Origin of the sequence: Streptomyces rishiriensis (assembly GCF_030815485.1) — a bacterium.
Lineage (GTDB): Bacteria > Actinomycetota > Actinomycetes > Streptomycetales > Streptomycetaceae > Streptomyces > Streptomyces rishiriensis_A.
This window is the reverse complement of sequence record NZ_JAUSWV010000002.1, coordinates 3,437,378-3,552,720: the sequence shown is the minus strand read 5'-3', so window position 1 is coordinate 3,552,720 and position 115,343 is coordinate 3,437,378. Positions and strand designations below refer to the sequence as shown.

Sequence of the window (115,343 nt, the reverse complement as noted above, 5' to 3'; positions counted from 1 at the left end):
GCTGATGCACCCTCAGACGTCAATAAAATAAGACAACATCGGTCCGCTGTTCCGCTGTTCGAGGGACGGATCCCGATAGGGTCGGAAGCTCAAGCGGAGCCCTCAGGCCTGCCCAGATGGTGGAATGCAGACACGGCGAGCTTAAACCTCGCTGCCCCTTCGCGGGCGTGCCGGTTCAAGTCCGGCTCTGGGCACTTCCGACGTCTCGCCGATCGCTGCATCCTCCATCGAGACTTTGACCGCGGTGACGGCCGGCTCCCTTCAGGTCTCGACGAGAACCTCCCGGCGTATCGCCGCATCGACCGTTGACACCCGGTGGACGGGGGCGCAGACTCACGTCCCAAGGCAGTGAAGAAAACTTCACTGTGCGAACAGTGAAGGGATCGCGCGATGCGCACCACCGTCGGCATCGTCGGCGCCGGCCCCGCCGGCCTCCTCCTCGCCCGTCTGCTGCACAACGCCGGTATCGACTCCGTCGTGCTGGAGAGCCGCGACCGCGCCCATGTCGAGCAGCGCCAGCGCGCCGGGATCCTGGAGCAGGGCACGGTGGACGTGCTGCGCGCGGCCGGCGCCGGGGAGCGCATGGACCGCGCGGGCTTGCGCCACGACGGCATAGAGCTGCGCTTCGACAGGCGGCGTCACCGCGTCGACTTCCCCGCCCTCACCGGCGGCCGGTCCGTGACGGTCTACGCGCAGACCGAGGTGTGCAAGGACCTCATCGCCCTCCAGCTCGAGGACGGCGGCCCGCTGCTGTTCGAGGCGGAGGCGCTGGCCGTCGAGGGCGCCGAGACCGACCACCCGCGGGTCCGCTTCCGCCACGAGGGCGTCGAGGACGTCCTGGAGTGCGACTACGTGGTGGGCTGCGACGGCTTCTGGGGCATCGCCCGGCAGGCGATACCGCAGGAGCTGACCCGCGTCTTCGAGCGGACGTACCCGTTCGGCTGGCTCGGCATCCTCGCCGACGTGCCGCCCTCGCACGACGAGCTCGTCTACGCCCGCCACGACCGCGGCTTCGCGCTGCTGTCCATGCGCTCCCCGTCCGTCTCCCGTCTCTACCTCCAGGTGCCCGAGGGCACGGACGCGCAGGCATGGGCGGACGAGGAGATCTGGGACGAGCTGGAGCGCCGCTTCGAGACCGACGACGACTGGAAGCTGGAGCGCGGGGCGATCACCCAGAAGTCGGTCACCCCCATGCGCTCCTACGTGCACGAGCCCATGCGGCACGGCCGGCTCTTCCTCGCCGGGGACGCGGCCCACATCGTGCCGCCGACCGGGGCGAAGGGGCTGAACCTCGCCGTCGGGGACGTCGTCACCTTCGCGCGGGCCCTGGCACATCGCAGGGAGACGGGGTCCACCGCTCTCCTGGACGCCTACTCCGCGACCTGTCTGCGGCGCGTGTGGCAGGCCGAGCGGTTCTCGTACGACATGACCACCCTCCTGCATCGCGCCCCCGACGCCACCTCCTTCGAGGACCGTCTCCAGCTGGCCCGTCTGGAGCGGATCGCCTCCTCCCGCGCCGCCGAGACCGACCTGGCCGAGGCGTACACCGGGTTCCCGTTCGGGTGACCGGACAACGCGTTCCTTCGGGGCCCGTCCGGGGCCGTCCGGTCTCCGCGCGATACCGGCCGTGTCGCGGCTTGGTCATGAATACCTCCCTCCTGTGCCGGGAATCACGACGCCACGTAGCGTGTTGGCCAGCAGCAAGAGGGAAAGATCCTCCCCAAGCACTAGGGTCAATCCTTTGCCTACCCATTACCCTTGAGCTCAAGGCCGCGCAGTGTGGCCACGGAGGAGTGCAATGAGGAGCAGAAACCCGGTCTTCTCGCGACGGGGGTTCAGCCGCGACAACGGCTACGCGGGCTTCAACGCCGCGCCGCAGGCCGGGGGACCCGCAGTCGGCACGCAGCAGGGCAACCCCTACGCCCAGCAGGCCGGCAACCCGTACGCGCAGAACCCTTACGCCCAGCAGGACCTTCAGTACGGCGCCCCGCCGCAGGCCCCGGCCGCCACCGGCCGCATGACCATGGACGACGTCGTCGCGCGCACCGCGACCACGCTCGGCCTGGTGGTCCTCACGGCGGTGCTGTCCTGGGTGCTGCTGCCCGTCGACGAGGCCAACCTCGGCAAGTCGTACGGCATCGCCATCGGCGCCGGCCTGGTCGCCATGGTGCTGGCCCTGGTGCAGTCGTTCAAGCGCCGCGCGGCCCCCGCGCTGATCCTGTCGTACGCCGCCCTCGAGGGCGTCTTCCTCGGCGTGATCTCCAGCGCGGTCTCCACGTACATCGCGGACGGCGTCGTCGCCCAGGCCGTGATGGGCACCATGGCGGTCTTCGCCGGTGTGCTCGTGGCGTACAAGGCGGGCTGGATCCGCGTCAACCGGCGCTTCTACGGCTTCGTGATGGCCGCCGCGCTCGGCTTCGTCCTTCTGATGGCCGTGAACCTGCTGTTCACCGTCTTCGGCGGCGGTGACGGCCTCGGCTTCCGCAGCGGTCCGCTCGGCATCGTGTTCGGTGTCATCGGCATCCTGCTCGGCGCCTGCTTCCTCGCCCTGGACTTCAAGCAGGTCGAGGACGGCATCGCGTACGGCGCCCCGCGCGAGGAGGCCTGGCTCGCCGCCTTCGGCCTCACGCTGACGCTGGTCTGGATCTACATGGAGTTCCTGCGACTCCTGTCGATCCTCAACAGCGACTGAGCGACCGAGCGACCGAGCGACCACGAGCGGCCGGGTCGACCGCACACCGGTCGGACGGTGAGAAGGGCCCCGGGATCACATCCCGGGGCCCTTCTCCGTGTCCGTGGGCGGTGTGTCGCGTGCGCGCTAGAGGAGTTTGCGCGCGGCCCTCCTCAGGTCGTACTCGTGGATGATCGCCTTGGCATGGCCGTACGCGAGGTTGTGCTCGGCGCGCAGCCAGCTGACCTTCTCCTCGAAGCGGAGAGCGGGGCCTTCGTCGACGGTGCGCAGCCAGTCGGCGACTTCACGACCGGTGCAATGGGGGATGCGGGCCAGTATGTTGCGGTGGGTCTCCTCGGAGAGGACATGGGACATCGGCGCCTCCGGTAGCAAAGGGGATGTAAGCCGGTCCTTCAGGTCACCGTGCCTGAGTGTTCGCCCGTTGGCAACAGTCCCGGTGCGACGCGTAGTCTCGCGCCGTGGCTGATACGACGTCCCTCACCCGTGCGGTGGACCACTTCGCCGATCGTCTGCGTGCCGCTCCGCAGAGCCGCCTCCAAAGAGGCGCGGCCGCGGAGGCGCTGGCGCTCGCCAGGGAGTTGGCCCGGCGCACGCAGCTCATCGAGGACCCGGGATCGCCGCCCCGCGAGATGCCGGACGCCGGTATGTTCGCCGCCGCCGACCAAATCACCGTCGCGGCGCACGACTTGGCCCTCGTGCTCACGGACGAGGGCCAGATCCGAGAAGCTGTGGAACTGGTGGCGCAGGCGCAGAAGCGGGCGGGCGTGTGAGGCAGGTGAGGCCTGTGAGCCTCACAGGCTCGCTATGACCCGGTCGGCGAGGATGTAGACGTTCTCCGCGCCGCACTGGAACGTCAGCGTGTACGCGCCCGAGATGCCCGAGCCGCCCAGCAGGAACGGGGTCTCGCCCGCGGTGAGGGCCGCGGCGAGGCGCTCCGCCGTCTCGCGGTGGCCGGGGGTCATGCACAGGGTGGTGCCGTCGGCGAAGACGTAGACGTCCAGGGTGCCGAGAGGGCCCGGGCGGACATCGGTCAGTTCGATCTGCGACGCGGCCAGTTCCTCGAGCGTCGCCACCGTGCGCTCGTGGTCGTTCACGAGCGGTGACTGGACCGGTACGAAGTCGGGGTGGGACGGGTGGCGGCGGCGGGCGGCGGCCAGTTCGGCGGAGTCCCCGGCGAACTCGTCGGCGTCCGCGGACGGCTCGCTCACCGACTCCAGGGGCTCCAGGCCCACGAAGTCGGTCTGCCGGGGCAGGAACAGCTCGCTGTCCGGGAGGCCCAGCAGAGTGGGCGCGTCGGAGGCGTCACGGGCCTCCTGGGCGGCCCAGAAGGCGCGGGCCTCGGCCAGCTCCCGCTCCCGCTCCTCCGCGAGCGCCTCGGCGACGGCGGCGCGTATCTCGGACGCGTCCGCCGTACTACGGGCGGCCGGGACGAAGCCGCGCAGTTCGGCGGCGGTCTCCTCGGCGTTCCTGGCGTCCTTGGCGAGCTGGGTGTGCAGGGCGGCGACCTGCCGGCGCAACTGCAGAAGGGTGCGCAGGACGGCGACGCCCACGGCGCCCGTGGCGGCCGTGGTGACCAGCAAGGCGATCGGCATGGCGCTCACTGACGTACTCCCGGTTCAAAGTCGACCCCCGACTTCCTACATCAGCTTGAAGGGCGGACTATCCAGCTGTCAGTGCGTAACGTCACGAAACGGGCAGGACTTTGGGCCTGGGGTTTGGTGCAGAAAGGCGCTGAGCTGCGTAAATCCCTCCGGGGAGGGAGATAGGTCACATCCTGGGGGAGATTGGATCACAGAACGGCCCGGAATCCAGGGGCTTTCCGGACTCCGGGCCGATCCGTCACGGGGCGTGCGGGGGCAGTTACTCAGGGGCCTTGCCCAGGGCCCCGGTTCGGGCGATCAGCTCAGGCGCTCGATGACCATCGCCATGCCCTGGCCGCCGCCGACGCACATCGTCTCCAGGCCGAACTGCTTGTCGTGGAACTGAAGGGAGTTGATCAGCGTGCCGGTGATGCGGGCGCCCGTCATGCCGAAGGGGTGACCGACGGCGATGGCGCCGCCGTTGACGTTCAGCTTGTCCAGGTCGATGCCGAGCTCGCGGTAGGAGGGGATCACCTGGGCGGCGAACGCCTCGTTGATCTCGACCAGATCGATGTCGTCGATGGTGAGGCCGGCCCGGCGCAGCGCCTGCTTGCTCGCCTCGACCGGGCCCAGGCCCATGATCTCGGGGGACAGGCCGGAGACGCCGGTCGACACGATGCGGGCGAGCGGGGTGAGGCCGAGCTCGCGGGCCTTGGTGTCGCTCATGACGACGACCGCGGCGGCACCGTCGTTCAGCGGGCAGCAGTTGGCGGCGGTGACCAGACCGTCGGGGCGGAAGACCGGCTTCAGGCCCTGGACGCCCTCCAGTGTGACGCCGGCGCGCGGGCCGTCGTCCTTGCTGACGACGGTGCCGTCGGGGAGCGTGACCGGGGTGATCTCCCGCTCCCAGAAGCCGTTCTTGATGGCTTCCTCGGCGAGGTTCTGGGAGCGGACGCCGAACTCGTCCATGTCCTGACGGGTGACGCCCTTGATGCGGGCGAGGTTCTCGGCGGTCTGGCCCATCGCGATGTACGCGTCCGGGACGAGGCCGTCCTCGCGCGGGTCGTGCCAGGTGGTGCCCTCCTGCGCGGCGACGGCCGCGGTGCGGGCCTCCGCCTCGGCGAAGAACGGGTTGCGGGTGTCCGGCAGGCTGTCGGAGTTGCCCTTGGCGAACCGGGAGACCGTCTCGACGCCGGCCGAGATGAAGACGTCGCCCTCGCCGGCCTTGATGGCGTGCAGGGCCATCCGGCTGGTCTGCAGGGACGAGGAACAGTAGCGGGTGATCGTGCAGCCGGGGAGGTGGTCCATCCCCATCTGCACCGCCACGATGCGGCCGAGGTTGTTGCCCTGCTCGCCGCCGGGCAGGCCGCAGCCGAGCATCAGGTCGTCGATGTCCCTCGGATCCAGCTCGGGGACCTTGGCGAGGGCGGCCTGGATGATCGTGGCGGTGAGGTCGTCCGGGCGCAGGTCCTTCAGGGAGCCCTTGAATGCGCGGCCGATGGGTGAGCGGGCGGTCGAGACGATGACTGCTTCGGGCATCACGGCTCCATTGGCGAGGGGGTTCGTACGGGCACGGCTGTCTGGGAAGTTACCCGTACGTATGGGCTGGGTCACGGGGGCGGCGGTGTGACTCTGACCGCAATTTACTAAGCGCTTGCTTTGGTCTTCGGTGGTGGGCCGGGAAATCTGCGGGTGGTTCCGCGTGCGGGCCCTGGGGACCGGCCCCTGGGGCTGCGCCTCCAGACCCCAGATCGGCCCTGAAGGGGCCTCGTCCTCAAACGCCGGACGGGCTGAGAAGCGGACTCCCGGGGCGGGTTGGACGGCCGGGTCCCCCGGGCGGGTTCGAAGGGCAGGCCCCGGGCGGGTCGAAGGCCGGGTCCCGGACGGGCTGGAACGCAGGGCCCCGGGCGGGTAGAAAGGCCGGGTCCCGGGCGGGTTCGAACGCCGGGCCCCGGGCGGGTCGAAGGCCGGGTCCCGGGCGGGCTGGAACGCCGGGCCCCGGGCGGGTTCGAAGGGCAGGCCCCGGGCGGGCTGGAACGCCGGGCCCCGGGCGGTCGTGTAGGCGGATTCCGGCCGGGTTGGATGGGCGGTCTCCGGAGGGTCCGGTGGGCCGGGCCGGTGGGCCGGACCCCCGGGCGGCCGGTGCGCCGGGGCCCCGGGTGGGTCGGTGGGTCGGTGGGTCAGACTCCCGATGTGCTGGGGCGGGATGTCGGCTCCGATTCCGTCACCCGCCGCCTCCGGCGGCGCTTCAGGAGGGCCCAGGGGCCTCGGGGGCCCGTCGGCATCGCGGCTGTCACCTCTGTGCCGGCCTCCGAGGCCGCCTCCGCCGCTGCTCGGGCCACCGGCAGGAAACCCTCGCGGCGGGAGACGTCCGGGCGTTCCTCGTCCGCCGGCCAGAGGCCGAGGGCCGCGCAGACCGTGGGCAGGACCGCCATGGCCGCCGTCGCGTACCCCTCCGCCGAGGGGTGGTAGTGGTCGGGGCCGAACAGCTCGCGCGGGTTGGCCTCGAACTCGGGGCCCAGCAGGTCGCCCAAGGAGACCGTGCGGCCGCCCTGCTCGACGGCGCCGATCGTCTGGGCGGCCGCCAGCTGGCGTGAGGCCCGGCGGGCCAGCCAGCGCAGCGGCTGCTGGACCGGCTCGATCGTGCCCAGGTCGGGACAGGTGCCGACGACGACCTCGGCGCCGGCCGTGCGCAGCCGTCGTACCGCCGAGGACAGATGGCGGACCGAGCGGGTGGGCGGCATCCGGTGGGTCACGTCGTTCGCGCCGATCATGATCACGCAGACGTCGGGCACCTGGTCGGAGTCCGACAGGATCAGCGCGACCTGGCGGTCCAGGTCGTCGGACTGGGCGCCCGGGAGCGCCACGTTGCGCAGTTCCACGGGACGCTCGGCGACCGCCGCCAGGCCGGAGGCCAGCAGGGCGCCCGGGGTCTGTCCCGAGCGGTGCACGCCCTGGCCGGCCGCGGTGGAGTCGCCCAGCATCGTCAGGCGCAGGGGTTCCTTGCCGGGACCCGGCGCGTCGTAGGCGAGGCCGTAGCGGCCCTCCGCCTGGGGGACGTGCGGATGCGCCCCGTTGTTCACCTGGCGCCGCGCCAGATGGACCTCCGCCACCACCAGCCCTACGGCCGCCGCCCCGGCCAGGCCGATGCCGCCGCCGCCATAGGCCGCGCCGGCCGCGATGCGCCGGGCCACTCTCGCCCTCGACATGCTCGTCATGCCTCGACGCCACCTCCTCGTGTCCGTACACCCACTCCTTGCCCCGTACGCACCGTCGCCCAATCTCAACCGGGAGTGAACGTGCCGACCCGGCCGCCGCCCGGGCCGTACCCTGGCGTAACCACTACGACCACTGTTTTTGCAAGCAACCGGAGACAACGGTGCAATTCCACGACTCGATGATCAGCCTCGTCGGCAACACCCCGCTGGTGAAGCTCAACAGCGTGACCAAGGGCATCCGGGCGACCGTCCTGGCCAAGGTGGAGTACTTCAACCCGGGCGGATCCGTGAAGGACCGCATCGCCCTGCGCATGATCGAGGCGGCCGAGAAGAGCGGGGAGCTCCGGCCGGGCGGCACGATCGTCGAGCCGACCAGCGGAAACACCGGGGTCGGCCTGGCCATCGTGGCGCAGCAGAAGGGGTACAAGTGCATCTTCGTGTGCCCCGACAAGGTGAGCACCGACAAGATCAACGTACTGCGGGCGTACGGCGCCGAGGTCGTGGTGTGCCCCACCGCCGTGGACCCCGAGCACCCGGACTCCTACTACAACGTCTCCGACCGGCTGGTGCGGGAGACGCCGGGCGCGTGGAAGCCGGACCAGTACTCCAACCCGCACAACCCGCTCTCCCACTACCACTCCACCGGCCCTGAGCTGTGGGAGCAGACGGACGGACGGATCACCCACTTCGTCACCGGCGTCGGCACCGGCGGCACCATCTCCGGCACCGGCCGCTACCTGAAGGACGCGAGCGAGGGCCGCGTCCAGGTCGTCGGCGCCGACCCCGAGGGGTCCGTGTACTCCGGTGGGTCCGGGCGGCCGTACCTGGTCGAGGGCGTCGGTGAGGACTTCTGGCCGAGCGCCTACGACCGGACCGTCGCCGACGAGATCGTCCCGGTGTCCGACAAGGACTCCTTCCAGATGACCCGGCGGCTCGCGAAGGAGGAAGGACTGCTCGTCGGCGGCTCCTGCGGGATGGCCGTCGTGGCCGCCCTGCGCGTCGCCGAGCGGCTCGGCCCGGACGACGTCGTGGTCGTCCTGCTGCCCGACAGCGGTCGCGGCTACCTCTCGAAGATCTTCAACGACGAGTGGATGGCCGACTACGGCTTCCTCGAGGACGAGGGTCCCAGCGCGCGGGTCGCCGACGTCCTCAACGACAAGGTGCACGGCGCCATCCCGTCCCTCGTCCACATGCACCCGGACGAGACCGTCGGCCAGGCCATCGAGGTGCTGCGCGAGTACGGCGTCTCCCAGATGCCGATCGTCAAGCCCGGCGCCGGTCACCCGGACGTCATGGCCGCCGAGGTCGTCGGGTCGGTCGTGGAGCGGGAGCTGCTGGACGCGCTGTTCACCCAGCGGGCCTCCCTGGACGACCCACTGGAGAAGCACATGTCCGCCCCGCTGCCGCAGGTCGGCTCCGGTGAGCCGGTCGGCGACCTGATGTCCGTGCTCGGCACCGCGGACGCGGCGATCGTCCTCGTCGAGGGCAAGCCCACCGGGGTCGTCAGCCGTCAGGACCTGCTGGCCTTCCTGGCCAAGGGCGGGAAGTGACTTTCCGGGGGCAGGGGGAGAAACCCCGGGGAAACCTCCGGTGAACGGCCTCCGCGGGCGCTGAACTTCCGTTTGCCTACCGAAATGGTGGACTTCGCGGAAGTGGTACGAGGGTGTCACGTCGACGCAGCACTCGGTTAACACGCGTCCGGCATATTTATGGGTGTCGGCAGGGCGGGAGCGGCTCCCCGCCCCACCGGCACCGAAACGGCGTCACGGACCTCCGGAGCGGCTCCCGGACCTTCCACCGACGCCATGGACGCGCAAGCCCGGCCTGACCCGGCCCGCGTCCCTCGCGGGGACCGCCGTCGTCCCGCCCCCCGGCAACGGGGGTGCGGCGGTCCCCGCGCAAGCTTCCGCTCCTGGGGGGCCTGTCCGACGGACAGGCCCCCCAGGTCGCGTCCGGCACAGGACCTAGGACGACGTCTGCACCGGTGTCGCCTTCCAGCTGGCCAGCAGCCGCAGCCGCTCCTCCGTCTCGGAGCCCGCGTCCGGCGTGTAGACCAGCAGGTTCTGGTCCGCGTCCGCCGCGACCGCCAGCGTCTCGTAGGGGAACGTCAGCAGGCCCGCGACCGGGTGCCGGATCCGCTTCACCCCGTACGCGCACTCCCGGACCGGGTGATCGGCCCACAGGCGGCGGAAGTGGTCGCTCTTCAGCGAGAGTTCCCCGACCAGGGCGGTCAGCCGGCGGTCGTCCTGGTGATGGCCCGCCAGCATCCGCAGATGCGCGACGCACTGGACGGCCACCGCGGACCAGTCCGGATAGAAGTCGTGGGAGGCGGGGTCGAGGAAGACGTGCCGCGGGATGCTGCGGCCCGCGGGCCCGGTGCGGCCGTAGCCGAAGACGGCGTCGGCGAGCGCGTTCCACGCCAGCACGTCCATCCGCTGGTCCAGCACGAAGGCCGGGGTGCGTTCCATGCTGTCGAGCAGCGACTGGACGCCGGCGCGGACGCGGGGCGCGGCCGGCCGCCCGGCCTGCTTGCGCGGGCGGGCGACGGCGTGCAGATAGGCCTGCTCCGTGTCGTCCAGGCGCAGGACGCGCGCCACCGCGCCGAGGACCGCGTCGCTGACGCTCGGGCCCCTGCCCTGCTCCAGGCGGATGTAGTAGTCGACGCTCACTCCGGCGAGCTGCGCCACCTCCTCGCGTCGCAGCCCGGGTACGCGCCGGCGCCCGTGCGAGGGCAGTCCGACCTCCTCCGGCTGGATGCGGGCGCGGCGCGAGCGCAGAAAGTCTCCAAGGTCCCCGTCCATGCGTTCGATGGTAGGGGAGGGGCGAGCCGCGAACCTGGTACTGGCAGACCCAGGAAAAGCGCATCCCTGGGTAGCGCGGCCGCGGACGGCCAGGGTGGAGCGAGCCGCCGGGGAACCGCCCCGGCCCGCCTTCCCAGGAGCAACAGATGTCGCACGAGACGCCGTACACGAGCCTGGCCGGCCGCACCGCCGTCGTCACCGGAGCCGCCAGCGGGATCGGTGAGGCGGTGGCCCTGCTGCTCGCCGCCTCGGGTGCCCGGGTCACGCTGCTGGCCCGGCGCGGGGACCGGCTGGAGTCGGTCGTGGAGAAGATCCGCGCGGACGGGGGCGACGCCCTGGCCGTCGTCGCCGACGTCACCGACGACGCGTCCGTGGACGCGGCGGCCGCCAGGATCCGCGAGGCCTACGGGAACGTCGATCTGGTCGTCAACAACGCCGGCGTCATGCTGCCGAACCCCGTCGACGACGGCCGGATCGACGAGTGGCGGCGGATGCTCGACACCAACGTCACCGGGGTGCTGCGGGTGATCCGCGCCTTCACCGCGGACCTGGTGGACGCCGCCGCCGGGGGACGGGCCGCGGACCTGGTCAACGTCTCGTCCATCGCCGCGCACGTCGCGTTCCCGAACTACGGGGTGTACGGCGCCACCAAGGCGGCCGTCACCTATCTCTCCCAGGCCCTGCGCATCGAGTTCGGACCGCGTGACGTGCGGGTGACCAACGTGGAGCCCGGGCTGACCGAGACCGAACTGGCCACGCACCTCGACAACGCCGAGCTGGCCGGGCAGCTGGACGGCATGTTCGACCACATCGGCGGCCTGTCCGCAGCCGAGGTCGCCGACGTCGTCGCCTACGCCACCAGCCGCCCGCGGCACGTCAACCTGCGCCAGATCATGGTGCTGCCGACCCGCCAGGCGTGAACCCCGGGCCCCCGGGCTGCCCGGTCACTCCTCCCAGTCGCTGTCCTTCGAGGAGCGGCGGCGGGTGCCGAAGAGGCCGGGGTGGGAGCGGGCGGCCTGGACCGCGTTGACGCCGACGATGCCCACCCAGGAGACGATCAGGCCGGGCAGGTGCGCGGTGCCCGCGCCGATCGCGGACAGCGGGACCGCCAGCACCAGCGAGACGATGCCGAAGCCGAACCGCTCGCCCCACGAGTCCGTCGCCCTGGGCGAGCGGGCGTCCCGGGCCGCCACCATCTGCTGCTCCGCGAACTGCCGCCGCACCCGGCGCTCCACGACGCCGTCGATGCGCTGGTCGACCTTCTCCAGGAACGAGTCCACCAGCGCGGACTCGTACTCCTCGCCCAGCTCCCTGCGGGTCGCCAGGGTGGCGTCGAGTTCCTTCTTCAGGTCCGCGTCGCGCGCTTCCATGGTGGTCTCCCATCCCGTCATGGAGACCAGGCTAGGGAGCGGGAACGCCCCCCGCACTGGGGTTAGCCCCCCTGTCCGGCGTCGGGTTCGCGGGAGGCGGGCGCCGGAGCGGCCGGGTGCGGGGAACCCGAACTCACGCCGTACACCTCCCTCGGAGCGAGCCGGATCGTGAGCTGTCCCTTGCCCGGCTGTATAACGTCATGCAGAGTTCTCGGTAGATGAATAGCCTGTCAACGGTCCGGTGGTGATCCGAGGCAACGGACGACGGACCGGCAGGCGGGATCGCGTGTCCGGATCGATGGGAGTTCGTGGCCTTATGGCGTCTCGGACGGTGGAGGACCCTGCGGGGACGGGCTCCGGTCCCGTCGTCCTCGGCGGGACCGCTCCCGGCGTCGCGGACGTCGCGCGGCCCGCCGACCGGGCCGCCCGCCCGGTCCCCCGCACCGGGGCGACGCAGCGGATGACCGGGTCCTGGGTCGCCGCCCGGCAGAACGCCGCCGCCGGTCGCGTCCACGGCCGCGCCACCGGAGTCGGCGCCGGCCGGAACGAGGACGCTCGCCCGGCCACGCTGTACTCTCCCGGGGCGTCGGGGAACAGGCCGGTTTCGCCTCGCCCGCCGCCCGGCAGACACTGCGTGCCTGTGCCGCGTACCGTCTCGTCGTCGGCTGCCGGACCCGTCGCCGCCGTACGGGCGCCGCGCCGGCGCCTGCCGCGGTCAGGACCGGGACTTCCGGCGGGCCGGGCGCTGGAGCCGGCCGAAGCGGTGCTCGACGCGGAACAGGCCGGCCGGCCGCTCACGGACGACGTACGGGCGGCGGCCGGGCTGCTGGGCCGGTTCACGGACATCTGGAGGGGGAGCGGGGCATGAGCGCGGAGACGGAGACCGGTGGGGCGGTGCCGGGAGTGCCGGGCCGAGGAGCGGCGGCAGGTCCGGGAGTACCGGGTCCGGGGGCATCGGGTCCGGGGGCACCGGGCGCGGCACCGGGGGCCGGTGTGCCGGACAGTCCCGCCGCTCGGCTGCAGGCGCTCTTCGAGGTGCACCGGCTGACGCCGACGCAGCGGCGCATCGCGCACAGCATGGTGCGGCGCGCCGCCGACGTGCCGTTCCTGTCCAGCGTGGAGCTGGCCGAGCTCGCGGGCGTCAGCCAGCCGTCGGTGACCCGCTTCGCGGTCGCCCTCGGCTTCGACGGCTACCCCGCCCTGCGCAAGCACCTGCGCGAGGTCGCCCCCGCCGAGCGGACGGCCGGCCCGGTCTCCCGCAACGAGTACCAGCAGGCCGTCGAGGCCGAGATCGAGAACCTGAAGCACCTCGCCGAACTGCTCGCCGATCCCCGCCCGGTGCAGCGGGCGGGCCGGCTGCTGGCGGCCTCCCGCCCGCTCCCCGTGCTCGGACTGCGGGCCGCCGCCTCCCAGGCGTACGGGTTCGCGTACTTCGCCGCCAAGGTCCATCCGGACGTACGGCTGCTGAACGAGGGCGGCACGATGATCCATGACCGGATCGACGCCGCCGTCCGGGCGGGTGCCTCGGCCCTGCTCTGCTTCGCGCTGCCCCGGCATCCGCGTGAGGTCGTCGACACCCTCGCCTATGCCCGGGAGGCGGGGCTGAGTGTGGTGACCGTCGCCGACTCCGCGTTCGCGCCGGTCGCCAAGGTCTCCGACCTGCTGCTGCCGGCCGCCGTCGGCACCGGCCTCGCCTTCGACACGGCGTGCGCGCCGATGCTGCTCGGACGGGTACTGCTGGAGGCGATGTGCGACGACCTGCCCGACGCCCAGGCCCGGCTCGAGGAGTTCGACGCGCGGGCGGCGGCGCGGGGGCTCTTCGTGGAGTAGCCGCCGCTTGCGGAAGGCGCGCCTTTCCGGTGGTTCTCTCAGACTCGTCTCACGTTCGCTCACTAGTCTGAACGGTCACGAGACTGTGCCGGACAGAGCAGGAGGCGGACGTGGCGCGCGGAGGGCAGGGGCTGGCTCGGGTGGCCGTCGTCGTACGGGCCGGGGCCGCGCCGTTGTGGTGGTGCGGAGTGTTCGCGGCGGGGGTCGGGGTCCTGGTACCCGGCCTCACCGGACGGCGGATCGGGGTGCTGTCCGGGGCCGCGCTGTTCATCGTCGCCGTCGCCGTGGTGGCGTGGCGCGGCCGTCGGCGGCTCCTCGACCTCGGGCGCGGCGCCGCCCGGGCCGGCAAGCACGACGTGCTTCAGGACCGGGCGGTGACCGTGCGCACCTGGCGGCGGGGTCACCGCTGGTGGCTGCTGCTCGCCTTCGTGGCCGCGCTCGGCAGCTCCTTCGCGGTGCCCGCGGCCGCCGGACTGCTGCTCGCCGGCTGGGGGACGGGACTGCGGCTGAAGGCCGCCTGGCTGGGGCGGCGCGAGCAGGCCGACGACGCTCTGCTGTGGGTACGCGTGGACTGGCTGGACCGGCGCGGCGGACGCCCGGCGGGCAAGGCCGTCAAGGCGTACCGCAGCACCGGCATCGCGGCGGGCGACGCGGCCCCGGGCGGGTCCCGCCGCCGCACCGCGGCGCTGGTCTAGGCACGGAACCGGTCCGGCCGGACTCTCCGGTCGGACCGGACCGGCTAGACCTCGAGGTCCTCCTCGATCCTCTTCAACTGGTGGCGCGCCATCGCCAGATTGGCCCGCTTGGCGTCCAGGACCAGGTACATGAAGAGGCCGTTGCCGCCGCGGCCGCTGATCAGCCGGATCAGGTGGTACTGGTCGTTCAGCGTGATCAGGATGTCCTCGATCTGGCCTTTGAGCCCGAGGTGCTCCATGGTGCGCATCTTGGCGCGCACCACGTCGGTGTTCCCGGCGGCGGCGACGTTCAGGTCGAAGGTCTTGCTGCCGCCCAACGTGCCCAGCGCCATGCCGCTGGTGTAGTCGACGAGCGCCACTCCGGTCGCGCCCTCGATCGAGGCGAGACACTCTTTCAGTGTGGTTTCGGTGTTGGCCATGACAGTGCTCCTCGGTTCCTTCTCAACTTTCCGTGGTGGTGCGCGCGTTGGTGGTCGCCGATCCGCGCGCCGATCTGGTCCGTACGACGGGTGGTTTGGCGGGCGTCCGTACGGGCGCCTTCGCGGGTGTCCTCGCCGGCGCCGGGGGTGGCGCGGCGGCCTTCGCCTCCCGCGCCTTCGCCTCCCACGCGTCGACGAGCTCCCCGATGCGGGCCCCGGCCCGGCGGCCCTCCAGATGCAGCCGGCCGACGTTGACGCGGTCCTGCGCGAGCAGGGTCAGCACGGCGCTCTCGCCGGCCGCGTAGGTCGCGACGTAGCCGTGGACGCCGCGCACGAGCAGCTCGCGGAAGTCGCCCTGGCCGGTGGTGTCCGCCATCCGCATCGCGACGCCGAGGGCGGCGGCGGTCAGCGCGGCCACCACCTCCGGTTCCACGCCGGGTGTGTCGTGGGCGAGGACGAGACCGTCCACGCCGGCCGTCAGGGCCCCGGTCAACTGGGGCACCCGGGCCCGCAGTCGCCGGAGTTCGTCGAGTATCTCGGGCTCGGACACCATCAGCTCGCTCCTCTCGGCGCGCGGTCGCTGCCGTTCAAAGGGCCTCCAGCGCATCCCTGAGCCTCTTCAGCAAGGTGATGTCGGGGTCGTTGACACGGGGCAGGGCGATGCCCGGTGGCGGGTCGGGTTCCGGGGTGGGGGCGGCGGGACTCACGGCCGGATCTGCGGCCGACCGGGAGGGGAGCGGGGGCGCGCCCGGCGGCGCGCGGTGCGGCCGGGGTGGCGGGAAGAGGGCGGTCAGCAGGCCCGCCGCCGCCAGCCGCCGGACGTCCACCAGGGTGTGGAAGGCCTGTCGGCCCAGCTCCCGGGCTATGTCCGGCGCGGTGCGTACGCCGTCCACCGACGCCAGCACCGCGCTCTGCCGGGCGGTCGGCGCGGGCGCCGCGACGGTCTCGGCCCGCCGCAGCGGCGCCCCGTCGGTCAGCGGGTCGGGCCACAGCCGGTGCAGCAGTTCGCGCCGGCGCAGCGTCTCGCGCTCGACCGCTTCGACCGGGACCGGCAGGAGCGGGCCCAGCCAGTGCCCGGCGCCGTAGTGGAAGCGGCCCGGGGTGCTGCTGGGGGTGAGCGCGAAGTACGCCGCGTCGTACACCGCCTCCAGATGGCACAGTTCCAGCGCGCCGCGCGGGACGCGACCGGCGTCGAGCAGCAGCCGGGCGACGCCGTACTCCTCGTCGGCCCGGTCCACCGCGTCCTGCCAGACGTCGGGGGAGAGGGTGCCGTGGGCCAGGAGGAGCACGTCGAGGCCCGGGGCGAGGGGGCTCTCGGCGTGCACCACACGGCCCTCGGCGAGGTAGAGCGAGCCGCGCTCGCGTTCCAGGACACCGGTCGCCCGTTCGGCCGCGAGCCGGGTCAGCATCGGCGACAGTCCGCTGCCGCGCTCCCGGGCCGCCGACTTCTCCCGCACGGGCAGCCGGGGCGGCGGGGTCGTCCCCTGCGGGGGCGTTCTCACCGCGGTCACCCCAGCACCAGCCGTCCGGCCATCTCGCCCAGCCGGATCCGGGCCAGCGCGAGGTTGCCGTCCGGACGGGACAGCCACACGTGCAGGAACACGCTGCTGTCGAAGGACGTCGGTACGAAGCGGAGCACGTGATAGCTGTCCCGGTTGCTGATGATCAGGTCCTCGACCGGGGGTTCGGCGGCCCCGCCCCCGCTTCCTCGCTCGTCCTGACCGCCGTGGTCGTCGTAGCCGTCGGGGGCGAACGCCCGCTGCTCGGCCGTGAGCCGGGCCACCTCGGCCGCCTCGGCGGCCGCCGCCTCGTGGTCGCCGCCGGGGAACTCCCCGACCGCCCCCAGGGCCAGCCCGCTCGTCCAGTCGACCAGCGCGGCCCCCCGGGCACCGGGCAGCCGCATGGCCTCCAGGAGACACTCGTCGATTCCGGGCACCGTTGGGCTCCCCTCCCGCCTTCGGTTCGGCTGAGTGAGGAAGAAGCTACGCAACGTAGGCGCCGAGGAGTGAGTGTTCTGGCATTTTCCAGCGGAACATGCGGCGGGGTGGCTAACGTGGGTCGACTGACCGCGCTTCGGGCCGAATCGGGGCCCCGTGCGCCGCCTCTTCACCGTTCAACACCGGTCCACCGGCGCGCGTCAACGGCGCGCGTGCCACCGCGGGGTGGTGAATGCGAAGACGCGCGCCCCCACGCCTGCCTGCGCCCCACGCCTGCCTGCGTCCGCCGCCTTCGCGGCCGTGGCCTTCCGTGCCCCGCCGCCCCCGCGCGCCGTGGCCGCCCGGTCGCCGCCTCCGCGTGCCGTCGTCCCGGATGACCTGGCCCCACGACGCCGCGCTGCGGCCGTGGCCCCGAAGCTGCGGCCCGATGTATTGACTAGTCCTATTCATCAAGTCAGGATGTGAATAACAACAGCAAAAACCGCCGGGATCACCCATCCGCAAGGAGGCAGACCATGTCAGGACCCCGCCCCGTACGAGCGCCACGCGGTACGGAACTGAGCGCCCTGGGATGGCAGCAGGAAGCCGCCCTGCGGATGCTCCAGAACAACCTGGACCCCGAGGTCGCCGAACACCCCGACAAGCTCGTCGTCTACGGCGGCACGGGCAAGGCGGCCCGCGACTGGCGCTCCTTCGACGCGATGGTCCGCACGCTCAGGACCCTCAAGCAGGACGAGACCATGCTCGTGCAGTCCGGCCGCCCGGTCGGCGTCATGCAGACCCACGAGTGGGCTCCGCGCGTCCTCATCGCCAACTCCAACCTCGTCGGCGACTGGGCCAACTGGGAGGAGTTCCGCCGGCTGGAGCAGCTCGGGCTGACCATGTACGGCCAGATGACCGCCGGTTCCTGGATCTACATCGGCACCCAGGGCATCCTCCAGGGCACCTACGAGACCTTCGCCGCCGTCGCCGCGAAGAAGTTCGGCGGAACCCTCGCCGGCACGATCACCCTCACCGCCGGGCTCGGCGGCATGGGCGGCGCCCAGCCGCTCGCCGTCACGATGAACGACGGCGTGGCGATCTGCGTCGACTGCGACCCGCGCGCCATCGAGCGCCGCATCGAGCACCGCTACCTGGACGTCAGGGCCGACAACCCGGACCACGCGCTCCGGCTGGCCGTCGAGGCCCGTGACCAGCGCAAGCCGCTCTCCATCGGCCTCCTCGGCAACGCCGCCGAACTCGTCCCGCAGCTGCTCGCGACGGGCGCCCCCATCGACATCGTCACCGACCAGACCTCCGCCCACGACCCGCTCGCCTACCTGCCGACCGGGATCGCCTTCGAGGACATGGCCGACGCCGCCGAGAAGGACCCGGCCGGCTTCACCACCCGGGCCCGCGAGTCGATGGCGAAGCACGTCGAGGCGATGGTCGGCTTCATGGACGCCGGCGCCGAGGTCTTCGACTACGGCAACTCCATCCGCGGCGAGGCCCGACTCGCCGGGTACGACCGGGCGTTCGCCTTCCCCGGTTTCGTCCCCGCCTACATCCGCCCGCTGTTCTGCGAGGGCAAGGGCCCCTTCCGCTGGGCGGCGCTCTCCGGCGACCCGGCCGACATCGCCAAGACCGACAGGGCGATGCTCGACCTCTTCCCGGAGAACGAGTCCCTGGCCCGCTGGATCAAGCTGGCCGGTGAGCGCGTCCACTTCCAGGGCCTGCCCGCCCGGATCTGCTGGCTCGGCTACGGCGAGCGCGACAAGGCGGGCGAGCGCTTCAACGACATGGTGGCCTCGGGCGAGCTGGCGGCCCCGCTGGCCATCGGCCGCGACCACCTCGACTGCGGCTCCGTGGCCTCCCCCTACCGCGAGACCGAGGCCATGCTCGACGGCTCCGACGCGATCGCCGACTGGCCCCTGCTGAACGCCATGGTCAACGTGGCGTCCGGGGCGTCCTGGGTGTCGATCCACCACGGCGGCGGCGTCGGCATGGGCCGCTCCATCCACGCCGGCCAGGTCTCCGTGGCCGACGGCACCAAGCTCGCCGGCGAGAAGATCCGCCGTGTCCTCACCAACGACCCCGGCATGGGCGTCATCCGGCACGTGGACGCCGGGTACGACATCGCGGAGTCCGTCGCGGACGAGCGGGACGTACGGGTGCCCATGCGTGAAGGTGACGACGCGTGACCTTCCACAGCATGTGGGCGGAGCTGCTGCCGGTCGGCCGCAGCTCCGCCTCCGGCGGCTACCGCCGCTACGCCTGGACCGGCGCGGACACCGACTGCCGGACCTGGTTCAGGGAACAGGCCGAGGCGCGGGGACTGACGTACGAGGTCGACCGCAACGGCAACCAGTGGGCCTGGCTCGGCGACCCGGCGGCCGGGGACGCCGTCGTCACCGGTTCGCATCTCGACTCCGTACCGGACGGCGGCGCCTTCGACGGCCCTCTGGGCGTGGTGTCCTCCTTCGCCGCCCTCGACGAACTCCGCGCGCGGGACGTCACCTTCACCAAGCCGCTCGCCCTCGTGAACTTCGGTGACGAGGAGGGCGCCCGCTTCGGACTCGCCTGTGTCGGCTCCCGGCTCACCGCGGGCCGGCTCACCGCGGAGCAGGCCCACCGGCTCACCGACGGCGAGGGGATCACCCTCCCGCAGGCCATGGAGGCCGCCGGCCACGACCCCGACGCCATCGGCGCGGACCCCGAGCGGCTCGCCCGGATCGGCGCCTTCGTGGAACTGCACGTGGAGCAGGGACGCGCCCTCGACCTGAGCGGGGACCGGGTCGGCCTCGCCAGCGCGATCTGGCCGCACGGGCGCTGGCGGTTCGACTTCCGGGGCGAGGCCAACCACGCGGGCACCACACGGCTCGATGACCGGCGCGACCCCATGCTGCCGTACGCCGAGACCGTGCTGGCCGCCCGCCGCGAGGCCCGGCTCGCGGGCGCCGTCGCCACGTTCGGCAAGATCTCCGTCGAGCCGAACGGCGTCAACGCCATCCCCTCCCTGGTGCGCGGCTGGCTCGACTCACGCGCCGCCGACCAGGCCACTCTCGACACCGTGGTCGCAGGGGTGGAGCAGGCCGCCCGCGCATACGCCGAGGGCCACGGCATCGACCTGGACGTCGTCCGTGAGTCGTTCACGCCCGTCGTCGAGTTCGACCACGCCCTGCGCGACGAACTCGCCCGCATCCTCGGCAGCGACACGGACCTCAAGGTTCCCGTCCTGGGCACCGGCGCCGGACACGACGCCGGAATCCTGTCCGGGACCGTCCCGACCGCCATGCTGTTCGTGCGCAACCCCACGGGCGTCTCGCACTCCCCCGCCGAGTTCGCCGCCGAGGACGACTGCGTGGCCGGGGTGCACGCCCTCGCCGACGTACTGGAAGGACTGGCCTGCCGGTGACCCCCACGCAGCGGACACGGACGTACTGGCTGGAGCACGCCTGGCTCGACACGCACGTCGAGCCGGGCGTCGCCCTCACGGTGTCGACGAGCGGCTCGGCCGCGGGGCCGGACGGCCGCATCACCGCCGTCCGGACGGGCGTCGACACCCCGCCGCCCGGCGCCGAGATCCTGCGCGGCCTCACCCTCCCCGGCCTGGCGAACACCCACAGCCACGCCTTCCACCGCGCCCTGCGCGGCACCGTCCAGGTCGGCTCCGGCACCTTCTGGACCTGGCGCGAGGTCATGTACTCGGTCGCCGACCGGCTCACCCCGGAGACCTACCACCAGCTGGCCCGCGCCGTGTACGCCGAGATGGCGCTGGCGGGCATCACGGCCGTCGGAGAGTTCCACTACCTGCACCACGCCCCCGGCGGCACCCCCTACGCCGACCCCAACGCGATGGGCGAGGCCCTCATCGAGGCCGCCGCCGAAGCCGGTGTCCGGATCACCCTCCTCGACACCGCCTACCTCTCCGCCGGCTTCGGACAGCCCCCCAACGCCCACCAGCTCCGCTTCTCCGACGGCGACGCGGACGCCTGGGCAGAACGCTGTTCACTTCTCAAGGAACGGGGTCACGCGAGGATCGGGGCGGCGATCCACTCCGTGCGGGCGGTGCCCGCCGGGCAGCTGGCGACCGTGGCGCGCTGGGCCGAGGAGCGCCGGGCACCGCTGCATGTGCACCTGTCCGAGCAGACCGCCGAGAACGACGCCTGCCGGGCGGCCCACGGCCGCACGCCCACCCGGCTCCTCGCCGAGCACGGAGTCCTCGGACCGCGCACCACCGGTGTCCACAACACCCATCTCACCGACGAGGACATCACCCTCCTCGGCCGCTCCGGCACCGGCACCTGCATGTGCCCGACGACCGAACGGGACCTCGCCGACGGCATCGGCCCGGCCGTGGCCCTCCAGGCCGCCGGCTCACCGCTCTCCCTCGGCTCCGACAGCCACGCCGTCATCGACCTGTTCGAAGAGGCCCGCGCGATGGAGCTGAACGAGCGGCTGCGCACCCGCACCCGGGGTCACTGGACGGCGGCCGCCCTGCTGCGCGCCGCCTCCGCCGACGGCCACGCCGCCCTCGGCAACCCGAACGCGGGCACCCTGGAGACCGGCGCGGTCGCCGACTTCACGACCATCGCGCTCGACTCGGTCAGGACGGCGGGCCCGGTGCCCAGGCTCGGCGCCGAGACGGCCGTATTCGCGGCGACCGCGGCGGACGTACGGCATACGGTCGTCGCCGGGCGTCACGTCGTACGCGACGGAGTGCACGCGCTCGTACCGGATGTGCCGCAGGCCCTCGCGCGGGCCGTGGCAGCCCTGCACGGCCACTGACCACCACCGGACTTCGCCCCCACGAGGACACGACGATGAGCAGCAGCACCGGCACGACCACCGTCATCACCGACATCGCCACGCTGGTCACCAACGATCCCTCCCTCGGCGACGGATCCCCCCTCGGTCTGGTCCGGGACGCGGCCGTCGTCATCGAGGGCGACCGCGTCGTGTGGACCGGTGAATCAAGCAAAGCACCCGCCACTGACAACCGGGTCGACGCCGGCGGCCGGGCGGTCCTCCCGGGCTTCGTCGACTCCCACTCCCACCTGGTCTTCGCGGGCGACCGCACCGAGGAGTTCAACGCCCGGATGTCGGGACGCGGTTACACGGCGGGCGGCATCCGCACGACGGTGGCGGCCACCCGGGCGGCCAGTGACGAGGAACTGGAGGCGAACCTCACCCGTTTCCTCTCCGAGGCCCTCCGTCAGGGCACCACCACCTTCGAGACCAAGTCGGGCTACGGCCTGACGGTCGCCGACGAGGCCCGCGCCCTGCGCCTCGCCGCCGCCCACACCGACGAGGTCACCTACCTCGGCGCGCACATCGTCTCCCCCGACTACGCGGACGACCCGGCCGGTTACGTGGCCCTCGTCACCGGCGAGATGCTCGACGCCTGCGCCCCGCACGCCCGCTGGATCGACGTCTTCTGCGAGAAGGGCGCCTTCGACGGCGACCAGGCCCGCGCGATCCTCACCGCGGGCAGGGCGAAGGGACTGCACCCCCGCATCCACGCCAACCAGCTCTCCTTCGGGCCCGGCGTGCAGCTGGCGGTCGAACTGGACGCGGCCAGCGCCGACCACTGCACCCACCTCACGGACGCGGACGTCGACGCCCTCGCGAACGGGAACACGGTCGCCACCCTGCTGCCCGGCGCCGAGTTCTCCACCCGGGCCGAGTGGCCGGACGCCCGCCGGCTGCTGGACGCGGGCGTCACCGTCGCCCTCTCCACCGACTGCAACCCCGGCTCGTCCTTCACCTCGTCCGTGCCGTTCTGCATCGCGCTCGCGGTGCGGGACATGCGGATGACGCCGGACGAGGCGGTGTGGTCGGCGACCGCCGGCGGCGCCGCGGCCCTGCGCCGCACGGACGTGGGACGCGTGGCCCCGGGCGCCTACGCCGACCTGATGCTCCTGGACGCCCCGAGCCACGTCCACCTCGCCTACCGGCCCGGCGTGCCGCTCGTCTCGGAGGTCTGGCGACGCGGCGTACGGGTCGCCCCGGCGGTTGCCTGAGCGGAGGTCCGAGCGGGGTCGGCCGACGGCTTTGGCCCCCGGTCGGCAGGCTCCCGCCCCCGGTCCGCCGCCGACCGGCCCCAGCCGGTGCCGGCGAGCACGAGCGCCGCGCCCACGAAGCCGAGCCAGCCCGGCCGGTCCCCGGCCAGCGCGATGCCCACGGCCGCCGCCCACACCGGCTCGGTGCCCAGCAGCAGGCTGACCCGGGACGGCGACGTACGGCGGACCGCCCACATCTGCACGAAGAACGCGAACAGGGTGCAGAACACGGAGAGGTAGACCAGCCCCAGCCAGTCCCCGCCGTCGAAGTCCGCGGCGGCCGCCCACGGCGACGAGCCCGTCCCCGGCAGCGCCACCAGCACCGCGAACACGCCCACCGCGGACCCGAGTTGGACCGTCGTCAGCGACAGCGCGTCGGCGCCGCGCACCGACTCCATGCGCGCCATGGCGAGCACGTGCACGGTACGGGCGACGGCGGCCCCCAGCATCAGCAGATCGCCCCCGGACGGAGCGGTGAACCCGGCGCCCTGCGTCAGCAGGGCCACGCCGAGCACCGAGAGCCCTGCCGCCGCCATGAACGCCCCCGGCAGCCGCACCCCGCGCACGACGCTCTCCGCGAGCGGAGTGAACACCATGGTCAGGCTGATGATCAGCCCGGCGTTGGTCGCGGAGGTGTGCACGACGCCGTAGGTCTCCAGCAGGAAGATCACGGCGAGGATCAGCCCCAGCGACGCGGCCCCGCGCAGCTGGGCGCCGCTCAGCGCCCGTAGCCGCCGCCACCCCGCCCCGACCAGCACCGGCAGCACCACGGCGAATCGCAGCACCAGGACGGCCAGCACCGGTGTCGGCGGTCGTGACGCCCTTGGCGGCGAGGTAACTCGACCCCCACACGGCGGCGACCAGCAGTACGGGAACGTCGGCGAGCCGCCCGGGACGGGAGGGACCGGCCGGGGAGTCAGGAGAGGCGGGCATGGGTCTCCTCATGAGCAGAGGACGTGGCTGGCCCAGCGGCTCTGCTGGTCAGAGGGCTGGGCCAGAGTAGTCACCGGGAGGATGCCGGCCAACGGGTTTCCAGGATGAGGACAGCGGCAGCGACCGGACCGGTCCGACGGCGGTCGCCGCGCCCCCTGCTCAGTACGTGCCCGGCTCCGTCCGGGAACGGGTCCTGGCCTCCGCCGGCACGGGGAGCCGGGCGTCCGGCTCAACCGCTCGGCCCGGCCCCGCCTGGGCACGCCCTGCGCCGGCGCCCCGCGAGGATCGTCGCGGGGCGCGCTCTGCTTCTCGTGGGCGGTGGCGCAGTACGGGCGGTGCGGGCGGTGCGCCTCCGGGCCGGCGCCGTGCCGCGCGCCGTGAGCCGTCGCGCCGTCGCCCCTACTCCTCCAGCGTCAGCCCGTTGCGCAGCCGCACCAGCGTCCGCGACAGCAGCCGCGACACGTGCATCTGCGAGATGCCGAGTTCCTCGCCGATCTCCGACTGGGTCAGACCGGCGACGAAGCGCAGGGAGAGGATCTGCCGGTCGCGCGAGGGGAGTTCGGCGATCAGCGGCTTCAGCGACTCCACGTACTCGATGCCTTCGAGCCCGTGGTCCTCGTAGCCGATGCGGTCGGCGAGGGTGCCTTCGGAGTCGTCCTCCTCCGGCTGCGCGTCGAGCGACGAGGCCGTGTACGCGTTGGACGCGGCCATGCCCTCGACGACCTCCTCGTTGGAGATGCCGAGACGCTCGGCCAGCTCCCCGACGGTGGGCGCCCGGTCGAGCTGCTGGGCCAGTTCGTCGCCCGCCCTGGCCAGCTCGAGCCGCAGCTCCTGGAGCCGGCGCGGGACGCGCACCGACCACGACGTGTCACGGAAGAAGCGCTTGATCTCGCCGATGATGGTTGGCAGCGCGAAGGTCGGGAACTCGACGCCCCGAGACAGCTGGAAGCGGTCGATCGCCTTGATCAGGCCGATGGTGCCGACCTGGATGATGTCCTCCATCGGCTCACTGCGGGTGCGGAACCGGGAGGCGGCGAACTTGACCAGGGCGAGGTTCAGTTCGACGAGGGTGTTGCGGACGTACGAGTACTCGTACGTGCCCTCTTCGAGGGACTCGAGCCGCGCGAACAAAGTCTTGGACAAGGCCCGTGCGTCGACGGCTCCGACCTCGTCGTACGGGGGGATCTCCGGGAGTCCGGCGAGGGCGTCGGTGGGGTCGACGTCCGGTGCCGCGTCCTGCGCGATGGGTTCCAGATGTTCTTTGTCCGGAGGGGGTGTCGACGTCGCTCCGCGGGTAAGCGGTGCGTCGAGCCGGGGTGACATGAAGTCCTCCATCGTTCTCGGCGTATGGCCGCCGAAGCCAGTGAGTGCACTGCGGTGTGCGGCGCCTCCAAAGCCGGCCGTGTCGGGTAGGTGCTTGTACTAGCCCTACCCGCTTTACTTGCCCCGCCGCAAGTGCATTTTGTCCGACTATGTCTGTTTGTGTGCGATTGTTCGGGTGTTGAGGCGCGGGTCGAAGGCGTAGGGTGCGAGGGCGTCAGGAAGAGTCAGCGACCCCAGGAGAAGAGACGGCATGGACCGCGGGACGGTCGGCAGCGCACAGTCTGGCCGGCTTCTGGTCGAGGTGCGGCAAGAGGGCTCCAGCGCCGTGGTTACTCCGGCGGGTGAGTTGGATCACCACACCGCCGATCTGTTGCGTGAGCCACTCGACGACTGCCTTTCCAAGGGGCTCAGTCGCCTCGTGGTGGATTGCACGCGTCTGGAGTTCTGCGACTCCACCGGGCTCAACGTGCTGCTCGGCGCCCGCCTGAAGGCGGAGGCGGCCGGTGGCGGAGTCCATCTGGCGGGCATGCTGCCCGTGGTGGCGCGGGTCTTCGAGATCACCGGAGCGGACGCGGTGTTCACCGTGCACGCCACGGTCGAGGACGCCCTGAGTGACGGGCGCGGCGAGCGTGACGAGGACGGCTGAACTCCGCCGTCCGCCGGAAACGGGTGCGAACGGACGGGAACGGGGGGTGTTCCGGCGGTTCTCTCGGGCAGGAGACATCCTGAACCCGAAGATGTCGGCGGCAATGCCGACACGAACGCCGTCCGCCTACGTACGGACTTGCAGTGATCCGACTTGTGAATTGTGAACCGGTGAATCGGGGAATCGGTGAGGTGAAGCGCTGATGAGCACCACCCGGCCTTGTTCGCCGGGCGACCGCGGCCCGGAGCCCAGCGGCGCTCCCGAAGCGTCCGAGGGGGGCGCGCAGGGAGCCGAGGTGTCCCAAGGGGGCGCGGCGACCGTGACGTCCGGGTCGCCGGGCGGCCGCCAGGTACGCCGGCTGAGCTTCGACGACGCCAGCGGGGTCGTCCCGCTCGCCCGCGACTTCGCCCGCCAGGCGCTCTACGCGTGGGCCTGGCTGCCCGCGGCCACCGCCGACCGGCGGGCCGCCGCGGAGGACGTGCTGCTCGTCGTCTCCGAGCTGGTCACCAACGCGTGTCTGCATGCCGAGGGACCGGACGGCATGGTCCTCAGCTGTGACAACAAGGTGATCCGCGTCGAGGTCTCGGACCGCGGTGCGGGCCAGCCGACCCCCCGCACCCCCCACCGCGCGGGCCGCCCCGGCGGCCACGGCATGTTCATCGTCCAGCGTCTCTGCCTGGACTGGGGCGTCATCCGGACCCCGGACACCGCGGGCAAGACGGTCTGGGCGGAACTGGGCGCAGCCCCGGCCTGACCCCGCCGGCCCCCGGGCCTGCTCCCGGTTCCGGGCGTGTTCCCGGTTCCGGGTTCGGGGCCCGTTCCGGGTTCCCAGCGCGTTTCCGCTTCCGGGTTCGGGGCCCGTTCCGGGTTCCCAGCGCGTTTCCGCTTCCGGGTTCGGGGCCCGTTCCTGGCGCGTTTCCGGTTCCGGGCCCGCTCTGGGCCCAGCCGCTCCGGTCCTGGGCCCGGTTCGGGGGCCTGGGGCGCGGGGCACGGGGCCACTCCGCTCACTTCCCGTTTCCGGCCTGCTTTCGGTCCTGGACCCCTGTCGGCCGGACGGACCCCCTTTTCGGTCTACCGGCGCCTGCTCCCCTCCCGACCGGCCCTGCTCCCCGGCCGATCCGACCGGCTTCCGGCCGGCCGTGCCCCGCGAGGTGAGCGAGCGGGACCGGCCGCCGTTCCGGGGCTGCGTCGGCGCCCCGGCGGAGGGTCGCCGTCGTGCGGGGCGCCCAGCCGCAGGGGAGTCCCGGGTGTCCTTGAAACCCACCGGATCCGCGCGCCGGATCGCCGCAACTCCGGCGTGTACGTTCTCTTCCCTCCTCATCGCCCCGGGCGTACCTTGACGGCTCAATCTGATGCCTCGTCAGTAAGGGCGGGGCGGTGGGAGTGAGGGGACGGGACCGTGTCGAACCGGAAGCGAACCGCCGCGCTCGCGACTGCCGCGGCCCTGGCCGGCTCGGCGGTGTGGATGGCCGCCCCCGCGGCGGTGGCCGAGGTCGTGAACGTCGATTACGCCTGCAAGACGCCCATCGGCGACAAGAGCGCCGTATCGCCCATCGACATCAAGGGCGTCAAGAGCGGCGGCGGCTACAAGATCACCATGTCCTGGCAGAAGGGCGTCTCCTCCAGCCCCGTCGAACTCGGCGCCGGCTCCATGAAGCCGAGCGCCACGATCAGGCTGGGCGGCGCCGACAGCGGCACCCTCGAGGTCACCGGCCCCGCCAACCAGGCCGCGATCCCCGAGAACACCCCCATCAAGATCAACGACCTGAGTGGCACGTACACCCCGAAGAAGACCGGCAAGGTCACCTTCACGGCCGGCGTGCTCACCATCAAGGCGCTCGGTACGACCACCACCTGCACGCCCACCAACAACGCCGGCCCCTCGCTGACCCTCGACGTGACCGCGGCGGGCGGCGGCACGAGCGGCGGCGGCAGCGGCACGGGCGGCGGCAGCACGAGTGACGGCGGCTCCGGCGGCGGCCTCCCGCAGACCGGCCCCGAGGACTCCGCCGTCGCCCTCGGCACCCTCGGCGGCACGGTGCTCCTCGCGGGCGCGGCCGGCGCCCTGTGGCTGACCCGGCGGGGCCAGACGGCACGCGCCCGCCGCTGACCGTCCCCTCGTACGAGTGCTGGAGCCGCCGATGCCGTACGCCGCCGTCCGTGTCCTGCTGCTGACCCTGTCGCTGCCGCTGCTGCTCGCGGCCACCCCGGCCGCGCCCGGCGGCTGGTCGGTCGCGCCCTCCGGCGGGGGACGGCCGTCCTTCTACGCGGAGGGCACGCCCGGGGCCGTGCTCCAGGACACGCTCGCCGTCACCAACCGGGGCACGGGGCCGCTCACCGTCCGGCTGCGCGCCACCGGCGACGGCCTCCGGGTCGCCTTCGCCGAACCGGCTCTCGGCATCCCCGCCCGTACCCGTGCCGAGGTGCCCTTCACGGTGACGGTCCCGGCGGACGCGCCGCCCGGCGACCGCGCCGGCGAACTCCTCGTACGGGACTCCGGCGGCCGGGAGTCCGCCGTCCGGCTGCTGATCCGGGTCGGCGGCCCGAAACTCGCCGCGCTGACCGTCGAGCACGTGGCCGTGCGCGGCGACCGCATCACGTACGAACTGGTCAACCGCGGCACCACGGCGCTCGTTCCGCGGCTCGCCGTCCACGCGGACGGTGTCCTCGGCGCCGTCCTGGACCGCGCCCCGCGCACCCTGCCCGTCCGGCTGCCTCCGGGCCGCCGGCTCGCGCTCGACGAACCGTGGCCCGACCGCCCGGCCCTGGACGCCGTCACCGTCCGTCTGACGGTGACCGCGCCGGGAGCGCCGGGGGCCACCGGACGGGCGTCCGCGCGGTTCCTGCCAGGGGGTGCGGCGGCGGGTGCGGCGGCCGGCGTGCTGTCGGTCGCCGCGGCGGCGGTGGCCGTACGGCGACGCGGACGCCGGACGGCCGCGACGGAGGCCGCGACCGGCAGCGCGACGCAGGCCACGACGCAGGCCATGCCGAGGGGAGCACGGACATGAGAGGCAAGCTCCGGATCGCGGCGCTGGCGCCCGCCCTGCTGCTGATGCTGCTCCCGCTCTCGGCGCCGTCGGCAGGCACCGCCGCGGCGGCGGAGGGCAAGCCGGCCGTCGCCCTTTCCACGGCGCAGGCGGGGGCGGGTGGTTCGGTCACCGTGAGTGGCACCGGCTGGCGTTCGGGCGCCCTGTTGATGCTGCTGGTCTGCGGGCAGGCGACACCGGCCCGGGGCGTGGTCGGCGGCACCAACTCCTGCGCCAACGCCGACGGACGGGCCGTCACCACCGACGCCGACGGCCGCTTCAGCAGGGCACTGCCGGTGACCGAGCCGCCGGTGCCGTGCCCGTGCGTGGTGCACGTCGCCACCGCGACCGGAGCGAAGGCGCAGGCCGACGCGGTGCTCCAGGTGGCCGGGCACCCGGTCGAACCGCTGCCCGCGCAGACGGCCGGCGGACGCCTGTCCGTGCTCACCGACACCCGGCTCGACGGCTCCGGCTCGCTGCTGACCTGGTTCGGCGCGCCGCCCTCCCGCACCCTCGCCTTCACCGTCGGCAACGTGGGCACCGCGCCCGTCCGGAACCCCGTCTTCCAGGTCGGCACCGCCCACGGCGTGTTCGCGCCGCAGTGGGACGAGCGGCAGTGGCGCGGCACGCTCCGTCCCGGTGAGAAGGCCCGCGTCGAACTGCCCGTCGAACTCACCGCCGGCGCCCACGGCGACTACACCGTCTCCCTGAAGTACGGCGGGAAGGTCCTCGCCGAACAGCCGTGGGGGGTGGGCCGCCCCTGGGGCGTGACCCTGTTCTGGATCCTGCTCTGCCTGGTGGTGCCCGCAGCGGTGTTCCGCATCGGGATGGCGGTGGTGGACCGGGTGGGCCCGCGCCATGCGGCCCGGCGGCCCGTGCGCGTCCCGGGGCGCGGCCACGGACGCAGGACGGCGACCGCGCCCCCGGGTGCCGCGCCCCCCACCCCGAACGCGACCCTGCCGTGGTTCACCCCGGACACCGGTCCGGGCCCGGCGGGCCGGCTCTCCGCACCGCACGAAGACCGTCCGACGAGCCCCACGACTCCCGGCAGGAAGGGATCCACGTGAGTGAGAGAGCCGTACCACCCGACCGCGCGCCCGCGCGGAAGCGAGCGGCAGCGGCGGGCGCCGCCGTCCTGTTCACCGGGGCGGCCGTCCTGCTGGGCGTGAGCGCCGGGCAGGCCCAGGCCGCCGAGGTGGCCTACGCCACCAAGTGCGTGCCGCCCTCGGGCATCGGCCTGCCCGACGTCAACGGCACCACGAAGGTCGAGATCACGGCGCCGGCGACGGCGAAGGTCGGTGACACCGTCGACGTCGTCTGGAAGTTCACCCAGGCCGCGTCGAAGAACCCCGACATCATCGACCTGCCCGCGAACTCGGTCCAGCCGTCCGGCACCCTGAAGGCGGCCGGCGCGCAGACCGCCGACATCGCGATGCAGGGGCCGCGCGAGAACCCGGCGATCCCCAAGGGCGGCGCGATGACGCTGTCCGACATGAAGGGCACGCTGAAGCTGACGGCGGCCGGACAGGTGACGCTGACCCCGGACGCGTACGTCGTCAACGCGCTGTCCACGGACACCAGGTGCGCGCCCACGGAGGCCGTCCGGCCGGCGGCGACCATCACCGTGACGACCGGGGAGGGGAGTTCGGGCACCGGCTCGGGCTCGGCCTCGCCGAGTACGTCCCCCGGCCCCTCGCAGAGCCAGAGCCCGTCGCCCTCGTCGAGCGCGTCCGGCACGCCCAGCACCTCCCCGTCGGCGTCCGCGAGCGGCGGAGACGGCGGTCGGACCGACTTCACCGGCAAGGTCGTCGACATCCCCTACACCTGCCAGTCGCCGATCGGAGAGAAGAAGGCCACCTCGCCCATCCAGATCAACGCCAGGAAGAACGGCGGGAGTTACGACCTCACCGCCCAGTTCAAGAAGTCGGTGATGGACAGCCCGATCGACATTCCGGCCGGCAAGGTGAAGCCCACCATGCGGATCGTGCTGGGCGGTGCGGACCAGGGCTCGGTGACGGTGCAGGGTCCGCTGAACTCCGCGCCGATCCCGCAGAACCAGCCGATCGAGATCCCGGACCTCACGGGCGTCTACAAGCCCGGCGCGACCGGTGAGTCCACGCTCTCCCCGGGCGTCCTCACCATCGAGGCCATGGGCACGACCACCACCTGCACTCCGGACAGCACGGCGGTCTCCCTCACCCTGGACACCGCGGAACAGGCGAGCGGCGCGTCCGGCGGCAGTGGCTCCTCGTCCTCCTCGGGCGGGTCCACGTCGACCGGCGGCGGCCTCGCGGAGACGGGTTCCGGCGACCACGGCACCCTGAAGGCGCTGGGCCTGGTGGCGGGCACGGCGGTGCTGCTGGGCGGCGCGGTGTTCACGTTCATGCCCAGGAGAAGGGCGAGCTGAGCCGCGCGAGGACGGGACGACGGAGGGCCGCCGCATCCCAGGGGATACGGCGGCCCTCCGGCAGGCGGGGGAGCGGACGTCAGTGGACGTCGCCCATGAGCGCCTTGACCTTCTTGCGGTACATCCACACCGCCACACCGGCGATGACGGCGAGCACCGCCTCCAGGGCCACGATGCCCGTCCTGTTGAGGTCGACGCCCGCGATGGACAGCAGACCGGTCGTGGCGTCACCGGCGGTGACGGCCAGGAACCAGACGCCCATCATCTGCGAGGCGTACTTGGCGGGAGCCATCTTCGTGGTGACCGACAGGCCGACCGGGGAGAGGGTCAGCTCGCCGACGGTCTGCACGAAGTAGATCGCCGCCAGCCACAGCGCGGCCGCCTTGTGACCGCCCTCGGCGATCGACAGCGGGGCCAGGAAGAGGAAGAAGGACGCGCCGACCAGGACCAGACCCATCGCGAACTTCGTCGCGGTGCTCGGCTCCTTGCCGCGCTTCGCCAGGGCCAGCCAGGCCCAGGCGAAGAGCGGGGCCAGGGCCATGATCAGGACCGGGTTGACCGACTGGTACCAGGAGACCGGGAAGTCCCAGCCGAGGACGGTGTTCTTGGCCGAGGACTCGGCGAACAGGGACAGCGTCGAGCCGCCCTGGTCGTAGATCATCCAGAACACGGCGGCGGCGACGAAGAACCAGACGTAGGCGGTCAGCTGGGACTGCTCGGCGCGGTCCAGCTCCTTGTCGCGCTTCATCCGGGCGATGACGACGACCGGGATGACGAGACCGGCGACGGTGATCGGGACCAGCAGCCAGTTCAGCGTGTAGACGCCGGAGACACCGACGACGGCGTAGAAGACGATCGCGACGGCCGCCCAGAACGCGGCCTTCCGCAGCGTGGCCGCCTTCTCCCGCGCGGACAGCGGCGTGGGGACGACGTCCGAGCGGGAGCTCAGGTGGCGGCTGCCCAGCAGGAACTGGGCGAGGCCCAGACCCATGCCGAGCGCGGCCAGCGCGAAGCCCAGGTGCCAGTTGACGTTCTCACCGATGGTGCCGATGATCAGCGGCGCGGCGAACGCGCCCAGGTTGATGCCGATGTAGAAGAGCGTGAAACCACCGTCGCGGCGCGGGTCGTCGGGCCCGTCGTAGAGGTGGCCGACCATCGTCGAGATGTTGGCCTTGAGCAGGCCGGATCCTATGGCGACCAGGCCCAGGCCCCCGTAGAAGGTGCCGGCGTTCGGCAGCGCGAGGGTCAGGTGGCCGAGCATGATGATCGCGCCGGCGACGGCGACGGTCTTGCGCGGGCCGAGCACGCGGTCCGCGAACCAGCCGCCGGGCAGGGCGAGCAGGTACACGAGCGACAGATAGACCGAGTAGATCGCGGTCGCGGTCGCCGCGCTGAGGTGCAGGCCGCCGGGAGCGACCAGGTACAGCGGGAGCAGGGCCCTCATGCCGTAGTAGGAGAATCGCTCCCACATCTCGGTCATGAAGAGAGTGGCCAGTCCGCGGGGGTGGCCGAAGAAGGTCTTCCCGGAGCCGGGTGTGCCCGGGCGGACCGAGTCCTTCGTCAGGCTGGACGCCATGTCGTTCCTTGCTGCTCGGGACGCGCGTCGCAGTGGAGCGTTGCGCGCCCGGTGGGGGGCGGCCGGCACCGGCGGACCGCGTCGTCCACCCCCACGCCCCGGGGGAGTCCGCTCCGGGTCTCGGAGCGGCGGACCGCGACCACCGGGATCCACGCCCCCTCGAGTCGGGGGCCCGGCCACAGGTCGTTCCTCTGGAGGCCGGCGGGGACCGGCCCGCACACAAAGGAGACCCTCGACGTCTAGCCGACCGCCGAAGGTCCGTGCGTGCTACAGGCGTTACTTCACCATACGGCAGCACAACGCCTGATATGGAAGGACTTGAGACACGGATCACAGGTGATCAAGGAACCGTGGGGGAGGTTTCGAAGGTCTGCACCAGGATGCCATCCCCCGACCGTAGGTCCGTACCAAGATCGACGGGGGGATGGCGGGCCGCGCGGCATGCGGTCTGCCCGGCATGTCCGTGAGTAAGAAACAGCCGGGCGATCACACTTCGGCCGCCGCCCGGCGCGGTCTACCATCAGCTCATGACCCGTGTACTGCTCGCCGAGGACGACGCGTCGATCTCGGAGCCGCTGGCCCGCGCCCTGCGCCGGGAAGGTTACGAGGTCGAGGTGCGTGAGGACGGCCCCACCGCGCTCGACGCCGGTATGCAGGGCGGCGTCGACCTGGTCGTGCTCGACCTCGGGCTGCCCGGCATGGACGGTCTGGAGGTGGCCCGCCGACTGCGCGCGGAGGGCCACGCGATCCCGATCCTCATCCTGACCGCGCGCGCCGACGAGGTGGACACCGTCGTCGGTCTGGACGCGGGCGCCGACGACTACGTCACCAAGCCCTTCCGGCTGGCCGAGCTGCTGGCCCGGGTCCGGGCCCTGCTGCGGCGCGGCGCGTCCGAGCCCCAGCAGCCGCCCGCCACGCACGGCGTCCGCATCGACGTCGAGTCGCACCGCGCCTGGATGGGCGAGGAGGAACTCCAGCTCACGGCCAAGGAGTTCGACCTGCTGCGGGTCCTCGTCCGCGACGCGGGCCGGGTCGTCACCCGCGACCAGCTGATGCGCGAGGTCTGGGACACCACCTGGTGGTCGTCGACCAAGACCCTCGACATGCACATCTCCTGGCTGCGCAAGAAGCTCGGCGACGACGCGGCGAACCCTCGCTACATCGCCACCGTGCGGGGTGTCGGCTTCCGCTTCGAGAAGAGCTGACCGCTGCCGCGGGGGCTCGGCCGTCGACGCGCGTTGCGTCGTCGGCTGCGGGCCGTGGGGCTGCTCGCACAGTTCCCCGCGCCCCCAGGGGGTTGCCCCGACCGGTCTCGTAGCGGCGCCGCGCTGCGGCGGCGCTGCCCCGACCGGACTCGTGAAGTCATCGCCCGGAGGGCCTCGTGCGTCGCCGTCTCATTCAGTCCACCCTTGCCGTCGTGCTCGTCGTCATCGCCGTCTTCGGGGTGTCCCTCGTCATCGTCGAGACCCGGACGATCAGCAACAGCGCCCAGGAACGGGTGGACTCGGAGGCGCTGCGGCTGGCCAGCATCGTGGACAGCCGGCTGGTCGGCTCGGAGGACGTCACCGCCGAGATACTGCGCGACCAGGTCACGCAGGACCGCTACGCCGAGATCCGGATCCCCGGCCGGACGGTCATCCAGGTCGGCACCGAGCCACGCGGCGATGTGATCAAGGCGACGGCGCGGGGCGAGGAGGGCGAGACCGTCCTGGTCCAGGAACCGCGCTCCACGGTCACCCGGGAAGTCGGCCGCACGCTGTTGATCATCGGCCTGGTGGCGCTGCTCGCGGTGATCGCGGCGGTGCTGCTGGCCATCCGCCAGGCCAACCGGCTCGCCTCCCCCCTGACCGACCTCGCGGAGACGGCGGAGCGGCTGGGCTCGGGCGACCCCCGGCCCCGGCACAAGCGGTACGCCGTCCCCGAGCTCGACCGGGTCGCCGACGTCCTCGACGCCTCCGCCGAGCGCATCGCCCGCATGCTGACCGCCGAGCGCCGTCTCGCGGCGGACGCCTCCCACCAGCTGCGCACGCCGCTCACGGCCCTCTCCATGCGGCTGGAGGAGATCACCCTCACCGACGACCCGGACACCGTGAAGGAGGAGGCGACGATCGCGCTGACGCAGGTGGAGCGACTGACGGACGTGGTCGAACGCCTCCTGACCAACGCCCGGGACCCCCGCACCGGCTCGGCGGTCACCTTCGACCTCGACGAGGTCATCCAGCAGCAGCTCGAGGAGTGGCGCCCCGCCTACCGCGGTGTGGGCCGGGCCATCGTCAGCTCGGGCAAGCGTCATCTGCGGGCGGTGGGCACACCCGGCGCGGTCGCGCAGGTGCTGGCCGCCCTGATCGAGAACTCCCTCATGCACGGCGGCGGCACGGTGGCGCTGCGCACCCGCGTCACCGGCAACCAGTCCGTGGTCGAGGTCACCGACGAGGGCCCCGGCGTCCCCGCCGACCTGGGCGCCCGCATCTTCGAGCGGGCCATCAGCGGCCGCAACTCCACGGGCATCGGCCTGGCGGTGGCCCGCGACCTGGCGGAGGCCGACGGCGGCCGGCTGGAGATGCTCCAGACCCAGCCGCCGATCTTCGCCTTGTTCCTGTCCCGTACGGCCCCGCAGAAGCGGACCGCGGAGGACGGCGAGCCGACGGTCAGGTAGGCGCACGTCGGGCGGCGCCCGCGGCCGGTCGCGTCGGGTGGCGCCTGCGGTCCGTCGCGCGTCGGGCAGCATCCGCCCGCCGCGGCTCGGCCTTTTCGCGGCCGGGCCGGCCGGCGTCGGCCGACGTCCGACCGGCGTCCGGTCGTCAGCTCACTCGCGTGCCGGCCCTCGGCTCGGGCTTGCGGGACTGCTCGGCCACCGTCAGGAAAGGGTCGGCGCCGATCACGGCCTCCGGCACCGGCAGGGTCCGGAAGACCCACGTCCGGTAGGACCAGAACCGGAAGAGCGTCGCGATCCCGATGCCGACGAACTTGAACACGTTGCTCTGGATCGGGCTGTCCCAGCCGAAGCCGTACGTCGCGGCGAACAGCAGACCGTTCTCGATCACCAGTCCCACCGCGCTGAACAGCAGGAACAGCGTCAGTTCCTTCGTCCGCCCGCTCTTGTCGCGGTCGCGGTAGGTGAAGTAGCGGAACCCCACGTAGTTGAAGACGATCGACACGACCGTCGCTATGACACTGGCCCGCACGACCTGGAGGTCGGTGAGATGCCGGACGAGGTTGAAGATCCCGAGGTTGACGAGCAGCCCCGCGCCGCCCACGGCCCCGAACTTGGCGAGCTCGCGGACGACCCTCCTCAGCCCCGAGGAACCATGCGCCATGGTCGTACAGGCCCCCGTCCGGGTTCGGTTTCGTCAACCCAGCCATGCTAACCACCCCTCCTGCCGGTTTCCTGTGGTGCGGCTCACGCCTCGGTGTCCAGCGGGGAAGAAGGGGGGAAACGGTCGGTATGAGGCGGGAATGGTCCCGGTAAGAGACACGGAATTCGGCCGCGCCGATGTGGCCGATACCCTGGGGTCGTGACGTTCCCGGTAGTCGGCATGGTCGGCGGGGGCCAGCTCGCTCGTATGACACACGAGGCGGGCATCCCGCTCGGCATCAGATTCAAGCTCCTCAGTGACACCCCCCTGGATTCCGCGGCGCAGGTCGTGAGCGAAGTCGTCATCGGCGACTATCGCGATCTCGACACGCTCCGTGAGTTCGCGCGCGGGTGCGATGTGATCACCTTCGATCACGAACACGTACCCACCGAGCACCTCAGGGCGCTGCAGGCGGACGGCATTCCCGTCCGCCCGGGCCCCGACGCGCTGGTGCACGCCCAGGACAAGGGGGTGATGCGCGCGCGGCTCGACGCGATCGGCGTCCCGTGCCCCCGGCACCGGATCGTGAGCGACCCGGCGGACGTGGCCGCGTTCGCCGCCGAGGGCCTGGCCGAGGGCGTCGAGGGCGACGGCTTCCCGGTGGTCCTCAAGACCGTCCGCGGCGGCTACGACGGCAAGGGCGTGTGGGTCGTCGACTCGGTCGAGGAGGCGGCGGCGCCCTTCCGCGCCGGCGTCCCCGTCCTGGCCGAGGAGAAGGTGGACTACGTCCGCGAGCTCGCGGCCAACGTCGTGCGCTCCCCGCACGGGCAGGCGGTCGCGTACCCGGTGGTCGAGTCGCAGCAGGTGGGCGGCGTCTGCGACACGGTGATCGCCCCCGCGCCCGGCCTGGATCGGGCTCTCGCCCTGCGGGCCGAGGAGCTGGCCCTGCGCATCGCCAAGGAACTGGACGTGGTCGGCCACCTGGCGGTGGAGCTCTTCGAGACCCGCGACGGCCGCATCCTGGTCAACGAGCTGGCGATGCGCCCGCACAACTCGGGCCACTGGTCCATGGACGGCGCGATCACCTCGCAGTTCGCCAACCACGTCCGCGCCGTCCTCGACCTCCCTCTCGGCGACCCGCGCCCGCGCGCCAGGTGGACGGTCATGGTCAACGTCCTCGGCGGCGACTATCCGGACATGTACTCCGCGTACCTGCACTGCATGGCCCGCGATCCCCAGCTGAAGATCCACATGTACGGCAAGGACGTGAAGCCCGGCCGCAAGGTCGGCCACGTCAACACCTACGGCGACGACCTCGACGACGTCCTCGAACGCGCACGTCACGCAGCCGGTTACCTGAGAGGCACGATCACCGAATGAGCTCTGCCCTCCCGTCGCCCGACCTTCACCGCGCGACGAACGCCGACGCGCCGCCCCTTCCCTCGGTCGGCATCGTCATGGGGTCGGACAGCGACTGGCCCGTCATGGAGGCCGCCGCGCAGGTCCTCGACGAGTTCGAGATCGCCTACGAGGTCGACGTCGTGTCCGCGCACCGCATGCCGCGCGAGATGATCGCCTACGGCGAGCAGGCGGACGGGCGCGGACTCAAGGTGATCATCGCGGGGGCCGGCGGCGCCGCCCACCTCCCCGGCATGCTCGCCTCGGTGACCCCGCTGCCGGTGATCGGCGTGCCCGTGCCCCTGAAGTACCTGGACGGCATGGACAGCCTGCTGTCGATCGTGCAGATGCCGGCCGGGGTGCCGGTCGCCACGGTCTCGGTGGGCGGCGCCCGCAACGCCGGTCTGCTGGCCGCCCGCATCCTCGCCACCCACGACGAGGAGCTGCTCGCCCGCATGCGGGACTTCCAGCAGGAGCTGAACGACCAGGCCACCGAGAAGGGCAAGCGGTTGCGCGCCAAGGTCGAGGGCTCGAGCGGCTTCGGTTTCGGAAAGTGACGCAGATGACCTCACTGGACGCGGCCCGCGAGCTCCTGCGGGAGTTCCCCGTCGTCGACGGCCACAACGACCTGCCCTGGGCGCTGCGCGAACAGGTCCGCTACGACCTCGACGCCCGCGACATCGCCGGCCACCAGGACGCCCACCTGCACACCGACATCCCCCGGCTGCGCGCGGGCGGGGTCGGCGCGCAGTACTGGTCGGTCTACGTGCGCGCGGACCTGCCCGACGCGGTCCCGGCGACGCTGGAGCAGATCGACTGCGTGCGGCGGCTCGTCGCCCGCCACCCGCGGGACCTGCGCGCCGCGCTGACGGCCGCGGACATGGAGGCGGCGCGCGCGGAGGGCCGTATCGCCTCCCTCATGGGGGCGGAGGGCGGCCACTCCATCGCCAACTCGCTCGGCACCCTGCGCGGCCTGTACGCGCTCGGCGTGCGCTACATGACGCTCACCCACAACGACAACGTGGACTGGGCGGACTCCGCGACCGACGAACCCCGGGTCGGCGGCCTGTCCGCCTTCGGCCGCGAGGTCGTGCGCGAGATGAACCGCGAGGGCATGCTGGTCGACCTCTCGCACGTGGCGGCGACGACGATGCGGGACGCGCTCGACGCGTCGGCCGCGCCGGTGATCTTCTCGCACTCCTCCGCGCGAGCGGTCTGCGACCACCCCCGCAACATCCCGGACGACGTCCTCGGACGCCTTCCCGCCAACGGCGGCATGGCGATGGTGACCTTCGTGCCGAAGTTCGTCCTCCAGGCGGCGGTGGACTGGACGGCCGCCGCCGACGACAACATGCGGGCCCACGGCTTCCACCACCTCGCCACCACGGCCGAGGCGATGAAGGTCCACCGGGCCTTCGAGGAGACGAACCCCCGCCCCGTCGCCACCGTCGCCACGGTCGCCGATCACCTCGACCACATGCGCGAGGTGGCCGGCATCGAGCACATCGGCATCGGCGGCGACTACGACGGCACCGCCTTCACCCCCGACGGCCTCGACGACGTCTCCGGCTACCCCAACCTGATCGCGGAGCTCCTCGAGCGCGGTTGGTCCAGGCCGGACCTCGCCAAGCTGACCTGGCAGAACGCGGTGCGCGTGCTCGGCGCGGCGGAGGACGTGGCCCGCGGCCTCCAGGCCGCCCGCCCGGCCTCCCACGCGACGATCGAGTCGCTCGACGGCTGACCCGGTCGGTCGGGGCGGGCCGGCCGGTCGTACCGGCCGGCCCGCCCCGACCACACCCGCCGGGTCCCCCGAACGCCCCGTCCACCAGGAAGCCGGCCGTCCCGCGTGCGACGGTGACCGTACTGCTGATCGACGTACGGAGACCGCCATGGCCGACCTCCATGACGAGCCGCACACCCTCCCCGAGGTCGGCGAGCTCGACGACGAGGCGCAGGCGGCTCCGTTCGGCCCGTACGCGCCGCTCACGGCCGAGGAGGCCGCCGAGGCCGCCGGAGCCGTCAAGACCGCCCAGGAGCCCGGGGGCACCCCCCTGGAGCGCGCCCGCGCCCTTCTCGCCGCGCACCCCGTCGCCGACGGGTACAGCGGACTGTCCTCGGCGCTGCGTCAGCTGCCCTGGTACGACCTCCAGTCCGGCGAGAGCGCCGTCGACACGGACGTGCCGCGGCTGCGCCGGGGCAACGTCGGCGCGCTGCTCTGGTCGCTGCACCTGCCCGAGGGCCTCGCCGCCGAGCGGGCCGTCGGGGCCACTCTGGAGCAACTGGACCTCGCCCGGTCGGTGGTCGCCGCCCACCCCGAAGGACTGCGGCTCGCCCGCAGCGCCGGGCAGCTCATCGACGCCCACAAGTGCGGCCGGGTCGCCGTGGTCCTGGGCCCGGCCACGGCCGCCGCGCTCGACGACTCCCTGGGCGTCCTGCGCGTGCTGCACTCCCTCGGGCTGCGCGTCCTCACCCTCGCCGGCACCTCCTGGGCGGGCGACGCGGGGCTGACCCGGTTCGGCGAGGAGGTCGTGCGCGAGATGAACCGGCTCGGCGTGCTCGCCGACCTCTCCGGGGCCTGCGACCTCACCGTCGGCCGGGTCCTGACCCTCTCGAGGACACCCGTCCTGTGCACCCGCTCCGCCGCCCGCGCGCTGCGACCCCACCCCGCCAACCTGTCCGACGAACTGCTCGCCGGGCTCGGCGCGGCCAAGGGACTCTGCCTGGTGCCGCTGACCGCCGAGCAGACCGGCCCCGGCCTCCGGGACGTCGCCGACCATCTCGACCACGTCCGCGCGATCGCGGGGCCGGACTGCGTCGGCCTGTCCGGCACCTACGACTCGGGCGCCGCCCACCCGCAGGGGCTCGCCGACGCCTCCGGCTATCCGCACCTGATCGCCGAGCTGCTCCGCCGGGGCTGGCCGGAGACCGATATCACCCTGCTGACCTGGGGCAACGTCCAGCGGGTGCTGCGTACGGCCGACTTCGCCGCGCGGGCGGCCCAGGACCGCAGGGAGCCGTCGACGGCGAGGATCGCGGAGCTGGACGGGTAGCGCAGGCCGACGGGCCGACGGGCAGGGCCGCTACGGGTGCTCGATCCGGCAGAGGCAGAACGGATGCCCCGCCGGGTCGGCGTACACCTGAAAGTCCTTCTTCTCCCGGTCCTCCAGGTCCAGCGGCCGCGCGCCCAGCGCCAGCACCCGCTCGTGGGCCGCGTCGATCTCGGCCCAGGTGGCGCCACCGTCGAGGTCGAGATGGAACTGCTGCGGGTTGCGGTCGGCGCGCGGCCACTCCGGCGGGGTGTACTCCTCCACCTGCTGGAACGCGATCCGGGGACCCCCGGGGACGTCCAGGACGAACCAGTCCTCCGCGCCGTCCTCGGCCTCGGGCGTACCGCCGAGGACCGCCGCGTAGAAGTCGGCGAGCGCGTGCGCGTCGGGACAGTCGAGGACGACGGAGCGGAAACGGGCGACGGGCGACATGGAATCCTCCTGGCTCGGGCGCGATACGGCGTGTCCTTGCGGGCTTCAGCAGGTGCACAGGCAGAACGGGTGCCCAGCCGGATCGGCGTACACACGCCAGCCGCGCGAGCGGTCCTCCGCGTCCAGCGGCCTCGCGCCCAGCGCCAGCACGCCCCGCTCGGCCGCGTCCAGGTCCTCGACGGTCAGGTCCAGATGAAACTGCTGCGAGTGCTCGGGCGCGGGCCACGCGGGCGCCACGAACCCGGACGCGGCCTGGAAGGCCAGCGACTGACCGCCGGGCACCTTCACGTCGACCCAGTCCCCCTCGCCCTCGACGGTGCCGCCCAGCACCTCGGCGTAGAAACCGGCCAGCGCACCCGGGTCGGGACAGTCCAGAACGACGACACCCAGCTTGGCGAGAGCCATGACTTCCTCCTGACGATCGACGAAAGTTACCCCTAGAGCCGGGTAACCAGTAACGGTTACCGCATGCTCCCGCATCGGCGGTAACGTCGCAACCATGAATGACCGATCGGCGGCGCCCGGAGGTCTGGCCCTGATCGAGTCCCTGGTGAACACGCTGGACCTCGAGTCGGGCGCGGACGCGCTGGACACGGCGCAGGGCCGGGTGCGCTTCGGCCTGCCCGAGACCGTGGACGGCGCGGGGGACGCCGCCGACGAGCTGGCGCGGGCCCGGGAGCTGCGCGAGTCGCTGCGCGCGACCCTGCTGGCCCACGCGGGCCATCCGCCGCACCGCGAGGTGACGCCGCTGGGCGAGCTGCTGGCGTCGGCGCCGCTGCTGGTGACGATCGACGAGCGCGACGGCTCCGCCAGCCTCGCCCCGTCCGGCCCCGCCCCTACGGCCTCGCTGCTGTCCCGTACGGCCGCCGCGGTGGCGGACGCGCTGATCGCGGGCACCTGGACCCGCCTGAAGGCCTGCGAGGCCGTCACCTGCCACTGGGCGTACTACGACCGCAGTCCGGCGGGCCGGGGGCGCTGGTGCTCGATGCAGGTGTGCGGGGCGCGCGCGAAGATGCGGCGGTACCGGGCGAAGTAGTTCACCGGCCGGGGCGCAGGCCGGTGGTGCAGAATGCACCAAGACGCCGGTTCGGCCGACTGAGCCTCGGCCGAACCGGCGTCGCTCCGTGGGCCTGCGCCCGCGCCTCGCGTGCGACGTGCGTTCTCCCCCGACCGTGCCCGTTCCCGCGCTTATGCGGTGGGGCGGCCCATCGCCCGGTACGTCCACCCGGCCTTGCGCCACAGGGCGGGGTCGAGCGCGTTGCGTCCGTCGAGGACCAGCCGGGTCGTCGCGACCTCCCCGAGCTGCGCCGGGTCCAGCTCGCGGAACTCCCGCCACTCGGTCAGGTGCAGTACGGCGTCGGCGCCCCGGACGGCCTCCAGGGCCGAGTCCGCGTAGCCGAGCGTCGGGAAGACCCGGCGGGCGTTGGCCATGCCCTTCGGGTCGTACACCGTGACCTGCCCGCCCTGCAGGTGGATCTGCCCGGCGACATTGAGGGCCGGCGAGTCCCGTACGTCGTCGGAGTCGGGCTTGAAGGTGGCGCCGAGCACGGCGATCCGCTTGCCCAGGAAGGAGCCGCCGCCCAGCGCCTGCCGCGCCAGCTCGACCATCTGCCCGCGCTGGCGCATGTTGATGGAGTCGATCTCCCGCAGGAAGGTCAGCGCCTGGTCGGCCCCGAGTTCACCGGCCCGGGCCATGAAGGCCCGGATGTCCTTGGGCAGACAGCCGCCGCCGAAGCCGATCCCCGCCCGCAGGAACTTCTTCCCGATCCGGTCGTCGTAGCCGATGGCCTCCGCCAGCTTGGCGACATCGCCGTCGGCGGCCTCGCACACCTCCGCCATGGCGTTGATGAAGGAGATCTTGGTGGCCAGGAAGGAGTTCGCGGAGGTCTTCACCAGCTCGGCGGTGGGGAAGTCGGTGACGACGAACGGCGACCCTTCGCCGATCGGCGTCTCGTACACCTGCCGCAGCAGCGCCTCGGCCCGCTCGCTGCGCACCCCGACGACGATCCGGTCCGGGTGCAGGGTGTCCTGGACCGCGAACCCCTCGCGCAGGAACTCCGGGTTCCAGGCGAGTTCGGCGTCCGCGCCGACGGGCGCGAGCTCGGCGATCGTCCGGGCCAGCCGGTCGGCGGAACCCACCGGCACGGTGGACTTGCCGACGACGAGCGCGGGCCGCGCCAGGTGCGGCGCGAGGGAGCCGATGGCGGACTCCACGTAGGACATGTCGCACGCGTACTCACCGTGCTTCTGCGGGGTGTTCACGCACACGAAGTGGACGTCGCCGAAGGCCCCCACCTCCGCCCAGTCCAGGGTGAAGCGCAGCCGTCCGCTGGACCCCTCGAAGCCGGGGACGTGCCGGCGCAGCAGCTCCTCGAGCCCCGGCTCGTACATGGGGGTCTCGCCGCGCTCCAGCATCTCGATCTTTTCCGGCACGACATCGAGAGCGAGCACCTCGAAACCCAGCTCGGCCATGGCCGCGGCGTGCGTGGCGCCGAGGTAGCCGGTGCCGATCACGGTGATCTTGAGGGCCATGGATGCTCCAGGTGGGGATGTCGTCGCTGCGCGCCCGAGCATAGTCGGGCGGCTTGTCGGCTTCCCTCACCGGGCAGTTGTCGTAAGAAGGCGCCTCCTGTCGCCAAACTCACGTATCACTCGGGTGGGTGGACCTTTAAAATTTGAGTTACTTAACGGTAATTAGCGTCGGTGACCGTAGCGTTTTGGAGCGTGAGACACCTTGGCCGGATCGGCTGACTTCGACCTGTACCGCCCGTCCGAGGAGCACGACATGCTCCGCGACGCCATCCGCTCGCTCTCCGAGGCGAAGATCGCGCCGTACGCCGCCGCGGTGGACGAGGAGGCACGCTTTCCGCAGGAGGCGCTGGACGCGCTGGTGGCGAGCGACCTGCACGCGGTGCACGTGCCCGAGTCGTACGGCGGTGCGGGTGCGGACGCCCTCGCCACGGTGATCGTGATCGAGGAGGTGGCGCGGGCCTGTGTGTCCTCGTCGCTGATCCCCGCGGTGAACAAGCTGGGATCCCTGCCGGTGATCCTTTCGGGTTCCGAGGACCTGAAGAAGAAGTACCTGACGCCGCTGGCCAAGGGCGAGGCGATGTTCTCGTACGCCCTCTCGGAGCCGGACGCGGGCTCGGACGCGGCCGGTATGAAGACCAAGGCGGTCCGGGACGGCGATCACTGGATCCTGAACGGTGTGAAGCGCTGGATCACCAACGCGGGCGTCTCCGAGTACTACACGGTGATGGCCGTGACCGATCCCACGAAGCGCTCGAAGGGCATCTCGGCCTTCGTCGTGGAGAAGTCCGACGAGGGTGTCTCCTTCGGCGCCCCGGAGAAGAAGCTGGGCATCAAGGGTTCCCCGACCCGCGAGGTCTACTTCGACAACGTCCGTATCCCGGCCGACCGCATGATCGGCGAGGAGGGCACGGGCTTCCTCACCGCGATGAAGACCCTGGACCACACCCGCATCACGATCGCCGCGCAGGCGCTGGGCGTCGCCCAGGGCGCCTTCGACTACGCCAAGGGCTACGTCCAGGAGCGCAAGCAGTTCGGCAAGGCGATCGCCGACTTCCAGGGCATCCAGTTCATGCTCGCCGACATGGCCATGAAGATCGAGGCCGCCCGTCAGCTGACGTACGCGGCGGCGGCCAAGTCCGAGCGGCTGGACGCCGACCTCACCTTCCAGGGCGCGGCGGCGAAGTGCTTCGCCTCGGACGTGGCGATGGAGGTCACCACGGACGCGGTGCAGCTCCTGGGCGGTTACGGCTACACCCGGGACTACCCGGTGGAGCGGATGATGCGCGACGCGAAGATCACCCAGATCTACGAGGGCACGAACCAGGTCCAGCGCATCGTCATGGCGAGGAACCTGCCGTAGCCGGTCGCCGAGCCGACGTGCGAGGGGCGCCCGGGGAACCGGGCGCCCCTCGCGCTCTCAGCCCCCGAAGGACGGCCCGTCGAGGATGATCCGGCGTCCCACCAGCCGACGGGCCCCGGCCAGCTCCGCGGCGATGCGGTCGGCCCGGTCGCCCTCCACCACCACGGCCGCCGGCATCCGCTCACCGGCGATCAGGCCGGCGCGCCTGAGGTGGGTCGGCGGATGGGTCGCGTCCACGCTGTGGCCGCGCAGGGCCCCCACCCGTCGCTGCCGTTCGTACTCGGCCTCCGGGATGGACGCCATGTGCGAGGTCAGCCGCTCCCACAGCTCGTCCGCCCGGTCGCCGGCGGCGCGGTAGCCGCTCGGTCCGGCCAGCGCGGCCCGGTTCGCCTCCCGGGCCAGCACCGCCTCGACCGAGTCGGTGACCAGCATGCGGTCCGTGAGCCCCACGGCGGCCTCGGTGGAGCCGACGTGGGCGGACGTCCGGTCGGCGAGGTACTCGGCGCGCTGGGACGCGCGCAGCGTGAGCCGGTCGAGCAGGAGCAGTACACCGGTCACGAGCCAGTAGGGGACGAGAAGGAGCAGGTTGCTAATCAGTTCCAGGGCCGTGGCCGCGGGGTCGTCCTCGGGCGCGAAGCAGTACCACCAGGTGATCAGCGACGCGTAGGCGCTTCCCAGGACTGTGTGGTGGCGGACGTCGCCGTTGCCGTAGTGGCCGAGTTCGTGGCCCAGCAGGGCGACGCGCTGCTGGGGGGTGAGGATCTCCCAGTACGGCATCCCCAGCACCAGCATCCGGCGTCCGCGCATTCCGTACGCCTGCACGCTCGCGTTGACCGCGCCGTCGATCACGATGGCGTCCACGCCCCGGGTGCCGGCCACCTCGGCCACCTCGTCGACCAGCGCGAACAGCGTGGGGGCAGCGGCTCGGTGCAGCACCGGCACATGGTCGGGGAGCGAGGCAGGCCGGGGCCTGAGGACCCAGGCGAGCAGCAGCAGGAACAGCCCGGGCAGCATCGGCCAGCCGCCCCAGCCGTGGACGAGGCACCAGATGCCGAGCGCCGCCACCGCCGCCGTCACGCCGTGCACGGCCAGTGCGATCACGAGGGCGAGGAGCGCGGAGGCGTCCCTCCGGGCACGCAGGTCCTCGCCGGAGACGATGCCGGCGTGCAGTTTCTCACCGTGCCGGCGGGCCAGCGCGCGGCGCGTCCGGTCGAGCCGTCGCGGTTCCTTCCGCGGCCCTTCCGGATCGACGTTCCAGTCGCAGGCCGCGCACCAGACGGTGAACCGCTCGTCCCCGCCGATCCCCGCCCCGCACCTCGGGCACGGCCGGGTCTTCTCCTGTGTGCCGACGCTCGTCACCGCGGCCCCCCTGTCAGGCCCCTCCCCAGAGGCCGTCTGAACATGACAGCAAAGCTGATCATGCCCGGGGCGTTCGGGTAAAGCGCCTGATCAGTCCTCGAGCAGCCCCTCCGCGACGCGTCGCTCGCGCAGTTCCCTGATCGCGCGGCGCCGGGCCAGCCGGTGGGTGCGGCGGATCTGGGCCTCCTGGTAGCGGCGCTTGTCGCGTTCCGTCTCCGGGAGGACCGGGGGGACCACGCGGGGCTTGCCGTCGGCGTCGACGGCGGCGAAGACCAGGTAGGCCGAGCCGACCTGAGTGGCCGGGGCGGACTCGTTCCAGCGTTCGGCAAGGACCCGGACGCCGACCTCCATCGACGTCCGGCCGGTCCAGTTGACCTGGGCCTTCACATGGACGAGGTCACCGACGCGGACCGGCTCCAGGAACACCATCTCGTCCATGGACGCGGTGACGGCGGGTCCGCCGGAGTGCCGTCCGGCCACCGCGCCCGCCGCGTCGTCCACGAGTTTCATGATCACACCGCCGTGCACCGTGCCCAGCAGGTTGGTGTCGTTGTGGGTCATGATGTGGCTGAGGGTGGTGCGGGACGCGGATGTGGGCTTGCCCGGGATGTCCGGGGTGCTGCCCGAGTCCGCCGCGGTGGCCTGGTCTGTCATGTCCTCCACCTTATGCGGACGGGGACAACCCGGGACTTTGTGTCAGCTTGGCAACAGCGGGGCCCTGATTCTCCGACGGCCCTTGTACGGCACACAGCCCTGCCCTGCACACTGGTCCGCATGAACGATTGGCCCGAGGGGCGGTCCGACAGCGACCGCGGCAACCGGTACGGCGGCGGCAGCGCGAACGCGCAGCCCGAGAGCCCGCGTGTCATGCGGCAGGTCCGCCGCGGCCCGGCCGCGCCGCCGCAGGGCGCCGGCGTCCCGCCGCAGCCGTCGTACGTCAACGGCCAGGGGTACGGCGACTACACGAACGCCCAGAACACCGGCTACGACAGCGGCTACAGCTCGGGCGCGGTCTACGGGGGCGGCGGCGACTCCGGCGGCCCGGGGGACTACGACACCCGCTCGGCGCGCCCCGCGCCGAACTGGCGCCGTCGCATCAAGTGGACGGCGATCACCGTCCTGACGGTGCTGGTCGTGACGTCGGTGGGCACGTACATCTGGGCCGACGGCAAGCTGAAGCGCGAGGTCGACCTGTCGAAGGTCATCGACCGGCCCGAGGCGGGCGAGGGCACGAACTACCTGATCGTCGGCTCCGACAGCCGTGAGGGCATGTCCGCCGAGGAGAAGAAGGAACTGCACACCGGTTCCGCCGACGGCAAGCGCACGGACTCGATGATGATCCTGCACACCGGCGACAACGGCGACACGCTGATCTCCCTGCCGCGCGACTCGGACGTGGAGATCCCGACGTTCGTCGGCTCCGAGTCCGGCAAGACGTACAAGGGCACCGGCCGGCACACCAAACTGAACGCCGCCTACGCCGAGGACGGCCCCGAACTCCTCGTGCGCACCGTCGAGTTCAACACCGGCCTGCGCATCGACCACTACGTGGAGATCGGCTTCGCCGGCTTCGCGAGCATCGTGGACGCGGTCGGCGGCGTCGAGATCGACATTCCGCAGGACATCAAGGACACCAAGTCGGGCGCCGACTTCAAGAAGGGCAAGCAGACCCTGAACGGCGAGGAGTCCCTCGCGTTCGTCCGCACCCGGTACGCGCTCGCGGGCTCCGACCTGGACCGTACGAAGAACCAGCAGAAGTTCCTCGCGGCCCTCGCCAACCAGGTGGCCACACCGGGCACGGTCCTCAACCCGTTCAAGCTCTACCCGACCATGAGCGCGGGTCTGGACACCCTGATCGTCGACAAGGACATGGGCCTGTACGACCTGGGGTCGATGTTCTTCGCGATGAAGGGTGTCAACAGCGGTGACGGCAAGTCGATGAACATGCCGATCTCGGGTTCCAGCGGCGGCAACCTCGTCTGGGACAAGGCGAAGGTGAAGACGCTGGTCGGCCAGCTGAAGAACGACGAGAAGGTCACCGTCTCGGGCAACTGAGCCGGGCGCGGGACCAGGTCACCCCGAGCCGCACTCAGGGGCACCCGCACAGGGTGCCCCTGAGTGCGTTCGGGCGGCGGTCACATGGTGGCGCCCGCCATCGTGCGGCACATCTCGGCGCAGCGGCGACAGGACTCCGCGCAGCGCATCATCTGCGGATCGTCCGGCATGGCCATACACGCCTCCGCGCACATGTCGCACGCCTTGGCGCACATCGCGCACATCTCGGCCGACATGGGCGAGCGCCGCATCATCATGTCGGCGCACATGCGGGTCGTCTCCGAGCAGTCCATGAGCGCGCGCATGATCTGCATCTGCGCCTGGCCGCCCATCTGCATGCAGGAGCTCATGGTCTCCTCGCACATGCTGTGGCAGGACATGCACGCCTCGACGCAGTCCTGCATCTCCTTGCTCATGGCGGTCATGGTTCCGGGCTGGGTCATGGCTCCTCCTGGGGGTCACTGGGGCGAGGGGGCCCGGCGGGCCCCGTGCGTGCCCTTCCGTCGTACGCCTCCCGGCTGCCTCGCGCCATCGGGCGGACGGTCCCGTTCCGTACGTTTCGCACCAGAAACGCACATCCGCCTAGGAGCAGCCCACTTCGTCCCCCCGCACCACTGCCGATTCGCCCTGCTCCACCTGGGCCGCCCGCACCGTGCGGACCTTGCGGAAGTCCGTCCCCGCGATGACCTTCAGGGTCGGCCCGAGGCCCTTCACGGCCCGCAGCTCGCTGCCCGGCAGGGCCGTCGCGAGCGACTTCGCGGAGCGGTCCCAGCGGGGGTCGTAGGCGACGACCGTGCGCCGGGTCGAGGGGCCTGCGGCACTGACCGGCTGCCGGGTCGTACGGAAGCCCGTCGCCGCCAGCGCCGCGTCCACCCGCCTGCCGAGTCCCGCCGTGCGGGTGCCGTTCTCGACCTGGACCCGGATCTGCTGCGGGGCCACGTCCACGCGCGCCGCCCCGCCGTCGCGCGGCCGGGTTCCCGCGGAGGCGAGGGGCTCGTCGTCGCGCAGGGCGCGGAAGAGGCGCTGCGACTTCACCGGGTCCCACTTCAGCGTCGAACCGAGGCCTTTCACGACGTATCCCATCCGGCCGATGGGGACGGTCGTGAACTCGGAGGAGGAGGGGGAGAAGGTGCGCATCGCGCGGCCGAGGTCCAGGAGCTCGTCCGTGCCGAAGCCCCGGTCGGCCCGTACCGAGCCGAGCACCGCCCGCGTGACGTCCCTGAACCTCAGCGGGTTCAGCAGCACCCCGGAGGAGGTGGCCCGCTCCACCAGGGCCGCCAGGAAGCGCTGCTGGCGCTTCATCCGGCCCAGGTCGGAGGAGGCGTCCGCGTGCCGGGAGCGGACGTACTGAAGGGCCTGGCCGCCCTGGAGCGTATGGGCGCCCGGCGCCAGGTCCAGGCCCGTGTAGGTGTCCTTCAGGGGTTCCGCCGTGCAGATCCGCACGCCGCCCAGCACGTCCACCGTCTTCATGAAGCTGGTGAAGTCGACCTCCAGGTAGTGGTCGATCTTCACGTGGGTCATGTTCTCGACCGTGCGGACGGTGAGCTGCGGCCCGCCCTCCGCGTAGGCCGAGTTGATCTTGATCGGGTGGCCGCTGTGCCTCTTGCCGGTGACCTGGTCGGTGTGCGCCGGCGTCTGCGCGTAGGAGTCGCGGGGGAGGCTGACGACGCTGGCCCGCTCACGGTCCTCCGAGATGTGCACGATCATGATCGTGTCGGTGCAGTGACAGGGGGCCCCGCCCAGGCGGTAGCGGCGGCGCTCCGCCTCCGTGATGTCGTCGCGGCCGTCCGTGCCGACCAGGAGGACGTTCATGCCGTGACCGGCCCGCGGACGGTTCTTCATGTCCTTGAAGGGATCGACGCGGGCGATGTCCGCGTCGAGGCCGGCGACCACCGAGTGGCCGATTCCGGCGGCGGCGAGCAGCACCACCGAGAGCGTGGTCGTCGCCCGCATGGCCCAGCGGGGGCGCCCGCGCCGGGCGGAAGGACGTGGTAGACGGCGTGCCGGGTGGGGGCGACGCGGGAACCGGGACGGTGTGGGGGGCATACGGGGCACCTCCGGGCGGCGGCCGTGGGCGGTGGGAGCCGTTGGAACGGTAGGCCCATACGATCTGCCGACCGGCGCAGCACACCCGGCGGGGCGGGCCCTGTCCCCCGTTCGCGGTAACGTGATCCCCCTATGAACGCCAAGCCCGACGTGCAGCTCCCCGCAGTGTCCGTCATCATGCCCGTCCTCAATGAGGAGCGGCATCTGCGCGGAGCCGTCCAAGCGATCCTCGCGCAGGAGTACGCCGGCGAGATGGAGGTCGTGATCGCCGTCGGTCCGTCCACGGACCGTACGGAAGAGATCGCGGCCGAACTCGTCGCCGAGACGGCCTCCCGGAGCAAGCGCGTGCAGACGGTCCCCAACCCCACGGGGCGTACCCCCGCCGCGCTCAACGCCGCGATCAGGGCCTCCCGCCATCCGATCGTCGTCCGCGTCGACGGGCACGGCATGCTCTCCCCGAACTACATCGCCACCGCCGTACGGCTCCTGGAGGAGACCGGTGCGCAGAACGTCGGCGGCATCATGCACGCCGAGGGCGAGAACGACTGGGAGCACGCGGTGGCCGCGGCCATGACCTCGAAGATCGGGGTCGGCAACGCCGCCTTCCACACGGGAGGGCAGGCCGGCCCCGCGGAGACCGTGTACCTCGGCGTCTTCCGGCGAGCCGCCCTGGAGCAACAGGGCGGCTACAACGAGGAGTTCATCCGCGCCCAGGACTGGGAGCTGAACTTCCGGATCAGGGAGGCCGGCGGGCTCATCTGGTTCTCGCCCGAGCTCAAGGTGTCGTACCGGCCGCGGCCCAGCGTCAAGGCGCTCGCCAAGCAGTACAAGGACTACGGCCGTTGGCGGCACGTCGTCGCCCGCTACCACGAGGGCTCCATCAACCTGCGCTACCTGGCCCCGCCCACCGCGGTGTGCGCGATGGCCGCCGGGATCGTCGTGGGCGCCGCACTCACCCCGCTGGGCTTCCTGATCCCCGGCGCCTACCTCGCGGCGATCGTCGCCGGGTCGCTGCCGGCCGGCAAGGGGCTGCCCCTGAAGGCACGGCTCCAGATCCCCGTGGCCCTCGCCACCATGCACATGTCGTGGGGCTTCGGCTTCCTGACCAGTCCGAAGGCGCTGGCCAGGAAGGTCATCGCGTCGCGGCGGCCCGCGGTCCTCACCGACGCGCACTGAGCACCTCCGCGCACTGAGCACCGCCTCGCCGCCCAGGTGGTGGGGGGGCGCGCTCACGAAGCACTTGCGGAGCGCGCCCTCAGGGCGCCACAGGACCCGGGCTACCAGGTGTAGTCCGGGTCCACGTGCATGCACTGGGTGGTGTCCGACGCGTTGATCGCTTCGGCCGTGTCGGGCGTCGTGTCGTCCTTCACCGGCGCCTTGTACGCCGTCCCCGACCGCCAATCCGCGCCCACGACGACCGTGACCCCGGAGACCTCGTCGGACTTCTTCACCTGACCCGTCGGGATGCCGAGGGCCTTGGCGACCGCCTCCGCGTCGCCCTCCAGATCGGCGCTCGGGTAGCGGACCACCGTGGCCGCCACGGCCGACGCCCCCGAGGTGTCCGCGACGGCCTCGGTGAAGCCCTTGCCCGTGAGCAGTTCCTTCACCGCCGACGCCCGCCCGCGGACCGCCGCCAGCGTGCTCGTGGACGTCCCGTTCTGCACCTGCACGGCGATCTCACCGGCCGCGGCGGCCGGGTCGGTGACCGTCGGCGAGGGGCTCGCGGTCGCCTTCTTCGCGTCCTTGCCGTCCAGGGCGATGTCCTCGCGCACCAGACGGAACAGCTGCTTGGCGTCGTCCGTGGGCACCACCCGGCTGCCCTGGTAGCGGTTCGGCATCGTCGTCATCGTGATGCGCTCGGTGGGCACCTTCTTCAGCTCGCCCGCCAGGTCGTACATCTTCGTGATGGTGTCGAGGCCGTCGTCGACGGTGATCGCCTGCGTGGCCGCCTCGGCGAGCTTGCGCAGCTTGTTGGGGTTGGTCAGCTTGGCGTTGGCGCGCAGCTCGCGGACCATCGAGTTCATGTACATGTGCTGCGCCTTGGCGCGGGCCAGGTCGGTGTCGTCCTCGAAGCCGTAGCGGGTGCGCAGCCACTGCAGGGCCTGCTTGCCCTTGACGGCGTGCGTGCCCTTCTCCAGCTTCAGACCGGAGCCCTTGCCGGTGCTGGTGTGCGAGTGGACGTTGGCGTCCACACAGACCGGAACGCCGCCGATCGCGTCCGCCATCGACACCACACCGGAGAAGTCGATCATCATGAAGTGGTCGATGTGGATGTCGGTGAGCTTCTCCCACGTGGCCACCGTGCAGCCCGGGCCGCCGCGGCCGAGCGACACGTTCGTCATCTCGTCGGTCAGCGCCTGGTAGGTGGTCCCGTCGTCGGGGTCCGTGCACTTGGGGATGTCCAGCAGCGTGTCGCGCGGCATGCTCACCACCGACATGTTGCTGCGGTCCGCCGATATGTGCAGCAGCATCTGGACGTCCGCGAGCGGGGGGCCGTCGAAGGTGTCCTTGGCGCCGCCGAGCTTCTGGTTCGCCGCGGTGTCACGGGCGTCCGAACCGATCAGCAGGATGTTCAGCGCCGTCTGCCCGGCCGAGTTGGCCTCCGTCCTGGCCGCCCGGTCCTTCTCGTCGCCGATGTTCAGGTCGTCGCTCTTGATGTTCGCGTTGAGGTGTTCGTAGTAGAGGTATCCGGCCCCCGCGCCGCCGAGTATGACCACCGCGAGCACCGTCGCCGACCAGCGCAACGCGCGTCGACGTCGCCGTTTGCGGTCCGTGCGGCCGGCGCCGCGCCCCCCGCCGTGTCTGCCGTCCCCCTCGGACGTGCTCTCGTTCCGTGGTTCCCGCGCCGCCGGGGACTCCGTGTCCTCGACCGCGGGAACCTCCCTCCGCACCCCACTGCTCCCCGTCAATTCCCCTGCCCCTCCCCGCCGTGCGCCTGACACGGGCCCGTCCCGCGTCAAGTCAGACGCACGACGGGCCCGAAGGGTTACCTACTTGGCGCACTCGACCTTGTCCGCCGTGGACTTCTGGACCGTGTCCGGCACGGTGGTCGGAGCCGTGAGCGAAACGCCCGCGCCCTTGAAGTCCTTGCCCAGCGTCAGCGTCATCGTCGGCAGACCCTGGGAGTTCTCGACGCTCTTGCCCGGCTTCAGAGCGGTACCGGGCAGCCCCATGATGGCGGCGAGCTCGCGTGCCTGGTCGGCCTGGTCGGGCGCGTACTCGAGCGTCGTCTTGCTCAGTGCCGCGGGCGCGTTGCCCGCGTTCTCGGACTTCGTCACGCCCTCATCATTCTGCAGCCAGTTAAGAGTTTCCTGTGCGCTGCCGGCCGGAGCACCGCCGTTCATGACCTGCACCCGCACCGCGGAGGCGCCGGACCGGGTGCCCTTGAGACGGGCCGCCGCGGCCGCGGCGGCCGCGTTCTTCGACGCCGCCGCCTGCTCCTTCACCTCGGTGAAGGAGACGTCGTCCTTGATCATCTGGAAGACGGTGGGCGCCGTGGAGGCGTTCACCACGACCGTGGCCGCGACCTTCTCGGCCGGGTTGTCGACCACCGGCACGGTGGTGAAGGTCAGGTTCTTCACGTTGAGCTTGCCCAGCTCCAGACCCAGGTCCTTCAGCTTGTCGATGGTGTCCAGCTGGGAGTCGACGGTCAGCGCCTTCGTGCCCGCCTCCGCCAGTTTGATCATCTTGGTCGGGCTGGTGAGCGTGTCGTTCGACTTCAGCTTGCGCATCAGCGCGCTGAGGAACTGCTGCTGGAGCTCGATCCGGCTCAGGTCGCCGCCGAAGCCGACGGAGTGCCGGGTGCGCACGAAGGCCAGCGCCTGCTCGCCCTCGATGGTGTGCGTGCCCTTCGACAGCTTCAGGTGCGAGTCCTCGTCGTCGATGTCCTTCGCCAGGCACACCTCGACGCCGCCGACCGCCGTGGTCAGCGTCTTGACCGCGTTGAAGTCGGCCACCATGAAGTTGTCGGCCTGGATCCCGGTCAGCTCGGTGACCGTGCGCACGGTGCAGCTCGGCGTGCGGTTGTACTGCCCGAGGCTGGTGTTGAAGCGGACGTTGTCCGTGCCCTTGATGACCTTGGTGGAGCCGTCCTCCTGCTTGGTCTGGCAGTCCGGGACGTCCACGATCAGGTCGCGCGGGATGCTCAGCGCGGTGGCGTTCGTCCGGTCCTTGGAGACGTGCAGCAGGATCGTGGTGTCCGCGTGGCCCACGCTGCCGGAGTCGCCGTAGCCCTCGTTGCCCGAACCGGTGCGCTTGTCGGTGCCGATCACCAGCAGGTTGATCGCCTTGTCCTTGCTGAAGCCACCGGTGCTCGCGCCGTCGTCGGAGACGGACGTGATGTTGTCGTTGAGGTGCTCCAGATAGAGATAGGCCGCACCGGCCGTACCCACCAGGACGAAGGCCATGATCCCGCCGGTCCACAGCAGGATCTTCTTCGCCTTCGCCTTCGACTTCTTCTTCACCGGCCGGCGGCCACGCCGGTTCGCCGCCGGTTCCTCCGCCGGCGTACCCCGGCGACGGCGCGGCGACAACGCCTCAGGATCCGGCGTCTCCTCGGCCGACGACGACGGCGAGCCCCGGCCCGGCGCCGCCGTACGGCCGCGCGCCGAACCTCCTCCGCCCGCACCGGTCCGACCGGAGTCGGACCTACGAGGTCCCGGCACCGCCGATTGCGGTGCGGAAGGAGTCAGTCGCAGTTCGTATTCGCCGGTGTCCGGGTTGAGCACCCACTGGTCTGCGGGGTCGATGTTGTCCGCCCGCCCACGGCCTTGCGCGTCCACGGTTGTCCGAATCCTCCGTCGGGGCCACGCGGCGCCTTTCCCCCCTGCAAGGCGCTCGGGTCTCGGTCACTCGGTGCGCGACCCCAGGAAGGACCTCGCGGCCGGGTGCACCGGATCGCTCACACTATCCGCCCGATTCGGCGTCGAGCGACGGCCGTGACAAATTCCACGCCCCTACAAGCGGGCAATCCGCCCCATTTCTTTGAACTCGTGTTCGTCGGAAGAGGTCGGCTTGGCAAGCGCTTTACCCGCAGTCGTCCTCGGCGGCGGTGTTCCCGCGGAAGGTGGGAGCGGGTGGAGTGGGCGATACCACCCCGAAAGCCGCAGGTCCCGCCGCCCGGGATGCGAACGGACCGTGGTCGCCCGACTCCGTCGGGGCGGGGTCCGTGGGAATTTCCTGAGAAACCGCCACCGGTGTGTCCGTCCGCAGCCGTTCGAAGAGTTTCTCCGCCTCCGGCTCCACAAGCTGGTCGCGATTGGTGTTGTAGACGTACGACTCCCGTGGAACGGTCAGGAATTGCACATGTTCGGTGGTAATGTCCCGCAGGCCTCGCACGAGTTCGTACAGTCCGCGCAGACTCGCCAGATCCGGGTCGGTGGTGAGCGAGGACGTGGCCGCGTCCAGCAGCGGATACAGCTTCACCGGGTTCAGCAGGACGTCATTGCTCTGCACCTTGTTGACGAGCGCCCCGAGGAACCGCTGCTGCCGTTCCATCCGGTCGGTGTCACTGCCGTTCCCGAGGGACTTGCGGGCCCGCACGTACCCGAGCGCCTGCTCCCCGTCGAGGGTGACCTTCCCGGCGGGCAGTCTCAGCTTGGCGGCCTTGTCGTCGATCGGCTTCTTCAGGCACACCTGAACCCCGTCCACGGCGTCGACCATGTCCTTGAACCCGCTGAAGTCGACGACCACGTGGTGATCGATCCGCACACCGGTCAGCTTCTCCACCGTCCGGATCGTGCAGGCCGAACCCCCGGTCTGGAAGGCGTAGTTGAACATCGCGAACATCGGTTCGGTCCGCTTCCCGTCCGGCCGCAGGCAGCCCGGCACGTCCACCATCAGATCGCGCGGGAGGGAGACGGCGGTGGCGCTGCGCCGCCCGGCCGCCAGATGCAGCAGGATCGTCGTGTCCGACCGCTCGGTCCCGGAGTCCCGCCCGTACTTCCGGTTCTCGTCCCCCGACCGCGAATCGGACCCTATGAGCAGGATGTTCTGCGCGTCCCTGACCAACGAGGTCGGCCGCTCCCTCGCATACCGCGCGAGTTCCGCCGCTGCCGCGTCGTCCGGCGTGATGTTCCCGTCCAGCTTCGCGTAGACGACCCACCCCGCGATCCCGGCCCCCAGGACGGCCACGCCCACCGCCCCCGCCCCGTAACGCGCCCACCGCCGCCGGCGTCGCCGTATGAGTCCCCGCCCGTCGGCGGACGCCCCCGCCCCCGGCCCGAGAGGCCCACCGGAACCCGCCGCTTTGCTCACGTCCGATCACCCCTCCCGCCTCCGGACCGACTGCGGCCGTACGAGCGTGTAGAGCTGCCCCTACGACGATGCCGCCAAGCGGGCCGTGGGGCGGGGCGGGGTGGGCCGAACGGGTGAGGCGACCGGGGGCGCGTCCGGTGTTTCGCGGGCGGGAGCGAGGAGAACCGGCCCGTCCGCTGCCGCATGGGCGGCCGCGTGCGCGGCTGCACGGGCGGGGACGAGCGAATCCGTCCCGTGGCGAGGAACTCGCCCGGCTCGCCGCCCCGCACGGCGGCGCCACCTCCCACCACCCCTCCCCGGACCGTACGGTCACCGCCTCGGCCGGTGCCGTCACCCCCGTCCTGGCCGCCCCGGCGCCGACGCGGCACCCCGCCGGGCCCTTGCGGTCGCGCGCGCCGGCCGCCGCGCGCCCCGTGCTCCGGGCAGGCGGCGCTGCTTCGCGGAACGGCCTAGCGCGCGGTCGTCGTCACCCGCTCGCTCTCGACCCGCTTGGCCACGGCCTTCTCGCCGGCCTCCGCCAGGTTCCGGCACAGCACCACGGAACCCCCGCTCGCCAGCGGCGCGTACAGCCCGGCGCTGAGCCCCTCCCACGTGTCGTACCCCAGCCCCGACAGCAGCCGGGAACCGGGCCCCGTCAGCCCCAGCACGGACGCCTCCGCCCGCGCCCGCTCCACGACCTCGGCCCCGGTGTACTCCGCCCCGGCCACGACCAGCGCGGGTTCCTCCGGGTCGACGGGGACGTAGGGCACGAAGCGGTCCCCGAAGGTCGGGACGTTCACGGCGTAGTCGTCGTACCCCTCCGGCGGGCCGGGCACGAACCGTCGCCCGAGCGGCGCCAGCGACAGCGCGTACCGCTCGCCCCGGCACGCCAGCCCCGCTTCGAACGACCCGGGCCCAGCGACGACGAAGTCGGCCCGCGCCGGATCCCCGGCCACGTCCGCGACGACGCCCACCGACGAACACGCGAGCAGCCACACCGCCGTCTGCCAGTGCGCGGGAAGCAGCAGCGCGACCCGGTCGCCGGGCTCGGCGGACAGCCCGTCCTGGAGGAGGTTGGCGGTTTTGGCCACCCAGTTGGCGAAGGTGGCCACGGACAATTCGACCCGCTCGCCCGTGGCGTCGTCGTAGAAGGTCACCAAGGGGCGGGCGGGGTCCGCGGCCAGCGCGGAACGCAGCAGGTCGGCCGGGGTGCGATCGGTGGCAGTCACCCGCGCAAGCGTACGCGCCGCCCTCGGCGCCGTACCGGTTGCCGGGCCCTCCCGAAGCCACCGGTTCGGCCGAACGCGCCCGACGGCCCGTCAATTCCCCGATGGACAGAAATGTATGGGTATGTCCAGGATCGTTGGCATGCGCGGATTGCTTGCTACCTCGATCGGTGTCACCTGCGCGGCGGCACTCGCCCTCCCGCTGACGCCGCCCGCCAACGCGGCGACGGCGCGACCGGCGTCGGCCGCGAAGTCGGCGCCCACCGGGACGGCCAGGGCCACGAGCCCCGACACCCCCGTCACCTCGTCCCTCCTCTCCGACCGACCGGCTCACCCCACCCTTCCCGAAGCGCCGGACCAGCCCGACCGGCCGAAGCTGCCGGACCTGCCCGCTCTTCCCGACCTGCCGGGCAGCACCCAGTCGCTGCCCCTCACCGCTCTCACCCGCGACCGGGCCCCGGGCGGCCCGAGTACCGACCAGGGCCTGCCCCGCCGGGACGTACGCCACTTCTCGCTCCTCGGCGTCGTCTGGGACGACCCGGCCGCCGAACTGCACGGCCGCGTCCAGGTCCGCACCCGTACGTCCGACACCGGCGCCTGGTCCGGCTGGCAGGACGTCGAGACCCACAACACCGACCACGGCGCCGATCCCGGCACGCCCGAGAGCGCCTCGGGCCGGGTCCGCGGCGCCACGGCCCCCCTGTGGGTCGGTGACTCCGACGGCGTCGAGATCCGGGTCCATCCGGACACCGAACGCCGAACGGAGGAGACGGCCCGGGACCCCGGCACCCTCTCCACCGCCGCCCTGCTCCCCTCCGGCCTGCGCCTTGAGCTGGTCGACCCGGGCTCCACGCCCCCCGAGCACGTCCCCGCGGGCCCTCCGCGCAGCCGGACACCGGCCACCCGGTCCGGCCCGGCGGGTGCCCCGCGAGCACTGGACCCGCCGGACACGACGACCGGTAGTACGGCCGACACGGGCCGGGCGACCGAGGACGCCGAGGCCGGCGAGGAGGCCGACGGAACCGGGCCGGACGAGAGAGCCGAAGGGAACGAGGCGGCCGAAGGGGCCGAGCCCGCCGGGCTGCCCGCCATGACCGCCGAGGCGGCCGCGGCCTCCGAGGCCAACGCCCCCCTCGCCCCGCTCGGCGCCACGGAGATCCCCGCCCTGGACCGCCTGGGCACCGAACGCGAACTCCTGGCCCTGCGCGGGGCCGAGTTGACGCCGGCCCAGCGGGCGAAGCCGTACATCGGCCCGCGGCCGAGCATCGTCACGCGTCGCGGCTGGGGCGCCGACGAGAAGCTGCGGGAGAGCGGCTTCCGCTACACGACGAAGGTCAAGGCCGCGTTCGTGCACCACACGGCCTCGGGCAACACCTACAAGTGCTCACAGGCCCCGTCCGTCATCCGTGGTATCTACCGCTACCACGTGAGGAGCATGGGCTGGCGCGACATCGGCTACAACTTCCTCGTCGACAAGTGCGGGAAGATCTACGAGGGTCGCGCCGGGGGAGTGGCGAAGCCGGTCCTCGGCGCCCACACCCTGGGTTTCAACACCAACAGCATGGGGATCGCCGTCCTCGGCACGTTCACCTCCGCCAAGCCGACCACCGCCACGGTCAACGCCGTCGCACGCCTCACGGCATGGAAACTCGGCCTCTTCGGGGCGAATCCGAAAGGGAAGACATACCTGAAGTCCGGCGGTGGCAATCTCTACGGAAAGGGAAAGAACGTACGGCTGAATGTGATCTCGGGTCACCGGGACGGGTTCGCCACGGAATGCCCGGGCAGGCAGCTCTACGGCAAGCTCGGCTCGGCCCGCTCCACCGCGGCGCGCTACCAGGGGCGCTGAGGCGGCGATCCGGTGCGGGAGTCCGGGGCCAGGGGAGGCCCCGGAGGCCGCACGGCCCCCGGACGGGCGGAGCGCACATCCAGACGGGGGCTCATTCAGCAGCCGTCGGGGGGACGGTCCCCCCGGACCGGGACGGAACACCTACGGCCTGGAAGTCGCCACTCAACGTCTGCATACACTGGCCGGTCGAATGACGGTTCGACCGGTCCCGGCAGGAAGCAGAGACGACGGTGACAGAAGCGATCCTCCTGGTCGGCGGCAAGGGCACCCGGCTGCGCCCCCTCACGGTGCACACGCCCAAGCCCATGGTCAGGGCGGCGGGGGTGCCGTTCCTCACGCACCAACTGGCGCGGGCGAGAGCGGCGGGCGTGGACCACATCGTCCTGGCGACGAGCTACCTGGCCGAGGTCTTCGAACCGTACTTCGGCGACGGCTCGGCACTGGGCCTGCACATCGAGTACGTGACCGAGGACGAGCCCCTCGGCACCGGCGGCGCGATCCGCAACGTGGCCTCCCGTCTGCACTCGGGACCCGACGACCCGGTCCTCGTCTTCAACGGCGACATCCTCACCGGCCTGGACATCGGACGGCTGGTGGCCACCCACGAGGCCACGGCGGCGGACGTCTCCCTGCACCTGACGAGGGTGACGGACCCGAGGGCCTACGGCCTGGTCCCCACCGACGGCACGGGCAAGGTCCTCGCGTTCCTGGAGAAGCCGCAGACCCCCGAGGAGATCGTCACCGACCAGATCAACGCGGGGGCGTACGTCTTCCGCCGCTCGGTCATCGACACGATCCCGCAGGGCCGCCCGGTGTCGGTGGAGCGCGAGACGTTCCCCGGCCTCCTCTCGGCCGGAGCCCATCTCCAGGGCATGGTCGACTCGACGTACTGGCTGGACCTGGGCACCCCGGCGGCCTTCGTCCGGGGCTCGGCGGACCTGGTCCTCGGCCGGGCCCCGTCCCCCGCGGTTCCCGGCCGGTGCGGCGACCGTCTGGTCCTCCCGACGGCCAGGGTCGCCCCCGACGCGAAACTGACGGGCGGCACGGTGGTGGGCGAGGGCGCGTTCGTGGCGGAGGGCGCGAGGGTCTTCGGCTCGACGATCCTCCCCGGCGCCGTCATCGAACCCGGCGCCGTCATCACCGACTCCCTCATCGGCGCCCGGGCCCGGGTGGGCGAACGCTCCGTGCTCACGGGCACGGTCATCGGCGACGGCGCGATCGTCGGCCCCGACAACGAACTCCGTGACGGCGTGCGGGTGTGGTGCGACGCGAGAATCCCGGCAGGCGCGGTCCGCTTCTCGTCGGACCAGTAGCTTCCGGCCCGTCCGAGCGCGCCCTCCGGGCGAGGGGAACAGGTGGGGGCGGCGGGGGTGAGATCCTCCGCCGCAGCTCTCGCGGAGCCCCTCACAGACTCCCGATGTCCCACCGGGGCATCTTCGGCACCCGCCGCGCCGGCACCCGCCCGCTCAACAGGATCAGCCGAGCCGCCCGATGCCGCTGCCCCGCGTACGGCTCCAGCAACTCCAGCATCACGGCGTCGTCGGCTTCCCGGTCCCCGGCCAGCGCCCACCCCACGATCCCCGGCAGATGCAGATCGCCCACGGTCACCGCGTCCGCCGCCCCATGACTGCGCTGGACGGTCTCCGCGGACGTCCACGGCCCGATGCCCGGCACGACCTCCAGCCGCGCCTGAGCGTCGGCGGGAGCCATCCCCGCCGCCTCCTCCATCCGCCCGGCGAGACGAACGGCCCGCAGAATCGTCGACGCCCGCTTGTCGTCCACGCCTGCCCGGTGCCACTCCCAGGACGGGATCAACGCCCACGTCCGGGGCGTCGGCATCACCCAGAGCCGCCCGCCCGCCGCGGGCCCCGGCGCGGGCTCCCCGAACTTGCGCACCAGCAGGCGCCACGCCCGGTACGCCTCGTCGGTGGTGACCTTCTGCTCCAGCACGGAGGGGATCAACGACTCCAGCACCAGCCCGGTCCGCGTCAGCCTGAGCCCCGGCCGCCGATGCCGGGCGGCCGCCACCACGCGATGGCGGGGCACGAAGGCCTCCGGCGCGTCCGAGGCCCCGAGCAGCTCCGGCAGCCGGTCCAGCAACCACTCCGCGCCCGGCCCCCACGCCTCCCCGCACACCGCACCGCCCACCGCGGCGACGCGCAGCGTCCCCGGCCCGGCGGGAGTCAGCGTGGCCCGCCACACGGACCCGTCCGGCGTCGCGCGGAAGGTCGGATCGCCCGGCCCACGTCTGAGGGGTCCGAGGACCAGTCCGAGATCGAGCGGCCCCTCCGGCGTCCAGTTCCGTACCCGCCCGGCCGCCGAGGCCTGCCGCGGCACCCCGGCAGGCACGCCGACATGTCCACCGCGCACGGGCATGGGTGCGGCTCCCACGCCCTCGCCGCTGTGGGGAAGGGTGGGCCGGGGAGAGAACCGTCCTGACACGAAGAAATCCTGGAGAGAGAAGAAAGAGGTGCTACGAGAGTAGGCGCACCGCCCCACCGACCACCCCACGACGTCGAAACCTCCGGCCCGGTCACCGTCCGGCCCGGTCACCGTCGGGCACGGCTCACGGCTCCCGGCCGCGGCGCGGGTCACGGCCCCGCACAGGTCACCATCTGGCTTGGGTCACCGTCCGCCGCGGATCACGACCCGGCACGGGTCCCGGAGCGACGCAGGTCACCGTCCACCGACCCGCACCGCCGGGCCACCGTCACCGCACGCTGCCACGGCACGGGTCATGGCCCGGCACACGTCACCGTCCGCCGCGGATCACGACCCGGCACGGGTCCCGGAGCGACGCAGGTCACCGTCCACCGACCCGCACCGCCGGGCCACCCGCCCCGCACAGCACCGCCCCGCCGCACACCGCACCGCGCGCCTCATCGCACCTCGACGAAGTCCCGCACCTCCCGCTCGCCGCGGGCCCGGGGTTCCTCCGCCGCGTGTCCGACCGCCACCGCTCCCATCGGGTCCCAGCCCTGCGGCAGCTCCAGCACCTGCCGGACCACATCCCGGCAGAACATCGTCGACGACACCCACGCGGATCCGAGCCGCTCCCCGGCCAGCGCGACCAGGAAGTTCTGTACGCCGGCGCCGGCCGCGACCACGAACATCTCCCGTTCGGCCGCGTCCCGCCGGGCGTCGCCGTAGGTGTGCGACCCGTCCATGACCAGACAGGGCACCACCAGATAGGGCGCGCCGCGCAGGACGTCGCCCCGCCGCACCCGTTTGGCGATGGACTCCTCGGACTTCCCGTCCCGCCGCAGATCCGCGATCCACGCGTCCCGCATGGCGTCCAGCAGCCGCACCCTCGACTCCGCCGACTCCAGCAGCACGAACCGCCACGGCGTCGTGTGATGCGGCGCCGGCGCCGTGACGGCAGCGGCCACCGCCCGCCGTACGGCCCCGGGATCGACCGGCTCGTCGGTGAAGGACCGCACCGTCCGCCGCTGGGTGACCGCCAGCCGCACCGCCTCGGACGTCCCGAGCCGGAACATGTCGTCGCGCGCACCGCGCACCATGACCCGCGCCCCGGCGAGCCCGCCTTCGGAGACCTCACCACCCTCGGCGTTCTCGGCGCTCTCGGCCACGACGACGTGCGCCAGCCCTCGCACCACGGCGACCGGCAGCCCGGCGGCCTTCCCCTTCACGAGGTCCCCGGCGCCGGCCAGCTCGTCCGCCGTGGCGACGACCGTCGCGCTCAGCGGATTGCCGTGCGCGTCGGTGCCCCCGCGCAGGTCGTCCAGCACCCGCACCCCGGCGGCGCCGATCGCCACGTCGGTGAGCCCGGCGCGCCAGGGCCGTCCGGAGGTGTCGGTGACGACGACCCCGACGTGCACACCGAGCGCGTCCCGCAGCCCCGCGCGGATCGCCCGCGCCGACGCGTCCGGGTCCTCGGGCAGCAACAGCACCGTCCCCGCGGGGGTGTTGGAGGCGTCCACGCCGGCGGCGGCCATGATCAGACCCTGCCGGTTCTCGACGATCCGCAGGGTCCCGCGGCGGGCCACGACCCGTACGGTCTCGGCGTCGATCGCGGCCTCCCGGTCGTCCGCCCGGACGATCCGCCCCTCCGCCTTGGACACGATCTTCGAGGTGACGAGCAGGACGTCACCGTCCACCAGGCCGGGCTCGGCGGCCGCGATCAGTTTCGCGAGGTCGTCCCCGGGCCGCACCTCGGGCAGCCCGCTCACGGCCCAGACCCGGTAACCGGTATCGAAGGAGCCGCTCACGCCCCGCGCACCTCCTCGGCCAGTGCCAGCGCCTCCCGGGCCATCCGCGCGGTCGCGTCGAGGTCGCTCATCATCAGCGGGACGGCCCGGCAGCGGATCCCGGCCGCCTCCACCCGTTCCACCGTGCCCGCGTCCACGGTGTCCACGAGCCAGCCGTCGAGGAGACCCGAGCCGTAGTGCTCGGCCACCGCCGCGGCCGTCGACTCCACGCCGACCGCCGCGAGCACCTTGTCGGCCATGCCGCGCACGGGCGCGTCCCCGACGATGGGGGACAGGCCCACCACCGGTACACCGGCCTCGGCGATCGCCTCGCGGATGCCCGGCACGGCGAGGATCGTGCCGATCGAGACGACCGGGTTGGACGGCGGGAAGAGGATCACGTCCGCCGCCGCGACGGCCTCCAGCACCCCCGGCGCCGGCTTCGCCTGCTCGGCGCCGACCGGCACGACCGCCTCCGCGGGCACCGACGCCCGCAGCCGCACCCAGTACTCCTGGAAGTGCACCGCCTTGCGCTCGCCGTCCACCTCGACTGCGACATGGGTCTCCACCCGGTCGTCGGTCATCGGGATGAGCCGCACGCCCGGCTGCCACCTGTCGCACAGCGCCTCGGTCACCGCGCTGAGCGGGTACCCGGCGCCGATCATCTGCGTCCGCACGATGTGCGTGGCGAAGTCCCGGTCGCCCAGACCGAACCACCCGGGCCCGGCGCCGTACGCGGCGAGCTCCTCCTTCAGATGGAAGGTCTCGTCGGCCCGCCCCCAGCCCTGCTCCTCGTTGATGCCGCCGCCGAGCGTGTACATCACCGTGTCGAGATCGGGGCAGACCTTCAGCCCGAAGAGGTGGATGTCGTCGCCGGTGTTGCCGATGACCGTGATGTCCGCGTCCGGCACGGCCTGCTTCAGACCGCGCAGGAACCGGGCACCGCCGATGCCGCCTGCCAGAACCACAATGCGCATGAGGGCAAGTCTCGCAGGCGGCCGGGCCGACCCGTCGGCCGGTTGTGGACAACCGGCCGCTTGTGGATGTCCGGCCGTCCGTGATGGTCCGGCGCTTGTGGACATCCGGCCGTCGTGGTGGTCCCGCGCCTCTGGACATCCGGCCGTCGCGGTGGTCCGGCGCCGGTGGAGGTCCGGTCCCGCCCACCCCTACGGGCGACGGCGACCGGCCGCGTTCACGAGCTGACGGTGTCGGCGTGTCCGTACGGGGCGAACGCGGCGCAGGCGCCGGGGTTCCTTCCGGCCGTGCGGAGCCGGGACCCGGAGTGCATGGGCATGTCCGTCAGTCCCGGGAAGTACACGTGCAGGCTCACCGCGGGCTCCAGCGCGTCGTTGACGACCTCGTGCGCGTACCCCGGCGCGAACACCCTCTGCACACCCGACCCCAGCACCCGCTCGCCTCGCTCGGTGTGCTCGGTCAGCTCGCCGTCCAGGACGGTGAGGACCCCGCAGGAGCCGCCGTGGTCATGCGGTCCGCTGCCCTGGCCGGGCACCCAGGACAGCAGCCACACCTCGTAGCCGGGACCGGTGCGCAGCCGGTGGTACCAGCGGGTCGTCGCGTCGTACCGGACCAGGTGCTCCCACTGGGCGCGGTCCGCGGCGATCGAACGGGCCAGGCCGACGAATTCCGCAACGGTGGCAGGGTGCTCGCGCGGTGCCTGGAGAAGGTGCGGGACTTCGAGGATGTCGCCCGCGATCTGGAGGTCGCTGTCGCTGTTCATGGGGTGGGGTGGTTCCTCGGCGGAGAGGCGGAAGAGTGGGGGGCCTGCTGGGTGTCGCGTACCGTCCGCCCGGATCACGGGTGGAGCAGGAGCGCCCTGGTGTGGGCCGGAGGGAAACAGCAGCCGAGTCGCGGTGGACTCAGGAGGAGCAGCCGGAGCGCGTTGGGCTCAACAGCTGGAACAGGGACGACAGCCGAAGCGAGAGCGGGCAGCACCGTGGGACCCGGCGGAGCCGGTCGAGGTGAGTGCCAAGTTCGCGAGCATGCCCACAAGGACAGCGGTTCACACCTTCACTGTCAACTCGACGCCCGGTATGTGGGACAGGGTTCACCTCATCCGGTCCATCTCGGAGGCGAAAGGTTTGTGCACCTGCCCTTCGGGACACATGGCGCACAAGCCGGGCGCGCAAGCCTCGAGGCGATCCCGTGATCCGACTGTGATCATGTTCGCTTCCGCGTGCGTGCCGCAACGGGATCGCACCTTTGGGCGTCCTTCCCCGTGCAAGCACTGTGCGGGGCCGGTGGCCCTCCGGGGCTCCATCTGCTTGTCAAGGTTTATGGCGATTTGAACACTTAACGCATGGCCTTGGTTCCGCAGAGTGAATAAGGGGCCCAATAGCAGATCTCGGCTTGACTCGCCCGGAGCAGCACACTTGTAATTTCACTCGTGTCGTTCAGCCGAAATCGGTAACGGCCAGGTCACGGGGACGCGAAAGACAGAGCGAGGGGCGCACATGACCGAGCTGGTGCAGCAACTGCTGGTCGACGTCGACGACGCGGACGAGGAACTCGGCTGGCAGGAGCGCGCGCTGTGCGCCCAGACCGATCCCGAGTCCTTCTTCCCCGAGAAGGGCGGCTCCACCCGCGAGGCGAAGAAGGTCTGCCTCGCCTGCGAGGTCCGTTCCGAATGCCTTGAGTACGCCCTCGCCAACGACGAGAGATTCGGCATCTGGGGCGGCCTGTCCGAGCGGGAGCGCCGCCGGCTGAAGAAGGCGGCGGTCTGAGAACCGCACGGATCGACAGCACAAGGGCGTCGCGGCATCGCGGTACGCGCAGACAACGGTCCGAACGGCCCGTCGCACGTGGGTTGTCCACAGGCGGCGGGCCGTCGTCCTGCCCAGCCGATAGTGTGGGCGCTCGTCCGAGACACCCCGCCGCCCCACACGGCGCAGGCGTCCACCGCAGTCCACCGAACCGGGGCCCGTACCTCGATGTCCGTGCACAGCCACACGGCAGCCCATCAAGACCGCGCTGCCACACCTGAGTTCCCGCGTCATGTAGTGACCGCGGTGATCGTCGCGCACGACGGCGCCCGCTGGCTGCCCGACGCGCTCGCCGGGCTGCTCGGTCAGGAGCGCCCCGTCCAGTCCGTCATGGCCGCCGACACCGGCAGCTCGGACGACTCCGCCCGCCTGGTCACCGAGGCCCTCGGTGACGACCGCGTCCTGCACCTCGCCCGGCGCACCGGGTTCGGCCAGGCCGTGGAGGAGGCCAACCGGACGGCTCCGGTCCTCACCCCCGAGGACCTGCCGTACCTGAAGCGCCCCAGCGGCTGGGACCCCGTCACGCGCACATGGCGCGACGACACCTACGACCTGCCGGAGCTCCCGCACGGAGAGCCCGTCCAGTGGCTGTGGCTGCTGCACGACGACTGCGCCCCGGAACCGGACGCACTGGCCGAACTGCTGCGCGTGGTCGACAACGAGCTCGAACTGGGCCGGGACGACGTGGCCGTCGTCGGCCCCAAGCTCCGCGGCTGGTACGACCGCCGCCAGCTCCTCGAGGTCGGCGTCACCATCGCCCACTCCGGCCGCCGCTGGACGGGCCTGGACCGCCGCGAACAGGACCAGGGGCAGCACGACCACGTCCGGTCCGTGCTGTCGGTGTCCACCGCCGGCATGCTGATCCGCCGCGACGTCTTCGAACAGCTCGGCGGCTTCGACCGCCGCCTGCCCCTGATGCGCGACGACGTCGATCTGTGCTGGCGCGCGCAGGCCGCCGGCCACCGCGTCCTCATCGCGCCGGAGGCCGTCGTACGGCATGCCGAGGCCGCCTCCCGCGAGCGCCGCACCGTCGACTGCGCGGGCCGCACCAGCGCCTCCCCGCACAAGGTCGACAAGGCCGGCGCCGTCTACACCCTCCTCGTCAACAGCCGCACCGCCCTACTGCCGTGGATCCTCGTGCGCCTGATCCTCGGCACACTGCTGCGGACCGTCGCCTACCTCGTCGGCAAGGTCCCCGGACAGGCCGTCGACGAGCTCCGCGGTCTGCTGGGCACCCTGCTGCGGCCCGAGCGGATCATCGCCGGGCGACGCAGGCGCGGGAAGCCGGCCGTCGACAAGGACGAACTGCGCCCCCTGTTCCCGCCCCCCGGCGCGACCGTACGGGCCACCGTCGAACAGGCCGCCGGCGACTTCTTCGGCTCCTCCGACCCCGAGGCCACCTCCGGCGCGGGGCGGCACGGCGGCGCCGTCGAGTCCGGACCCGGGGGCGACGACGCCGACTTCCTGGAGATCGAGCAGTTCGCCCGCCTCAAGCGCATCGCGCGCAAGCCGGGCCCGGTGCTCTTCCTGGTCCTGCTGCTCGTCTCCCTGGTCGCCTGCCGCAACCTCCTCGGCGGCGGCGCGCTCGCGGGCGGCGCCCTGCTGCCCGCCCCGGCCGACGCCTCGGAGCTGTGGTCGCGCTACCTCGACGCCTGGCATCCGATCGGCGCGGGCGGCACCCCGTCCGCCCCGCCCTATCTCGCGATCATCGCGACGCTGGCCACCCTGCTGTTCGGCTCGACCGGGCTCGCCCTCACCGTGCTGCTGGTCTGCTCGGTTCCGCTGGCCGGCTTCACCGCCTACTTCGCATCCCGGCCGCTCGTCGAGTCACGCCTCCTGCGCGCCTGGGCGGCCGTCGTCTACGCCTTCCTGCCCGCCGCCACCGGCGCCCTCGCCGGCGGCCGGGTCGGCACCGCCGTCCTCGCCGTCCTGCTGCCGCTGATCGCCCGCGCGGGCGTCGCCGCGAGCGGCCTGGCGCACGCGTCCGGCGCCCGCGGCAGCTGGCGCGCCACCTGGGCGTACGCGCTCCTGCTGACGATCGCCACCGCGTTCACGCCGATCGTCTGGCCCATCGCGCTCGTCCTCGGCGTCGCGGTCCTGGCCGTGCGCCGCCGCGAGCTCACCGCCTACGGCCCGCGCTTCCTGGCCCAGCTGGGCACGCCCCTGTTGATCCTCGCGCCCTGGTCGCTGTCCCTGCTGCCGTTCGGCTTCTTCACCCAGGCCGGCCTCGACTACGGCCCGTCGACCGCGACCGCGCTCGACCTGCTCGGCGCCAGCCCCGGCGGCCCCGGCACCGTCGACGGCCTGATGCTCATCGGCATCGTGCTGGCCGCACTGGCCGCGCTGCTGCGTTCGGACCGCCACTTCGGCGTCTGGGCGGCCTGGGCGGTCGCCCTCCTGGGCCTCGTCTTCGGGATCCTGTCCAACGGTTCCACCTGGGCCGGCCCCGCCACCCTCGTCTACGGCATCGCCCTCCTCGCCGCCGCCGCCCTCGGCGCCGACGGGGCACGCACGCGTGTCGCCGAGCAGAGCTTCGGCTGGCGCCAGCCGGTGGCCGCTCTGATCGCCTTCGCCTCGGCCGCCGGCCCGCTGCTCGTCGCCGCCGGCTGGATGATCGGCGGCGCCGACGGCCCCCTGGAGCGCCGCGATCCCGTGCAGGTGCCCGCGTTCGTGGCCGAGGAGGCCGGCAACCGCGACCAGGCCCGCACCCTCGTCCTCGACAGCGACTCCGCCGCCCGCGTCGCCTACATGCTGGTCCGCGGCTCCGGCGCCCGCCTCGGCGACGCCGAACTCGCCGCGGCCGACGGCGAGAACGAGCAGCTGGACAAGGTCGTCGCCAATCTCGTCGCCGGCTCCGGCGCCGACCAGGCCGACCAGCTGGGCAGGTTCGCCGTGGGCTACGTCCTCGTCCACAAGGGCGCGCCCCGCGACGTCACCCGCGTCCTGGACGCCACACCCGGCCTGAAGCGGCTCAGCCAGCAGGACGGCAGCGGCCTGTGGCGGGTCGACCAGGAGGTCTCCCGCGCGGCCGTCGTCGCCGACTCCGGCAAGGGCACGGCCACCCCGGTCGCCGCGGGCCCCGTCGACATCCACACCACCGTCCCCGCCGGCTCCGGCAGCCGCGTCCTGCGCCTGGCCGACACCGCCGCCGAAGGCTGGACGGCCACCCTCGACGGCAGGCCCCTGACCCCCACCACCGTCGACGGCTGGGCCCAGGGCTTCGAACTTCCCGCGTCCGGCGGGAAGCTGGACGTCACCTACGACGACCCGTTCACCCACACCGCCTGGCTGTGGGCGCAGGGCTTCCTCGTCCTCGTCCTCGTCGTCCTCGCCCTCCCCGGCCGCCGCCGCGACGTCGACGACGACCTCCCCGAGGAGGAACCGGTCCCGGCCCAGGCGGCCGACGGCGAGGGCCGCCGCGCCCGCCGTCTGCGCGCCCAGGCCGAGGCAGAGTCCGAAGAGGGCGGCCAGGGCGAGGAGTTCCCGCCGCCTCCGCAGGAGGGGCCCCCGGTCGCGGTTCCCCAGCAGCAGTCGTACGACATGGGAGTCCCCCCGGACGGGCAGGGCGGGGACTGGGCCGGCGACCGGACGAGCTACCCGGGCGCCGAGTACGGCGGCTACGCGGGCGAGCAGTACCAGGGCGCCCAGCAGTACCCGTCCGGCGGCTACGACCAGCAGGCCTACGACCCCTACCAGGCCGGCCAGTACGACCCGTACGCCTACGACGGCCAGGCCCAGCAGGCGCCGTACGACCAGACCTACCAGCAGCAGGGCTACGACCCGTCGGCCTACGGCCAGGGCGGCTACGACCCCGCCTACGACCCGGACCCGCACCCCCACGGCACCGGCAACGGCACCGGCAACGAGCGCCCCGACGGGAGCCAGCAGTGAACCGCACCACCCTGTCCCTGATCGCCGGCACGGCCGCGCTCGCCGCGGTCACCGGCTTCGCCACGCTCAACCAGCCGGACGCGGCCGGGCCGGACACCACCGAGGCGGCCGCCGAACTGCCCGTGGAGCGCACGAGTCTGCTCTGCCCCTCGCCCAGCACCTCCGACCTCGCCGACACCTTGTACACGTCCTTCACGCCCGTCACCAAGGGCACGGACGGCGACGGCACCGCCGTACTCACCGCGGCCACCGAGGAGTCGGCGGCCACGACGGACGACCAGCCCACGGACAAGGCGAGCGGCAAGACGAGCGACAAGACGAGCGACAAGGCGAGCGACAAGGCCGACGACAAGAAGAAGGCGACGAAGCCCGTCGTCACGCCCAAGGCGCCCGGCACCCCGGCCGTCGGCACGACCTCCGGCGGCGAGACGCCCGCGCTGCTGGGCGCCGCCGAGGGGAAGTTCGCCCCCGGCTGGACCGTCCAGGAGACCACCGAGGTCACCGCGGGCAGCGGGCGCGGCCTCCAGGGCGTCACCTGCACCGCACCGGACACGGAGTTCTGGTTCCCGGGCGTCAGCACCGTCGCCGACCGCACGGACTACGTCCACCTCACGAACCCGGACGACGCCGCCGCCGTCGCCGACATCGAGCTCTACGGCAAGGACGGCGCCCTGACGACCACGGTCGGGGACGGCATCACGATCCCGGCGCACTCCAGCGAGCCGATCCTGCTGTCCACGCTCACCGGCGAGAAGCAGGAGGACCTCACCGTCCACGTCAACGTCCGCAGCGGACGTGTGGCGGCCGCCGTGCAGGCCCTGGACGAGAAGCTCGGCGGGGACTGGCTCGCCGCCTCCACCGATCCGGCGGGCACCCAGGTCGTCCCGGGCATCCCCAAGGACGCCACGGCGGTCCGCCTCATCGCCTACGCGCCGGGCGACGCGGACGCCGACCTGAAAGTCCAACTGGCCTCCCCCTCGGGCCTGATCAGCCCCGCCGGCCACGAGACACTGCACATCAAGGCGGGCATGACGGCGTCGGTCGACCTGGGCGACGTCACGCGCGGGGAGGCCGGTTCGCTGGTCCTGACCCCGACGGGCCAGTCGGTGCCCGTCGTCGCCGCCGTACGGGTCCTGCGCGGCAAGGGCGAGCGGCAGGAGTCGGCGTTCGTCACCGCCACCGCTCCGGTCGGCACGCGCGCGTCCGCCGCCGGCAACAGCGCCAAGGGCGCCACCCTCGCCCTGACCGCCCCCGAGGGCGCCGCGAAGGTCAAGGTCACCGCGTCCGCCGGCAGCGGCGGCGGCACGGCCGTGTCCAAGACGTACACGGTCGCGTCCGGCACCACCCAGGAGGTCGAACTCCCCGTCCCCGCAGGCCTGAAGGGCACCTACGCGCTGACCGTGGAACCCCTCACGGACACCCCGGTGTACGCCTCCCGCACCCTGACGGCCACACAGGAGGGCGTCCCGGGCTTCACGATCCAGACCCTGCCGGACGACCGGGGGACGGTGGCCGTCCCCGAGGCCGACGAGGACGTCGCGGTGCTGCAGAAGTAGCCCGAAGGGGCTGTCCGGGAACGCCGGAGGAAGGGCGCGGTGGGGGCGGGCTCAGTCCTCGCCGTAGCGTGGGTCCACCGTCTCCGGCGTCAGCCCCAGCAGCTCCGCGATCTGCTCCACGACCACCTCGTGCACCAACGCGGCCCGCTCGTCCCGCCCCTTGGTGCGGATCTCGACCGGCCGCCGGTAGACGACGACCCGCGCCCGCCGTCCCTCGCGCGCGGGAATCGTCCCGCCCAGCGGTACCGCCTCGTCGTTCCACGGTTCCGGTGCCGCGTCCAGACGCGGCACCTCCAGCACCAGGAAGTCCATGTCGGCGAGCTGCGGCCACCGCCGCTCCAGCCGTTCCACGGAGTCCTGCACAAGATCCGCGAACACGTCGGCGCGACTGGCGGCCAAGGGGACCTGGGGCGGCGCGATCGGCCCTCGCATGCCCCGGCCGTGGCGGTCGCGACGGCGGGGTCCGGGGCCTGCGGCGGGGGGCGGTACGGGGCTGTCCATCACTACTGAAGCGTAGTCCCCGCCGTGACCCGGCGCCCGGCCCCACACGGCGACCCGACCGACACCTGCCACCGCGCCCTCCGTGTCGCGGGATGACCATTCCAGCCAAGGTTGGGCTCGATTCCGTATCTCTCCGAGACCGGTGAACTCATCGCAATTGATGCCGTTTGTGTCGAGTGGTGACTACGAGTCGAGCTCTTCCTGTGCTCGAGGACTGGTGTCCGCGCAGGTCAGCGAGGTATGACTGGAGAGGCCCGTGGGGCGTTTCACAACACGACACGGTGGAGTGACCTGGTGGAGAGTCGTCGCGGCCCGCTCAAGAGTGCGGTACCGTCCAACGTCGTGAGCCCTGTACGTCGCTGTTCGCGCACTGCCTGCGGCCGACCCGCCGTCGCGACGCTGACGTACGTCTACGCCGACTCGACCGCGGTCCTCGGCCCGCTCGCGACCTACGCCGAACCCCACTGCTACGACCTGTGCGCCGAGCACTCCGAGCGCCTCACCGCCCCGCGCGGCTGGGAGGTCGTCCGGCTCCTCGACGGTTCGGCTCCGGCACGCCCCAGTGGTGACGACCTGGAAGCGCTTGCCAACGCCGTCCGCGAGGCGGCCCGTCCGCAGCAGCGCGCGGCCGGGGCCGGCGGCGGACGCGCGATCGACCCGATGGAGGTCGCGCGCCGCGGCCACCTCCGGGTGCTGCGCTCGCCGGACAACTGAGCCGGTTCCCTCCTCCAGGCGTTCCCTCCTCCAGCCGGATCCCTCCGCTCGTCTGCAGGGACCGACGCACGCCCAGTGACGCGCGGTTGTCGCGGACACGACCTTCCTGCCGTTGGACATCGTTGCGTCGGTGGTGGGCCGTCAGGCCCCGCTGGTCGCCCTCGCCGTACCGCTCGTCCTGGCCGGTCTCGTGGACGGCCGACGATGCCTGCGCGAGACATGGGTTCCCGCCCTGGCGTGTGGAACCGCTTTCACCGTCGCCCAGTTCGCACCCGTCAACTACGCCTCTGCCCGACTCGCCGAAATGGGCGCCGCCTTGGCGGGCGCGCAGCACTGGCCGCCGTACCGCACACGCGCGTGCCCGCCGTCGAAGCCGTACGCGCATCGGCCCTGACGGGCACCCACAGCGAGGAGTTGGTCGAACGGGACCCACCGCCGAGATCGTGCGCGCCTACGCCCCTCCGCGTTGATCGTCGTGACCTTCTCCGTGGCCCAGATCCCGCCGGTCGAGAACCGGCTCGCGCAGAACGGCATGCGGACCTACGACTGGCCCTTCCCCGACGTCGCGAACCTCTCCGGACAGGCCGCCACCAGCGGCCACTTCGTGGCGGCGACCGGCGCCGGCCTCGCCTTCCTCTCCCCGGTGCTCGGCCGGTTCGGCGTCGCCGTCTCCGGCTCGGACACCTCCGCCGACGCGCTCTTCGGCGCCCTCCAGGTCACCGCGGCCGCGAGTCGCGTCTGCCCCGGAGCCGCCGGCCGCCGCCGACAGCCCCGGCGGTGTCCTCGGCAAGATGATCTCGCCGCGGAACCTGGCCATCGCGTGCTCCGCCGTCGGCCTCGCGGGCCGGAAGGGCGACCTGCTGCGCAAGGTGCTCACCGTGGAGCCTCGGACCGCTCCTGGTCATGTGCCTGATCGTGATCGGCCAGAGTTCACCCGTGCTGGACTGGATGCTGCCGTAGCCGCGGCCCCACCTCGCAGGACGCCGAGGAACGGCGGCACGGGTACGTCTGTGGGTCCATTGGGCGGCCCCGCCGCGGGCGCAGATCCGGCCCGGGTAGTTTGTGGTGACCCAGAGACTCCAGGAAGGCTGGCCGTGGCTGCTGATCTGTCACAGATCGTGAAGGCGTACGACGTACGCGGGGTGGTCCCGGACCAGTGGGACGAGTCGCTGGCCGAGCTGTTCGGCGCGGCCTTCGTCCGGGTGACCGGCGCCCGGGCGATCGTCGTCGGCCACGACATGCGCCCTTCCTCGCCCGCCCTGTCCGGCGCTTTCGCGCGCGGGGCGGCGGCCCTCGGCGCACACGTCACCGAGATCGGCCTCTGCTCGACGGACCAGCTGTACTACGCCTCGGGCACACTCGACCTGCCCGGCGCCGTGTTCACGGCCTCGCACAACCCGGCCCAGTACAACGGCATCAAGCTGTGCCGCGCGGGCGCCGCCCCGGTCGGCCAGGACACGGGCCTGACGGAGATCCGGGAACTGGTGGAAGGCTGGATGGACTCGGGCGCCCCCGCACCCGCCCCGACCCCGGGAACCATCACCACGGCCGACACGTTGAAGGACTACGCGGCGCACCTGCGCGCACTCGTCGACCTGACCTCCGTCCGCCCCCTGAAGGTCGTCGTCGACGCGGGCAACGGCATGGGCGGCCACACCGTCCCCACGGTCTTCGACGGTCTGCCCCTGACGCTCGTCCCCCTGTACTTCGAGCTGGACGGCACCTTCCCCAACCACGAGGCCAACCCCCTGGACCCGGCGAACCTCGTGGACCTCCAGAAGCGCGTCCGCGAGGAGTCCGCCGACCTCGGCCTCGCCTTCGACGGCGACGCCGATCGCTGCTTCGTCGTCGACGAGCGCGGCGAGCCGGTCCCCCCGTCCGCGATCACGGCCCTCGTGGCCGCCCGCGAGCTCGCGCGCAACGGCGGCAGGGGCACGATCATCCACAACCTGATCACCTCCTGGAGCGTCCCGGAGGTGGTGAGGGAGAACGGCGGCACCACCGTCCGCACCCGGGTCGGCCACTCCTTCATCAAGGCGGAGATGGCCCGCTCCGGCGCGATCTTCGGCGGCGAGCACTCCGCCCACTACTACTTCAAGGACTTCTGGAACGCCGACACGGGCATGCTGGCCGCCCTCCACGTCCTCGCAGCCCTCGGCGGACAGGACGGCCCGCTCTCCTCCCTGGTCGCGGAGTACGACCGCTACATCGGCTCCGGCGAGATCAACTCCACGGTCGCCGACCAGGCCGACCGCATCGCCGCGATCAAGGCGGTCTACGGCGACCGCGAGGACGTCACCCTGGACGAACTCGACGGCCTGACGGTCACCGCCGCCGACTGGTGGTTCAACGTCCGCCCCTCCAACACGGAGCCGCTCCTCCGCCTCAACGCGGAAGCCCGCGACGAACCCACGATGGCCAAGATCCGCGACGAGGCACTGGCCGTCATCCGAGCCTGAAGCCCCCACGGGGTCCCGGACCAGCGGTACCGCAGGCGGTGTCCCGCCCGGCCTCGTCCCGCCTCACCCGGTCCCGCCCAACTCCCACGCCCCAACCCCACCAGCGGTACCCTGACCAGGCACATCCGCACACCCCGAAGGGACACCCCATGCCGCTCGAAGCCGGCCTCCTGGAGATCCTCGCCTGCCCCGCCTGTCACTCCCCCCTCGAGGAGCAGGACACGGAGCTGATCTGCACGGGCCAGGACTGCGGCCTGGCCTACCCCGTCCGCGACGGCATCCCCGTCCTCCTCGTCGACGAGGCCCGCCACCCCGCCTGACAACGCGCCGCGCGACCGCACCGCACCCCGCACCAGCACCCGCGCCGCCCACGGCCCGCCGGCGTTCCCCGGACCGAGCACCCGGCGCCCGGCCGCAACCGCGCCGAGCACCACGCCTCCCCGGCGACGCCCACGCCACACCCCCGGCCCCGCACACCGACGACGCCCCAGGCGATCGGAGACTGCCGACATGCTCGACGACTCGTTGCTCGACACGCCGGAGGCCCTGGCCGAGGCCGATCACCGGGCGCTCCTGCGCGGCGCGGCCGAGGCCGGCGCCCGCGTCCGCACCGCCGCCCGGTACGCGGCCGAGGCCGGTGTCCACGACCTCCAGCCGGACGGCCGCCCCCGCGCGATCCTCATCGCGGGCCCCGGCGCGGCGGCCACCTGCGTCGCCGACCTCCTCGGCACGCTCGCCGGCGCCGCCTGCCCCGTCATCCGGCTGACACCCACCGGCGTCGCCCCCGCCGCAGGCGCCCTGCGCTGGGAACTCCCCGGCTGGGCGGGCTCCGTGGACCTTCTCCTCATCGCCACCCCCGACGGCAGCGAGCCCGGCCTCTCGCTCCTCGCCGAACAGGCCTACCGCCGCGGCTGCACGGTCGCCGCCGTGGCCCCCGCCGACTCCCCGCTCACCGAAGCGGCAGGCGCCGCCCACGGACTGTTCGTGCCGCTCGCGACCGCACCGTACGAACAGGACGAGGGAGTACCGGACGCGGCCTCCGCCCCCGGAATCCTCTGGGCCCTCCTCACCCCTCTCCTCGCCCTCCTCGACCGCGTCGCCCTGCTCTCCGCCCCGCCCGAGGAGCTCGAACGGGTCGCCGACCGGCTCGACCAGGTCGCCGAACGCTGCGGCCCCGCCGTCGCGACCTACAGCAACCCGGCGAAGACCCTGGCCGGCGAACTCGCCGACTCCCTTCCGGTGATCTGGACCGAAGGCACCTCGGCAGGCCCCGCGGGCCGCCGCTTCGCCGCCGCCCTCGCCGAACTCGCCGGCCGTCCCGCCCTGGTGGCCGAACTCCCCCAGGCCCTCGCCGAACACAACGCGATCCTCGCCGGCCCCCTCGCCGCCAGCGCCGACCCGGACGACTTCTTCCGCGACCGCGTCGAGGAAGCACCCGCGCTGCACGCGCGCGTGGTGCTGCTGCGCGACCGTCCCATCGGCGGCCTCACCGCCGCCTCGGCCGCCCGTGAACTGGTCCTCAGCCACGACACGCCGATCAGCGAACTCGAGCCCGAAGAGGGCGACGAACTCGTCACCCTGGCCGAACTGATCGCCACCACGGATTTCGCCGCCGTCTACCTGGCACTCGCCTCAGGAGCCTGAGAGAACCGCATGGACCGCCTCGACAACACCGTCCGCCCCTACGCCTGGGGTTCCCCCACCGCGATCCCGCACCTGCTCGGCACCGAGCCGACCGGCGAACCGCAGGCCGAGATGTGGATGGGCGCCCACCCGGGCGCACCCTCACGCACGGACCGAGGCACCCTCGTCGAGATCATCGAGGCCGACCCGCAGCAGGAACTCGGCGCGGCGACGGTCGCCAGGTTCGGCCCCCGCCTCCCCTTCCTCCTCAAGATCCTCGCCGCCGGCGCCCCCCTCTCCCTCCAGGTCCACCCCGACCTGGAACAGGCCGAGAAGGGATACGAGGACGAGGAGCGCCGCGGCGTCCCCGTCGACGCACCGCACCGCAACTACAAGGACGCCAACCACAAGCCCGAACTCATCTGCGCCCTCACCGAGTTCGACGGCCTGTGCGGCTTCCGCGCCCCCTCGCACGCGGCGGACCTCCTGGACGGCCTCGGCGTCGACTCCCTCAAGCCGTACGTCGACCTCCTGCACGCCAAGCCGGAGGAAGCCGCCCTGCGCGAGGTCCTCACCGCGATCCTCACGGCCGACCGCGAGGAGATGGCCCACACCGTCGCCCGGGCGGCAGCCGCCTGCGACCGCCTCGGCGGCGACTACGCCCCCTACGCCGGCATCGCCCACCACTACCCCGGCGACCCCGGCGTCATCGCCGCGATGCTGCTGAACCACGTCAGACTCCAGCCCGGCGAAGCCCTGTTCCTCGGCGCCGGCATCCCGCACGCCTACCTCGACGGCCTCGGCGTCGAGATCATGGCCAACTCCGACAACGTGCTGCGCTGCGGCCTCACCCCCAAGCACGTCGACGTCCCCGAACTCCTGCGCATCGTCCGCTTCGAGCCCGCGGACCCCGGCGTACTGCGCCCCGAAGCCGCCCCGGACGGCGAAGAGGTCTACGACACCCCCATCGACGAGTTCCGCCTGTCGCGCTACGTCCTCTCGCCCGGCGCCTCCGCCCACGACCTCACCCTCCCCACCCCGCAGATCCTCCTGTGCACCGCGGGCGCCGTCCGAGCGGGCGAGCACGAGCTGACACCCGGCACGTCTGTCTTCGTCCCCGCGGGGCACAAGGCCGAAGTGACCGGGGCGGGTACGGTCTTCCGGGCCACGGTCGTCGTCGGACCACCGTCGTGACGACCTGACGCACCGCTGCCGAACAGGGCTGCAAGAATGACCCCCCGGCAAAGGACGGGCAAAGCCGAAGAAGGCGCCCCGCCCTGCACGGCGTACGCACGTAGGCGAAGGGACAACGCGAAAACATGAGCGCGTCAGGCGGCACCAAGGCGATCGTGGCGGCACTCGGGGCCAACCTCGCGATCGCGGCATCGAAGTTCGTGGCGTTCGCGTTCAGCGGCTCGTCGTCGATGCTCGCCGAGGGCGTGCACTCGCTCGCCGACTCCGGCAACCAGGCCCTGCTCCTCGTCGGAGGCAAGAAGGCCCAGCGCGAGGCCACCCCGCAACACCCCTTCGGCTACGGCCGCGAGCGCTACATCTACGCCTTCCTCGTCTCCATCGTCCTCTTCTCGGTCGGCGGCATGTTCGCCATCTACGAGGGCTACGAGAAGATCAAGCACCCGCACCAGATCGAGCACTGGTACTGGCCCGTCGGAGTCCTCGTCTTCGCGATCATCGCCGAGGGCTTCTCCTTCCGTACGGCCATCAAGGAGTCCAACCCCCTGCGGGGCGACCACTCCTGGAAGGAGTTCGTCCGCCGCGCCAAGGCACCCGAGCTTCCGGTCGTCCTCCTGGAGGACCTGGGCGCCCTCGTCGGCCTGGTCCTCGCGCTCGGCGGCGTCGGCCTGGCACTGCTCACCGACGACGGCGTCTGGGACGGCATCGGCACCCTCTGCATCGGTATCCTCCTCGTCCTCATCGCCCTCGTCCTCGCCGCCGAGACCAAGTCCCTCCTCCTCGGCGAGGCCGCGAGCACCGAAGACCTCCGGAAGATCGAGGCGGCGGTCGTCGACGGCGACACCGTCACCCGCGTCATCCACATGCGCACCCTCCACCTGGGCCCCGAGGAACTCCTGGTCGCCGCCAAGATCGCCGTCCAGCACGACGACACGGCCACCCAGGTCGCCACCGCCATCAACGCTGCCGAGTCCCGCATCCGCACCGCGGTCCCGATCGCCCGCGTCATCTACCTCGAACCCGACATCTACAGCGAGGCCGAGGCCGCCAAGGGCTCCGACCCCGAGGCGGCTCCGGGCGGCCCCACACAGCACCCGACAGAGCACTGACCCGCACCACCCCCGACAGGGCCCGCCTCGCCAGGCGGGCCCTGTCGCGTCTCTCCCTCACCGACCGTGATCGGCGCGATCTGATCGGAGACGGACTGGGGCCGTCCCGCCACTCCGGTGTAGCTTGGAACGGAGCCAGACGTCGCTGCTGATGGCGGTCGGGCGGTCCCAGTGCGGACCGTCCGAGGGAGAGAGGGCCTCCGACGGACTGCGCTGCGCGCACGTGGGCATGCCTGTGCCCTTCTTCGGGCACCCCTGTGTCCGCCGCCGCGCAGACCAGCCGTACCCACTCTCTCGACCCACACCCCGAGGAGCAGCTCACCATGACGACTGTCGACAACCGACAGGACTTCAAGGTCGCCGATCTCTCCCTGGCCGCGTTCGGCCGCAAGGAGATCACCCTGGCCGAGCACGAGATGCCCGGCCTGATGTCGATCCGCAAGGAATTCGCCGCCACCCAGCCCCTCGCCGGCGCCCGGATCATGGGCTCGCTGCACATGACCGTGCAGACCGCCGTCCTGATCGAGACCCTGGTCGCCCTCGGCGCCGAGGTCCGCTGGGTGTCCTGCAACATCTTCTCCACCCAGGACCACGCGGCCGCCGCCGTCGCCGTCGGCCCCCACGGCACCCCCGAGGACCCGCAGGGCGTCCCGGTCTTCGCCTGGAAGGGCGAGACCCTGGAGGAGTACTGGTGGTGCACGGAGCAGGCGCTGACCTGGCCGAACAGCCCCACCGGCGGCCCGAACATGATCCTCGACGACGGCGGTGACGCCACTCTCCTGGTCCACAAGGGCGTCGAGTACGAGAAGGCCGGCAAGGTCCCCTCCGTCGACACCGCCGACAACGACGAGCACCGCGTCGTCCTCGAGCTCCTCAACCGCACCATCACCGAGGGCTCGCAGAAGTGGACGCAGCTCGCCTCGGAGATCCGCGGCGTGACCGAGGAGACCACGACCGGTGTCCACCGCCTGTACGAGATGCACCGGGACGGCACGCTGCTGTTCCCGGCGATCAACGTCAACGACGCCGTCACCAAGTCGAAGTTCGACAACAAGTACGGCTGCCGCCACTCCCTGATCGACGGCATCAACCGTGCCACCGACGTCCTCATCGGCGGCAAGACCGCCGTCGTCTGCGGTTACGGCGATGTCGGCAAGGGCTGCGCGGAGTCGCTGCGCGGCCAGGGCGCCCGGGTGATCATCACCGAGATCGACCCGATCTGCGCGCTGCAGGCGGCGATGGACGGCTACCAGGTCACCACGCTCGACGAGGTCGTCGAGACGGCCGACATCTTCATCACCACCACCGGCAACAAGGACATCATCATGGCCGCCGACATGGCCCGGATGAAGCACCAGGCCATCGTCGGGAACATCGGCCACTTCGACAACGAGATCGACATGGCCGGTCTCGCCCGGATCCCCGGCATCGTCAAGGACGAGGTCAAGCCGCAGGTCCACACCTGGACCTTCGCGGACGGCAAGGTCCTCATCGTGCTGTCCGAGGGCCGCCTGCTCAACCTGGGCAACGCCACCGGCCACCCCTCCTTCGTGATGTCCAACTCCTTCGCGGACCAGACCCTGGCCCAGATCGAGCTGTTCACCAAGCCCGAGGAGTACCCGATCGACGTCTACGTGCTGCCCAAGCACCTCGACGAGAAGGTCGCCCGCCTCCACCTGGACGCACTCGGCGTCAAACTCACCACGCTGCGCCCCGAGCAGGCCGCCTACATCGGCGTCGAGGTCGAGGGGCCCTACAAGTCGGACCAGTACCGCTACTGATTCCGCAGCTCCACCCGCTGACAGCGCGTCCGTGCACTGACTCCGTGCACCGACCCGCTTCTCAGCACCAGGTACGTCCTCCGAGGCAGGCCCCCGCACCCCCGTGCCGGGGGCCTGCCCCTTCGGCCCACGGCCGCATCGGCCGTCAGTCTGCCCGGCCCGCCCGTCGAGACGGACCCGCCCAGCCCGTCACACTCCAGGACCCCCATGCCCCGCGGCCGATATTCGCTCCACGATCCGCACGATCACACCCCTCTCGCAGACGAGCACTTCCACTGCGCCCCCGGCCCCTCCGGCTGGCGTTACGTCTCTCAACTGACCACCCCCACCGGCGAACACACCGGCTCCGTCGACCTCACCCTCGACGACCTCGGCCGCCCCCTCCGCCTCGAACTCCACGCGAGCAGCTGGCAGGTGCGCGGCGCGGCCCTCGACGGCGTCACCTGGGTCCGCACCGACCCCACCGGCACTGAGGCGACAGAAGGCAACGTCCCCGCCCACGCCTTCACCGGCACGTCCCCCGCGTTCCTCGTCGCGACCAGCCGGCTGCTACGCCTCACCCCCTCTTCCTCCACCTGGGTACGCCTCGTGGCCTTCACCGATCCGGTGCTCGCCCCGCGCACCGTGGACCAGTCCTGGACCTTGCTGGGAAGCGAAACACACGCCACTGACAACGGCCCCCTGACCGTGGACGCATACCAGGTCACAGCCCTGGACACCGGGGAACAGCACGCGGTGCACATCGCCGGGGACGTCGTCCTCGCAGCCCCCGGCATCGAACTGGAAGACCTCGAGACCCCCCCGTCGACCTTCGACTGAAACCGCTCCGAAGGCGACTACGCCGGCGGCACGAACCCAGTCGCCGGGCCCGGGGACGGATCGGCGGCCGCCCCCTCCACCGGCACCGCGGAGCCGTCCGCCGACGGAACCCCAGCAGCCGCAGCGGACGACTGCACAGGAGCAGGCCCGTGCCCCACCGGCGCCCCGTACGGCGGTGCGTACGACACCGGAGGCCCGTAGGGCGTATGAGCCCCATACGGCACGGACTCCCCGTACGCCACCGGCGCCCCGTACGGCACGGACTCCCCGTACGCCACCGGCGGCCCGTACGGCGTGTGCGGCCCGTACGGCACCGGCGGGCCGTAACCCCCGGGCGCACCGCCCACAGCTCCGGCTCCACCCTCACCCACAGGCCATCCCGCCACCCGGCCGTTCGCGAAGGCCCGTCGCGCTTCCCGAACCTGCCGCTCCTGTACCACCGCCGCCAGATACGCGGCCGCCGGAACCCCTTGCGGTACCGGCGTCCCCGTACACGCGGCGAGATCTCCCGCCAGCCGCTCCGCCATCGACTGGCCGACCTGCGGATCCAGCTGGTACATCCGCCCCAGGTACTGGCGGACGGCCAGCCACAGCCCATCAGGCACGGACGAAAGATCAAGTGCCTGGAACCGTCCCGCCAGCCAGGGAGGAGGGGGAGGGACGAAACCGGACCGCGCCACAGGCACACGTTCCCGAACCACCAGCGTCCCGGCGAAGACATCCCCGAGCCGGCGCCCCCGCGCCGACACGAGCGAGGCGATACAGGCCACCACTCCGATCGTCAGGAGGATCTCCACCACACCGAGCGCACCCCGCACCAACGCGTGCCGGAACCGGATCGGCCCACCGTCGTCCCGCACCACCCGCAACCCGCACGCCATCTTCCCGAGCGACCGCCCGTGGCTGAGCGTCTCCACCGCGATCGGCCCGCCCACCAGCACCAGCAGGAACATCGCGATCGACAGCGCGATCTGTGCCGCCTCGTCCAGGGAAGCGGTCGCCGCCACCAGAGCGATGCTCACGACGACATAGACGACGAAGACCACGACCAGATCCAGCAGCACGGCCAACGCCCGGCTGGGCAGCCTGGCAGGCCGCAGCTCCAACGCCACAGCCTCACCCGTCACCAGCTCGCTCACGCCCGTCGTCCCTTCCCCGGCCCACCCCTGGAACGACCAGTCTGCCAAGCTGAAGGCACATCGCGCCGCAGTACGACAAGCTGACATCCATCACCGGCCGCCGACGAACAGCCGAGGAGCAGGCACACCGATGGACCTCGACGTCTTCGTCTCCGCCCACAGAGCCGAATGGGACCGTCTCGACGCCCTTCTGCTCCGTCGGCGCGGCCTCACCGGCGCCGAGACCGACGAACTCGTCACCCTCTACCAGCGCACCGCCACCCACCTGTCCCTGATCCAGTCCAGCGCCCCCGACCCGCAGCTCACCGGTCGGCTCACCCAACTCGTGGCACGCGCGCGCAGCGCGGTCACGGGAACCCGGCGCGCTTCATGGCGCGACGTCACCCGCTTCCTCACGCAGGGCTTTCCCGCAGCGGTCTACAGGGCACGCCACTGGTGGGTGCCCACGGCGCTCGTCTCCACCGCCGTCGCCGTCTTTCTGGGCTGGTGGATCGGTACCCACCCGGAAGTCCAGTCCTCCATAGCGGCCCCCGAAGAACTGCGCGAGCTCACCCGACCCGGCGGCCTGTACGAGACGTACTACTCGAGCCACCAGGCCGCGGCGTTCGCCGCCCAGGTCTGGACGAACAACGCCCAGGCCGCCGCCATGTGCCTGGTCCTCGGGGTCTTCCTGGGCCTGCCGGTCCTCTGGATCCTCTTCCAGAACATGCTCAACCTCGGTATCGGGGCCGGCCTCATGTCCTCGGCAGGCCGGCTCGACACCTTCCTCGGCCTCGTCCTCCCGCACGGCCTGCTCGAGCTGACAGCGGTCTTCGTCGCGGCCGGCACCGGGCTCCGCCTGGGCTGGACGGTCATCGACCCGGGCCCACGCACCCGGCGCACCGCGCTCGCCGAAGAGGGCCGAGCCGCGGTCGGCATGGCGATCGGCCTCGCGCTGGTCCTCTTCGTGTCCGGCGCCATCGAAGGCTTCGTCACCCCGTCGGGCCTGCCGACATGGGCCCGCATCACCATCGGCATCACAGCCGAACTGGTCTTCCTCGCGTACGTCTACGTCGTGGGCGGCAGAGCCGCCCGAGCTGGTGACACGGGCGACGTCGAGGCCACCGAGCGCAGCGCCGCGGTGCCGACGGCCGCTTGATGTGCGGACGGCCCCGCCGGGCTGCTAGTCTCCTCTTCGCCCCACAAGAGCCGTTGACACGGAGCGCGTGGGGAGGTAGATTCGAACAGTTGCCTGGAACTGGACAACGTCCGGTCGGCAGCGGTTAGTATCTGTCAGCCTCTTGAATCCAAGATTCAACAGAGGCACTCCCGATAAGTCGGAAAATGAATGGCCGGTCAGACCGGCCAGAAACTTCTGATAAAGTCGGAACCGCCGGAAAGGAAACCGCGAAACAAAAGCGGGAACCTGGAAAGCACCGAGGAAATCGGGTCGAGAAAAGATCTGATAGAGTCGGAAACGCAAGACCGAAGGGAAGCGCCCGGAGGAAAGCCTGAGAGAGTCTCTCGGGTGAGTACAAAGGAAGCGTCCGTTCCTTGAGAACTCAACAGCGTGCCAAAAATCAACGCCAGATATGTTGATACCCCGTCCCCGGCAGTGATAGCCGAGGATGAGGTTCCTTTGAAACAAAACACAGCGAGGACGCTGTGAACGGCCGGGCTTATTCCGCCTGGCTGTTCCGCTCTCGTGGTGTCGACCGGATTACCGGTAAACATTCACGGAGAGTTTGATCCTGGCTCAGGACGAACGCTGGCGGCGTGCTTAACACATGCAAGTCGAACGATGAACCACTTCGGTGGGGATTAGTGGCGAACGGGTGAGTAACACGTGGGCAATCTGCCCTTCACTCTGGGACAAGCCCTGGAAACGGGGTCTAATACCGGATAACACTTCCACTCGCATGGGTGGAGGTTAAAAGCTCCGGCGGTGAAGGATGAGCCCGCGGCCTATCAGCTTGTTGGTGAGGTAATGGCTCACCAAGGCGACGACGGGTAGCCGGCCTGAGAGGGCGACCGGCCACACTGGGACTGAGACACGGCCCAGACTCCTACGGGAGGCAGCAGTGGGGAATATTGCACAATGGGCGAAAGCCTGATGCAGCGACGCCGCGTGAGGGATGACGGCCTTCGGGTTGTAAACCTCTTTCAGCAGGGAAGAAGCGAAAGTGACGGTACCTGCAGAAGAAGCGCCGGCTAACTACGTGCCAGCAGCCGCGGTAATACGTAGGGCGCAAGCGTTGTCCGGAATTATTGGGCGTAAAGAGCTCGTAGGCGGTCTGTCACGTCGGATGTGAAAGCCCGGGGCTTAACCCCGGGTCTGCATTCGATACGGGCAGACTAGAGTGTGGTAGGGGAGATCGGAATTCCTGGTGTAGCGGTGAAATGCGCAGATATCAGGAGGAACACCGGTGGCGAAGGCGGATCTCTGGGCCATTACTGACGCTGAGGAGCGAAAGCGTGGGGAGCGAACAGGATTAGATACCCTGGTAGTCCACGCCGTAAACGGTGGGAACTAGGTGTTGGCGACATTCCACGTCGTCGGTGCCGCAGCTAACGCATTAAGTTCCCCGCCTGGGGAGTACGGCCGCAAGGCTAAAACTCAAAGGAATTGACGGGGGCCCGCACAAGCAGCGGAGCATGTGGCTTAATTCGACGCAACGCGAAGAACCTTACCAAGGCTTGACATACACCGGAAAGCATTAGAGATAGTGCCCCCCTTGTGGTCGGTGTACAGGTGGTGCATGGCTGTCGTCAGCTCGTGTCGTGAGATGTTGGGTTAAGTCCCGCAACGAGCGCAACCCTTGTTCTGTGTTGCCAGCATGCCCTTCGGGGTGATGGGGACTCACAGGAGACTGCCGGGGTCAACTCGGAGGAAGGTGGGGACGACGTCAAGTCATCATGCCCCTTATGTCTTGGGCTGCACACGTGCTACAATGGCCGGTACAAAGAGCTGCGAAACCGTGAGGTGGAGCGAATCTCAAAAAGCCGGTCTCAGTTCGGATTGGGGTCTGCAACTCGACCCCATGAAGTCGGAGTTGCTAGTAATCGCAGATCAGCATTGCTGCGGTGAATACGTTCCCGGGCCTTGTACACACCGCCCGTCACGTCACGAAAGTCGGTAACACCCGAAGCCGGTGGCCCAACCCCTTGTGGGAGGGAGCTGTCGAAGGTGGGACTGGCGATTGGGACGAAGTCGTAACAAGGTAGCCGTACCGGAAGGTGCGGCTGGATCACCTCCTTTCTAAGGAGCACTTCTAAGCCTGTCCCTTCGGGGGCCGGTTCAGAGGCCAGTACATCGGCGTACGTCCGGTGCTGGTTGCTCATGGGTGGAACGTTGATTATTCGGCATTTTCAGTCATCTCGGGCTGCAAGTACTGCTCTTCGGAGCGTGGAAAGCTGATCACGAGTGGCTGGGGTGCCGGGCACGCTGTTGGGTATCTGAGGGTGCGAGCGTTGCTCGTCCTTCTGATGCCGGCCCCAGTGAACTCCAGCTCAGGTTGGGGGTGATGGGTGGCTGGTCGTTGTTTGAGAACTGCACAGTGGACGCGAGCATCTGTGGCCAAGTTTTTAAGGGCGCACGGTGGATGCCTTGGCACCAGGAACCGATGAAGGACGTGGGAGGCCACGATAGTCCCCGGGGAGCCGTCAACCAGGCTTTGATCCGGGGGTTTCCGAATGGGGAAACCCGGCAGTCGTCATGGGCTGTCACCCATACCTGAACACATAGGGTATGTGGAGGGAACGCGGGGAAGTGAAACATCTCAGTACCCGCAGGAAGAGAAAACAACCGTGATTCCGGGAGTAGTGGCGAGCGAAACCGGATGAGGCCAAACCGTATACGTGTGAGACCCGGCAGGGGTTGCGTGTACGGGGTTGTGGGATCTCTCTTTCACAGTCTGCCGGCTGTGAGACGAGTCAGAAACCGTTGATGTAGGCGAAGGACATGCGAAAGGTCCGGCGTAGAGGGTAAGACCCCCGTAGTCGAAACATCAACGGCTCGTTTGAGAGACACCCAAGTAGCACGGGGCCCGAGAAATCCCGTGTGAATCTGGCGGGACCACCCGCTAAGCCTAAATATTCCCTGGTGACCGATAGCGGATAGTACCGTGAGGGAATGGTGAAAAGTACCGCGGGAGCGGAGTGAAATAGTACCTGAAACCGTGTGCCTACAAGCCGTGGGAGCGTCGCGCATCGAGTTTACTCGGTGCGTCGTGACTGCGTGCCTTTTGAAGAATGAGCCTGCGAGTTTGCGGTGTGTTGCGAGGTTAACCCGAGTGGGGCAGCCGTAGCGAAAGCGAGTCCGAATAGGGCGTTTCAGTAGCACGCTCAAGACCCGAAGCGGAGTGATCTAGCCATGGGCAGGTTGAAGCGGAGGTAAGACTTCGTGGAGGACCGAACCCACCAGGGTTGAAAACCTGGGGGATGACCTGTGGTTAGGGGTGAAAGGCCAATCAAACTCCGTGATAGCTGGTTCTCCCCGAAATGCATTTAGGTGCAGCGTCGTGTGTTTCTTGCCGGAGGTAGAGCACTGGATAGGCGATGGGCCCTACCGGGTTACTGACCTTAGCCAAACTCCGAATGCCGGTAAGTGAGAGCGCGGCAGTGAGACTGTGGGGGATAAGCTCCATGGTCGAGAGGGAAACAGCCCAGAGCATCGACTAAGGCCCCTAAGCGTACGCTAAGTGGGAAAGGATGTGGAGTCGCACAGACAACCAGGAGGTTGGCTTAGAAGCAGCCACCCTTGAAAGAGTGCGTAATAGCTCACTGGTCTAGTGATTCCGCGCCGACAATGTAGCGGGGCTCAAGCGTACCGCCGAAGTCGTGTCATTGCAGCAATAGGGCCAACGCCCGCTGTGATGGGTAGGGGAGCGTCGTGTGCCGGGTGAAGCAGCACCGGAAGGTAGTTGTGGACGGTTCACGAGTGAGAATGCAGGCATGAGTAGCGATACACACGTGAGAAACGTGTGCGCCGATTGACTAAGGGTTCCTGGGTCAAGCTGATCTGCCCAGGGTAAGTCGGGACCTAAGGCGAGGCCGACAGGCGTAGTCGATGGATAACCGGTTGATATTCCGGTACCCGCTGTGAAGCGTCAAACATTGAACCAGGCGATGCTAAGTCCGTGAAGCCGTTCCGGACCCTTCGGGGAATGGAAAGTGGTGGAGCCGACGGACCAGACTTGCAGTAGGTGAGTGATGGGGTGACGCAGGAAGGTAGTCCATCCCGGGCGGTGGTTGTCCCGGGGTAAGGGTGTAGGACGGTGTGTAGGCAAATCCGCACACCATGAGTCTGAGACCTGATGCCGAGCCGATTGTGGCGAAGTGGATGATCCTATGCTGTCGAGAAAAGCCTCTAGCGAGTTTCATGGCGGCCCGTACCCTAAACCGACTCAGGTGGTCAGGTAGAGAATACCGAGGCGTTCGGGTGAACTATGGTTAAGGAACTCGGCAAAATGCCCCCGTAACTTCGGGAGAAGGGGGGCCATCACTGGTGAGAGGACTTGCTCCTCGAGCTGGGGGTGGCCGCAGAGACCAGCGAGAAGCGACTGTTTACTAAAAACACAGGTCCGTGCGAAGCCGTAAGGCGATGTATACGGACTGACGCCTGCCCGGTGCTGGAACGTTAAGGGGACCGGTTAGTCACTCTTCGGGGTGGCGAAGCTGAGAACTTAAGCGCCAGTAAACGGCGGTGGTAACTATAACCATCCTAAGGTAGCGAAATTCCTTGTCGGGTAAGTTCCGACCTGCACGAATGGCGTAACGACTTCTCGACTGTCTCAACCATAGGCCCGGTGAAATTGCACTACGAGTAAAGATGCTCGTTTCGCGCAGCAGGACGGAAAGACCCCGGGACCTTTACTACAGTTTGATATTGGTGTTCGGTTCGGCTTGTGTAGGATAGGTGGGAGACTTTGAAACGTGGACGCCAGTTCACGGTGAGTCGCCGTTGAAATACCACTCTGGTCGTGCTGGATGTCTAACCTGGGTCCGTGATCCGGATCAGGGACAGTGTCTGATGGGTAGTTTAACTGGGGCGGTTGCCTCCTAAAGAGTAACGGAGGCGCCCAAAGGTTCCCTCAGCCTGGTTGGCAATCAGGTGTTGAGTGTAAGTGCACAAGGGAGCTTGACTGTGAGACCGACGGGTCGAGCAGGGACGAAAGTCGGGACTAGTGATCCGGCGGTGGCTTGTGGAAGCGCCGTCGCTCAACGGATAAAAGGTACCCCGGGGATAACAGGCTGATCTTCCCCAAGAGTCCATATCGACGGGATGGTTTGGCACCTCGATGTCGGCTCGTCGCATCCTGGGGCTGGAGTCGGTCCCAAGGGTTGGGCTGTTCGCCCATTAAAGCGGTACGCGAGCTGGGTTTAGAACGTCGTGAGACAGTTCGGTCCCTATCCGCTGCGCGCGCAGGAATATTGAGAAGGGCTGTCCCTAGTACGAGAGGACCGGGACGGACGAACCTCTGGTGTGCCAGTTGTCCTGCCAAGGGCATGGCTGGTTGGCTACGTTCGGGAGGGATAACCGCTGAAAGCATCTAAGCGGGAAGCCTGCTTCGAGATGAGTATTCCCACCCCCTTGAGGGGTTAAGGCTCCCAGTAGACGACTGGGTTGATAGGCCGGATGTGGAAGCCCAGTAATGGGTGAAGCTGACTGGTACTAATAGGCCGAGGGCTTGTCCTCAGTTGCTCGCGTCCACTGTGTTGGTTCTGAAACCACGAACGGCCCCATGCCATGGTCACGGTATGGTGCGGCTGCATGAGTTTCATAGTGTTTCGGTGGTCATAGCGTAAGGGAAACGCCCGGTTACATTCCGAACCCGGAAGCTAAGCCTTACAGCGCCGATGGTACTGCAGGGGGGACCCTGTGGGAGAGTAGGACACCGCCGAACAAATATTACGGGAAACCCCCGCACCTCACGGTGCGGGGGTTTTCTGCGTTCGGGGGGCACTGTTGTTTTAACGGGCTCTCTCTCGCAAAAGAGTCCGTTTTCTTTTACAGGCGTCCTGCTGCCTTTAGTGCCAGATAGGCGTCTGCGAGTGCGGGGGCCAGTTGGTCCGGTGTCGCGTCGACGACGGTGACGCCGTGTCGGCGGAGTTGCTCGGCTGTGCGATGACGTTCCGTTTGGGCCTGGGCTGCCGATGCCGCCTCGTACACGGCCTCGGCGTCGCCTCGGGAGGTGGCCATATGGGCGATGTACGGGTCGGCGACCGATGCCACCAGGACCGTATGGCGTTGCGTGAGCTGGGGGAGGACGGGGAGGAGGCCTTCCTCGACCGGGGCGGCGTCCAGGGTGGTCATGAGAACGATGAGGGAGCGGCGAGGGGCCGTACGGAGGGCTGTGGCGGTGAGGCCGCGGGCGTTCGTTTCGACGAGTTCGGGCTCGAGGGTGGCCATGGCGTTGACCAGGGCGGGAAGTACGTCGCGTGCTGTTCGGCCCTGGACGAGGGCACGCACCCGGCGGTCGTAGGCGAGGAGGTCGACCCGGTCGCCGGCGCGGGAGGCCAGTGCGGCGAGGAGGAGAGCGGCGTCCAGGGAGGCGTCGAGGCGAGGGGCGTCGCCGACGCGGCCCGCGGAGGTGCGGCCGGTGTCGAGGACGAGCAGGATGTGGCGGTCGCGTTCGGGGCGCCACGTGCGGACGGCGACCGACGCGTGGCGGGCCGTGGCGCGCCAGTCGATGGAGCGGGTGTCGTCGCCGGGGACGTATTCGCGCAGGCTGTCGAATTCGGTGCCTTCGCCGCGGGTGAGGACGCTGGTGCGGCCGTCCAGTTCGCGAAGGCGGGCCAGTTTCGAGGGGAGGTGCTTGCGGCTGGTGAACGGGGGGAGGACCCGTACGGTCCAGGGGACCTTGTGGGTGCCTTGGCGGGAGAAGAGGCCGAGGGGGCCGTAGGAGCGGATGGTGACGCGGTCGGACTGGTGGTCGCCGCGGCGGGTGGGGCGTAGGCGGGTGGTGATGCGGCGGCGTTCGCCGGGCGGGACCGCCAGGTCGTGGCGGGAGGCTTCTGTCTCTGTTCCTGGTTGCCAGCTGCTCGGGGGCCAGGCGTCGCGGAGGTGGGCGCGCAGGGGGCGACGGGACGGGTTGGTGACGGTGAGGGTGACGTCCGCCGGGTCGCCGAGGCGGGCGGAGGTGTCGCCTGAACGGGTCAGGCTTAGTCGGCGTACCGGGGCGGCCAGGGCGAAGTCGCAGGCGCAGGCCACGGCCAGGGGCGCGTTGACGGCGAGGATGCCGGTCCAGCCGGCGTCCCAGATGCCGACGGGGAGGGAGCCGAGGGCCGCGAGGAGTGCGGTGCGTCCGGTGAGAGCCATCAGCGGGGCACGGGGACGTGGGTGAGGATCGCGTTGATGACGGAGTCGGCCGTCACGCCTTCCATCTCGGCTTCCGGGCGGAGCTGCACGCGGTGGCGGAGCGTGGGGAGGGCGAGGGCTTTGACGTCGTCGGGGATGACGTAGTCGCGGCCGGTGAGCCAGGCCCACGCGCGTGCGGTGGCGAGGAGGGCGGTCGCGCCGCGCGGGGAGACGCCCAGCGTGAGGGACGGGGATTCGCGGGTGGCGCGGCAGATGTCGACGACGTAGGCGGTGATCTCCGGGGAGATCGTCGTCTCGGCGACGGCTGCGCGGGCCGCTTCGAGGTCGGCCGGGCCTGCGACAGGGCGTATGCCGGCGGCGTGCAGATCGCGGGGGTCGAAGCCTTCGGCATGGCGGGTGAGGACGTCGATCTCCTCCTGGCGGGAGGGGAGCGGGATCGTCAGTTTGAGCAGGAAGCGGTCCAGCTGGGCTTCGGGGAGGGGGTACGTGCCTTCGTACTCGACGGGGTTCTGGGTCGCCGCGACGAGGAAGGGGTCGGGGAGCGGGCGCGGGGTGCCGTCGACGGTGACCTGGCGTTCCTCCATGGCTTCGAGGAGGGACGACTGGGTTTTCGGCGGGGTGCGGTTGATCTCGTCGGCGAGGAGGAGGTGGGTGAAGACGGGGCCGGGCTGGAAGGAGAACTCGGCGGTGCGGGTGTCGTAGACCAGGGAGCCGGTGATGTCGCTGGGCATGAGGTCGGGGGTGAACTGGACGCGTTTGGTGTCGAGTTCGAGTGCGGAGGCGAGGGCGCGGACGAGCAGCGTCTTGGCCACTCCGGGGACTCCTTCGAGGAGGACGTGTCCGCGGCAGAGGAGGGCGACGACGAGGCCCGTCACGGCGGGGTCCTGGCCGACCACGGCCTTGGAGATCTCGGCGCGCAGGGCTTCCAGGGAGGCGCGGGCGCGGCGCGGGTCCCCGGTGTTCCCGGCGTTGTCAGTGGTCGGGTCCATCATGGACGGCGAACCTCTCTTTCGAGGGTGTCGAGTTGGTCGGCGAGCGCGATCAGGGCCGCGTCGTCGGATGGTGGTGGGCCGAAGAGGAGGGCGTGCAGGGGCTGTCCGTCGCCGTGGAGGTGGGCGGACAGGGCGGGGACGAGTGCCTCGGGCGTGTGCGCCTGGGTGACGGGGACGCCCAGGAGAGGGGCGAGGCGGGTGCGGGTGGTGGAGCGAAGAGCGGCGGCCGCGCGGTCGCGGGCGTTGGCCTTGCGGTAGAGGCGGGCGCGGCCTTCGACGGTTTCGGAGGCGCGGATCGCCACGGGGAGTCTCTCGGGCACGAGGGGGCCGAATCGGCGTGCCCGCCAGAGGGCGGCGAGGGCTGCCGCGACGAACAGCTGGAGTGTGCCCCAGACCCAGCCGGAGGGGAGCAGGTCGAAGAAGCCCTTCTCGTCGTCCGGGTCGGTGGCGGCGGTGTCGGAGAGCGAGGGGAGGTACCAGACCAGATGGCTGTGGGAGCCGAGGAGCTGGAGGGCGAGCGAGGCGTTGCCCTGTTCGTCGAGGCGGTCGTTGTAGAGGATGTCGGGCGCGCCGAGGACCACGGTGTCGCCGGCGCCGGAGGTGTCCGGGATGCGCAGCACGGTGGCCAGGCGTTCGCTGGGGTAGCACTCGTCGGCGTCGAGGCGGCGGGTGGTGTAGCGGATGCCGCCGGTTTCCGCGGTGCCGGCGCGGCGGGCGGCGGGCAGTGCGCAGTCGGGGGAGAGCGCGGAGCCGCGGCTGTTGGCGGGGTCCGCGGTCACGCCCGGGGCGAGGGTTCCCACGGACCAGCCGCTGGGGGCGACGAGGACGGTGCGGCCGCCCGAGCCGGCGATCGCCGAGTGCAGGTCCCGCTGTTGCCGTTCCGCCAGGAGGTCGGGGCTGGCGACCAGGAGAGTGGTGTCGGGGCGGGCCGCCGCGCGAGCCTCGGCCAGGGTGGTCACCACGCGGGTGGAGACGCCGCGGGCGGCGAGGAGTTCGGCTGTCGCGCGGCTGCCGTAGGGGCCGGCGGAGCGCGGGTCGAGGGCGCCGTGCCGGGCGTCGGACTGGAGCGCGGCGAGCGTGACGGCCCCGGCCAGGAGGAGTGCGAGCGCGAGGGCGATGCCGCGCGCGCGGGTCCACAGCCGCAGGGCGGTGGGCGAGGCCGAGGTGGACGGGAGCGTGGCCTCGGTCGTCATTCGGCGGCTCCGCGGTGGGCGGGGTGGGCCGTGGTGGGGGTGCTGCTCGCCGTCAGCTGGGGTTTGGTGCGTTCCAGGTCCAGGTCGAGTTCGGCCGTGCGTGCGTACGACTGCCGGGTGGCGCGGCGGCCGCCGTATGTCACGTCGTCGAAGTCGCGGGCGGCGGTGCGGAGTCGGTCGGTGTGGGCGGGCAGGGTGCGGCCGGCGTCGGCGGCGGCTTCGTCGGCCGTGCGGCCGGGGCGGGTGTCGAGGAGGGCGCGTTCCTCGAGGGAGCGGACGATGGCGCGCATGCGTTCCTGGACGGCCTGGTTCCAGTGGGCCTGGGCGGCGTGGGCCTCGGCGGCCGCGCGGTGTTCGGCGGCGCTGCGGGGACGGTCGTCGAAGAGGGCGGCGGCCGATGTGGGCCGGCGGCGCGGGGAGCCCAGGCGCCACCACAGGGCGCCCACGACGGCTGCCGTGGCCAGGATGACGACCACCAGGCCGAGTGTGCCGCCGGGAGTGGCGGTCGAGGCGGTGTCGAGCAGGTCGCCGACCCAGTCCCAGAGGGTGTCCAGGGCGCGCTGGAACAGGCTGGGGTCGTTCTGGTGGTACAGGTCCTTGGACAGCTCACGGCGGGCCGCCTCCCGCGCGGGGTCGCGCGGGACGGTGAGCGGCGGTTCGTCGTCCGAGCGGGCCCGCAGGGACAGCACGGTCGCGTCGCCCGCCCGCAGCAGGGCTGCCACCGCCCAGTCGGCGACGCGGTGCAGGGCCGCCGGGGCCGCGTCGGTGATGCCGGGTGGCAGTGTCCGTACGGGCAGGGTGCCCGGGAGCGGTACCGATGTGAGAACTCCCCCCGCCAGGCTCACCGCATCAGCTCCCCGGGGTCGTGCCGGGGGCGGCGGCGCCGTAGCCCTGGAGTCCTGCGGCGCGGGCCAGGTCGAGGTCGAGGGCCTCGCGGCGGATGCGCTGGTCGACGTAGAGGAGCACGGTGACTCCCGCGGAGATCGGGAAGGTGATCATGGAGCCGATGACCGAACCGATGCCGCTGACGATCAGGTAGGTCCAGCCGTAGTCGCTGCTCGCGTCGACCATGCCGCTGACGCCTCCGTCGCTCAGGGCGGCGCCGAGGAGGGCGAACGGGACGACGACGATCATCGCGACGACGTTCGCGATGATCAGGGCGAGCATCTGGATGCCGAAGACGCGCCACCAGGAGCCGCGGGTGAGCTTCGCGGAGCGGCCCAGGGCCTTCTTGATGCTCTGCTTCTCCAGCATCAGCGCGGGCGAGGCGAGCGAGAGGCGGATCATCAGCCACAGCACCAGGACGATCGAGCCGAGGATGCCGAAGGCCTTGAGGGCGGCTCCCGCGTCGGAGTTTCCGGCGGCGCTCACGAGGATGCCGGGCAGCAGGCACACGAGGACGATGGCGGCGGCGGCGACCATCAGCAGGAAGATCAGACCGAACAGCTTGAGCACCTGGGGACGGGCGTCGCGCCAGGCCTCGCCGAGGGCGACCGGTTTGCCGAGCACCGCCCGGCTGGTGACGGCGGTGAGCAGCGCGGTCGCCGCGATGGTGCCGATGAGGGTGATGAGGAGGACGGGGCCGGAGGCGCGCAGGGCGTCACCCATGGCGTTGAGCTGCTCGTCGGCCGTGGCGCTCGGGTCGCCGAGGGCGGTCGTGTCCGTGGTGGCGTCCAGGACGAGGCCCTGCAACAGGACGACGAAGACCTCGGTGATGACGGCGACGGTCAGCGAGATGCCCAGGACCGTGCGCCAGTAGGTGCGCATCGTGGCGACGGCGCCGTCGAGGATCTCGCCCACGGCGAGCGGGCGCAGCGGGATCACGCCGGGCTTCGCCGCGGCCGGGGGGCCGCCCCAGCCGGCGCCCCAGCCGGGAGCGCCGTAGCCGCCCTGCCCGGGGCCCGCGGGGCCGCCGGGGTAGGCACCGCCGGGTCCGACGGGCGGGTAGTTGCCCCAGCCGGGGCCGGGCGGCGGAGGCGGTGGGGGCGGCGTGCCGCCCGCGTTGCGGCCCTGGTTCGGGGGGCCCGCGGGCGCGGACCACTGGCCGGGGCCGGGCGGCGGCTGTTCCTTGGACCACTTCGTGCCGGGGCTCTGCGGGTTCGCGTCCGGCTGGTCCGCGGGCCGGGCGCCGGCGGGACGGTCCGTGGGCTCGGCGGGGCGGGACGCGCCGGGCTCCTGTCCGTCGGACGGGGCGGATCCGGGCGAGGCCCAGCCCGGAGTGTCTTTCATCGTCGCTCCTTCACGGTGCCCGTCCGCGGTCGCGGCGCCAGGTTGGGAGCCATCGTGCCATGGCGTGCTCATCGGTTGACCGGCCGCGGTATGGGCTGCACACCTTCAATTGTCCGCCGGATCGGGGGCAGACTGACGGCATGGCTGATCAGTACGCGCATTCCGGCGAGGACAAGCGGCCGGCCGACATACCTGCGATCCGCTGGGAGGAGCTGCCCGAGGGTCCCGTACTGGTGCTTCTGGACCAGACGAGACTGCCGGCCGAAGAAGTCGAACTCGTGTGTACAGACGCATCCGTGCTGGTGGAGGCGATCCGTTCGCTGGCGGTGCGCGGAGCACCGCTGCTCGGGATCGCCGGGGCGTACGGCGTCGCGCTCGCCGCCGCCCGCGGGTTCGGCGTGGACGAGGCCGCGGACGCGCTGTCGGGCGCCCGGCCCACCGCGGTGAACCTGTCCGTCGGCGTGCGCCGGGCCCTGGCCGCGTACCAGGCCGGGCTCGCCGAGAGCGGTGATCCGGCGCAGGGCGCGCGGGCCGCGCTGGCGGCCGCGCGGCAGCTTCACCGGGAGGACGCGGCGGCCAGCGTCCGGATGGCCGGGCACGGGCTGGCGCTCCTCGACGAGCTGCTGCCCGGAGGCGGGCATCGGGTGCTCACGCACTGCAACACCGGTGCGCTGGTGTCGGGCGGGGAGGGGACGGCCTTCGCGGTGGCGCTCGCGGCGCACCGGGTGGGCCGGCTTCGGCGGCTGTGGGTGGACGAGACGCGTCCGCTGCTCCAGGGTGCCCGCCTCACGGCGTACGAGGCGGCCCGCAACGGCATGGCGTACACCTTGCTGACGGACAACGCGGCGGGTTCGCTCTTCGCGGCGGGGGAGGTGGACGCGGTGCTGATCGGGGCGGATCGCATCGCGGCCGACGGGTCGGTGGCGAACAAGGTGGGGAGCTATCCGCTCGCGGTGCTGGCGCGCTACCACCATGTGCCGTTCATCGTGGTGGCGCCGGTGACGACGGTGGATCTGCAGACGCCGGACGGGGCGTCCATCGAGGTGGAGCAGCGGCCCGGGTTCGAGGTGACGGAGGCCATGGCGGCCCAGTCGCCGGTGACGGGAGCGGGCGCCGGCATTCCGGTGGCGCCGCTGGGGACCCAGGCGTACAACCCCGCGTTCGACGTGACGCCGCCCGAGCTGGTGACGGCGATCGTCACGGAGGAAGGCGTGGTGTCGCCGGTGACCGCCGACGCGCTTGCCGAGCTGTGCGGCGGGGCGACCCGGGGAGGGGCGCAGGCGGCACTCTGATCGCTCGCCGAGCACCACGTCGGCCGGCCGGGTGAGCCGGCTCGGACCTACGAGCGTGCGGGCTGGTCGGCGATCAGGAGGGTCGTTTTCTGCGGGGCGGAAGCCGAGGCGGGCGTAGATGCGGGCGACGCTCTCCCGCGCGTAGGCGAGGAAGACCGTCTCGACCCCGTGGGCGCGGGCGTGGGCGACCAGGGCCGCTGTCACGGCGGCGGCCAGTCCCTGGCGGCGGGCGGAGGGGAGGGTGCCGACGCCGCCGATCTCCGTGGTGGCGTGCGCCGGGTGGTAGTGACCGGTGGCCAGGGGGGTGCCGTCCGGAGCGAGGGCGGCGACGAGGGTCTTGTGCCCGGCGCGGATCGTGGGACGGACGGCGGCCAGGGTGCCGTCCGTGGTCAGCGTCTCGGCCGACCTGGCCAACCGCGCGCGGTCCGACGGGCCCGTGGCGGGGCCGGGCTCCCCGGTGCGGGGCTGCTGGGCGAAGGCCAGGTGCGGGAGGGCGAGGGCCGCGGGCAGGGCCGGGTCGTCCGCGGTCAGCGCGCGCAGTGTCACGCCGTCCGGCAGGGGCTGCGGGGGCAGCGGGTGGTGGGGCGGCAGCACCATCAGCGGGCGTCGCAGCACCGGGAGACCGGCGGCCTCGACCTGGGCGCGCAGCAGGGGCGCCGACTCGGCCAGCCATTCGAACGCCTCCGGCACACCGAGCTCACGCTGCCGGGCGCGCACCCGGGCGATGTCGGCGGCGCCCACGGAGGCCACGCCGGTGGGCTGGGCGTGGCTCGGACCGCCGTAGTACGGGGCGCCGGGTTCCTTCCGTACGAACAGGCGCAGGGGGCCGAAGTCCTCGGCGTCGGCGAACAGAAGGGGCACGGTGGCGTAGTACTGCTCGATGCGGTGGTGCAGCGGGGCGCTCATGCGGCGCATCCCACCATTGGAAGGCGCCGTACCGCACCGAGGTTTCCGCTGGGGGTGGCGCCTGTACGGCGGCAGCGGCCGGCGTCGTCGTCAGTTCCGGCACGCCGGTGCTGCCGCTCGGCTCCGATCCGACTGCCCGGGAACGGGTGGTACGGAGTGAGGCGAGGGGCGGCGGCCAGGAAACGGAGCGCGCGGTCACGGCGTCCCGCACGTGTTCCCAGGCAGGACGCAGCCCGCAGACGTTCCGTCGGACTTTTGTGGTCCCTGATGGCCACGCCCGCGTGCTCACGCATCCCGCCTGCGGATTCGTGGGGGCGGGGGTTTGATCGTTGCTACTCTCCCGCAGATCGCCGCATCGACATGTCGATGCGTCTCGAGGTGGGGGCAGGGTGCGGAAGAAACACAGGGTGGGGCTGGTCGCGGCTGCGGTGGCGCTCGTGGCGGTGCCCGGTGGGCTGGTGGTGAGGAGTCAGGCCGAGGCGGCCGGGCGGGAAGCGGAACAGAAGTCTCTCGAGCAGGCCGCCGAGGAGATCTTCCAGCGGCACGCGGACGCACCTGGAGCGTCCTGGCGGAAGGACGCCCTGCCCGCGGGCAGGGTGTGGAACCAGGCCGATGCCAAGGCCGTGGTGGCGCACGTGGAGAGGAAGGGCGCGCGGTTCACGGTGGACGTCAACGAGATCACCACCCCGTACCTTTCCGACACGTACGGCAGTGGGCTGGAGCCGACCCTGCCCCATGTGGCGTCCCACCGGTTCGTCTTCGAGCGGGACGGGGACGACTGGCGTCTCGTCAAGGACCTGACGTAGCGGCCGAAGCAGCTCCTTCGGCGTGACCGGGCGCTGCGCACCGCTCGGACCGCCCGGGACCGCCCGCCCGGAGTCGCTGGTGGCGGGAGGTGGCCGTTCGGCCGGTCGGGTCGTGACCGGCCGGGCGTCGGCGAGGCGGCTTCGACGGCAAGTCGTGGACCGGGGGCCGGACCTGTCCGGGTGGTTACGGGGTCCCGTCGCGCAGCCGCCGGACCGGCCTCCACGGGCCACTCCGTCGGATCGCCGTTTCGGCCAGGGGACGGGTGATCCGAGGGATGCGGATCGGGGACTCGGCAGGGGGTGACGATGTCGCGTTCGGCGGTTCCACGGCAGTGCTGACCTCGGTGCCGACGGACCGGGGCAGACAGTGACCGCCCCGTACGACTATCGTCACTGGCCGGTGAGCCTTCTCACCTGCGCCACCTTCACTGTTATGAGAATGGGATGATGTCGTTTATGAAGGGACGAGTCCTTGTCGTCGACGACGACACCGCACTGGCCGAGATGCTCGGCATTGTGCTGCGTGGTGAAGGTTTTGAGCCGTCTTTCGTTGCCGACGGTGACAAGGCGCTGGCCGCTTTCCGTGAGGCGAAACCCGACCTGGTGCTGCTGGACCTGATGCTGCCCGGCCGGGACGGCATCGAGGTGTGCCGCCTGATCAGGGCGGAGTCCGGGGTGCCGATCGTGATGCTCACGGCGAAGAGCGACACCGTCGACGTCGTCGTCGGACTGGAGTCCGGCGCCGACGACTACATCGTGAAGCCGTTCAAACCGAAGGAGCTGGTCGCCCGGATCCGGGCGCGGCTGCGGAGGTCCGAGGAACCGGCGCCGGAACAGCTCGCCATAGGCGACCTCGTCATCGACGTGGCCGGTCACTCCGTGAAGCGGGAAGGGCAGTCGATCGCCCTGACGCCGCTGGAGTTCGACCTGCTGGTCGCGCTGGCGCGCAAGCCCTGGCAGGTGTTCACCCGCGAGGTGCTCCTCGAGCAGGTGTGGGGCTACCGGCACGCCGCCGACACCCGCCTGGTGAACGTGCACGTACAGCGGCTGCGCTCCAAGGTCGAGAAGGACCCGGAGCGGCCGGAGATCGTGGTGACCGTCCGTGGCGTCGGATACAAGGCAGGACCGAGCTGACATGTCCGGTGACAGTGCCGCTTCGGCCCCCGGTCGGTCCGGGGCCCGCCCGGAGCGGCCTGTCGGCCGTAGGGCGCCGGGTTCACGCTTCGCACGCCTCCTCGCCGGGGGCCTGTTGCAGGGCGGGGTGCAGGGCAGCCCTGTCCTGAGGCTGCTGCTGCGCTTGGTGCGCCGGCCGCTGCTGCCCGTCATGCGGCTGTGGCGGCGCAACATCCAGCTCAAGGTCGTCGCCACGACACTGCTGATGTCGCTGGGCGTCGTCCTGCTGCTGGGCTTCGTCGTCATCGGGCAGGTGCGCAACGGGCTGCTCGACGCCAAGGTGAAGGCGTCGCAGAGCCAGGCCACCGGCGGGTTCGCCGTGGCCAAGCAGAAGGCCGACGAGGCCGCCGGCGCGTCCGCCGACGACGGGACCCCGGCCGACGGCGGCGCCTCGCAGAACGTCATCGAATGGATGAGCGAGCTCGTCCTGTCGCTGTCCAGCGGCGGCCAGGGCGCCTTCGACGTGGTCACCCTGCCCCCCGGCGACGTCAGCGGCGTCGCCCGCGGGCCGCGCGCCTCCGGCTTCGTCGACCCCGACAAGAGCGTCCCGGAGAAGCTGCGCGAGCAGGTCAACAGCAGCACCGGAGCGGCCCAGAGCTACTCCCGCATCAACTACCTCAACGACAAGGACTCCCAGCCGGCCCTCGTCATCGGCAAGCAAGTCAACGACCCCAACGGTGATCCGTACGAGCTGTACTACCTCTTCCCGCTCACCCAGGAGGAGAAGTCGCTGAGCCTGGTCAAGGGGACGCTGGCGACCGCCGGGCTGTTCGTCGTCGTACTCCTCGGGGCCATCGCCTGGCTCGTGGTACGGCAGGTCGTCACGCCGGTGCGGATGGCCGCCGGGATCGCCGAGCGGCTCTCCGCCGGACGGCTCCAGGAACGGATGAAGGTCACCGGCGAGGACGACATCGCACGCCTCGGTGAGGCCTTCAACAAGATGGCCCAGAACCTCCAGCTGAAGATCCAGCAACTGGAGGACCTGTCGCGGATGCAGCGGCGGTTCGTGTCCGACGTCTCGCACGAACTGCGGACGCCGCTGACGACCGTACGCATGGCCGCCGACGTCATCCACGACGCCCGGGTCGACTTCGACCCCATCACCGCGCGGTCCGCCGAACTCCTCGCCGACCAGCTCGACCGGTTCGAGACACTGCTCGCGGACCTGCTGGAGATCAGCCGCTTCGACGCCGGCGCCGCCGCCCTCGAAGCCGAGCCGATCGACCTCAGGGAGGTCGTCCGGCGGGTCGTCAGCGGGGCCGCGCCGCTCGCCGAACGCAAGGGCACGACCGTACGCGTCATCGGCGACCAGCAGCCCGTCGTCGCCGAGGCCGACGCCCGACGGGTGGAACGGGTGCTGCGGAACCTGGTGGTCAACGCCGTGGAACACGGCGAGGGCAAGGACGTCATCGTCAAGCTGGCCGCCGCGGGCGGCGCCGTCGCGATAGCCGTGCGCGACTACGGCGTCGGCCTCAAGCCCGGCGAGGCCACCCGCGTCTTCAGCCGGTTCTGGCGCGCCGACCCGGCACGCGCGCGTACCACCGGCGGTACCGGTCTGGGGCTGTCCATCGCCCTGGAGGACGCACGGCTGCACGGCGGCTGGCTACAGGCCTGGGGAGAGCCCGGCGGCGGCTCGCAGTTCCGGCTGACGCTGCCCAGGACCGCCGACGAACCGCTGCGGGGCTCGCCGATACCGCTGGAGCCCAAGGACTCCCGTCGCAACCGGGGAGACCTCGACGACGCGGGTCAGCCGCGCGGCGGCGGCCAGAAGAGTGCGACGGTGCCCGTACAGCCCGTCGGCGAACAGGTGTCGGCCGCGCGGAGCGCGCTCGCGCCCCGGACGGCCACCGCGGCCCCCACGGCCGACCCGACGGCGTTGCCCGGCAACGGCGCGCGCGTGGTGTCCCGGCCCGCCGCGGGCACGGGAGGCGGCGGACGCGGAGAGGACGAACGGCAGGCTGCCGGGGCGTCCGGGGCAGGCGGCGAAGCACGCGGCGCGGCCCCTGAGCGGACGGAGACGGCCGCTGCGGAGGACCTGGGCGCGCCGGACGACGTGAGTGGCGCCCGCGAAACGGCACTGAGGGGGACTTCGAACCGGCACAGAGCCGGGGCGGAGGGCTCGAACGAGCAAGGGGAGGCACGTCGTGGGCGCTGAGTGGCGCGAGGGGGGAACCCGGCGTACGCCGGGGCGCGCGGTGGCGTACGCCACCTGTGGCGTCGTTCTGCTGGCCGGGTGCGCCTCGATGCCCGACAGCGGGGATCTGCGCGGCGTCGAGTCCACACCGCGCCAGGACACCCAGGTACGGGTGTTCGCGATGCCGCCCCGGGACGACGCACAGCCGCTGGAGATCGTCCAGGGCTTCCTCGAAGCGCTCACCAGCGACGACCCCGGTTACGCGACGGCACGGCAGTACCTGACCGAGAAAGCCGCCCAGAAATGGGAGCCCGAACGGTCCACGACGGTCCTCACGGACGGGCCGGCGACCGACGCCGGGCCCACCGGGACCAGAGACGACGGCGACGACTACTCGTACACGCTGACCGGCACACGGGTCGCCGCCGTCGACGGACAGCAGTCGTACGCGCCCGCCGCCGGCGACTACCGCCAGGTGGTCCACCTCAGCCGCGACAAGAAGAACGGGCAGTGGCGCATCGACGCCCTCCCCCAGGGCGTCGTCATGGGCAAGTCGGACTTCCAGCGCAACTACGTCTCCGTCAACAAGTACTACTTCGCCTCCAACACCACGGCCGACGGCTCCCGGCAGCCCATGGCCGTCGCCGACCCCGTCTACGTGCGCGAACGCGTCGACCCGATGACGCAGATGGTGCGCTCCGTGCTCACCGGCCCGACCAGCTGGCTCCGCCCCGTCGTCAGGTCCAGCTTCCCCACCGGCACCGCGCTGCCCAAGGGCGTCACCGCGCTGACCCCCGACGACCAGAACAAGCTCACCGTGCCGCTCAACGACAAGGCCGCCCACATCGGACAGGGCAAGTGCGACGAGATGGCGGCCCAGCTGCTGTTCTCCCTCCACAGCCTGGCTCCCGCCGTCGACGAGATCGCGCTGCGCTCGGGCGGCACCCAGCTGTGCTCCCTCACCGAGGAGCGGGCCGCGGCCGTCGCCGCACGCGGCTCCGAGACCAGCCCCGGCTACCTGTACTTCATCGACGGCCAGCACCGCCTCGAACGGATGACGAGCGGCAGCGGCAACACCAAGGCCGACCCGGTGCCCGGAGCGCTCGGCGACGGCGCCAAGGCGCTGCGCTCGGTGGCCGTGGCCCGCGACGAACACAGCGCCGCGGGAGTCGCCCTCGACGGCAAGGCGCTCTACGTCACCTCCACCGTCTCCGGCAGCTCCATCGGCGACCCCGTACTCCAGAGCAAGGGCAAGACGGAGACCGACCGCCTCACCACCCCCAGCTGGGACACCCAGGGGGATTTGTGGGTCGCCGACCGCGACCCCGACGCTCCCCGTCTGCTCCTGCTGGAGAAGGGCGGCGGCCAGCCGCTGGAGGTGCTCACTCCGGGACTCGACGGCCGTATCAACGCCGTACGGGTGGCTGCCGACGGGGTGCGGATCGCGCTCGTCGTGGACAAGGGCGGCAAGCAGTCCCTGCTCATCGGGCGGATCGAACGAGGCCCGGGCAGCGGCGATCAGCCCTCCGTGTCGCTTCAGGAACTGCGCTCCGCCACCCCCGAATTGGAGCAGGTCACGGCCGTGTCGTGGGCCGGGGACAACCGGCTCGTGGTCGTCGGGCGCGAGTCGGGGGGCGTGCAGCAGGTGCAGTACGTGCAGTGCGACGGCTCGGTCCCCGAGGCGGGGACACTGCCCGGCCTCACGGAGGTCACGAGCATCGCCGCCTCCGAGGACAGCGAGATCCCGCTCTTCGCGACCTCCAAGGACGGGCTGCTGTGGCTGCCCGGCGGAAGCGGCTGGCGGACGCTCAAGGAGACCGCTTCGGTCGCGTTCTATCCCGGGTGATCTTCGGCTCCTGGTGATCTCCCGTTACGGGTGATCTCGGCCTCGGCGTGGAGAGCGGGGTTCTGGGTTCGGGGGCGCGGGGGCGCGGGGCGCTGGGGTACAAGGCGTGGGGCGAGGGGTGCCGGGGCGGGTTTCGGTGCCGGGGCGGGCTTTGGCGCGTGGGTGCGGGGCTGGTGTGGGCTTTGGCGCGTGGGTGCGGCTGCCCTCGGGGCGTTACTCGGGGGGCCGGAGTCGGCCAGGAGTTCGCGGGAGTTCCGGGGGAGCCGGTGGGACTTCTTCTCCGTGGACCGCACGGATTCCCGGGAACTGCTTTACGCCTCCTCCTTTTGGTGTTCCGATCGCTCCGAGTGCCTTCGAGCTGCCTTCCCGACGGTTTTCCACAGGGTGCTCCGCGGGTTTTCCACAGGGGTGGCGGGTTGCTTCCCGCGTCGGCACAGTAGGGGACGTGGAAAGCGTTCGCAGGTGGTGGCAGGAGCTCGCCGGCCTGGTCCTGCCCGCCGAGTGCGGGGGCTGCGGAAGCGCGCGTACGGTGCTCTGCCCGCAGTGCCGCGCGGTGCTGGGCGGAGCCGCGCCGTTCCGGGTCCGTCCGGTGCCGGAACCACCAGGGCTGCCCGCCGTGCACGCGGCGGCCCGGTACGCGGACGAGGTACGTGCGGCGCTGCTGGCCCACAAGGAGCGCGGGGCGCTGGCACTGGCGCGACCGCTGGGCACGGCGCTGGCGGGGGCTGTGCGGGCGGGGGTGGGGGAGGTGGGGTGGGGGGAGGGGGAGGGCCCCCAGCCCCCCGGACACCTGCTGCTCGTCCCCGTCCCCTCCACCCGAGCCGCCGTACGGGCGCGTGGGCATGACCCGGCGCGGCGGATCGCGTTGGCGGCGGCCGGTGAGTTGCGGCGGGCGGGGGTGCCGGCGCGGGTGGCCGCGGTGTTGCGGCAGCGGCGGGCCGTGGCCGACCAGTCGGGGCTGGACTCGCGGCAGCGGCTGGACAACCTGGTGGGCGCGCTGACGGTGGTGCCCGGGGGTGCGCGGGTGCTGTGCGGTGGGCCGGTGGTTCTCGTGGACGACGTGGTCACGACGGGCGCCTCGCTGGCGGAGGCCGCGCGGGCGGTGCGGGCGGCGGTGCAGGCGACAGCGGTGCGGCCGGGGGCGGTGCGGTCGGGAGCCGTGGCGTCGGCGGCGGCTGGGGCGGCTGCTGCGGCGGCGGAGTGGGCCGGGCAGGGGGAGAGTGGGCGGTGTGAGGAGGAGGCGAAGCGAGCGTTGTGTGGTGAAGGGGCGACAGCCGGGTACGTGGGTAGGACTCGGGAAGACAGTGAGCGACTGTCCGGAGCCGAGGAGGGAGGAGCGGACGAGGTGTCGGTCAGACCGCTGGAGGATGCGGGGCGAGCCGCTGACGTGCTCTGCGCGGCCGTGGTCGCCGCGTCGCCGGACTCTTTCGAAATAAACCGGAACTGAGCAGGAACTTGCGTCGTTGCAGGTAATGAGAGGTCCAATTCGCCTGAACGGAGGTACGCCGCAGTAGAGGGTGACGACATCCGTCCGGGCGAGATATGTTCGGTTGTGAGGGAAAGCGCAGGCCACACCTCGCATATCCGAATGCCGTGCTGCGGTTTTTCGTAATCTTCCGCGGCACCGGGGGTGTAGATCTCGCTCATGGGGGAGGAGGAGGTGGAAGTCACCGAGTCCGAGGTTCCGGTGCTCACCGGAGCCTGGTGCAAAAGGGAGACGCTCCGCACCGAAGCGGAGTGATCCGGGAACGGAGTTCTGCGTGGACATCGTCGTCAAGGGCCGCAAGACCGAGGTGCCCGAGCGGTTCCGCAAGCACGTGGCCGACAAGCTGAACCTGGAGAAGATCCAGAAGCTCGACGGCAAGGTGATCAGCCTCGACGTGGAGGTGTCCAAGGAGCCCAACCCCCGACAGGCCGACCGGTGCGACCGGGTGGAGATCACCCTCCGGTCCCGCGGCCCTGTGATCCGGGCGGAGGCGGCGGCCAGCGACGCGTACGCGGCACTCGACCTGGCGGCGGAGAAGCTGGATGCCCAGCTGCGCAAGCAGCACGACAAGCGTTACACACGCCGCGGCGCCCGCAGGATCCCCGCGGCGGAGGTTCCCGACTACGTCCCGGGTGTGGCGACGCTCAACGGCAACGGCCGTCCCGTCCCCGCCGACGAGTCGGAGAGTGTGCCGACCAAGCGGATCGGCTCGCTCGAGGTGCAGGGCGACGGCCCCCTCGTGGTGCGCGAGAAGACCCACGTCGCCGCTCCGATGACCCTCGACCAGGCCCTCTACGAGATGGAACTGGTCGGACACGACTTCTATCTGTTCGTCGACTCCGAGACCAAGCAGCCCAGCGTCGTCTACCGGCGTCACGCCTACGACTACGGCGTGATCTACCTCGACACCGACCCGATGGTGGCCCAGGCGCACGCGCCCGAGGCCGGCGGTGCGTTGGGTGGCTGACGCTGCCCGGTGACAGCTGAGCGGTGTGCCCCTGGAGCGCTGTGTGCGCCCCCAGGGGCACCCGTGTGCGACCCCTTCGAGCACCGCTCTGTCACCGCGTTGTCGTCCGGGCATGGAATCATGGCCAGGGCGGCTCAACCGGTGGGCCGCTGCCTTGGGTTGGCGACGGCACAGGACCACGGCCACAGCCTTCAGGGGGAGGAACGATGGCGGACAGCTTCGGACCGATGCGGGACGACGATGCCGACGACGGCGTCGTCGGCATGGGCCCGGACGGGGGCACCTCACGCAAGGAACCGATCAGAGTCCTTGTCGTGGACGACCACGCCCTGTTCCGCCGCGGACTCGAGATCGTGCTCGCGGCCGAGGAGGACATCCAGGTCGTCGGCGAGGCGGGTGACGGCGCCGAGGCCGTGGACAAGGCGGCCGACCTGCTGCCGGACATCGTGCTGATGGACGTACGGATGCCCAAGCGGGGCGGTATCGAGGCGTGCACCTCCATCAAGGAGGTGGCTCCCAGCGCGAAGATCATCATGCTGACGATCAGTGACGAGGAGGCCGACCTCTACGAGGCGATCAAGGCCGGCGCCACCGGCTATCTCCTCAAGGAGATCTCCACGGACGAGGTCGCCACCGCGATCCGCGCGGTCGCCGACGGACAGTCGCAGATCAGCCCCTCCATGGCGTCGAAGCTGCTCACCGAGTTCAAGTCGATGATCCAGCGGACCGACGAGCGTCGTCTCGTCCCCGCGCCGCGGCTGACGGACCGGGAGCTGGAGGTGCTCAAGCTGGTCGCCACGGGAATGAACAACCGTGACATCGCCAAGGAGTTGTTCATCTCCGAGAACACGGTGAAGAACCACGTGCGCAACATCCTGGAGAAGCTGCAGCTGCACTCCAGGATGGAGGCGGTGGTGTACGCGATGCGGGAGAAGATTCTCGAGATCCGGTGAGCCAGCCGGTGAGTCGGCTGCCGAGTCGGTGAGCGGGGCCTGAGTCCGCCCCGCTCCGGTGATGGTGCGGCGCTGATGGTGAGCCCGGTCCCGGTCCGGTTCCTGATGGTGGGCCCGACTCGGCCCGGCCCGACTGGTTCGCTGCTGGTGCACCCGGCTCGGACCCGGCTCGGACCGGTTCCGACCCGGCTCGGACGTGGTTTCGGAACCGAGTCAGGCCAGTGCGCGGGTGAGCTCGCTGACGAGAGGCTCGCGCAGGTCCGGAGCGTCCACGCGCTCCACGCGCACGTTTGTGCAGTCCACCCAGGTCGCTGCCTCGAGCAGGGCCTGCGCCACCGCCGGGACCGCCTTCGGGCCGTCCAGGGTGATCTGTCGGGCGATCAGGGTGCGGCCCTCGCGGGCCGGGTCCACGCGGCCGACGAGCCGTCCGCCGGCCAGGACCGGCATCGCGAAGTAGCCGTGGATCCGCTTCGGCTTGGGGACGTAGGCCTCCAGGCGGTGGGTGAAGCCGAAGATCCGCTCGGTGCGCGTACGCTCCCAGATCAGGGAGTCGAAGGGGGACAGCAGCGTGGTGCGGTGGCGGCCGCGCGGGGGTGTTTCCAGTGCCGACGGGTCGGCCCAGGCGGGCTTGGACCAGCCCTCGACCGTGACCGGGACCAGACCGGAGTCGGCGATCACGGTGTCGACCTGCTCGCCCTTGAGACGGTGGTAGTCGGCGATGTCCGCGCGGGTGCCGACGCCGAGCGACTGGCCGGCCAGGCGGACGAGACGGCGCAGGCACTCGGTGTCGTCCAGCTCGTCGTGCAGCAGGTCGGCGGGGACGGCGCGCTCGGCGAGGTCGTACACGCGCTTCCAGCCGCGGCGCTCCACGCAGACCACCTCGCCGTACATGAGCGCGCGCTCCACGGCGACCTTGGTGCCGGACCAGTCCCACCACTCGCTGGTCTTCTTCGCGCCGCCCAACTCGGTCGCGGTCAGCGGGCCTTCGGTGCGGAGTTGCTTGACGACCTGGTCGTACGTGCCGTCCGGGAGCGCGTGGTTCCAGTGCGGGCGGGCCCGGTAGGCGCGGCGGCGGAAGGCGAAGTGGGGCCATTCCTCGATGGGGAGGATGCAGGCGGCGTGGGACCAGTACTCGAAGGCGTGCGGTCGGGTCGCGGGCGTGCCCGCGGACCCGGGCTTCCAGTACGCGTCCTCGACCGTGTCGCGGCCCACGGCTCCGAGTCGGGCGTAGGGGATCAGCTCGTGGGAGCGGGCCAGGACCGAGATGGTGTCGAGCTGGACCGCGCCGAGGTGCCGGAGGACGCCGCGCACGCCGGCCCTTCGGTCGGGCGTGCCGAGGAAGCCTTGCGCGCGCAGGGCGATGCGGCGGGCTTCGTCTGCCGAGAGGGCGGTGTCGGGGCGCGGGGTCGTCATGGCTCGCACGATAGGGGGTGGGACTGACAGTGCGGGGTGAGCTGGGGGTTTGGGGAGGCGGGGGTGCGCGGGCGCGGGGTTCGCCTTCGCCGCCCCTTCCCCATCCCGCCGTGGGGGCCGCCGCCGGACCCGGCTTTCTCGTCCCCGCTCTGTGGGCTGGCGGCGCCGGACCCGGCTTTCCCTGGGGGCTGCCTCCGCCGGACCAGGCTCTCCGGTTCCCGCGCCGAGGCTGCCGTCGCCGGACCTCGGTTCGGCCCTGGGCGGGCCTCGTCCTCAGACGCCGGACGGGCTGCCTGTATCCATGGGCGGGCTGTCCGTGCCTCCCGGCGGGTTGTCCGGGCCGCTCGGTGGGCTGTCGGGTGCCGGAATGTAGGGGGCGGTCGACGGCAGTCCCAGGTCCGACGGGAGCAGGGAGGCGATCCAGCAGTCGCGTCGTACACCCTTGTTGGCGATGGCCGAGCGGAGGGTGCCCTCCAGGGTGAAGCCGGCGTTCTCGGCGACCGCGCGGGAGGCGGTGTTGCCGATCTCAGCCTGCCATTGGACGCGGTCGACGGGGAGCGTGGTGAAGGCCCAGCGGGCCGCGGTGAGGGTGGCCTCGGTGGTGTAACCGTGGCCGCGGTGTTCCTTGGCCGTCCAGAAACCGACCTCGGCCGTGCCCGGGGAGCGCATGGTGAGGCTGAGTACGCCGGTGAGGGCTCCGTCGGGGAGGAAGACGCCGAAGGTGAACATGGAGCCGCTCGCCCAGCCCTCCGGAGCGAGCAGCTCGGTGAAGCTGCGGGCGTGCTCGGGGAGGTAGGGGGAGGGGATCGTGGTCCAGCGCTGGATGTCGGGGTCCTGGGCGGCGGTGTACACGGCGTCGGCGTCCCGCGGGTCGAGGGGGCGCAGGACGAGGCGGGGGGTGGTGAGGGTGACGGGCTCGGGCTCCATCGGCCGATTCTGCGCGGGGTGTCCCGGCGGGCGCCAGCTTTTTTGCCGTGTGTGAGCGTGTGATCACAATTCGCGCAATTCGTCCGGTGGACGCGGCACCATCGGCGGGGCCCGGCCGTTGTCCCCTTTGAAGAAGATTTTGGAGCAGGTGCGCAGCAGTGTGCGGTCCTCGCCGCGGCAGGCCTCCCGGGGTGGCGGGGTCCTCGCATACGATGGCCGTTGCTCAGTAAGTCCATTGGAAACCGACCGTCCCAGGCCCGACCGGCAAGGAGACCAACCCCCGTGTCCGTCCTCTCGAAGATCATGCGTGCAGGCGAAGGCAAGATCCTGCGCAAGCTGCACCGCATCGCGGACCAGGTCAACTCCATCGAAGAGGACTTCGTCGACCTCTCCGACGCCGAGCTGCGGGCCCTCACCGACGAGTACAAGCAGCGGTACGCCGACGGTGAGAGCTTGGACGACCTGCTGCCCGAGGCCTTCGCCACCGTGCGCGAGGCCGCCAAGCGTGTCCTCGGCCAGCGCCACTACGACGTGCAGATCATGGGTGGTGCCGCCCTGCACCTCGGCTATGTGGCCGAGATGAAGACCGGTGAGGGCAAGACGCTCGTCGGCACGCTGCCCGCGTATCTGAACGCGCTGTCCGGCAAGGGCGTCCACCTGATCACGGTCAACGACTACCTGGCCGAGCGCGACTCCGAGATGATGGGCCGTGTCCACAAGTTCCTGGGCCTGGAAGTCGGCTGCATTCTCGCCAACATGACGCCGGCGCAGCGCCGTGAGATGTACGCGTGCGACATCACGTACGGCACGAACAACGAGTTCGGTTTCGACTACCTGCGCGACAACATGGCGTGGGCGCAGGACGAGCTGGTGCAGCGCGGCCACAACTTCGCCATCGTCGACGAGGTGGACTCCATCCTGGTCGACGAGGCGCGTACGCCGTTGATCATCTCGGGTCCTGCCGACCAGGCCACCAAGTGGTACGGCGACTTCGCCAAGCTGGTGACGCGCCTGAAGAAGGGCGAGGCGGGCAACCCGCTCAAGGGCATCGAGGAGACCGGCGACTACGAGGTCGACGAGAAGAAGCGCACGGTCGCCATTCACGAGGCCGGTGTCAGCAAGGTCGAGGACTGGCTGGGCATCGACAACCTGTACGAGTCGGTGAACACCCCTCTGGTGGGCTACCTGAACAACGCCATCAAGGCGAAGGAGCTCTTCAAGAAGGACAAGGACTACGTCGTCATGGACGGCGAAGTCCTGATCGTCGACGAGCACACCGGCCGTATCCTCGCCGGCCGCCGCTACAACGAGGGCATGCACCAGGCGATCGAGGCGAAGGAAGGGGTGGACATCAAGGACGAGAACCAGACGCTCGCCACGATCACCCTTCAGAACTTCTTCCGCCTCTACAAGCGTCACGACCACGACGGCAAGGAGCAGCCCGGCCTCTGCGGCATGACCGGTACGGCGATGACCGAGGCCGCCGAGTTCCACCAGATCTACAAGCTCGGCGTGGTCCCGATCCCGACGAACAGGCCGATGGTCCGCAAGGACCAGTCCGACCTGATCTACCGCACCGAGGTCGCGAAGTTCGAGGCGGTCGTCGACGACATCGCCGAGAAGCACGAGAAGGGCCAGCCGATCCTCGTCGGTACGACGTCGGTCGAGAAGTCCGAGTACCTCTCGCAGCAGCTCTCCAAGCGGGGTGTGCAGCACGAGGTGCTGAACGCCAAGCACCACGAGCGTGAGGCGTCGATCGTCGCCCAGGCCGGTCGCAAGGGTGCTGTGACGGTCGCGACCAACATGGCCGGCCGTGGTACCGACATCAAGCTCGGCGGCAACCCCGACGACCTCGCGGAGGCGGAGCTGCGTCAGCGCGGCCTGGACCCCGAGGAGCACATCGAGGAGTGGGCCGCCGCGCTGCCCGAGGCCCTGAAGAAGGCCGAGCAGGCGGTCAAGACCGAGTTCAACGAGGTCAAGGAGCTGGGCGGCCTCTACGTGCTGGGTACCGAGCGGCACGAGTCGCGTCGGATCGACAACCAGCTGCGCGGTCGTTCCGGCCGTCAGGGCGACCCGGGTGAGTCCCGTTTCTACCTGTCGCTGGGTGACGACCTGATGCGGCTGTTCAAGGCGCAGATGGTAGAGCGCGTGATGTCGATGGCGAACGTGCCGGACGACGTGCCGATCGAGAACAAGATGGTCACGCGCGCGATCGCGTCCGCGCAGTCGCAGGTGGAGCAGCAGAACTTCGAGACGCGTAAGAACGTCCTGAAGTACGACGAGGTGCTCAACCGTCAGCGTGAGGTCATCTACGGTGAGCGGCGCCGCGTTCTGGAGGGCGAGGACCTCCAGGAGCAGATCCACCACTTCATGGACGACACGATCGACGCGTACGTGGGCGCGGAGACCGCCGAGGGCTTCCCGGAGGACTGGGACCTGGACCGGCTGTGGGGCGCCTTCAGGCAGCTCTACCCGGTGAAGGTCACCGTCGAGGAGCTGGAGGAGGCCGCGGGTGACCGGGCCGGTCTGACCGCCGAGTTCATCTCCGAGTCCATCAAGGACGACATCCGCGAGCAGTACGAGTCGCGGGAGTCGCAGCTGGGTTCCGAGATCATGCGTGAGCTGGAGCGTCGGGTCGTGCTGTCGGTCCTGGACCGCAAGTGGCGCGAGCACCTCTACGAGATGGACTACCTCCAGGAGGGCATCGGTCTGCGCGCGATGGCGCAGAAGGACCCGCTGGTGGAGTACCAGCGCGAGGGCTTCGACATGTTCTCCGCGATGATGGACGGCATCAAGGAGGAGTCCGTCGGCTACCTGTTCAACCTGGAGGTCCAGGTCGAGCAGCAGGTCGAGGAGGTCCCGGTGGAGGACGCGGCGCCGGTCGACATGGAGAAGCAGGACGTGGTGCCGGCGCAGGCGGGTTCGCGTCCGGAGATCCGGGCGAAGGGGCTGGACGCTCCGCAGCGTCGTCAGCTGCACTTCTCGGCTCCGACGGTGGACGGCGAGGGCGGCACGATCGAGGGCGACTTCGACAGTGACGAGGACGAGCCGGTGCGCTCCGAGGCCGATGGCCTCACGCGCGCGGAGCGCCGCAAGCAGGCGAAGGCCGGGCGGCGTCGCAAGAAGTAGGGCGCGTCTGCCTGCGGCGCGGTCTGCCGTGCGTCTGCCATGCGTGACATGTGATGCGTGAGGTGTGTCGCGTCGTGCGATACGCGGTGCGATACGCCGTGCGGTGGGTGGCGTGACGTAGGGCGCCACGTGGGGCATGACGGCGCTGTGGCGGCGTTGCCGGCTTGGTAGCGGCTTGAGGCCGGGTCACCTTCGGGTGGCCCGGCCCTTTGCCGTCGGGCGGTGCCTGGGCAGCTCAGTCGTCCTGGGGGCGGGGCCTGCGCGAGCCGTCGAGTTCCACCGCGGTGCAGCGCCAGCGGCGGTCCGCGCCGAGCTCCAGGCGGAAGGCCATGGCCCGTAGGCGGTCACCGGCGCCGATGCGGGCGAAGGCCTCGATGGCGCCGGGGCGGGGCACGTAGTACCCGATGTCCCGGACTACGGCGCGGGCGCCGTGGGCGGTGCGCAGCGGGCCGCGTTCGGCGAGGTGCGCCAGATCGTCGTAGGCGTGGCCGAGGGTGTGCCGGAGCATGAAATGCACGGGGCGCCGGCCGGTCAGGACCGCGAGGAGACGGTCGGCGAAGAGGTCCGTGGGGCGGGGCTGGGAGACGGCGGGGCGACGGGAGACCTGGCCGGGGGCGGCCGCGGCGCCGGTGGGGGCGCTGGTCACGGTGCTGGCGCTGGGGCCTGGGCCTGTGCCTGTGCCTGTGCCTGTGCGGATCTTCGTGCCGGTTCCGGTTCCGGTTCCGGTTTCGGTGTTTGTGTCGGTGCTCGTGCTCGTGTCGGGGCGGTGCGTCGGCTGGTGGGTGAGGGAGCGGGGAGTTGTGGGGCGGCCGTCGGCGGGACGGGTGCGGTGGGAGGAGTCGGTGCCGGGGGGACCGGGTGGGCGGCCTCCGCCGGGTGCGGTGCGGGGCGTGCCGCCGCTCGGGGTGCGGGGCGGGGCGCCCGCGGGGCGGCGGGTGTCGTGGCGGCCGGGAGGGCGGGCGCCGGGGTGGCGCTGCATCCTCGTCATGACCTTGTTCATGGGACTCCCCGTTTCGATGGGCTCGGCTCTACCGGTCGGTAACTTGCCGTTGTGGATCTTGTACGGCGTTGCCGTGTGTGATGGCAAGCAAGCGGAGAGTGCTCGTCGAGGCTTGGGGAGGTTCACCTATCAGGGGTGGTGGAGGAGGGCGACGGCCCGGTGCTGCGGGGCTGGGGCGGGTGAACGGCGTGGCCTGGGATTGACGGTCGTCGGGGGGTGGGCAGGGGCCCGAAAGGGGACGGCCGCACGTATCCTGAAGGCCTTCCGGAAGGCGCGGAACCGCCACCCGGGACATCGAGTGCGAGTCGTCCGAGCCTGCGACACGAAAGAGCGGCCAGCCATGCGCGTCTACGTCCCCCTGACCCTCCCCGGCCTCGCCGAGGCGCACAAGACGGGTGAGCTGGGAAGCGGGCCGCTCGTCGCGTACGCCGTCACGCCCGCGTTGCGCGAGTGGTACGTCTCCGACGACATCGAGGAACTGGAGTACGCGGCGCTCAGCAGGGCCGCGCTCGCCTCGCTGCGGTTGCTCGCGGCGGATCCGGACGCCCCGCGGCGCCGGGTCGTGGTCGCCGTCGACGTACCCGACCGCGCGGCTGTGGCGGACCCCGACCGGGGGCTCGATCCGGCGGCGCTGGGCGAGGTGCGGGTGACGGGCGCGGTGCCGCTGGCCAAGGCGGCAGCGGTGCACGTCGACGCAGGGGAGGCGGAGGCGGACGTGACCGCCGCCGCGGGGGCGGTCACGGCGGCGGACGCCGGGGACGACGACGCGCAGTTCGTCGTGGACGGGGCCGAGGACCATGAGCTGCTGTGGTTCGCCAGGCAGGAGATTCCGACTCTGGTGGGGACGGGCGACTGAGTCCGCCGGCTGGCCGGCTTCCCGCTGCTGCCCTCTTCCCTGGGTCGGTTTGCGCTGCCGACTTGTCGCTGCCTCGCGGGCGGATTCCCCTGCCGGCTGCTCACTGCGCTGCTGTCGGTTTCCGCTGCCTCTTCCCGCTGCGCCGTGTCGGCTGCCGCTGCCGACTGCTCACTGCCGTCGTCTTGCCGGTGCCGGTGCCGGTGCCGGTGCCGGCTGCTGGTCAGCGGTCTGCGCGCCTGGTCCGGGGGGTGGCCGGGTGCCGTTTCGGTCGGTCACTTGATTGTCGGTGGCGGCGGGTACGTTTGCAGGTATGGGGAAGCAGGAAGCGGCGCACATCGTCTGGGACTGGAACGGGACGCTGTTCCACGACAACGACGCGATCATCGGGGCGACGAACGCGGCATTCGTCGAGCTGGGGCTGGAGCCGATCACGCTGGAGCGGTACCGGGCGCTGTACTGCGTTCCGGTGCCGATGTTCTACGAGCGGCTGTTGGGCAGGCTGCCCACCGACGCCGAGTGGGAGGTCATGGACGACGTCTTCCACCGGTACTACGCAGAGCACCGGGTGCGGTGCGGGCTCACCGAGGGTGCGGCCGAGCTGCTCGCGGGGTGGCGGTCAGCGGGCCACAGCCAGTCCCTGCTG

The 115,343-nt window shown here is 71.4% G+C and carries 90 protein-coding genes, 1 tRNA gene, 3 rRNA genes and 4 pseudogenes (1 of these 98 cut by a window edge); 58 read left to right on the top strand and 40 right to left on the bottom strand.

What is annotated here, in order from left to right; genetic code table 11:
• Positions 1-110 precede the first annotated feature (110 nt).
• From QF030_RS18215 to QF030_RS18205, 3 genes are all read left to right on the top strand, one after another.
• Positions 111-194, top strand: a tRNA-Leu gene (locus QF030_RS18215).
• A gap of 196 nt (positions 195-390) precedes the next feature.
• Positions 391-1,566, top strand: coding sequence for a 4-hydroxybenzoate 3-monooxygenase (locus tag QF030_RS18210; protein ID WP_307163726.1), 1,176 nt, complete (start codon positions 391-393; stop codon positions 1,564-1,566).
• Between the two features lie 232 nt (positions 1,567-1,798).
• The gene (locus QF030_RS18205) at positions 1,799-2,692 is read left to right on the top strand and encodes a Bax inhibitor-1/YccA family protein (RefSeq protein ID WP_307163725.1); all 894 of its coding nucleotides are present in this window, start codon (positions 1,799-1,801) and stop codon (positions 2,690-2,692) included.
• 126 nt (positions 2,693-2,818) lie between these two features.
• Here the strand turns inward: QF030_RS18205 and QF030_RS18200 are convergent, their stop codons facing one another.
• Positions 2,819-3,046 carry a DUF4287 domain-containing protein gene (locus QF030_RS18200; protein WP_020128488.1) on the bottom strand — a complete coding sequence of 76 codons (228 nt, stop codon included), beginning with the start codon at positions 3,044-3,046 and terminating at the stop codon, positions 2,819-2,821.
• Positions 3,047-3,150: 104 nt separating this feature from the next.
• Between QF030_RS18200 and QF030_RS18195 the strand changes: the two genes are divergently transcribed.
• Positions 3,151-3,462 (top strand): hypothetical protein, encoded by a 312-nt coding sequence (locus tag QF030_RS18195; protein WP_307163724.1) that lies wholly within the window; start codon positions 3,151-3,153, stop codon positions 3,460-3,462.
• Between the two features lie 21 nt (positions 3,463-3,483).
• Here the strand turns inward: QF030_RS18195 and QF030_RS18190 are convergent, their stop codons facing one another.
• From QF030_RS18190 to QF030_RS18180, 3 genes are all read right to left on the bottom strand, one after another.
• Positions 3,484-4,293, bottom strand: coding sequence for a hypothetical protein (locus QF030_RS18190; RefSeq protein WP_307163723.1), 810 nt, complete (start codon positions 4,291-4,293; stop codon positions 3,484-3,486).
• Between the two features lie 297 nt (positions 4,294-4,590).
• Positions 4,591-5,811 carry an acetyl-CoA C-acetyltransferase gene (locus QF030_RS18185; protein WP_307163722.1) on the bottom strand — a complete coding sequence of 407 codons (1,221 nt, stop codon included), beginning with the start codon at positions 5,809-5,811 and terminating at the stop codon, positions 4,591-4,593.
• A gap of 641 nt (positions 5,812-6,452) precedes the next feature.
• Positions 6,453-7,490 (bottom strand): SGNH/GDSL hydrolase family protein, encoded by a 1,038-nt coding sequence (locus tag QF030_RS18180; protein ID WP_307163721.1) that lies wholly within the window; start codon positions 7,488-7,490, stop codon positions 6,453-6,455.
• Between the two features lie 161 nt (positions 7,491-7,651).
• Between QF030_RS18180 and QF030_RS18175 the strand changes: the two genes are divergently transcribed.
• Entirely contained in the window at positions 7,652-9,040 is a 1,389-nt protein-coding gene (locus QF030_RS18175; RefSeq protein WP_307163720.1) for a cystathionine beta-synthase, read from the top strand.
• 414 nt (positions 9,041-9,454) lie between these two features.
• On the opposite strand, the gene QF030_RS18170 is transcribed toward QF030_RS18175, so the two are convergent.
• Entirely contained in the window at positions 9,455-10,291 is an 837-nt protein-coding gene (locus QF030_RS18170) for a helix-turn-helix transcriptional regulator (protein ID WP_307163719.1), read from the bottom strand.
• A gap of 146 nt (positions 10,292-10,437) precedes the next feature.
• Between QF030_RS18170 and QF030_RS18165 the strand changes: the two genes are divergently transcribed.
• Positions 10,438-11,211: an SDR family oxidoreductase gene (locus QF030_RS18165; RefSeq protein WP_307163718.1), complete on the top strand. Its 774-nt coding sequence runs from the start codon at positions 10,438-10,440 to the stop codon at positions 11,209-11,211.
• A gap of 24 nt (positions 11,212-11,235) precedes the next feature.
• On the opposite strand, the gene QF030_RS18160 is transcribed toward QF030_RS18165, so the two are convergent.
• The gene (locus QF030_RS18160; protein ID WP_307167611.1) at positions 11,236-11,661 is read right to left on the bottom strand and encodes a hypothetical protein; all 426 of its coding nucleotides are present in this window, start codon (positions 11,659-11,661) and stop codon (positions 11,236-11,238) included.
• Positions 11,662-12,216: 555 nt separating this feature from the next.
• Between QF030_RS18160 and QF030_RS18155 the strand changes: the two are divergent.
• The 3 genes and pseudogenes from QF030_RS18155 to QF030_RS18145 all read left to right on the top strand — a co-directional run.
• Positions 12,217-12,529, top strand: a pseudogene (locus QF030_RS18155) (histidine ammonia-lyase); the annotation flags it as partial.
• Positions 12,526-13,491, top strand: coding sequence for a MurR/RpiR family transcriptional regulator (locus tag QF030_RS18150; RefSeq protein ID WP_307163717.1), 966 nt, complete (start codon positions 12,526-12,528; stop codon positions 13,489-13,491). The pseudogene QF030_RS18155 and the gene QF030_RS18150, both read left to right, overlap by 4 nt.
• Before the next feature lie 110 nt (positions 13,492-13,601).
• The gene (locus QF030_RS18145; RefSeq protein ID WP_307163716.1) at positions 13,602-14,186 is read left to right on the top strand and encodes a hypothetical protein; all 585 of its coding nucleotides are present in this window, start codon (positions 13,602-13,604) and stop codon (positions 14,184-14,186) included.
• A gap of 44 nt (positions 14,187-14,230) precedes the next feature.
• Here QF030_RS18145 and QF030_RS18140 read toward each other — a convergent pair whose 3' ends face one another.
• Genes QF030_RS18140 through QF030_RS18125 form a run of 4 tightly spaced genes read right to left on the bottom strand, consistent with a single transcriptional unit; the run spans position 14,231 to position 16,541 of the window.
• Positions 14,231-14,605, bottom strand: a complete 375-nt coding sequence (locus QF030_RS18140) for a hypothetical protein (protein ID WP_307163715.1) — start codon at positions 14,603-14,605, stop codon at positions 14,231-14,233.
• 22 nt (positions 14,606-14,627) lie between these two features.
• Positions 14,628-15,158, bottom strand: a complete 531-nt coding sequence (locus QF030_RS18135; RefSeq protein ID WP_307163714.1) for a roadblock/LC7 domain-containing protein — start codon at positions 15,156-15,158, stop codon at positions 14,628-14,630.
• Between the two features lie 34 nt (positions 15,159-15,192).
• The gene (locus tag QF030_RS18130; protein ID WP_307163713.1) at positions 15,193-16,116 is read right to left on the bottom strand and encodes a transcriptional regulator; all 924 of its coding nucleotides are present in this window, start codon (positions 16,114-16,116) and stop codon (positions 15,193-15,195) included.
• Entirely contained in the window at positions 16,113-16,541 is a 429-nt protein-coding gene (locus QF030_RS18125) for a hypothetical protein (RefSeq protein WP_307163712.1), read from the bottom strand. Before QF030_RS18125 ends, QF030_RS18130 begins: the two co-directional genes overlap by 4 nt.
• Before the next feature lie 516 nt (positions 16,542-17,057).
• Here QF030_RS18125 and hutU point away from each other — a divergent pair.
• From hutU to hutI, 4 genes are read left to right on the top strand one after another with little or no spacing between them, the layout of a single operon-like run.
• Complete coding sequence (hutU, locus tag QF030_RS18120) at positions 17,058-18,722, top strand: urocanate hydratase (protein WP_307163711.1); 1,665 nt, start codon at positions 17,058-17,060, stop codon at positions 18,720-18,722.
• Positions 18,719-19,936 carry an allantoate amidohydrolase gene (locus tag QF030_RS18115; protein ID WP_307163710.1) on the top strand — a complete coding sequence of 406 codons (1,218 nt, stop codon included), beginning with the start codon at positions 18,719-18,721 and terminating at the stop codon, positions 19,934-19,936. Before hutU ends, QF030_RS18115 begins: the two co-directional genes overlap by 4 nt.
• Positions 19,933-21,309 (top strand): formimidoylglutamate deiminase, encoded by a 1,377-nt coding sequence (locus QF030_RS18110; protein ID WP_307163709.1) that lies wholly within the window; start codon positions 19,933-19,935, stop codon positions 21,307-21,309. The genes QF030_RS18115 and QF030_RS18110 overlap by 4 nt, the downstream gene beginning before the upstream one ends.
• 35 nt (positions 21,310-21,344) lie before the next feature.
• Entirely contained in the window at positions 21,345-22,544 is a 1,200-nt protein-coding gene (gene hutI / locus QF030_RS18105; RefSeq protein ID WP_307163708.1) for an imidazolonepropionase, read from the top strand.
• On the opposite strand, the pseudogene QF030_RS18100 reads toward hutI, so the two are convergent.
• Positions 22,472-23,516, bottom strand: a pseudogene (locus QF030_RS18100) (EamA family transporter). The gene hutI and the pseudogene QF030_RS18100 overlap by 73 nt on opposite strands.
• A 399-nt stretch (positions 23,517-23,915) precedes the next feature.
• Positions 23,916-24,851: an RNA polymerase sigma factor SigF gene (locus QF030_RS18095; RefSeq protein ID WP_307163707.1), complete on the bottom strand. Its 936-nt coding sequence runs from the start codon at positions 24,849-24,851 to the stop codon at positions 23,916-23,918.
• A 238-nt stretch (positions 24,852-25,089) separates the two neighbouring features.
• Here QF030_RS18095 and QF030_RS18090 point away from each other — a divergent pair, with 238 nt between their 5' ends.
• The 6 genes from QF030_RS18090 (at position 25,090) to QF030_RS18065 (ending at position 30,918) form a co-directional block, all read left to right on the top strand.
• Entirely contained in the window at positions 25,090-25,485 is a 396-nt protein-coding gene (locus QF030_RS18090; protein WP_307163706.1) for an STAS domain-containing protein, read from the top strand.
• 202 nt (positions 25,486-25,687) lie between these two features.
• Positions 25,688-26,239 carry an ATP-binding protein gene (locus tag QF030_RS18085; RefSeq protein WP_307163705.1) on the top strand — a complete coding sequence of 184 codons (552 nt, stop codon included), beginning with the start codon at positions 25,688-25,690 and terminating at the stop codon, positions 26,237-26,239.
• 645 nt (positions 26,240-26,884) lie between these two features.
• Positions 26,885-27,595 carry an LPXTG cell wall anchor domain-containing protein gene (locus QF030_RS18080; protein ID WP_307163704.1) on the top strand — a complete coding sequence of 237 codons (711 nt, stop codon included), beginning with the start codon at positions 26,885-26,887 and terminating at the stop codon, positions 27,593-27,595.
• 31 nt (positions 27,596-27,626) lie between these two features.
• Positions 27,627-28,493: a hypothetical protein gene (locus QF030_RS18075; protein ID WP_307167610.1), complete on the top strand. Its 867-nt coding sequence runs from the start codon at positions 27,627-27,629 to the stop codon at positions 28,491-28,493.
• Positions 28,490-29,578 carry a hypothetical protein gene (locus tag QF030_RS18070; protein WP_307163703.1) on the top strand — a complete coding sequence of 363 codons (1,089 nt, stop codon included), beginning with the start codon at positions 28,490-28,492 and terminating at the stop codon, positions 29,576-29,578. The genes QF030_RS18075 and QF030_RS18070 overlap by 4 nt, the downstream gene beginning before the upstream one ends.
• A gap of 68 nt (positions 29,579-29,646) precedes the next feature.
• The gene (locus QF030_RS18065; protein WP_307167609.1) at positions 29,647-30,918 is read left to right on the top strand and encodes a hypothetical protein; all 1,272 of its coding nucleotides are present in this window, start codon (positions 29,647-29,649) and stop codon (positions 30,916-30,918) included.
• Positions 30,919-30,997: 79 nt separating this feature from the next.
• On the opposite strand, the gene QF030_RS18060 is transcribed toward QF030_RS18065, so the two are convergent.
• A complete protein-coding gene (locus QF030_RS18060; RefSeq protein WP_307163702.1) occupies positions 30,998-32,494 on the bottom strand; it encodes an oligopeptide:H+ symporter in 1,497 nt (498 codons plus the stop codon).
• Positions 32,495-33,021: 527 nt separating this feature from the next.
• Here QF030_RS18060 and QF030_RS18055 point away from each other — a divergent pair.
• Positions 33,022-33,699: a response regulator transcription factor gene (locus QF030_RS18055; protein ID WP_107443623.1), complete on the top strand. Its 678-nt coding sequence runs from the start codon at positions 33,022-33,024 to the stop codon at positions 33,697-33,699.
• A 176-nt stretch (positions 33,700-33,875) separates the two neighbouring features.
• Positions 33,876-35,150, top strand: a complete 1,275-nt coding sequence (locus tag QF030_RS18050; RefSeq protein WP_307163701.1) for an ATP-binding protein — start codon at positions 33,876-33,878, stop codon at positions 35,148-35,150.
• A gap of 145 nt (positions 35,151-35,295) precedes the next feature.
• Here the strand turns inward: QF030_RS18050 and QF030_RS18045 are convergent, their stop codons facing one another.
• Positions 35,296-35,811 (bottom strand): GtrA family protein, encoded by a 516-nt coding sequence (locus QF030_RS18045; RefSeq protein ID WP_307163700.1) that lies wholly within the window; start codon positions 35,809-35,811, stop codon positions 35,296-35,298.
• Positions 35,812-36,009: 198 nt separating this feature from the next.
• Here QF030_RS18045 and QF030_RS18040 point away from each other — a divergent pair, with 198 nt between their 5' ends.
• From QF030_RS18040 to QF030_RS18025, 4 genes are all read left to right on the top strand, one after another.
• Positions 36,010-37,170, top strand: coding sequence for a 5-(carboxyamino)imidazole ribonucleotide synthase (locus QF030_RS18040; RefSeq protein WP_307163699.1), 1,161 nt, complete (start codon positions 36,010-36,012; stop codon positions 37,168-37,170).
• 77 nt (positions 37,171-37,247) lie between these two features.
• The gene (purE, locus tag QF030_RS18035) at positions 37,248-37,745 is read left to right on the top strand and encodes a 5-(carboxyamino)imidazole ribonucleotide mutase (RefSeq protein WP_373428898.1); all 498 of its coding nucleotides are present in this window, start codon (positions 37,248-37,250) and stop codon (positions 37,743-37,745) included.
• Positions 37,746-37,750: 5 nt separating this feature from the next.
• Positions 37,751-38,929, top strand: a complete 1,179-nt coding sequence (locus QF030_RS18030; RefSeq protein ID WP_307163697.1) for a dipeptidase — start codon at positions 37,751-37,753, stop codon at positions 38,927-38,929.
• 148 nt (positions 38,930-39,077) lie between these two features.
• A complete protein-coding gene (locus tag QF030_RS18025; RefSeq protein WP_307163696.1) occupies positions 39,078-40,238 on the top strand; it encodes a dipeptidase in 1,161 nt (386 codons plus the stop codon).
• A 30-nt stretch (positions 40,239-40,268) separates the two neighbouring features.
• Here the strand turns inward: QF030_RS18025 and QF030_RS18020 are convergent, their stop codons facing one another.
• Positions 40,269-40,667 carry a VOC family protein gene (locus tag QF030_RS18020; RefSeq protein WP_307163695.1) on the bottom strand — a complete coding sequence of 133 codons (399 nt, stop codon included), beginning with the start codon at positions 40,665-40,667 and terminating at the stop codon, positions 40,269-40,271.
• A gap of 45 nt (positions 40,668-40,712) precedes the next feature.
• A complete protein-coding gene (locus tag QF030_RS18015; RefSeq protein ID WP_307163694.1) occupies positions 40,713-41,072 on the bottom strand; it encodes a VOC family protein in 360 nt (119 codons plus the stop codon).
• 94 nt (positions 41,073-41,166) lie between these two features.
• Here QF030_RS18015 and QF030_RS18010 point away from each other — a divergent pair, with 94 nt between their 5' ends.
• Positions 41,167-41,703, top strand: a complete 537-nt coding sequence (locus QF030_RS18010) for a CGNR zinc finger domain-containing protein (RefSeq protein ID WP_307163693.1) — start codon at positions 41,167-41,169, stop codon at positions 41,701-41,703.
• A 152-nt stretch (positions 41,704-41,855) separates the two neighbouring features.
• On the opposite strand, the gene QF030_RS18005 is transcribed toward QF030_RS18010, so the two are convergent.
• The gene (locus tag QF030_RS18005) at positions 41,856-43,199 is read right to left on the bottom strand and encodes a UDP-glucose dehydrogenase family protein (protein ID WP_307163692.1); all 1,344 of its coding nucleotides are present in this window, start codon (positions 43,197-43,199) and stop codon (positions 41,856-41,858) included.
• Positions 43,200-43,401: 202 nt separating this feature from the next.
• Between QF030_RS18005 and QF030_RS18000 the strand changes: the two genes are divergently transcribed.
• The gene (locus tag QF030_RS18000) at positions 43,402-44,559 is read left to right on the top strand and encodes an acyl-CoA dehydrogenase family protein (protein ID WP_307163691.1); all 1,158 of its coding nucleotides are present in this window, start codon (positions 43,402-43,404) and stop codon (positions 44,557-44,559) included.
• Between the two features lie 57 nt (positions 44,560-44,616).
• Here the strand turns inward: QF030_RS18000 and QF030_RS17995 are convergent, their stop codons facing one another.
• The gene (locus tag QF030_RS17995) at positions 44,617-45,918 is read right to left on the bottom strand and encodes a M48 family metallopeptidase (RefSeq protein WP_307163690.1); all 1,302 of its coding nucleotides are present in this window, start codon (positions 45,916-45,918) and stop codon (positions 44,617-44,619) included.
• A gap of 90 nt (positions 45,919-46,008) precedes the next feature.
• The gene (locus QF030_RS17990; protein ID WP_307163689.1) at positions 46,009-46,572 is read right to left on the bottom strand and encodes an acyl-CoA thioesterase; all 564 of its coding nucleotides are present in this window, start codon (positions 46,570-46,572) and stop codon (positions 46,009-46,011) included.
• A gap of 120 nt (positions 46,573-46,692) precedes the next feature.
• On the opposite strand from QF030_RS17990, the gene QF030_RS17985 reads away from it, so the two are divergent.
• Positions 46,693-47,973, top strand: coding sequence for an LCP family protein (locus QF030_RS17985; RefSeq protein ID WP_307163688.1), 1,281 nt, complete (start codon positions 46,693-46,695; stop codon positions 47,971-47,973).
• Between the two features lie 80 nt (positions 47,974-48,053).
• Here QF030_RS17985 and QF030_RS17980 read toward each other — a convergent pair whose 3' ends face one another.
• Both QF030_RS17980 and QF030_RS17975 read right to left on the bottom strand, forming a co-directional pair.
• Positions 48,054-48,416, bottom strand: coding sequence for a four-helix bundle copper-binding protein (locus QF030_RS17980; protein ID WP_020128538.1), 363 nt, complete (start codon positions 48,414-48,416; stop codon positions 48,054-48,056).
• Positions 48,417-48,555: 139 nt separating this feature from the next.
• Positions 48,556-50,019, bottom strand: a complete 1,464-nt coding sequence (locus QF030_RS17975; RefSeq protein WP_444875791.1) for an LCP family protein — start codon at positions 50,017-50,019, stop codon at positions 48,556-48,558.
• Positions 50,020-50,151: 132 nt separating this feature from the next.
• Between QF030_RS17975 and QF030_RS17970 the strand changes: the two genes are divergently transcribed.
• Positions 50,152-51,195 (top strand): glycosyltransferase family 2 protein, encoded by a 1,044-nt coding sequence (locus tag QF030_RS17970; RefSeq protein ID WP_307163685.1) that lies wholly within the window; start codon positions 50,152-50,154, stop codon positions 51,193-51,195.
• 101 nt (positions 51,196-51,296) lie between these two features.
• Here QF030_RS17970 and QF030_RS17965 read toward each other — a convergent pair whose 3' ends face one another.
• The 4 genes from QF030_RS17965 to QF030_RS17950 form a co-directional block, all read right to left on the bottom strand.
• Positions 51,297-52,979, bottom strand: coding sequence for an LCP family protein (locus QF030_RS17965; RefSeq protein WP_373428777.1), 1,683 nt, complete (start codon positions 52,977-52,979; stop codon positions 51,297-51,299).
• Positions 52,980-53,009: 30 nt separating this feature from the next.
• Positions 53,010-54,800 (bottom strand): LCP family protein, encoded by a 1,791-nt coding sequence (locus QF030_RS17960; RefSeq protein ID WP_307163684.1) that lies wholly within the window; start codon positions 54,798-54,800, stop codon positions 53,010-53,012.
• A gap of 244 nt (positions 54,801-55,044) precedes the next feature.
• Positions 55,045-56,274: an LCP family protein gene (locus tag QF030_RS17955; protein WP_444875790.1), complete on the bottom strand. Its 1,230-nt coding sequence runs from the start codon at positions 56,272-56,274 to the stop codon at positions 55,045-55,047.
• Between the two features lie 449 nt (positions 56,275-56,723).
• Positions 56,724-57,482 carry a TIGR03089 family protein gene (locus QF030_RS17950; protein ID WP_307163683.1) on the bottom strand — a complete coding sequence of 253 codons (759 nt, stop codon included), beginning with the start codon at positions 57,480-57,482 and terminating at the stop codon, positions 56,724-56,726.
• 139 nt (positions 57,483-57,621) lie between these two features.
• Between QF030_RS17950 and QF030_RS17945 the strand changes: the two genes are divergently transcribed.
• Positions 57,622-59,328, top strand: coding sequence for an N-acetylmuramoyl-L-alanine amidase (locus QF030_RS17945; protein ID WP_307163682.1), 1,707 nt, complete (start codon positions 57,622-57,624; stop codon positions 59,326-59,328).
• A 230-nt stretch (positions 59,329-59,558) separates the two neighbouring features.
• Entirely contained in the window at positions 59,559-60,641 is a 1,083-nt protein-coding gene (locus QF030_RS17940) for an NDP-sugar synthase (protein ID WP_307163681.1), read from the top strand.
• Between the two features lie 91 nt (positions 60,642-60,732).
• Here the strand turns inward: QF030_RS17940 and QF030_RS17935 are convergent, their stop codons facing one another.
• The 4 genes from QF030_RS17935 to QF030_RS17920 form a co-directional block, all read right to left on the bottom strand.
• On the bottom strand, positions 60,733-61,770 hold the full coding sequence (locus QF030_RS17935) for a DNA-3-methyladenine glycosylase family protein (protein ID WP_373428776.1): 1,038 nt from the start codon (positions 61,768-61,770) through the stop codon (positions 60,733-60,735).
• Positions 61,771-62,207: 437 nt separating this feature from the next.
• Entirely contained in the window at positions 62,208-63,557 is a 1,350-nt protein-coding gene (locus tag QF030_RS17930; RefSeq protein WP_307163679.1) for a coenzyme F420-0:L-glutamate ligase, read from the bottom strand.
• The gene (gene cofD / locus QF030_RS17925; protein WP_307163678.1) at positions 63,554-64,513 is read right to left on the bottom strand and encodes a 2-phospho-L-lactate transferase; all 960 of its coding nucleotides are present in this window, start codon (positions 64,511-64,513) and stop codon (positions 63,554-63,556) included. The genes QF030_RS17930 and cofD overlap by 4 nt, the downstream gene beginning before the upstream one ends.
• Positions 64,514-64,728: 215 nt before the next feature.
• Positions 64,729-65,274 carry a cysteine dioxygenase gene (locus tag QF030_RS17920; RefSeq protein WP_307163677.1) on the bottom strand — a complete coding sequence of 182 codons (546 nt, stop codon included), beginning with the start codon at positions 65,272-65,274 and terminating at the stop codon, positions 64,729-64,731.
• Positions 65,275-66,007: 733 nt separating this feature from the next.
• Between QF030_RS17920 and QF030_RS17915 the strand changes: the two genes are divergently transcribed.
• The 3 genes from QF030_RS17915 (at position 66,008) to QF030_RS17905 (ending at position 71,763) form a co-directional block, all read left to right on the top strand.
• Positions 66,008-66,277, top strand: a complete 270-nt coding sequence (locus QF030_RS17915; protein ID WP_020128551.1) for a WhiB family transcriptional regulator — start codon at positions 66,008-66,010, stop codon at positions 66,275-66,277.
• Between the two features lie 207 nt (positions 66,278-66,484).
• A complete protein-coding gene (locus QF030_RS17910; protein ID WP_307163676.1) occupies positions 66,485-70,207 on the top strand; it encodes a glycosyltransferase family 2 protein in 3,723 nt (1,240 codons plus the stop codon).
• Entirely contained in the window at positions 70,204-71,763 is a 1,560-nt protein-coding gene (locus QF030_RS17905; RefSeq protein ID WP_307163675.1) for a DUF5719 family protein, read from the top strand. Before QF030_RS17910 ends, QF030_RS17905 begins: the two co-directional genes overlap by 4 nt.
• A 51-nt stretch (positions 71,764-71,814) precedes the next feature.
• On the opposite strand, the gene QF030_RS17900 is transcribed toward QF030_RS17905, so the two are convergent.
• Positions 71,815-72,195 carry a metallopeptidase family protein gene (locus QF030_RS17900; protein ID WP_307163674.1) on the bottom strand — a complete coding sequence of 127 codons (381 nt, stop codon included), beginning with the start codon at positions 72,193-72,195 and terminating at the stop codon, positions 71,815-71,817.
• Positions 72,196-72,558: 363 nt separating this feature from the next.
• Here QF030_RS17900 and QF030_RS17895 point away from each other — a divergent pair, with 363 nt between their 5' ends.
• From QF030_RS17895 to QF030_RS17855, 9 genes and pseudogenes are all read left to right on the top strand, one after another.
• Positions 72,559-72,978, top strand: coding sequence for a DUF3499 domain-containing protein (locus tag QF030_RS17895; RefSeq protein ID WP_307163673.1), 420 nt, complete (start codon positions 72,559-72,561; stop codon positions 72,976-72,978).
• An 88-nt stretch (positions 72,979-73,066) separates the two neighbouring features.
• Positions 73,067-73,938 (top strand): annotated as a pseudogene (locus QF030_RS17890) (L-lactate permease); the annotation flags it as partial.
• A 134-nt stretch (positions 73,939-74,072) separates the two neighbouring features.
• Positions 74,073-75,437 (top strand): phosphomannomutase/phosphoglucomutase, encoded by a 1,365-nt coding sequence (locus tag QF030_RS17885; protein ID WP_307163672.1) that lies wholly within the window; start codon positions 74,073-74,075, stop codon positions 75,435-75,437.
• Positions 75,438-75,586: 149 nt separating this feature from the next.
• The gene (locus QF030_RS17880; protein ID WP_078890202.1) at positions 75,587-75,757 is read left to right on the top strand and encodes a Trm112 family protein; all 171 of its coding nucleotides are present in this window, start codon (positions 75,587-75,589) and stop codon (positions 75,755-75,757) included.
• Positions 75,758-75,947: 190 nt separating this feature from the next.
• Positions 75,948-77,081, top strand: a complete 1,134-nt coding sequence (locus QF030_RS17875; protein ID WP_307163671.1) for an SIS domain-containing protein — start codon at positions 75,948-75,950, stop codon at positions 77,079-77,081.
• Between the two features lie 9 nt (positions 77,082-77,090).
• Entirely contained in the window at positions 77,091-78,254 is a 1,164-nt protein-coding gene (manA, locus tag QF030_RS17870; protein ID WP_307163670.1) for a mannose-6-phosphate isomerase, class I, read from the top strand.
• A gap of 125 nt (positions 78,255-78,379) precedes the next feature.
• On the top strand, positions 78,380-79,360 hold the full coding sequence (locus QF030_RS17865) for a cation diffusion facilitator family transporter (protein WP_307163669.1): 981 nt from the start codon (positions 78,380-78,382) through the stop codon (positions 79,358-79,360).
• 323 nt (positions 79,361-79,683) lie between these two features.
• Complete coding sequence (ahcY, locus tag QF030_RS17860; protein ID WP_307163668.1) at positions 79,684-81,141, top strand: adenosylhomocysteinase; 1,458 nt, start codon at positions 79,684-79,686, stop codon at positions 81,139-81,141.
• 207 nt (positions 81,142-81,348) lie between these two features.
• Positions 81,349-81,960 (top strand): hypothetical protein, encoded by a 612-nt coding sequence (locus tag QF030_RS17855; protein WP_307163667.1) that lies wholly within the window; start codon positions 81,349-81,351, stop codon positions 81,958-81,960.
• A 17-nt stretch (positions 81,961-81,977) separates the two neighbouring features.
• Here the strand turns inward: QF030_RS17855 and QF030_RS17850 are convergent, their stop codons facing one another.
• Positions 81,978-83,099: an RDD family protein gene (locus QF030_RS17850; RefSeq protein ID WP_307163666.1), complete on the bottom strand. Its 1,122-nt coding sequence runs from the start codon at positions 83,097-83,099 to the stop codon at positions 81,978-81,980.
• A gap of 130 nt (positions 83,100-83,229) precedes the next feature.
• On the opposite strand from QF030_RS17850, the gene QF030_RS17845 reads away from it, so the two are divergent.
• The 4 genes from QF030_RS17845 to rrf all read left to right on the top strand — a co-directional run bounded on the left by QF030_RS17845 (position 83,230) and on the right by rrf (position 89,983).
• Positions 83,230-84,237, top strand: a complete 1,008-nt coding sequence (locus QF030_RS17845; protein ID WP_307163665.1) for a stage II sporulation protein M — start codon at positions 83,230-83,232, stop codon at positions 84,235-84,237.
• Positions 84,238-84,811: 574 nt separating this feature from the next.
• Positions 84,812-86,337, top strand: a 16S ribosomal RNA gene (locus tag QF030_RS17840).
• Positions 86,338-86,653: 316 nt separating this feature from the next.
• Positions 86,654-89,775: ribosomal RNA gene (locus QF030_RS17835) — 23S ribosomal RNA — on the top strand.
• 91 nt (positions 89,776-89,866) lie between these two features.
• Positions 89,867-89,983, top strand: a 5S ribosomal RNA gene (rrf, locus tag QF030_RS17830).
• Together the 16S, 23S and 5S rRNA genes form the textbook arrangement of a ribosomal RNA operon.
• A gap of 104 nt (positions 89,984-90,087) precedes the next feature.
• On the opposite strand, the gene QF030_RS17825 is transcribed toward rrf, so the two are convergent.
• From QF030_RS17825 to QF030_RS17805, 5 genes are read right to left on the bottom strand one after another with little or no spacing between them, the layout of a single operon-like run.
• Positions 90,088-91,398: a DUF58 domain-containing protein gene (locus QF030_RS17825; RefSeq protein WP_307163664.1), complete on the bottom strand. Its 1,311-nt coding sequence runs from the start codon at positions 91,396-91,398 to the stop codon at positions 90,088-90,090.
• A complete protein-coding gene (locus tag QF030_RS17820) occupies positions 91,398-92,387 on the bottom strand; it encodes an AAA family ATPase (RefSeq protein ID WP_307167606.1) in 990 nt (329 codons plus the stop codon). The genes QF030_RS17825 and QF030_RS17820 overlap by 1 nt, the downstream gene beginning before the upstream one ends.
• On the bottom strand, positions 92,387-93,583 hold the full coding sequence (locus tag QF030_RS17815) for a DUF4350 domain-containing protein (RefSeq protein ID WP_307163663.1): 1,197 nt from the start codon (positions 93,581-93,583) through the stop codon (positions 92,387-92,389). The genes QF030_RS17820 and QF030_RS17815 overlap by 1 nt, the downstream gene beginning before the upstream one ends.
• Positions 93,580-94,428 (bottom strand): DUF4129 domain-containing protein, encoded by an 849-nt coding sequence (locus tag QF030_RS17810; protein WP_373428775.1) that lies wholly within the window; start codon positions 94,426-94,428, stop codon positions 93,580-93,582. Before QF030_RS17810 ends, QF030_RS17815 begins: the two co-directional genes overlap by 4 nt.
• Positions 94,429-94,432: 4 nt before the next feature.
• Positions 94,433-95,812, bottom strand: a complete 1,380-nt coding sequence (locus QF030_RS17805) for a glycerophosphoryl diester phosphodiesterase membrane domain-containing protein (protein ID WP_307163662.1) — start codon at positions 95,810-95,812, stop codon at positions 94,433-94,435.
• Between the two features lie 140 nt (positions 95,813-95,952).
• Here QF030_RS17805 and mtnA point away from each other — a divergent pair, with 140 nt between their 5' ends.
• On the top strand, positions 95,953-97,104 hold the full coding sequence (gene mtnA, locus QF030_RS17800; RefSeq protein ID WP_307163661.1) for an S-methyl-5-thioribose-1-phosphate isomerase: 1,152 nt from the start codon (positions 95,953-95,955) through the stop codon (positions 97,102-97,104).
• 47 nt (positions 97,105-97,151) lie between these two features.
• Here mtnA and QF030_RS17795 read toward each other — a convergent pair.
• Positions 97,152-98,019 (bottom strand): annotated as a pseudogene (locus QF030_RS17795) (GNAT family N-acetyltransferase).
• Positions 98,020-98,399: 380 nt separating this feature from the next.
• Here QF030_RS17795 and QF030_RS17790 point away from each other — a divergent pair.
• From QF030_RS17790 to QF030_RS17760, 7 genes are all read left to right on the top strand, one after another.
• Positions 98,400-98,816, top strand: a complete 417-nt coding sequence (locus tag QF030_RS17790) for a hypothetical protein (protein ID WP_307163660.1) — start codon at positions 98,400-98,402, stop codon at positions 98,814-98,816.
• A 444-nt stretch (positions 98,817-99,260) separates the two neighbouring features.
• A complete protein-coding gene (gene mtrA, locus QF030_RS17785; protein WP_187281934.1) occupies positions 99,261-99,950 on the top strand; it encodes a two-component system response regulator MtrA in 690 nt (229 codons plus the stop codon).
• A 1-nt stretch (position 99,951) separates the two neighbouring features.
• On the top strand, positions 99,952-102,144 hold the full coding sequence (mtrB, locus tag QF030_RS17780) for an MtrAB system histidine kinase MtrB (RefSeq protein WP_307163659.1): 2,193 nt from the start codon (positions 99,952-99,954) through the stop codon (positions 102,142-102,144).
• The gene (locus tag QF030_RS17775) at positions 102,134-103,969 is read left to right on the top strand and encodes an LpqB family beta-propeller domain-containing protein (RefSeq protein WP_307163658.1); all 1,836 of its coding nucleotides are present in this window, start codon (positions 102,134-102,136) and stop codon (positions 103,967-103,969) included. Before mtrB ends, QF030_RS17775 begins: the two co-directional genes overlap by 11 nt.
• A 445-nt stretch (positions 103,970-104,414) precedes the next feature.
• Positions 104,415-105,416, top strand: a complete 1,002-nt coding sequence (locus QF030_RS17770) for a ComF family protein (RefSeq protein WP_307163657.1) — start codon at positions 104,415-104,417, stop codon at positions 105,414-105,416.
• 313 nt (positions 105,417-105,729) lie between these two features.
• A complete protein-coding gene (hpf, locus tag QF030_RS17765; RefSeq protein ID WP_307163656.1) occupies positions 105,730-106,422 on the top strand; it encodes a ribosome hibernation-promoting factor, HPF/YfiA family in 693 nt (230 codons plus the stop codon).
• A gap of 206 nt (positions 106,423-106,628) precedes the next feature.
• Entirely contained in the window at positions 106,629-107,375 is a 747-nt protein-coding gene (locus tag QF030_RS17760; protein WP_020133042.1) for a response regulator, read from the top strand.
• 213 nt (positions 107,376-107,588) lie between these two features.
• Here the strand turns inward: QF030_RS17760 and QF030_RS17755 are convergent, their stop codons facing one another.
• Complete coding sequence (locus QF030_RS17755) at positions 107,589-108,788, bottom strand: winged helix-turn-helix domain-containing protein (RefSeq protein WP_307163655.1); 1,200 nt, start codon at positions 108,786-108,788, stop codon at positions 107,589-107,591.
• Between the two features lie 273 nt (positions 108,789-109,061).
• Positions 109,062-109,715: a GNAT family N-acetyltransferase gene (locus QF030_RS17750; protein ID WP_307163654.1), complete on the bottom strand. Its 654-nt coding sequence runs from the start codon at positions 109,713-109,715 to the stop codon at positions 109,062-109,064.
• A 282-nt stretch (positions 109,716-109,997) separates the two neighbouring features.
• On the opposite strand from QF030_RS17750, the gene secA reads away from it, so the two are divergent.
• Positions 109,998-112,844, top strand: coding sequence for a preprotein translocase subunit SecA (gene secA, locus QF030_RS17745; protein ID WP_307163653.1), 2,847 nt, complete (start codon positions 109,998-110,000; stop codon positions 112,842-112,844).
• Between the two features lie 235 nt (positions 112,845-113,079).
• Here secA and QF030_RS40590 read toward each other — a convergent pair whose 3' ends face one another.
• Positions 113,080-113,844 (bottom strand): Rv3235 family protein, encoded by a 765-nt coding sequence (locus QF030_RS40590; RefSeq protein WP_373428774.1) that lies wholly within the window; start codon positions 113,842-113,844, stop codon positions 113,080-113,082.
• A 340-nt stretch (positions 113,845-114,184) separates the two neighbouring features.
• Between QF030_RS40590 and QF030_RS17735 the strand changes: the two genes are divergently transcribed.
• Positions 114,185-114,700 (top strand): DUF6912 family protein, encoded by a 516-nt coding sequence (locus tag QF030_RS17735; protein ID WP_307163651.1) that lies wholly within the window; start codon positions 114,185-114,187, stop codon positions 114,698-114,700.
• A gap of 310 nt (positions 114,701-115,010) precedes the next feature.
• A protein-coding gene (locus QF030_RS17730) for an HAD family hydrolase (protein ID WP_307163650.1) crosses the window boundary here: on the top strand, positions 115,011-115,343 show its beginning. It continues 339 nt past the right edge of the window; 333 of the gene's 672 nt are visible here — the first part of the coding sequence; its start codon is at positions 115,011-115,013; the stop codon falls past the right edge of the window.

What these genes read in the sequence shown, in the direction of transcription:
- hutI (WP_307163708.1), top strand. Translation starts at nt 21,345, where the DNA reads ATGAGCAGCAGCACCGGCACGACCACCGTCATCACCGACATCGCCACG.
- QF030_RS18140 (WP_307163715.1), bottom strand. Translation starts at nt 14,605, where the DNA reads ATGGCCAACACCGAAACCACACTGAAAGAGTGTCTCGCCTCGATCGAG.
- QF030_RS18010 (WP_307163693.1), top strand. Translation starts at nt 41,167, where the DNA reads ATGAATGACCGATCGGCGGCGCCCGGAGGTCTGGCCCTGATCGAGTCC.
- QF030_RS17750 (WP_307163654.1), bottom strand. Translation starts at nt 109,715, where the DNA reads ATGGAGCCCGAGCCCGTCACCCTCACCACCCCCCGCCTCGTCCTGCGC.
- QF030_RS17975 (WP_444875791.1), bottom strand. Translation starts at nt 50,019, where the DNA reads ATGCCCCCCACACCGTCCCGGTTCCCGCGTCGCCCCCACCCGGCACGC.
- QF030_RS18165 (WP_307163718.1), top strand. Translation starts at nt 10,438, where the DNA reads ATGTCGCACGAGACGCCGTACACGAGCCTGGCCGGCCGCACCGCCGTC.
- QF030_RS17820 (WP_307167606.1), bottom strand. Translation starts at nt 92,387, where the DNA reads ATGGACCCGACCACTGACAACGCCGGGAACACCGGGGACCCGCGCCGC.
- QF030_RS17845 (WP_307163665.1), top strand. Translation starts at nt 83,230, where the DNA reads ATGGACCTCGACGTCTTCGTCTCCGCCCACAGAGCCGAATGGGACCGT.
- QF030_RS18030 (WP_307163697.1), top strand. Translation starts at nt 37,751, where the DNA reads ATGACCTCACTGGACGCGGCCCGCGAGCTCCTGCGGGAGTTCCCCGTC.
- QF030_RS18135 (WP_307163714.1), bottom strand. Translation starts at nt 15,158, where the DNA reads ATGGTGTCCGAGCCCGAGATACTCGACGAACTCCGGCGACTGCGGGCC.
- QF030_RS17805 (WP_307163662.1), bottom strand. Translation starts at nt 95,812, where the DNA reads ATGAAAGACACTCCGGGCTGGGCCTCGCCCGGATCCGCCCCGTCCGAC.
- QF030_RS17910 (WP_307163676.1), top strand. Translation starts at nt 66,485, where the DNA reads ATGTCCGTGCACAGCCACACGGCAGCCCATCAAGACCGCGCTGCCACA.
- QF030_RS18025 (WP_307163696.1), top strand. Translation starts at nt 39,078, where the DNA reads ATGGCCGACCTCCATGACGAGCCGCACACCCTCCCCGAGGTCGGCGAG.
- QF030_RS17825 (WP_307163664.1), bottom strand. Translation starts at nt 91,398, where the DNA reads ATGGCTCTCACCGGACGCACCGCACTCCTCGCGGCCCTCGGCTCCCTC.
- QF030_RS18160 (WP_307167611.1), bottom strand. Translation starts at nt 11,661, where the DNA reads ATGGAAGCGCGCGACGCGGACCTGAAGAAGGAACTCGACGCCACCCTG.
- QF030_RS17915 (WP_020128551.1), top strand. Translation starts at nt 66,008, where the DNA reads ATGACCGAGCTGGTGCAGCAACTGCTGGTCGACGTCGACGACGCGGAC.
- QF030_RS17920 (WP_307163677.1), bottom strand. Translation starts at nt 65,274, where the DNA reads ATGAACAGCGACAGCGACCTCCAGATCGCGGGCGACATCCTCGAAGTC.
- QF030_RS18045 (WP_307163700.1), bottom strand. Translation starts at nt 35,811, where the DNA reads ATGGCGCATGGTTCCTCGGGGCTGAGGAGGGTCGTCCGCGAGCTCGCC.
- ahcY (WP_307163668.1), top strand. Translation starts at nt 79,684, where the DNA reads ATGACGACTGTCGACAACCGACAGGACTTCAAGGTCGCCGATCTCTCC.
- QF030_RS17945 (WP_307163682.1), top strand. Translation starts at nt 57,622, where the DNA reads ATGCGCGGATTGCTTGCTACCTCGATCGGTGTCACCTGCGCGGCGGCA.
- QF030_RS17900 (WP_307163674.1), bottom strand. Translation starts at nt 72,195, where the DNA reads ATGCGAGGGCCGATCGCGCCGCCCCAGGTCCCCTTGGCCGCCAGTCGC.
- manA (WP_307163670.1), top strand. Translation starts at nt 77,091, where the DNA reads ATGGACCGCCTCGACAACACCGTCCGCCCCTACGCCTGGGGTTCCCCC.
- QF030_RS18020 (WP_307163695.1), bottom strand. Translation starts at nt 40,667, where the DNA reads ATGTCGCCCGTCGCCCGTTTCCGCTCCGTCGTCCTCGACTGTCCCGAC.
- QF030_RS17760 (WP_020133042.1), top strand. Translation starts at nt 106,629, where the DNA reads ATGGCGGACAGCTTCGGACCGATGCGGGACGACGATGCCGACGACGGC.
- QF030_RS18055 (WP_107443623.1), top strand. Translation starts at nt 33,022, where the DNA reads ATGACCCGTGTACTGCTCGCCGAGGACGACGCGTCGATCTCGGAGCCG.
- QF030_RS17970 (WP_307163685.1), top strand. Translation starts at nt 50,152, where the DNA reads ATGAACGCCAAGCCCGACGTGCAGCTCCCCGCAGTGTCCGTCATCATG.
- hutU (WP_307163711.1), top strand. Translation starts at nt 17,058, where the DNA reads ATGTCAGGACCCCGCCCCGTACGAGCGCCACGCGGTACGGAACTGAGC.
- QF030_RS17880 (WP_078890202.1), top strand. Translation starts at nt 75,587, where the DNA reads ATGCCGCTCGAAGCCGGCCTCCTGGAGATCCTCGCCTGCCCCGCCTGT.
- QF030_RS17735 (WP_307163651.1), top strand. Translation starts at nt 114,185, where the DNA reads ATGCGCGTCTACGTCCCCCTGACCCTCCCCGGCCTCGCCGAGGCGCAC.
- QF030_RS17985 (WP_307163688.1), top strand. Translation starts at nt 46,693, where the DNA reads ATGAACGATTGGCCCGAGGGGCGGTCCGACAGCGACCGCGGCAACCGG.
- QF030_RS18200 (WP_020128488.1), bottom strand. Translation starts at nt 3,046, where the DNA reads ATGTCCCATGTCCTCTCCGAGGAGACCCACCGCAACATACTGGCCCGC.
- QF030_RS18075 (WP_307167610.1), top strand. Translation starts at nt 27,627, where the DNA reads ATGCCGTACGCCGCCGTCCGTGTCCTGCTGCTGACCCTGTCGCTGCCG.
- QF030_RS18070 (WP_307163703.1), top strand. Translation starts at nt 28,490, where the DNA reads ATGAGAGGCAAGCTCCGGATCGCGGCGCTGGCGCCCGCCCTGCTGCTG.
- mtnA (WP_307163661.1), top strand. Translation starts at nt 95,953, where the DNA reads ATGGCTGATCAGTACGCGCATTCCGGCGAGGACAAGCGGCCGGCCGAC.
- QF030_RS17755 (WP_307163655.1), bottom strand. Translation starts at nt 108,788, where the DNA reads ATGACGACCCCGCGCCCCGACACCGCCCTCTCGGCAGACGAAGCCCGC.
- purE (WP_373428898.1), top strand. Translation starts at nt 37,248, where the DNA reads ATGGGGTCGGACAGCGACTGGCCCGTCATGGAGGCCGCCGCGCAGGTC.
- QF030_RS17875 (WP_307163671.1), top strand. Translation starts at nt 75,948, where the DNA reads ATGCTCGACGACTCGTTGCTCGACACGCCGGAGGCCCTGGCCGAGGCC.
- QF030_RS18090 (WP_307163706.1), top strand. Translation starts at nt 25,090, where the DNA reads ATGGACCGCGGGACGGTCGGCAGCGCACAGTCTGGCCGGCTTCTGGTC.
- QF030_RS18185 (WP_307163722.1), bottom strand. Translation starts at nt 5,811, where the DNA reads ATGCCCGAAGCAGTCATCGTCTCGACCGCCCGCTCACCCATCGGCCGC.
- QF030_RS40590 (WP_373428774.1), bottom strand. Translation starts at nt 113,844, where the DNA reads ATGAACAAGGTCATGACGAGGATGCAGCGCCACCCCGGCGCCCGCCCT.
- QF030_RS18180 (WP_307163721.1), bottom strand. Translation starts at nt 7,490, where the DNA reads ATGACGAGCATGTCGAGGGCGAGAGTGGCCCGGCGCATCGCGGCCGGC.
- QF030_RS18210 (WP_307163726.1), top strand. Translation starts at nt 391, where the DNA reads ATGCGCACCACCGTCGGCATCGTCGGCGCCGGCCCCGCCGGCCTCCTC.
- QF030_RS18205 (WP_307163725.1), top strand. Translation starts at nt 1,799, where the DNA reads ATGAGGAGCAGAAACCCGGTCTTCTCGCGACGGGGGTTCAGCCGCGAC.
- QF030_RS17990 (WP_307163689.1), bottom strand. Translation starts at nt 46,572, where the DNA reads ATGACAGACCAGGCCACCGCGGCGGACTCGGGCAGCACCCCGGACATC.
- QF030_RS18005 (WP_307163692.1), bottom strand. Translation starts at nt 43,199, where the DNA reads ATGGCCCTCAAGATCACCGTGATCGGCACCGGCTACCTCGGCGCCACG.
- QF030_RS18015 (WP_307163694.1), bottom strand. Translation starts at nt 41,072, where the DNA reads ATGGCTCTCGCCAAGCTGGGTGTCGTCGTTCTGGACTGTCCCGACCCG.
- QF030_RS17980 (WP_020128538.1), bottom strand. Translation starts at nt 48,416, where the DNA reads ATGACCCAGCCCGGAACCATGACCGCCATGAGCAAGGAGATGCAGGAC.
- QF030_RS18150 (WP_307163717.1), top strand. Translation starts at nt 12,526, where the DNA reads ATGAGCGCGGAGACGGAGACCGGTGGGGCGGTGCCGGGAGTGCCGGGC.
- cofD (WP_307163678.1), bottom strand. Translation starts at nt 64,513, where the DNA reads ATGCGCATTGTGGTTCTGGCAGGCGGCATCGGCGGTGCCCGGTTCCTG.
- QF030_RS17855 (WP_307163667.1), top strand. Translation starts at nt 81,349, where the DNA reads ATGCCCCGCGGCCGATATTCGCTCCACGATCCGCACGATCACACCCCT.
- mtrB (WP_307163659.1), top strand. Translation starts at nt 99,952, where the DNA reads ATGTCCGGTGACAGTGCCGCTTCGGCCCCCGGTCGGTCCGGGGCCCGC.
- QF030_RS18060 (WP_307163702.1), bottom strand. Translation starts at nt 32,494, where the DNA reads ATGGCGTCCAGCCTGACGAAGGACTCGGTCCGCCCGGGCACACCCGGC.
- QF030_RS17815 (WP_307163663.1), bottom strand. Translation starts at nt 93,583, where the DNA reads ATGACGACCGAGGCCACGCTCCCGTCCACCTCGGCCTCGCCCACCGCC.
- QF030_RS18095 (WP_307163707.1), bottom strand. Translation starts at nt 24,851, where the DNA reads ATGGAGGACTTCATGTCACCCCGGCTCGACGCACCGCTTACCCGCGGA.
- QF030_RS17865 (WP_307163669.1), top strand. Translation starts at nt 78,380, where the DNA reads ATGAGCGCGTCAGGCGGCACCAAGGCGATCGTGGCGGCACTCGGGGCC.
- QF030_RS18085 (WP_307163705.1), top strand. Translation starts at nt 25,688, where the DNA reads ATGAGCACCACCCGGCCTTGTTCGCCGGGCGACCGCGGCCCGGAGCCC.
- mtrA (WP_187281934.1), top strand. Translation starts at nt 99,261, where the DNA reads ATGATGTCGTTTATGAAGGGACGAGTCCTTGTCGTCGACGACGACACC.
- QF030_RS18170 (WP_307163719.1), bottom strand. Translation starts at nt 10,291, where the DNA reads ATGGACGGGGACCTTGGAGACTTTCTGCGCTCGCGCCGCGCCCGCATC.